Genomic DNA, 81,597 nt, shown 5'->3' with positions numbered 1-81,597 from the left:
ATTTCCGCGCGGAAATCCGCCGCCCACCGCCGACCGCCGTGTTTTCTGTCGGCATTGGCCTTCGCCCGGAAATGAATTGCCGCATCGGCAGCCGGAAATTCGGGGGTGCGGTGGCCCGCTGTGCGGGTTTTTCCGGTGGTGCTTCGGCCCGGCCGGGTCGCCGTGCGGGCCGTCGGCGGGGAGCGGTCTGGATGGCCGAATCTGTTTGCTCTTGATCGATGGCAATCGCTTGATAGCGGTGTCGTGTTCCGCCGGGATCCCGGTTGCGCGCGCCCCCGGGGGCATAAAGAGGGCAAAAAGTGCGGCCGGATGGAGCGTCCCGACGGCCTGTGCGGGAGCGGTGCACTGTCCGTGAGATTCCCCGCTCTCGGGGCTTTCGTCCGGCGAGTCGGCCGGTGGGGGGTCTTTGTCGGCCGATGGGGAGTGACCTAAAGGCCGTCCGTGGTGTTTACTGGGCACCGGTCTGATCCCTGGTGGGTCCGGACCCTTTCCGGGAGGTCCTGGGGGTGGTGCCCCGGGGCCTCTCGTTTTTGCCTGTGGTATGCGTGGATGTCATATGTCGCTCACCGGGAAGAGTTCCGGCACGCCTCTGCGGAGGTATGCGGAAAGCGTCGGCAATCGGGTTCCGGAATTTCTTGAAGGGTAAGAGAACGCCTGCCGGGATCGTGTGTCGGTCTTCTGTAACAAAGCCCCGTCGGCAGGGGTTTCCAGCAAGATCACTATTCTTCGCGGCGCCTTCGGAAACGCAACTGGCTCTTCGCTTGCGGCGAGCGGTACGGTTTATCTCGCTCAACTGTCCCCACCCGCCCGGCCTCACCACCCGGGCGCTGTCACACCTCCCGGACGGGGAGGCCGGAGCAACCGCCGGACCCACCACCGGAACCCGCTGACCAGCGGCTTCTCAGAACAGCACAGAAAGGGATCAGAATCGAGTGCGTACCGTCAACGACGACGGCGTCCCTCTGCCGCCGTGCCGTCCCCCCTGCGGCGCCCCGCCCGTGACGTGCCGTCACCACCGCGTGCCCCGGGGCGCGTACGCCGGGGCACGCACCGCCACGGCTGCCGGCGCGGGGGAGTGACCATGTCCTCGACCCTCGATGCCGCCCGGTCGATCGACTTACTCCTCGGGCACGAGAACAAACCCGAGGGCAGCTTCCTGCAACGTCTGTCCGCGGCCGAGTGGCACGTCCTGCTGGAGGCGAAGCTGCGCAGCCGCAGCTACGCGCGGGACGAGCGCCTGCCGCTGGGACCGGACGACCGGAACGTGTACATCATCTGGGAAGGCGTCGTCCGCCAGGACCGCTTCCCGCTCGGCGAGGGGGAGAACCGCCCCACCGTGACGCGGTTCCGCGGCGGCGGCCAACTGGTCGGCGAGGCCAAGCTCATCAACCCCCGCTCCGCCGTCCTCACCACCTGCCTGACCCGTACCGTGGTCATCCCCTGCCGCGCCCGCCACTTCAACGTCCTGCTGCGCCGGCGCCCCGAGATCCAGCTCGCCTTCCTGCGCAGCCTGGAGGACCGCAGCCGCAGCGACGAGCTCGTCTACACCCTGGTCACCAGGCCGCCCCTGCAGCGCGTCAGCGGACTGCTGGCGCACCTCGCCGACACCGCGGGCGTCGCCGGCCCCCGTACGGACTCCACCAACATCCCGGGCCCGAGCCAGAAGGACATCGCCTCCGCCCTCCAGCTCGCCACCTCCACCACGGAGAGCGCGATCCGCACCCTGCGTTACCACGGGATCATCGAGGCCCGGTACCGCCAGTTCGTCGTCCACGACGTCGACGCGCTGCGCCACCTCGCCGCCGGGCACTGACCTGCCCCGGTGCGCCGTTCCCCCGCCCGGCGCACCGGCCTCCGCCGCTCACGCTCCGCCCCGAACGGATCACCGCATGATGACCAGCACCACCACGCTGGCGATCGGCACCGGCGCCGGCACGCTCCTGCTGAGCACCGTCTCCGCTCTCGTCACGGGTGTCCTCGCCTCCTACACCCTCCGGCACCACAGACAGGTCTTCGCCTGGATGCGGAAGATCCGCCGCCGGGACGAGGCCAACGCCGAACTCGACCGGCCGGCCGAGTGGCTCACCGACCTCTACAAGGCCCAGTGCCGCCTCGCCGGGAAACCGTGCCGAGCCGGCGACTTCGAGGACATCGCCCAGACCGGCAACATGATCAGGGGGATCGCCGACCACGCGGGGGCCCTCCGCCCCGAGCTGGCGGACGTCGCCCACCGGGTCGACGCCTACGTCGCCACCGCCCTGCCCGAGCCGGGCCCGGCCCTGAAGGTCACCGCTGCCGAACTGCACGCCCAGCTCGTCCAGGCCATGCGGCAGGAGGCCGCCCGGCACGAACTGGCCCGCGCCATCAGCACCGCCGAACGGAGGATCAAGGACCTGCGATACGGCTGATTCCCACCCCCGTGCCCGGATGTGTCTGCCTCCTGCCCGAACCTGTTTACTTTCCGGAAATCCGGGCGTAGCCTCCCAGTGAAACCACAAGTTCGGGCATGAGTCGGACGTAGTCGGACACCTGCCGGACGCGGACGTACCGTGGAGCGGAGGCACAGGGGCATGTACGCACCGGAGCGGCAGCAGGAGATCCTCCGGCTCGCCCGTGACGGCGGCCGGGTGGACGTCGTGTCGCTCGCCGAGGAGTTCCAGGTCACGGCGGAGACGATCCGCCGTGACCTGAAGGCCCTCGATCGGGCCGGCCTCGTCCGCCGGGTGCACGGCGGTGCCATCCCGGCCGGGCGCCTCGACTTCGAGCCGGACCTGGCCGAACGCGAGTCCACCTCGGCCGACGAGAAGGACCGCATCGCCAAGGCCGCCGTCCCGGAGCTGCCCACCGAGGGCACCCTCATCCTCGACGCCGGTTCGACGGTCGCCCGCCTCGCCGCGGCCATCCCGCTGGAGGCGACGCTCACCGTCGTCACGCACAGCCTCCCGATCGCGGCCCGCCTCGCCGACCACCCCGGCATCCAGCTGCACCTGGTCGGCGGACGGGTACGGCACCGTACCCGCGCCGCCGTGGACGCCTGGGCGCTGCGCGCCTACAGCGAGATCCGCGCCGACGTCCTCTTCGTCGCCGCCAACGGCTTCTCCGCCGACCAGGGCCTGACCACCCCCGACCTCGCCGAGGCGGCGGTCAAGCGGGCGGCCGTCGCCGCGGCCCGCCGGGTGGTCCTGCTCGCCGACTCCGCCAAGCACGGCCAGGAGCACTTCGCCCGCTTCGGCGACATGGCCGACGTGGACCTGCTGATCACCGACAGCGGACTGAGCCCCGAGGACGCCACCGCCATCGAGCGCGGCGGCACGGAAGTAGTACGAGCATGAGCACCACGAGCGCCACGAGCCCCGAGTCCGGTACGGGCGTGATCCTCACGGTCACCCCCAACCCCTCCCTCGACCGCACCTACGAGGTCCCCGCCCTGGAGCGCGGCGAGGTCATCCGCGCCTCCGGCGAGCGCATGGACCCCGGTGGCAAGGGCGTGAACGTCTCCCGTGCGGTCGCCGCCGCCGGCCGCCGCACGGTCGCCGTCCTGCCCCTGGGCGGAGCGCCGGGCGCCCTGATCGCCAACCTGCTCGACGCCCAGGGCATCGAGGTCGCGCCGGTCCCGGTCGCCGGAGCCACCCGTTCCAACATCGCCCTCGCGGAGTCCGACGGGGTGCTCACCAAGATCAACGCACCGGGCCCGGAACTCTCCGCCGAGGAGCAGGAGCTGCTCCTGGAGACCGTGCGCGAGCAGTCCCGCGGCGCCGACTGGATCGCCTGCTGCGGCAGCCTGCCGCGCGGGCTCGCGCCCTCCTGGTACGCCGATGTCGTCACCCGGGCACACGCCGGGGGCGCGCGCATCGCGCTGGACACCTCGGGGCGCGCGCTGCTCGAAGCGCTGCGCGCGCGCCCCGACGTGGTGAAGCCGAACGCCGAGGAGCTCGCGGAAGCCGTCGGGCGCCCCCTGGCCACGGTGGGCGACGCCCTGAAGGCGGCCGAGGAGCTGCGCACCATGGGCGCGCACGCCGTCCTCGCCAGCCTGGGGGCCGACGGCCAGCTGCTCGTGGAGGAGGAGGGCGCCTGGTTCGCCGGCGCCCGCGTGGACACCGTCCGCAGCAACGTCGGCGCCGGTGACTCCTCCCTCGCCGGCTTCCTCATCGCCGGCGGCCGCGGCCCCGAGGCCCTCGCCTCCGCCGTCGCCCACGGCGCCGCCGCCGTCCAGCTGCCCGGCAGCGTGATGCCCACCCCGGCCGACCTGGACCCCACGGCGGTGACCGTCACCGACGTCGTCCCCGTCGACCGCGAACTGACGGAGCCGGTGTCATGAACGCCCGCACCGCGGACCCGACGACCCGCGCGGCCGCGCTCCTCCCCGGCGCCGCCCGCCGACAACCGGCCCAGAAGCGGCGAGGTCCCTCGTTACCCGCCGCGCCCACGGGCCGACGGGGCACCCTGAGCCGCCCCGCCGTCCCCGGGAGGCGGGGCTTCCCCGGCCCCGTCTCCCACCCCACCCCCCACGGCACCCCCGTCCCCACCCCCGCCCACCCCACACTCCGGGCGATACGCGTGCATAGGAGCCCGCGATGAGCGACATGATCACCGCGGACCTGGTCGATCTCGACCTGTCCGCCGACACCAAGGAAGCGGCGGCGCGCGCCCTCGCCGAGCGCATGGTGGCCCAGGGCCGGGTGACCGACCTGGAGGGCTTCCTCGCCGACGTGGCCGCCCGCGAGGCCCAGATGCCCACCGGCCTCGACGGCGGCATCGGCATCCCGCACTGCCGCAGCGCCCACGTCACCGAGCCGACGCTCGCCTTCGGCCGCAGCGCCGCCGGGATCGACTTCGGCGCCCCCGACGGCCCGGCCGACCTGATCTTCCTGATCGCGGCCCCGGCCGGCGCCGACGACGCCCACCTCACGATCCTCTCCTCGCTGGCCCGCCAGCTGATGAACAGCGAGTTCACGGACGCGCTCCGGTCGGCGGCCGACGCCGCGACGGCGGCGGCGCTGATCCGGGGCGACGAGACCCCCGCAGGGCGCGCCGAGGCCGCGCCGACGGCCGGGAGCGGGCGTGCCGCGTCCGGCGCGTCCGGCACGGCGACCGCCGGCGGCGCGGCGGGTGCCGGCGCCACCGCGGACTCCGCGAGCGCCCCCCAGAACACCGCTGCGGCGCCGGCGGCGGCCTCCGCCGGCACCGCGGCGGCCACCGAGGACGCGGGCACGCAGGCCGACGAGCGTCCCTTCCGCATCGTCGCCGTCACCTCCTGCCCCACCGGCATCGCCCACACCTACATGGCGGCCGAGTCCCTGGAGAACGCGGGCCGCGAGGCGGGCGTCGACCTCGTCGTCGAGACGCAGGGCTCGGCCGGGTTCACCCGGCTCGACCCCGCGGTCATCGCGGCGGCGGACGCCGTGATCTTCGCGCACGACGTGCCCGTCCGCGAGAAGGAACGCTTCGCCGGCAAGCCGACCGTCGACGTCGGCGTGAAGGCGGGCATCAACCGGCCCGCCGACCTGATCGGCGAGGTCCGCGCGAAGGCGGCCCGCGGCGAGGTCACCTCCGGCTCCGCTCCGGCCACGCCGGTCGAGCGCGCGGGCGAGACCGGCGAGGGCTACGGCACCAAGCTGCGCAAGTGGCTGATGTCCGGCGTCAGCTACATGGTCCCCTTCGTCGCGGCGGGCGGTCTGCTGATCGCCCTCGGCTTCGCGATCGGCGGCTACGAGATCAAGTCGGCGCCGTCGGTGCTCAACCACTTCGTGTGGACGCAGACCGACAGCTGGGCCGCCCTGATGTTCCAGATCGGCGCCGTCGCCTTCGGCTTCCTGGTCCCGGTCCTGGCGGGCTACATCGCCTACGGCATGGCCGACCGGCCGGGTCTGGTCCCCGGATTCGTGGGCGGCATGATCGCCTCCACGATCAACGCCGGCTTCCTCGGCGGCCTGGTCGCCGGTCTGCTGGCCGGTGGCGTGGTGATGGCGATCCAGAAGATCGACATCCCGAAGGTGCTGCGCGGCATCATGCCGGTGGTGGTCATCCCGCTGATCTCCACGGCGGTCGTCGGCTTCCTGATGTTCGTCGTGGTCGGCAAGCCCATCGCCTCCGCCCAGAAGGGCATGACCGACTGGCTGAACGGCCTCTCCGGCTCCAACGCCGTCCTGCTCGGCGCCCTGCTCGGCCTGATGATGTGCTTCGACCTCGGCGGCCCCGTCAACAAGGTCGCGTACACCTTCGCCACCGCCGGCATCGCGGTCTCCAACCCCAGTGACTCCGCGATGAAGATCATGGCCGCGGTCATGGCGGCCGGCATGGTCCCGCCGCTGGCGATGGCCCTCGCGACCACCGTGCGCGGCAAGCTCTTCACCGAGACCGAGCGCGAGAACGGCAAGGCCGCCTGGGTGCTGGGCGCCTCCTTCATCTCCGAGGGCGCGATCCCGTTCGCGGCCGCCGACCCGCTGCGCGTCATCCCGTCCTCCATGGTCGGCGGCGCCATCACCGGCGCCCTGTCGATGGTCTTCGGCGCCACCCTGCGCGCCCCGCACGGCGGCATCTTCGTGGTCCCGCTGATCGGCAACCCGTTCCTCTACCTGATCGCCATCGCCGTCGGCGTCTGTGTCACCACGGCCCTGGTCGTCCTCCTGAAGGGCCTGCGCAAGCCGGCCCGGCAGAACCCCGCGGACGGCTCCGCCGCCGGTCGGACCGCCACCGCGAAGGAGGACCGGCAGCCGGTCGCGGCCTGACCCCCGCACCGCGTCGCCGCCGTGCCCCTTTGATTCGCTGTGAGCTGTTCACGGCACCTGCGAGATACGTCACGGTCCGGGACCAAAGTCCCGGACCGTGGTGTGTACTGGGGCGTATGCCCGCGCATGTCTCGCCCCTCCAGCTGATCGGCATGGTCGCGCTCACCCTGGCGACCGTCGCCTGGGCGGTCGTCGTGACCCGCCTGCTGCGCCGCAACCGCCGCGAGGCCCTCGCCCGGCACGCCGCGCGCGCCCTCCCCGCCTTCCCGCACCAGCTCCAGGCCGCTCCGCCGCGCGAGACCGTCGAACTGACCCCCGCCGAACAGGACGCCTTCGCCGGCCTGGTGCACCGCCTGAGCGGCCGCTGAGCGACAGTGCCGCGGACGAACGACCGCAGCGCGGCACGTCCCCGCGGAACGCTCAGCTGCGCCGCGCCACCCGCCGCTCCATCGCGTCCCTGGCCGCGTCCTCCGTCGGGTACACCTCGCACATGTGCCGGCCGTCCGGCGTCGCCGTGTGCTCGACCTCCCACAGGGACAGCTCCCGGCCGTCCCGCAGCAGGAACGCGTGCTCGTAGAGCGAGAAGGCCGGGCCCGGCCGGCCCGCCCGTCCCGGCCGCCCGAAGGCCTGGGTGATCTGGTGCGCGAACGCCGTCGACAGCACCTCGGCCGTCCGCGCGTCCGGCCGGTCGGGGTTCTCCGCGCGGCGCAGCAGCCGGCGCGCGTGGTCCGCCGAGTCGTCCGGGACGTACAGGTGCCGGGGCTCCGGGACCGGCGCCAGCGTCACCATGACCGGCAGCTCGAAGTCGGGGGTCTCCGGCGGCAGCGGCAGCCGCGAGGTCGCGGCCCGCAACTCCTCCTCGTCGACGTACACCTCGTGCTGCGGCTCGCTGCCCGGCGCGGTGTTGTGCACGAGCTCCCACAGGGTGACCGCCGAGCCGTCGGCCAGCAGCCAGGTGTGCCGGTACGTCTCCCGGTGCAGCCCCGCGCTGTGGTGCGCGGAGTGCAGCGAACTGTCGTGCGCCAGCGCGCAGTCCAGCTGCCTTACGGCCTCGTCGGGCAGTTCGAAGGAGTTCAGGGCACGGCCGAGGAGCCGCGCGAGATGCTCCTCCGGAGACTCGGGCGACTCGGCTGGTTCGTACGCTGCCGTCCCGTACGGAACGCTCAAGGTTTCTCCCGGCGTTGCTGCATGTCACCTTGTGGGTGCATACCGTAGCCCCTCGGCCGGACATCGTGTCCGGGAACCGAGAAAACGTATGCCGGGAAAACGCGGGGGCCGCGCGAAAAGTTTCCGCGCGGCCCGACGATCCGTCAAAAGCCGCCGTTCAGAAGGCACTTCCGGCCTTCCACTCGCTCCACGGCAGGGTCCACCCGTCGCGCCCCCGACGAGCGAGTTGTCGTAGAACCAGTGGGCCGTCCTGTCGCCCTGGGCGCCCTGCACGTGCGCGAGCCCCGCACAGCCGTGGCTGGTGCCCTGGTGCCCGAACGGCGGGAGGTTCGGGACCCGGCCCCCTCACCTCGACGTCAGCGCCCTGCGGACGGCTCCCCGTACAACTCGCCGTACGACGGCCAGGTCCCGCCCGGCCCGTCCACCGGCTCGGCGGCCCGTACCGCGCGCACGATCGCGCGGGTCACCAGGTCCGCGCCGGCCGCGAGGATCTCGTTGAGCGCGAGCGGGCTCGTGTCCAGCGGGCGGGCCCCCGTCGCCAGGGCGAACACCGTGTCCCCGTCGTGCAGCAGGTGCACCGGCCGCACCGCCCGCGCGATCCCGTCGTGCGCCGTCCCGGCCAGCTTCTGCGCCTGCGCCTTGGACAGTTCGGCATCGGTCGCGACGACGGCGAGGGTGGTGTTCAGCGGCGGGAGCCCGTTCGCGGCGGCGGTCTCGGCGAGCCGCCGCCGCGCCGCCTCGTGCACCCGGCCCTCGGGGTACGTCACGCGCCCGTGGAACAGCTCCCCGTACAGCACCCCCGTCCCGGGATCCAGCACCTCGCCGGCGGCGTTGGCCACCACCAGCGCGGCCACCGTGATCCCCGAGGCCAGCACGGCGCTCGCACTGCCCACCCCACCCTTCAGTGCCCCGGCCACGGCCCCCGTGCCCGCCCCCACGCAGCCCTGCCGCACCGGTGCCCCCGGCGCGCTCGCCGCGGCGTCCTCGACCGCCGCCCGTCCCGTCGCCGCGTCCGGGCGGGCCCGGAAGTCACCGCCCCGCCCCAGGTCGAAGACGCAGGCGGCGGGCACCACCGGCACCACATGCGCCGGATCCGGACCCACCCGCACCCCGCGCCCCCGCTCCTCCAGCCAGGCCATCACCCCGGACGCCGCGTCCAGCCCGTACGCGCTCCCGCCCGTGAGCACGACCGCCTCCGCCCGCTGCACCAGGTTCCGCGGGTCGAGCGCGTCCGTCTCCTTGGTGCCCGGCCCGCCACCGCGCACGTCCACGGCGGCGACCGCACCCCCCTCCGGGGCGAGGACGACGGTGGTACCGGTGAGCCATCCGTCGCCGGTGCGCGTGGCGTGTCCCACCCGCAGCCCGGCCACGTCCGTCAGTGCGTCAACTGTCATGACGGCCAGTCTGGCCCAGCACGATCCCGGACCGGTCAGGAGGCGGCAGCGGCGGCGTCCGCCGGGCGCCCGCGGCCGGCCGTGCGCGCCGTCAGGGTCGTGCCCGTGGCCACCGCGGCCGCCGACACCAGGCCCGCCGCCGGCACCGCCCAGCCGCCCAGGAAGGTGCAGCAGAGCACCAGCAGCGCCGTGACCGGCAGCACCAGTTGCTGGGCGAGCCCCACCTTGAAGTGGCGTGAGTGCAGCGCCCACACGGTCAGCAGGTACAGCGCGGTCGGCACGGTCACGGCTGCCGAGGCGGCCGACGTCGAGATGTGCGCCTTGCCGACCGCCTCCTCCACGGCCACCTCGATCCCCGCGCCGATCGAGGCCGCCGACGCGAAGATCAGGTAGTGGCCGTACCCCCACAGGAAGGACTGCCGGTTGGATCGCAGATGACCGTGGATCGGCACCACGAAGTAGATCCACCACGCCGAGAAGACGATCAGCAGGCCGCCCGCCGCGATCGGCAGCAGCTCGGCGAACGCGTCGTGCTCGGCCACCGCCGACCTCACGGCCACCGTCGCCGCCGAGATCGTCTCGCCCAGCACGATGATCGTGAACAGCCCGAAGCGCTCGGCGATGTGGTGCGGGTGCCAGGAGGTGCTGTGGTTCTTCTCCGCGTACACCGGCACGCACAGCTCGGCGATCGCCATCACCAGGAACACCCAGGGGCGCGCGGGCGCCGGCAGCGCCACGAGACCGACCCAGCCGACCTGGCAGAGCAGCACCCCGCCCGCGTACCGGAGCGCCATGGTCCGCTCCGGCCCCTCGGCCCCCCGCGCGGCGCGCAGCCACTGCGAGGCGAGTGCCATCCGCATGATCACGTAACCGATCAGGACCAGTGCGAAGTCGCGGTCCGCGAAGGCCCGCGAGACACCGGCCGCCAGCACCAGCACGCCCGCGATCTGGAGCAGGGTGACGACCCGGTAGAGGGCGTCGTCGTTGTCGTAGGCCGAGGCGAACCAGGTGAAGTTCATCCAGGCCCACCAGATGGCGAAGAACAGCATCGCGTAGTTCAGGACGCCCTCGCCCGCGTGGCCCGCGGCGACCGCGTGCACCAGTCCCGAGCCCGCCTGGGCGATGGCCACCACGAAGCACAGGTCGAAGAAGAGTTCCAGTGGCGAGGAGACCCGGTGGGACTCCTCGCGCCCCCGTGCGGTCAGGCGGCGCAGCGGCCGGAGGGGCTGGGGCGCGCCCGGGGAGGCGGGCGCCGGGGCAGAACTCGACGTCATGCCCCCAGCAGAGCAGAAAATTCCGGCGACATCGCGCGCGGGGTCCCGCGAGAGCCGCCACCAGGCCGACCCGACGGGCCCAGGAGAGGGCGGACCGGGTTGGGTGGACCGGGAGTGGGCGGGCTGGGGGTAGCCGGACCGGCAGCGGGCGGGCCCCATGTGGGCGGACCGGATCTGCGGGCGTGGAGGGGTCCGGGGTGGGTGGACCGGGAGTGGGCGGGCCCGCGTTGGGCGGGCCGTACTCTTGACGCATGAGTACCGCCTCCGAGCCAGAGCCGCGCGAGCCGAAGGCCGCGCTGATCTTCGACGACCCGCTCGACCGGCAGTCCTCGGACGACACGGACCGCGGCTGGGGCGACCGCCCGGAGGGCGACCCGGCCGCCGACCTCAAGCGCTTCCTCGACGAGAAGCCGCCCCACCACCTCTGAGCCGCCCGGTCCACCCGCGGCGGTCCGGCTAGCGTGCGTCGTGACCGCTTCCGCGCTGTGCGACCAGGGCGTCGCGGATCTCCTTCAGCACCTCCAGCTCGGTCACCTCGACCACCTCGTGCGTGCCCTCGCGGGCCCGGCGGCGGGCCTCGATCCGGGCCAGGTACTTCGCCATCGGCAGGACCATCAGGAAGTACACGACCGCCGCGGTGATCACGAAGTTCAGCGCGGAGCCGAGGACCGAGCCCCACATCAGCCGGATGCCGTGGTGTCCCTGGCACGACGAGGTCAGGCACGAGCTGTAGTTGTCGAGGCTCGTCGTGCCGATCGCCCCGACCAGCGGATTGATGATCCCCTTCACCACCGAGTTGACGATGTTCGTGAAGGCGGCGCCGATGACCACCGCGACTGCCAGATCGACGACGTTGCCGCGCATCAGGAAGGCCTTGAAGCCCTGCCAGACACTCGGTTCCTTCTTCGCGCTCACCTCGGGGACTCTCCTCGCATGCACAGGGTGTGGAACAAGACGCTCCGCAACCTACGTCAGCATGCGGCCATTGCGCCCTACCCGGTAGCTCGAACGAGCGACTTGACAGGATTCGGCCCAGAAATCTCCCCAGGGTGTTCAGCACAACGTCACCCCCAGCCGTGCCGTGGCGCTCGCGCCGACCAGCCCGGCCGCGGTGGCGCGCGGGACCGAGAGGACGACCAGCGCCCCGCTCTCCGCCGCCGCGTCGACCGGCTCCGGCAGCTTCGTCACGCGCACCCCGCGTGCGATCACCCGGGCCCGGCCGCCCGCCGCGGGATCCCCGGCGGCGATGACGTCCACCCGGTCGCCGGGGTGCAGCAGCCGGACGGTGGCCGCGTCGGCGATCCGGACCGGCGCCGTCACCATGTCGACGGGCGGGGTGTGCCGGCGCGCCGTCTGACCGGCGGCGGGGTGGCCGCGGGGCCGCTCGGCGTGCGGCGGGTCGGTGGCGGCGCGTGGCCCCGCCGCGACCAGCGCCGCCGCGGTGATCGCGAGGCCGGCCGCGAGGGCCCGCCCGGGATGGAGCAGCAGCCGGAGCGGCCGGTACCGCCCGCCGCGCACCCGCACCGGTTCGAAGTACGGGACCTCGCAGGTGGCGGGGGCGTCCGTGCCCAGTGGGCGCGGGACACGCAGGGGAGGGGTGAGGGTGGGGTAGGGGGACGGGGGAACGGACATGGCGGTCACCACCTGCGACGGGGAATCGGCTTGCGAGACCACGATGAGGTCTCGTGCCCGAACCCGTCGGCGCCGGTGGGCTACCGGCCGGTTGTGGACAACTCGGCCACCCGCACGAGGGGTCCTGTTCCGGCCCGCCCGGGGGTCCTGTCCCGGCCTGCCCGAGGCGTCCTGTCTCAGCCCGCCCAAGGGGTCCCGTCCCGGCCCGCCCGAGGGATCCCCTCCCGGCCCGCCCGGGGGTCCTGTCCCGGCCTGCCCGAGGCGTCCTGTCTCAGCCCGCCCGAGGGGTCCCGTCCCGGCCCGCCCGAGGGATCCCCTCCCGGCCCGGCCCAGGGAAAGCGCCCGCGTCACGGCATCGCGAAGCCCGGATCCATGCCGCCGAGCGCGTTCGTGCACAGGCAGTCCCGTGCGGCGTTGTCCGGCAGGGCCGCCACCGCGTCGAACAGCACGCCCCGCAGCCGGTCCACGTTGGCCGCGAACACCCGCAGCACCTCGTCGTGCGAGACACCCTCGCCGGTCTCGGCGCCCGCGTCCAGGTCCGTGACCAGCGTCATCGACGTGTAGCAGAGCTCCAGTTCCCGGGCGAGCGCCGCCTCCGGGTGGCCGGTCATGCCCACCACCGACCAGCCCTGCGCCTGGTGCCACAGCGATTCGGCGCGGGTCGAGAAGCGCGGCCCCTCGACCACCACCAGGGTGCCGCCGTCCACCGGCTCCCACTCCCGGCCGCGCGCCGCCTTCAGGGCCGCTGCCCGGCCGGTGGGGCAGTAGGGGTCGGCCAGGGAGACGTGCACGACGTTCGGCACGGTGCCGTCGGGCAGCGGCAGCCCGTCGAAGTACGACTGGGCCCGTGACTTCGTGCGGTCCACCAGCTGGTCCGGCACGAGCAGGGTGCCGGGACCGTACTCTGGGCGCAGACCGCCCACCGCGCACGGGCCGAGCACCTGGCGCACGCCCACCGAGCGCAGTGCCCAGAGGTTGGCCCGGTAGTTGATGCGGTGCGGCGGCAGGTGGTGCCCGCGTCCGTGGCGGGGCAGGAAGGCGACCCGGCGGCCGGCGATCTCGCCGAGGAAGAGGGAGTCGCTGGGCGGCCCGTAGGGGGTGTCGACCTGGATCTCGGTCACGTCGTCGAGGAACGAGTAGAAGCCGGAACCGCCGATTACGCCGATCTCTGCGTTCACCATGCGCAGCACCCTAGCTGGCCGCCCGAGCGGGCCGGAGCCGGTGTCCGGGAGCGCCCTGTACCCCGCCGTCGAGCGACGGCGGGGTACGGGGGACGAGGTCTCAGGCGGCGGAGCTGCTGGCCGAGCCGGACGCGGACGACGCCGAGGACGTCGACGACTTCGACTCGGACGACTTCGACTCGGACGACGTGCTCGACGACGCGGAGCCCGACTTCGACGCGGGGCTGCTGCTCGACGAGGAGCCGCGGCTGTCATTGCGGTAGAAGCCCGAGCCCTTGAAGACAATGCCGACGGCGGAGAACACCTTCTTCAGGCGGCCACCGCAGTTCGGGCACTCGGTCAGGGCGTCGTCGGTGAACTTCTGCACCGCCTCGAGGCCCTCGCCGCACTCGGTGCACTGGTACTGGTACGTCGGCACTGTCTTCCTCCTGGCACTCTCACTCGATGAGTGCTAACGACGGTCCATAGTGACGTATTCCTGAGGATCAGTCCACCGTCACGGGCACGCGGTGACCGACGCCACGCGCGACGGTACGGTTCCGGGACCGGCCGACCAGCCGGGAACGCAGCGCCACGAGGGTCGCCAGGGCCAGTACGGTGCCGGTCATCGGCACCAGGAACCCGGAGCCGCCCCACAGCCGGTCCTCCAGCTGCCCGGCGACCGTGACCGCCGCCGCCTGGCCGAGCGCCACCGCGCCGGTCAGCCAGGTGAACGCCTCCGTGCGGGCGCCGGCCGGGACCAGGCTCTCGACCAGCGTGTAGCCGGTGATCAGCGCGGGGGCGATGCACATGCCTACCAGCAGGCCGAGACCGGCCAGGACCGGCACCGAGTGGGACGTCCACAGCGCCGACGCGGTCAGCGCGAGCGCCGCGTAGCCGACGACGAGACGGCGGTGCGGGGCGGCCTTCCAGGCGAGCGCGCCGCAGACGATGCCCGACAGCATGTTGCCCGCGGCGAAGGTGCCGTACAGGACGCCGTTCAGACCGGGCTCGCCGATCGACTCGGTGAACGCGGCGAGGGAGACCTGCATGCCGCCGAAGACGGAGCCGATGCCCAGGAAGGCGACGACCAGCACGCGCACGCCGGGGACGCGGAGCGCCGAGGGGTGCCGCACGCGCGCGTGGCCGGTGCCGGTCACCTGGGGCTGGGTGCTCTTGCGGGCGGCGAACAGCAGACCGCCGGCCAGGGTGAGCGCGGCCTCGGTGACCAGGCCGGCGGCCGGGGCGACGGTGGTGCACAGGGCGGTCGCGAGCAGCGGGCCGACCACGAAGGTGAGCTCGTCGGTGACGGACTCGAAGGCCGCCGCGGTGGCCATCAGCGGGGAGTCCTGCAGCTTGACGCCCCAGCGGGCGCGCACCATGGGGCCGATCTGCGGCACCGAGGCGCCGGTCGGCACGGCGGCCGCGAACACGGCCCACAGGGGCGCGTGGGCCAGCGCGAGCGCCGTCAGGGCGAGGCCCGACAGCGTGTGCACGAGCACGCCGGGGACCAGCACCGCGCGCTGCCCGTAGCGGTCGGCCAGGCGGCCGCTGTAGGGCGCGAAGAGCGCCATGGAGACACCGGTGACCGCCGCGGCGGCGCCCGCGGCGCCGTACGAGCCCGTGGTGTGCTGCACGAGCAGCACGATGGAGATGGTGAGCATCGCGAACGGCTGGCGCGCGGCGAAGCCGGGGAGCAGGAACGTCCAGGCGCCGCGGGTGCGCAGCAGCCGGCCGTATCCCGGGCGGGACGGGGCCGCCGGGTTCCCGGACGGCTCGGTGGTGACCGTGGATGCCACGGCCCGTGCCTTTCTGCCGCCTGGTAGCGCGCCCGTGCGGGGGGCGCCGAGAGCTGTCCTCTTGCGCGGAACTGCGGTAGATACCGGCGTCCGCTGCGAGGAGCGGTCCGGCCGCCATACGGTCGCGCCAGCTCTGCGTCAGGCAGAGTTGGTTCGATCAGGGTGCATTCATCCTACAGGCGGGAAGGCCCGGTACACCTGTGAAAACGGGCACCCTAAGGCTCGCTCACCTGGGATTGCCCGAGGTGTGAACCATCCGAAACACGCCTTTAACGTGCGCCCGCCGTCCCGTTCGTGCCCAGCCAGCCCGCCAGCTTGCCGCCGTGGCCGACCGCGCGCAGCCGGCGCTCGGCCGCGTCCCGTACCGGGTCGGTGGCGACCACGAGCAGTTCGTCCCCGCGCCGCAGCACCGTCGCGGGCAGCGGGACGAACGATTTTCCTTCGCGGACGACGAGGGTGACGGCGGCCCCGGCGGGCAGCCGCAGCTCGTTGATCTCCACGCCGTGCATGCGGGATCCCTCGGGGATCGAGACGGACAGCAGGTGCCCGCGCAGCCGCTCCAGGGGCGCGGACTCGATCCCGAGGTCGGCGGCCTCCGGGCCCTCGCCGAGCCGCAGCTTGCGGGCCAGCCAGGGCAGGGTCGGTCCCTGGACGAGGGTGTAGACGACGACCAGGACGAAGACGATGTTGAAGATCCGATGGCTGGTGTCGACGCCGTTCACCATGGGGATGGTCGCCAGGATGATGGGCACGGCGCCGCGCAGCCCGGCCCAGGACATCAGGATCTGCTCCGGCCAGGGCACCCGGAACGGCGCGAGGCTGGCGACCACGCTCACCGGCCGCGCCACCATGGTGAGCACCAGCCCGATGACGAGGGCGGGCACGATGTCGTCGCCGAGTTCGTGCGGGGTGACCAGCAGACCGAGCAGGACGAACATGCCGATCTGGGCGATCCAGCCGAGCCCCTCGGCGAACCCGCGGGTGGCCGGCCAGTGCGGCAGCTTGGCGTTGCCGAGCATCATGGCGGCCAGGTAGACCGCGAGGAAGCCGCTGCCGTGCGCCAGCGCGCCGGCCGCGTACGCGGTGACCGCGATGGCCATCACGGCGATCGGGTACAGGCCGGAGGCGGGCAGGGCGACGCGCCTGAGGCCCCAGGAGCCCAGCCAGCCGACCGCGAGGCCGATGCCCGCGCCGATGGCCAGCTCCATGGCTATCTCGCCCAGCAGCAGGTACCACTGCGCGACCGGTCCCGCGGTGGAGAAGGCGACGACCAGGATGACCACCGGGGCGTCGTTGAAGCCGGACTCCGCCTCCAGGGTGCCCGTCACCCGCGCGGGCAGCGGAATGCGCCGCAGCACCGAGAACACCGCCGCCGCGTCCGTCGAGGACACCACCGCGCCGATGATCAGCGCCTGCCGCCACTCCAGCCCGACCAGGTAGTGCGCGCCCGCGGCGGTGACGCCGACGCTCACCCCGACCCCGACCAGCGCCAGCACGGAGGCGGACGCCAGGACGGGCTCGACCTCCTTCCACTTCGTGCCGAGGCCGCCCTCGGCCAGGATCACGACCAGGGCCGCGTACCCGATGACCTGGGTCAGTTCCGCGTCGGCGAAGTGGATGCCGCCGATGCCGTCCTGGCCCATGAGGACACCGATCCCCAGGTACACGAGCAGGCTGGGGAGCCCGCTGCGCGAGGAGATCCGGACGGCCGCGACGGCGACGAGCAGGACCATGGAGCAGACGAGCAGGAGCTGGTTGAGGTGGTGGACAGTCAGCGGCGGTTCCCTTCCTTGGCTCGCGCGCGGGCGACGCGGAAGCGCACGTACACAGGACCGAGAGTGCGGCAGAACGCACCCAAGTACTTCGTTACCTTACCTAACTCTTGACGCTTTCTTGACGCTTCGCGAGGCAAGATCGAACGCCCATGCCCGCCGGTTCCCCACTCCGCGTCAAGTGGCGTGAGGCCCTGCGCCTATGGTTGCTCCAGCGCTCAGTCAAAAGCACATGCCCGCCTGCCGCTCGCGTTAGGACAGCAAGGACAGCGATGCCCCCCAACACCACCGCCACAACGGGTGACAAGCCTGGCAAGTCCGGCAGGAAGAAGGGGCGCAGAGGCCGGCTCCTCGTGCTGGTGCTCGTCCTGGCCGTGATCGGTGGCGTCTTCTACGGGGCGTACTGGTCGGTCAGCACGGTCCGCGCGTCCTTCCCGCAGACCAAGGGCTCCCTCACGCTCGACGGCCTCTCCGGGCCCGTGACCGTCAAGCGCGACGGCTACGGCATCCCGCAGATCTATGCCTCGTCCGACGAGGACCTGTTCATGGCGCAGGGCTACGTCCAGGCGCAGGACCGGTTCTACGAGATGGACGTGCGGCGCCACATGACCGCCGGGCGGCTGTCCGAGATGTTCGGCAAGGGCCAGGTGAAGAACGACGAGTTCCTGCGCACCCTGGGCTGGGACCGGGTCGCGAAGGAGGAGTACGACACCAAGCTGTCGGCCTCCACGAAGAAGTACCTCCAGGCGTACTCCAAGGGGGTCAACGCCTACCTCCAGGGCAAGGACGGCAAGGACATCTCCCTGGAGTACGCGGCCCTCGGGTTCGTCAACGACTACAAGCCCGAGCAGTGGACCCCCGTCGACTCGGTCTCCTGGCTGAAGGCGATGGCCTGGGACCTGCGCGGCAACATGCAGGACGAGATCGACCGCGCCCTGATGACCAGCCGCCTCGGCCCGCAGCAGATCAAGGACCTGTACCCGGACTACCCGTACAGCCGCAACAAGCCGATCGTCCAGGAAGGCCAGTACGACGCGGTCACCAAGACGTTCCAGCAGGGCGGCTCCACCGGCTCCACCGGCTCCACGAGCGGCTCCGGGACCTCGGCGGGCACCGGTGGCACCACCACCACCTCGTCGTCCGGCGGTTCGGCGGTCACGAGCCAGCTGGAGCGGCTCTACAACGTCCTGGACGACGTCCCCACGGCCGTCGGCGTGAACGGGCAGGGCATCGGTTCCAACTCGTGGGTCGTCGGGGGTCAGTACACCATCACCGGCAAGCCGCTGCTCGCCAACGACCCGCACCTGTCGGCGTCACTGCCGTCCGTCTGGTACCAGATGGGCCTGCACTGCACCACGGTCTCCAGCAAGTGCCAGTACGACGTCACCGGCTACACGTTCGCCGGCATGCCGGGCGTCATAATCGGCCACAACGGCGACATCGCCTGGGGCATGACCAACTCCGGGGTCGACGTCACCGACCTCTACCTGGAGAAGCTCTCCGGCGACGGCTACCTGTACAACGGCACGACCAAGCCCTTCACCACCCGCACCGAGACCATCAAGGTCGCCGGCGGCGCGTCCAAGCAGATCGTCGTGCGCCAGACCGCCGACGGCATGCCGCTGCTGTCCGACCGCGACGACGAACTCGTCCAGGTCGGCAAGAGGGCCACCGTCGACACCGCCGCACCCGACCGCGGCGACGGCTACGGCATCGCCCTCAGGTGGACCGCCCTGGACCCGGGCACCACCATGGACGCCGTCTTCGCCCTCGACAAGGCGTCCGACTGGGACTCCTTCCGCCAGGCGGCCGCCCAGTTCGACGTGCCCTCGCAGAACCTGATCTACGCCGACACCAAGAACAACATCGGCTACACGCTGCCCGGGAAGATCCCCACGCGCTCGTCCGCCGACGACGGGTCCATCCCGGCACCGGGCTGGGACTCCAAGTACAAGTGGACCGGGTTCATCAAGCAGGACGAACTGCCCTACGAGTACAACCCGAAGCGCGGCTACATCGTCACCGCCAACCAGGCCGTGATCGACAAGGACAAGTACCCCTACACGCTCACCACGGACTGGGGGTACGGCACCCGCAGCCAGCGCATCACCGACCTGATCGAGTCGAAGATCAAGGACGGCGGCAAGATCTCCACCGACGACATGCGCCAGATGCAGACGGACAACAGCAGCGAGATCGCCAAGCTGCTGGTGCCCAGACTGCTGAAGATCAACCTCGACGACAAGGACGTGCGCGCGGCGCAGAAGCTCCTGGAGGGCTGGGACTACACCCAGGACGCCGACTCCGCGGCCGCGGCCTACTTCAACGCGGTCTGGCGCAACATCCTCAAGCTCGCCTTCGGCAACAAGCTGCCCAAGGAACTGCGCGTCAAGGGCCAGTGCCTGTGGGTCGACAAGATCGACAGCACCGGTCCGCTGGACGACGACACCAAGGTCCGCGAGTGCGGCGAGCGCGACGCCGACCAGGCCCAGCCCGACGGCGGCGACCGCTGGTTCGAGGTGGTCCGCAACCTCATGGAGAAGCCGAACAGCGACTGGTGGAAGACGCCGGCGGGCGCGGGCGACCGCCCCAAGGCCGAGAACATGGACCAGCTGTTCCGGCGCGCCATGATCGACGCCCGCTGGGAGCTCACCGCCAAGCTGGGCAAGGACATCGACACCTGGAGCTGGGGCCGGCTGCACCGTCTGTTCCTGAAGAACCAGACGCTGGGCACCGACGGTCCGAGCATCGTCCAGTACGTCCTCAACCGCGGCCCCTGGAAGCTCAGCGGCGGCGAGGCCACGGTCGACGCGACCGGCTGGAACGCGGCGGGCGGCTACGGCGTCGTCTGGGTCCCCTCCATGCGGATGATCGTCAACCTCGACGACCTCGACAAGTCCAAGTGGATCAACCTCACCGGGGCCTCCGGACACGCCTTCAGCGCTCACTACACCGACCAGACGGGCAAGTGGGCCGCCGGTGAACTGCTCCCGTGGTCCTTCTCGGACAAGGCGGTCGACCAGAGCACCAGCGACACCCTCGTCCTCAAGCCCTGAGCGCGACGGCACCCGCGGTGAAACGGCCCTCCACGCACGCGTGGAGGGCCGTTCCCGTCGGCCGTTCGTGCCGGCCGTTCCCGTCGGGCGTTCCCGTCCGGATCGAGAGCGGCTCAGGCGGCCGGGAACCGGCGCACCCCCGACGGCGTCACCACCGCCCGCACCGGCCGGTCGTGCGGCTGCGCGGGCACCCGTTCGACGACCTCCGTGTCGTACAGGAGCACCACCAGCGCCGGGTGTGCGCCCGCGCGCTCCAGCCGCGCCAGCACCCGGTCGTACGACCCCCCGCCGCGTCCCAGGCGCATCCCGTGCGCGTCCACCGCGAGCCCCGGCAGCAGCACGACGTCCGCGCCGAGCACGGCGTCCGGCCCGAGGCGTTCACCGGAAGGTTCGAACAGCGCCATCCTGCCGCCGTGTTGGACGCGGACCAGGGAGCCCTCCCCGGCGTACGCGCCCCAGTCCAGGTCGTGGTCCGGCAGGAGCACGGGGAGCAGGACGCGCACCCCCCGCCCGACCAGCGCGTCCAGCAGCGGGAGCGTGCCGGGCTCGTTCTCGACCGAGACGTACGCCGCCACCGTGCGTGCACGCGCCAACTCGGGCAGTTCGAGGGCGTGCCCGGCCAGCGCGTCGGCCGCCTCCCCGACGACATCCGCCGTCAACCTGTTCCTCACCCCGAGGAATTCCCGGCGCAACGTTCGCTTGTCACTCTCGGCCCCAGACCCACCGTGCTCCACAGGTCGTCCCGCACCCTTCTTAATCCGAACATATGCGTGCCAATTGACCGGAGCCTCAGATTCTCCGCAAAGGCACCGGATAAGGTTGCGGACATGACTCAGTCGCACCCCAGGATCAGCAAGGCTGTCATTCCCGCGGCAGGCCTCGGCACCCGGTTCCTGCCGGCCACCAAGGCCACTCCCAAGGAGATGCTGCCGGTCGTCGACAAGCCGGCGATCCAGTACGTGGTCGAGGAGGCCGTGTCGGCGGGGCTCGACGACGTCCTCATGATCACCGGACGCAACAAGCGCCCGCTGGAGGATCACTTCGACCGCAACTACGAGCTGGAGTCGGCGCTCCAGAAGAAGGGCGACGCCGGCCGGCTGGCCAAGGTGCAGGAGTCCAGCGACCTGGCCACGATGCACTACGTCCGCCAGGGCGACCCCAGGGGCCTCGGCCACGCCGTGCTCTGCGCGGCCCCGCACGTGGGCCACGAGCCCTTCGCCGTCCTGCTCGGCGACGACCTGATCGACCCGCGCGACCCCCTGCTCCAGCGCATGATCGAGGTCCAGGAGCAGCACGGCGGCAGCGTGATCGCGCTCATGGAGGTCGACCCCGAGCAGATCCACCTCTACGGCTGCGCCGCCGTGGAGACCACCGCCGACGGCGACGTCGTCAAGGTGACCGGCCTGGTCGAGAAGCCGGACCCGGCGGACGCCCCGTCCAGCTACGCGGTGATCGGCCGCTACGTCCTCGACCCGCACGTCTTCGACATACTGCGGCGCACCGAGCCCGGCCGCGGCGGCGAGATCCAGCTCACCGACGCGCTCCAGCAGCTCGCCCAGGACGAGAAGGTCGGCGGTCCCGTGCACGGCGTCGTCTTCAAGGGCCGCCGCTATGACACCGGCGACCGCGGCGACTACCTGCGTGCCATTGTCCGGCTCGCGTGCGAACGTGAAGACCTGGGCCCGGACTTCCGGACCTGGCTTCGCAGTTACGTAGCCGAGGAGATGCAGCAGAGTTGAGCAGCGCCGCGACCCGCCCCGCCGGCCCGGACCGCCTGTGGTCGGTGGACGAGCACCTGGAGGACATCCTCACCACCGTCCGCCCCCTGGACCCCATCGAGCTGCAACTGCTCGACGCCCAGGGCTGCGTCCTGGTCGACGACGTCATGGTGCCGGTCTCGCTGCCGCCGTTCGACAACAGTTCCATGGACGGCTACGCGGTACGGGTCGCGGACGTGGCGGGCGCGAGCGAGGAGTTCCCGGCCGTCCTGGAGGTCGTCGGGGACGTCGCGGCGGGCGCGGCCGAGCTGACCCCGGTGGGCCCTGGTCAGGCGGCCCGCATCATGACCGGCGCCCCGCTGCCGCCCGGCGCCGAGGCCGTGGTCCCCGTGGAGTGGACCGACGGCGGGCTCGGCGCGGGACCGGTCGCCGGGATGCGGGCGCGCAGCCTCGCGCCCGAGGGAGCCGAGGGGCACGTGCGCGTGCACCGGCCCGCCGAGGCACGCGCGCACGTACGCGCGCGTGGCAGCGACGTGAAGGCCGGCGACCTCGCCCTGGCGGCCGGCACCGTCCTCGGCCCGCCGCAGATCGCGCTGCTCGCCGCGATCGGCCACGGCACGGTACGCGTGCGCCCGCGCCCGCGCGTGGTCGTCGTGTCCACCGGCAGCGAGCTCGTCCAGCCGGGCGAGGGACTCGGCAGCGGGCAGATCTACGACTCCAACAGCTTCGCCCTCACCGCCGCCGCCCGGGACGCGGGCGCGATCGCCTACCGGGTGGGCGCCGTCGTGGACGACGCCGAGACGCTCCGTTCCACCATCGAGGACCAGCTCGTCCGCGCCGACCTGATGGTCACCACCGGCGGGGTCAGCGTGGGGGCGTACGACGTCGTCAAGGAGGCGCTGGCGCATGTCGGCGACGTGGACGAGCCGGGCGCCGGCGTCGACTTCCGCAAGCTCGCCATGCAGCCCGGCAAGCCCCAGGGCTTCGGCTCCATCGGCCCCGACCACACGCCCCTGCTGGCCCTTCCGGGCAACCCCGTGTCGTCGTACGTCTCCTTCGAGCTCTTCGTCCGCCCGGTCATCCGCACCCTGATGGGCCTAGGCGACGTGCACCGGCCCCGCACCACGGCGACCCTCCGGGCCGACAAGGCGCTGGGTTCGCCCAGGGGGCGCAGGCAGTTCCTGCGCGGGGCGTACGCCGACGGCGAGGTGACCGCCGTGGGCGGCGCAGGGTCGCACCTGGTCGCGGCCCTGGCCCACGCCGACGCGCTGATCGTGGTGCCCGAGGACGTGGAGTCCGTCGAGCCCGGCACCGACGTCGAGGTCGTCCTGCTCGGCTGACCCGCCGCCCGTCCCCGCCGCCCGTCCCCGTCCCCGTCCGCCGCCCGTCCCCGTCCGCCGGGCGGTCCTGCGCGCTGGTCCGGGTCGCCGTGGCGGTACCGTGTCGCGCACAGCAGGCCCGAGCGCCGCACCGCGACGGGCCAGGACCGGGAGCGCCACACAGCATGACTGAGCCCTTCCGGGGGGACACCCCCGGACCCTCTGGACCCTCTGGACGCTCTGTGCCAGAGGCGCCAGACCGACTGACGCACCTCGACGACGCGGGCGCGGCCCGCATGGTCGACGTCTCCGGCAAGGACGTGACCGCGCGCACCGCCCGCGCGAGCGGACGCGTCCTCGTCTCGCCCCGCGTGGTCGAACTGCTGCGCGGCGAGGGGGTGCCGAAGGGCGACGCCCTCGCCACCGCGCGCATCGCCGGGATCATGGGCGCCAAACGCACCCCGGAGCTGATCCCGCTGTGTCACCCTCTGGCCCTCTCCGGTGTGAAACTGGATCTGTCGGTCGCGGACGACGCGGTGGAGATCCTGGCCACGGTGAAGACCACGGACCGCACGGGAGTCGAGATGGAGGCCCTCACGGCGGTCTCCGTCGCGGCGCTCACGGTGATCGACATGGTCAAGGCGGTCGACAAGGGAGCGGTCATCACGGACGTACGCGTGGAGGAGAAGACGGGCGGGAAGTCGGGCGACTGGAGCAGGCCGTGAGCGCCGGACCGTCCGCCGGTGGTGCGCCGCGCGCGCCGTACCGCGCGCTGGTCGTGACCGCTTCGAACCGCGCCGCCGCCGGCGCCTACGAGGACCGGGGCGGTCCGCTGCTCGCGGCGGGCCTGACGGCGCTCGGCTTCAGTGTGGACGGGCCGCGGGTCGTGCCCGACGGGGACCCCGTGGCGGCCGCGCTGCGCGCCGGCGTCGAGGCCGGGTACGACGTCGTCGTCACCACCGGCGGCACCGGCGTCTCGCCCACCGACCGCACGCCGGAGGCGACCCGCGCGGTGCTCGACTACGAGGTGCCGGGCATCGCCGAGGCCGTCCGGGCGTTCGGACGCGGCAAGGTGCCCACCGCCGCGCTGTCCAGGGGCCTGGCCGGAGTGGCGGGCCGGACACTGATCGTCAACCTTCCCGGGTCCACCGGCGGGGTGCGGGACGGTCTCGCCGTCCTGGAACCGCTGCTGGCGCACGCCGTCGACCAGATCCGCGGCGGCGACCACCCGGGAACCGGCAGTGGGGGTGCGAGCTGAACGGCTCATCCTGGCCCGTCGTGCTGGTGGACGGCGATGTCGTCCTCCGGCCCATAAGGGTGCGCGACCAGCGGGAGTGGCGCGAGGTCAACCGGCGCAACCGGGACTGGCTGCGCCCGTGGGAGGCGACCATCCCGCCGCCCACGCCCAGCGGGCCGATAGCGCACCGGCCGACCTACCGGCAGATGGTCCGGCACCTGCGGTCCGAGGCGAACGCCGGCCGCATGCTGCCCTTCGTCATCGAGTACCAGGGGCGGCTGGTGGGGCAGTTGACGGTCGCCGGGATCACCTGGGGGTCGATGTGCTCGGGGCACGTCGGCTACTGGGTGGACCGGTCGGTGGCCGGCCGCGGGGTGATGCCGACGGCCGTCGCGCTCGTGGTGGACCACTGTTTCCGCACCGTGGGTCTGCACCGCATCGAGGTCTGCATTCGCCCGGAGAACCGGCCCAGCCGCCGGGTGGTGGAGAAACTCGGATTCCGCGAGGAGGGGCTGCGGCCGCGTTATCTGCACATCGACGGCGCCTGGCGCGACCACCTGGTCTACGCCCTCACCGCGGAGGAGGTGCCGGAGGGGCTGCTCGCCCGCTGGCAGCGTGCCCGCTCCCAGAGCGCGCCGGCGAAGGCGCCGGGGCCGGCGGGCCCCCCGCCGCACGGCTCCGGTCCTCGCGATCCGCAGAGCACCCCAGGGAATCCCGGCTAGCTCGCAAATTGAATGTGTGTTCGAAATTGATCGGTTCTTGACCGTCTCGGGGCATTGAATTCGCGGCTCGGGTGGCCTGCTGATCGCATCGGTCCAAAAAAATGCTCGAAATATCAGCCGGATCGTGCGACACACCGACGCAATTGGCAGATGGCCCCACGCAAACCCCTCTACCGTGTGAGACGTGAGCAGCAGCGGCCTCATCTACGCAGTCATTGTCGGGGCCTGGGCCGCCTACTTGGTGCCGATGTGGCTCCGTAGGCAGGACGAGCTGAACGAGGCCCGTCCGACGGAACGCTTCAGCACCGCCATCCGGCTGCTGTCCGGACGGGCGGGGATGGAGCGCCGGTACGCCAGGGACCTGCGGGCGCGCTCCGCCTCGGAGGGGGAGCAGGACGCCGGCGATCCGGACGCCGTCACCGAGTCGGTGGACGTCCGGGCCTTCGCCATGCCCCCGACCCGCCGTCAGGTCCGGGCGGACGTCCAGGCGGAGCAGGCACCGGAGGCGGCCAAGTCTCCTTCCACGCCCCGCCGTCAGACCGGCTCCGCGCCCGCCCCGGCGCCGGCCGCCACCCCGGCGTCCGCGTCCGCCGCGGCGTCCGTGTCCGTCCCTCCGGCGGCGCCCAACTCCGGCGCCAGGCCCGCCCGCAAGCCGATTCCGACCCCGCGGCGCGCGCCCTCCGCGCAGGCGGCCGCGGAACGCGCCCGGCGGTCGAAGGCGCTCGCCCGCCGTCGGCGCACCACCGTGCTGCTCTTCGTCGCCTTCACCCTCGGCGCGATCGTCGCCGCCGTGGGCGGGCTCGCGTTCCTGTGGGCACCGGGTGTGCCCGCCGTCATGCTCAGCGCCTACATCGCCTACCTGCGCGCGCAGGAGCGCCGGCGCTTCGCCTACCAGATGGACCGGCGTCAGGCGGAGGCCGCCGCACAGCGGTTGCGGGAGCGCCAGCCGCGCCGCCGCCCGCCCGTCGACCCGGAGGCCGGCGCGGACGAACCGGAGGAGGGACCAGGGACCGGGACCGACCCCGGTCTGTCCGCCCTCGCTGCCGACCGGCGCGCCCTCGTCGAGCAGACCGACCACGCCGAGTGGGTCGACCAGCAGCGCGAGCGGCAGCGCCGCCCCGGGCACGGCGACAGCTGGGACCCGGTGCCGGTGCCCCTGCCGACCTACGTGACCGCGCCGGTCGCGCCGCGCGCCACCTCCGACGTGGACCTGGGGGCGCCGGACGCGTGGAGCTCGGCGCGCTCCAGTGCCGTCGCCCCGGAGCAGGAGACCAGGCCGGCGGCGCCCGAGGCCGAGGCGCCGGAGCCGGCACCGGCCGACGACGCCGACACAGCCGACGACGACCGGACGGCCGACGGCCGGACCGACGCCCGCCGGGCGGCCTCCGCCCGCCGGGCCCGCGAGCGCGGCCGCACGCCCCTCTTCGACCAGTACGAGGACGGCGACCGCCCGCGCGCGGCCAACGAATGACCCGAGGCCGTCAGCGCGAGGCGTCTCGGCACCCCGCGCTGACCAGTCAGGGAACGGATTTCCAAGCACCCCGACGGGGATGCTAGAGTTTCACTCGTTGCAAGGGCCTGTGGCGCAGTCCGGTAGCGCACCTCGTTCGCATCGAGGGGGCCAGGGGTTCAAATCCCCTCAGGTCCACTGCATCAACTGTTCTCAAGGTGACTTGAGGGCGGTTGGCGAGATCCCGTCGATCTACATGATCGGTCGGGATTTCGTCGTTTTCGGGGCCTGTTCGTCGTCACCGCCCCGTGGGCGGAGTGCCGGGTTTCGGACTCGGGCGCCGTACGGTGGCCGGGTGCACCGGCGTGAGGTGAACGGCGCTTGGAGGAGCGATGGACCAGCGAGCGAGGGATCGCGCCACGGCGCTCGGGATGCCCGCGGACGACCGGCTTCCCGACAGTGACTGCCCGTTCTGCCGCATCGTCCGAGGAGTCGCACCCGCGCGCCTCGTCCGTGAGTGGGAGGGCGCACTGGCCATCAGTCCGCGGGGCGGAGGCGTCACCCCGGGCCATGTGCTCGTGCTGCCCAAGACGCATGTCCCGGACGTGGCGGCCGATCCTGCCGTTTCCGCGATGACGATGCGGCACGCCGCCGAACTCGCCGGTGAGGTGGGCGACTGCAATGTGATCACTTCCCGCGGCGCGGTCGCCACGCAGACGGTTCCGCATCTTCATGTCCACGTCGTGCCGCGCCGGCACGGAGACGGGATCGTCCTGCCGTGGACGCCCCCCGCGGCCGAGGACGGCCCGCGTCGGCGGGGCGTGCGGAGGTTGCCGTGGACGGCCCCCCGCCCCGCCTGGCGCTGAGCCGTGAGCGCGCCGCGGCGGGGGTCGGCGCGCCGGGGCGCGGGACAGCGAGGGTCAGCTCAGCAAGAGGATCAGCAGACTGCCCGCGATGATGAGCGACCCGTAGCAGAACAGCATCGGCCGGGACAGCAGCACGGGCGGCCAGGGCGCTTCGCCACCGTAACGGTGGGCGTCCATCGTGAACGGGGGCGGAGAACCCTCCCCGCCGGTGGCGACCTTCTCGTGCAGGCCGCGGAACAGCCGCTCCTGACGAAGGTAGTAGCCGTCGAGCAGCCAGAACCCGATCGCCACGGTCACGGCCACCGGAATCGTCTTCCACGGCGGGCGGCCGTTCGTCACGGCGATCAGCGTGCTGTCGAGCGTGATGCACCAGCCCTTGACGAGGAAGGAGTTGTTGCCGAGCCGGGAGATCACGCTCTGCAGCAGCTCCAGGTGTTTGACGTCCTGCTCACTCAGGTCCGGCCGTCGGGTCATTCGGCCGGCGCCGGTGCTCGGGTGGCCGGCGGCCCGCCCGGGATCAGGAACTGGCGATGCAGTTCGTCGACGAGGTCCTCCAGCTGGTCCTCCAGCAGATGCGGGGCGTACTGGTTCAGCAGGTCGGTGCAGTGGTCCAGGATGTCCAGGCGCAGTCGGGGCGTCGCGTTTCCGCTGTGTTCCTCGTCGACCGGCAGGGCGTACTCCCGCAGCGGCAGCCGCAGCGTGCCGGCCAGCCCGGACTCGGCCCGCTCGTCGACGATCGCGGCGCAGGCGTCGTCCACCACCTGGCGCGCTTCGGCCGCGGCGCGCTCGATCGCGGCGAACAGCCGGTGCCAGGACGCGCTGTGCGCGGTGATCCGCTCGCGCGCCGCCGGCACCATGCTCCGAACCCGTTCCTCGGCGCCGGACAGGGCCTTCTTCGCCGCTTTGTGGCTCTCCGCGTAGGGATTGTGCGCGAGGACGGCCGTGGTCAGGGTGGCCAGGCTGAGAGCGGTGAGGACGAAGACCGCCATGAGGTAGCCGTTGTCCCCGAAGGTCACGGTGACCTGGTTGCTCTGCTTCGCGCGGCTGTGGGCGGTCGCCGCGAGGAGGCCGACGAGCAGCGCGTTGCCGAGCAGCGGCAGCGTCAGGCCGGGCCAGGGAAGGTCGTGGGGCCGCCGGGTCTCCGACCGCGGGCCGTCGAGCCGCCACAGGTGCCGCCACGCGTCCCGCGGGCCGCGGCGCACGCGTTCGACACGGCGGTCGTTGCGCTCCCGCAGCCGGAAGAGCGAGCGGGCGAGCACGGAGGCCATGGCGAACTGGAGGCCGGACACCCCGATCGCGGCCAGGTAGCCGAACGCGTGGATCGCGGTGTTCCACAAGCCGTCCGGGTCCGGCAGGTCCAGGAGCAGGACCACGGCCTCCCCGACGAAGGGCAGCTCGAACAGCGCGCTGAGCACGAGCATGACCCACCGGAGCCACACCCATGGCTGCCGTCCCAGGCGTCGGTCCTCCGGCCCGTCCGCGGCGTGCCGATCCCGTACCTCCCGCACGTCGTCCCGTGCCTGGCCCGAGGAGCGGTGGGCCGCGAACCACCTCACCGCGTCGATCGCCTCCCGCGCGGACTGGAACGTCTCGTGGAGAGCGTCGCCCATCTCACCCAGTGAGGCCTGGGCCTTGGCCAGGCCGGAGTTGCTCCGGGTGAAGGCGCGCGTCAGCGCCGCGTGCTCCTGGCTGTCCACCGGGTCCACCGGACGTCCCGTCGGGCGCGGACCGTTCGGGCCCACGAGCGGGAGGAGGGGTCTGGTGCACCGTATCGGCGACTCGCGCGGACCCGCCGGTCCCGAACCGTTGCTGCCGTTCACGTTCATGGCTTTGCGTCCGACCTCACTTCCAGAAGATTCGGATGTCCACCCGGCGGTCGCACTGGAGCCGTTCCTTGGCGGACATGTCAGCGGTGGACCCGTCGACGGGGCACCCCGGGGACACCCCGCGGCCGTGCGCCTCGACGCGTGCCCCGGGCACACCGTGCTGGACGAGCGCCCTGGCCACCGCGTCGGCGCGGCTCTGGGAGAGCGACCGGTCGTTGCCGGAGCCGCCGCGCGGGTCGACGTAGCCGTCGACCTCGACGCGGTCGAGTCCGGGTGTGGTGCGCGCCCGGACGGCGATCTCGGTGAGCGGCGCCGTGGCCGCCGGGCGCAGCCCCGCCGAGTCGGTGTCGAACAACGCGGCGCCCGGCAGCGGATACGTCCGGGAGCGGCCGTCCTGGTAGGGCACCCGCGGGTCGCCCGGGACCGGGCCGGTGGCGTCCGGGGCGGGCGCCGAACCGACCGGGGTGTCGGCGGCGACGCACGACGTCCCCGTCCCGCCCGCCCGCGCGCAGAGCGTCTTCCACAGGCGGGCCAGCCAGGCACGCTGGGTCCGGTCGGCCGACGGCTGGTCTCCGGCGGAGTGGCCCAGACCCACGAACGTGACACCGACGCCGGTCAGGTCCGGCAGTTCGGAGAACTCGCCCCTGGTGGCGCACACCGACGCGATGGCCTTGATCTCCGACTCGGAGCCGAAGGCGGCCTGGCGCAGGTCCGCGCAGCCGGTGGTCGACAGGCCGTCGGTCAGCACCACCAGCCGCCGCGGCCCCTGGACCCCCTGGAGCAGGCCGACGCCCGTCGCCAGGGCGCCCAGGACATCCGTACCGGCGCGGCCGGGAACCGCGTGCTGAGCGGTGGTGACGTCCTCGGTGAGGCAGGTGACCGCGTGATCCCGGTTGGAGTTCCGCCGGCCGGACGCCCGGGCGCTCCTGCGCCAGTCGGCGGAGCGCTTCTGGAAGGCCCAGTCGACGTCTCCGGGAGCGCCCGCGAAGGTGCCGAGGGAGAACGTGTCGCCCGCCTGCACCCGCTGCCGCACCAGGGCGTCGACCGCCCCGGAGTAGTCCGGGCCGTCGGCACCGCGTACCGACGCGGTGCCGTCGACCAGGAGCACGGTGCCGCCCGCGCCGGAGCCCGGGGCCTGGTCCTTCATCCAGGCGCAGCCGGCCCGCGGATCGTCGGCGCCGCAGCCGACGAGCAGGCCGGCGAGCAGGACGACCGGCGCCAGGACTCCGGCCGCGCGGGTGGCACGGGACGTTCTCACAGGTCCGACTCCTCCGTCATGACCAGGTCCCCGGCCCAGGAAGCCGGGCCGAGGCCCATCTCGTTGCGGAAGGCGTTGAGCGCCGCGTCGTACATGGAGGCGAACTCGTACATGCCCGCCCGCTGGTGCGCCCCGCCGGCGCCCTCGAGTGCCCGCAGCAGGGCCTGGACGCTGGTGAGACGCTCCTTGCGCAGCGCCGACATCGCCACGTGGAAATCGTCGTCGGCGAAGGCCGACGCGAACGGCACCAGCAGGCGCCGCTTGTGCGCGTCGAGTTCGGGCATCAGCTCCAGGTCCTTGATCACCTCGAGCCAGGCCTCGGTCAGTTCGCGCGCCCGCTGCGCCCTGAACTCGCCGACCCGCAGCGTCTCCTTGAGCGTCAGCTCCTCCAGGCGGTACTGCAGCACGTGGTCGCGCACGGCCGGATCCACCCGCACCCGGACCGACGGCGTGCAGCGGATGCGGCCCTGCACGTCGTCGTAGCACCAGTTGCCCTCTGCCGAGAGCTTGGCGTTGATCGCCTGCTCGGCCGCCTCCGGGTCGTCCGCGGCGCAGGCGCGCGCGGCCGTCCACGCGACCCGCAGCAGTTCCTCCCGCGCCGTCTCCTCGTGCTGGCGGACACGGATCTTCAAGGTCTCACGGGACATCTCCGTGCTGCTCCACTGGAAGGCGGGAAAGACCTCGAAGGAGAACACGTCACCGTGGGCCGCCATGAGGAGCGGGTTCTCCACGGGCGGCGACTGCACGGACACCTTCTTCCGGAGGCCCGTTCCCTCGGTGTCGTCGTCGGACCGGGCGTCCGGTGTCCCGGGCTCGCCGGTGTCGTCGCCGTTCCTGGAACGCCACCAGGCGCGTACCGCTTCGCGCAGGGTGGCGAGCAGGCCCTTGGGCCGTCGTGGCATGGGCTGATCCTCCTGTGATCGGTCGGACTCGTCATGGGGTCGAAAGCGGATCGGGAGCCGGGGTCAGGCCCGGCGTGCGCGGATCGCGCGCAGGACGCGGCGGGCGCAGGCGGCGTCCGGGTGCTGCCGCACCATGCGGACGAGGTTGAAACCGGCCCGGGGAAGGAGCCGTTCGGTCGTCACGAGCTCGGGGACGAACCCCTCCAGGAACAGATGCAGTTCCTTGTCCCGGTCACCGGCCAGCAGCCACTGCTCCAGCAGGGCCCACGCCAGCCGCGCGTAGTCCGGGTCGAGCAGCGCGTGCCGCCACAGCAGGAGGAGGGACGCCTCCCGCTCGGGACTCGCCATCGCCTGTCCGGCGAGCACCGGACGGAACGGCAGTTCGGGTCCGACGGTGTACGGCCCGAGCACGATCAGGGTCCCGACCGCGTGCCGGAGCGGGGACACGTCGTTGTCCGGACGCCTGACCCACCGGGCGAGCGCGTCGGCGACGGGCTCGGCGCCGCCGCGCGCCAGGAACAGCGCGGCTGTCGCGTAGGCGACGGAGGCGTAGCGGACGGGGGTGCGCCTGCCGGCCAGTGCCTCCAGGGCCCGCAGCGTGCGTGGCACGTCCCGGGTGCCGACCGGCGTGCCGTAGGTCCGGGCCGCGCTGTCCCGCAGCTGCGGGCTGGGGCTGCGGGCCCAGTCGGCGACCTGCCGGTCGATCCGCGCGGTCAGCCAGGGATCCTCCGCCTCGACGGCCACCGCGAGGGCCAGGGCGGCGTGCTGCCGGTCCCGTGCGGACGTGTCGCGGGCCCAGATCTGCACGAGGTCCCGGTAGACGCTGTCGACGTCGTGGCGCAACAGGAGGCCGGCGATGACGGCGGCCCGGGACCGGACCCGCTCCAGCCGGTCCCCGGCGAGCGTCCGCAGCCACCGCAGCAGCGGTGCGCGCAGCCACCCCGGCCCGTGCCAGACGACGTCGAGCACGGTCGACATCAGTTCCGGCTCCGCGAGCCGGACGCGGCGCGGATTGTCGGACAGTCCGGCGTCCGGTGTCGCGGCGACGCCGGCCCCGGTGTCGGCCAACTCGTCGATGATCAGGTCCAGGACCCGGCGCTCGGGAGCGGCGTCACGGGTCTCGGCCCGCTGCACCTCGTCACAGAGCAGCGTTCCCACCCGGATGAAGTCGGACAGCGGCAGGCCGTCGCAGAGCACGTAGGCGAGGCGCAACGGCAGCTGGTGAGGGCCGAGAGCCGCATCGGGCGCCGTCCCCAGACCGAGCAGGTTCCTGGCCTGGGTGCGCAGCCGGTCGCGCCAGGCGCCGAAGGCCTGGCCGAGTTCCTCGGCGGGGCAGTGCAGGTGCCCGGCCAGTGTGCCGGCCAGCGCGACGACCGCCCGGACCGGCGGGTTCGCCCGGAGCTCGTCGTCCACGCGCGGGTCTCGCAGCACGCCGTGCAGGAACTCCCGCAGGGGGTGCTGCGGGCACTTGTCCACCCCGTGGTCCTCGGTCCGGTGCCGCTGCAGATCGGACTCCAGATGGGCCCTGAGCACCTCCTTCAGGTCGGGTGCGGTGTGCCGGAACGCGTACGGCGACAGAGCGTCGATCTCGGCTCCGGTGCTCTGCGAGATCAGCACCACGTAGGCGCCGATCCGCTCCGCGCGCAGCGCCAGGGCCTCCAGGGCGGCCGGTGCGGGCAGTTCGGCGCCCAGGTCCAGCACGACGCCATGGCCCTTGGTGAGGTGACGGTCGGTCTGTTCGGCCAGCGCCTGGGCCAGCCCCGTACCCCCGCTGTGCAGAACGGCCACCCGGTCACCGCCGCAGGCGTCGGCCAGCAGGACCCGGGCCGTGGTGTCCCGTCCGGTGCCGCGCGCCCCGGTGACCAGGGCGAGGTGGTGCGTGTTCAGGCAGTCGGCCATCGACTGGTGATCGGGGACCGGCGTGTGCAGGCGATGGCGGCGCTGCGTGTCCCGGACGTCCAGCGGGGTCCGCTGGAACTCGACGGGCTGGGGGCCCGCCAGGTTCAGCGACAGCGCGGTGTTGTGGTGTCCGCCGTAGGTGTTCGCGGTGCCGGTGGAGTGGCGGATGAGAAAGGAGAACTGGTCGCGGGAGATCTCCTCGACCGCCTCGCCTTCGTCCTGAACGGCTGCGGACGGACGGGGCGCCGACGACCGTGCGCCGGGGGAGTACGAGGAACTCCCCGCCTCCTGGCGGGAGTCCCGGGTGTTGCCGCTCGCTGCCTGCCCGGGGAACCCGCCGGGGGAGGACGGGCTCTGCGCGCCGCCCGCCGGCTCGGCGGCCGAGGGCGGTGCCGCTTCGGGGGTGTCGTCGTGCCCACGCGGAGCCTGCGCGTCCTGAAGGTCCGGGAGGTCCGGGTCGGCGGCGGGGCCGGTGCCGTCGCGGTGATCGTCCGCCGGTGTGCTCATGGGCGCTCCTGGTCGTCGTCTTCCTCGTCCGCCGAGGGGGGCGGGGTGCTGGAGCCGTGGTGGTTGATCGAGTTGTTCCGGCCGCCGAAGATGGCGTTGCCGTCCATCCGCTCGATGGTGAAGGTGTCTCCGCCGCCGGTCCCCGTGCCGCCCGCGCCCCCGCTCCCGCCGCGTCGGGTGGGCCCCAGACCGGGGACGGCCTCGCGGATCGCGGCGAGGAGCGGAGGGAAGTCGATGTGCTCCTGGTGCGGGCGGAAGTAGACGGCCTGCCGGTACGCCAGGTACCGGATGTCCTCGGGGAGTTCGTCCGCGTCCGGGAGCTGCGCCTGGTCGACCAGGATGGGGATGACGGGCAGCTTGTACGTGCCGGCGAGCGCGATCTCCCGGCGCACCCAGTCGTCCTCACGGTCGATGAGACGGCGGCCCGCGGTGTCCCGTACGGAGGCCCAGCGGTCTCCCATGACCACCAGCAGGAGGTCGCACTTCCTGATGGCTCGTTCGAGCTGGTCACGGAAGTCGTGGCCCTTGGGGAGGCTGCGCTGGTCCCGGAACGCCGCCCGCGCGCCGAACTCGCTCTGGAGCTTGGTGTCGATGTGCGGGCCGACGGAACCCGTGTCCGCGCGACGGAAGTTGGTGAACAGAGAGGGGGTCACAGGGCTCCTCGTTCCGCGATGGAAGAGACGGCTGGTTCGCCATGTCCGTCTCGGGCAGGTGTGAAAGCCGCAGAGAGGCTGAATGCGGTCGGTAAACCTGACATTTTCAGTCGCCCCGAAGGGGGTCAACGGTGTTGCCTGGGGACACTTCTGTCGGCAACAGGACACAAACGGTCCGCAGGGGCATGTGGGTGCCGACGCGACGTACCGGTCGCGCCGGGCCGCGGCGCGCGGGGGACGCGGCGGGTCCGGAGCCCTGCGCCGTGTCCGTGCGGGTCAGTCCGCCGACCCGCGGGGTGCGCGGGGTACGGGGGCGCCGCTCAGGCTGGCGGCGATGACGGGGAGTACGTCACGGACCACCGCGTGCCCGTTCCGCCTGGTCAGCGCCGACCGGAGCTGGCGCACGTCGGTCCGTACGGTGGCGGAGTCGGTCGCCACGACGTCGCGGGCGACGGACTCGGCCACCGCACAGGCGCGTTCGATCTCCCCGGCGTCGGCCAGGGCCAGGGCCAGCCGCGCGGTGTGGCGGGCCCTGGCGCGGACCGCGTGCGGCGCGAAGGCCTGCCGGCCGGTGTCGAGCAGGGGGACCGCGTCGTCCGGGCGGCCCAGTTCCCGTAGGCACCAGGCTTCGACGAAGGCGGTGAGATCGGGGATCTGGGTGCCGCCGAGAGCGGCGGCGCCGTCCGGCTGCGGCTGGGACTCGTCCATGAGGCCGGCGCCGATGTCCAGAGCCCGGCGGCAGGCGTCCTCGTCGCCGAGGAGCGCGTGTCCCTGGGCCTCGCGCTGCGCGGCCAGTGCTCTGACCCGCAGGCCTCGGGCGCGTGTGCCCGCCGCTCGGGCGAGTTCGACGGTGGCCAGCGAGTCGTCCTGGTACAGCGCGAGTTCGGCCTGCCTCAGCAGGGTGTAGGCCACGAGCTCCTGATCCCCGGCGGCTTCGGCGAGTCCGGCCGCGTGGTCGGTCCAGTACCGCGCGGCGCGGTCGTCACCGGCCTCCTGCCACATCCACCCGGTGTACTCGGCGAAGCGCGCGGCGAGCCGCAGGGCGGCGTTGTGGCACCCGAGCGCCGTGCCCTGTCCCAGGCCGCGGAGGGTGGCGGTCGCCGTGACGCCCAGCGGGATCACCACGGCCGGGCCGGAGAACTGGCCGAGCCGGCGGCATTCGTCGAAGAGGGCCCGGAACGCCGGAAGTACCGCTTCCAGTGGCGCGTTCCTGACCGGACCAGGGGTGAGGGAACTGTGGGCGACGACCGCGGGAGCGCGTCCCGCCGGAGAGGCGGCCGGGGCGTAGGACGTGAAGTCGCCCGACCCGTCGTCGTGCAGGTGGAACGACCAGGAGGCGGCGTCCGTGGACGGTAAGCCGCCGTTGCCCTGCCCGGCCGGACCGGGCGGACCGGGCGTCAGCAGCGCGGCGAGCTCTCCCCGCGCGTCGAGCTTGGTGTCCAGCGCTCGGGCGATCCTGCCCGTGGGGGTGGCGAGTCCCCGCTCGATCTTGCTCAGGTACGACTTCGAGATGTGGACCGCGTCGGCCAGTCGGGCCAGTGACAGCGAGGACTCCTCCCTTCTGCGGCGCAGTTCTGGGCCGAAGTCCGATCCGGCTGGTGACATGGTGGCTCCCCCGCTTGCTCCGTTGCTGGACGGATATTGCCACACTTGGAAAGAGGATCGTCTATTTAATTAATAAGTGCGATTATATGTCCGAATCTGCGTCAACTCTTCGCTAATCAGTTCTGTTTTGCCAGGTCTCCTGTGTCATCCGCCGGGATGGAACCGCCACCGGCCTTCGGAGATGACGTCCTGCTCGCCGTCCCTGACGCGGACGGCCGTCTCGTCGTCGATGAAGTAGATCGGGAAGTCCGCCCGCGCGGCGACGCGGTCGGCCCAGGCGTCGTCCCGCTCGGGGAAGTCCGGCGAGTGCAGGTGCGGCTTGAGGTACCAGTCGAAGAGGCCGAACGGCGGCTCCACGGTCGTCGCGCCGAGCACGTGGAGGTCCGCGGCGTCCCCGATGACGTCGGCGGAGTGTCCGGTGAGGTGACGGCTGAAGATCATCGAGCCGGCGCTGACGCCCACGTAGACCCGGTCCTCCAGCGCCTCCAGGAAGCCGTCGGCCAGGCCGTTGCCGGTGATGCTGCGCGCGAGGTGGTAGTGGTTGCCGCCCTCGACGTAGACGACGTCGGCGCGGCGCAGGCGGTCGAGCACCATCGGCCGGGGCAGGCCGTTCAGCTCCAGGACGTCGAACTCCCGCCAGCCGAGCCCGTGCAGCCGGTTCAGGTCCGCGACGACCCACCCGTGGTCCCCGGGCTCGGCGACGGACGCCGTGGGGACGAACACGACGTTCGCCGAGCCGAAGGGCTTGCCCAGCATGTCCCGCAGCGCATCCCGCAGCGTCTCGTTGCGCAGGCCGCTGGCCGTCAGCAGAAGGTTCATCGGACGACCCTACAGACCCCTCTCGCCGTCCCCCCGCAGCGCCTTCGCGAAGCAGCGGCTCGACTCGTAGTGGCGGTAGTAGCCGAACTTGGCGCACGGTGCGTAACCGCTGGAGGTGTAGAGGCCGATGGCCTCCGGCTGCTTGGTGCCGGTCTCCAGGACCATGCGGAGGCGGCCGGCCGCGCGGGCGTCGGCCTCCAGGGCCGCGAGCATGCGGCGGGCCAGGCCCCGGCCGCGCATCGCCTCCACGACGAACATGCGCTTGAGCTCGGCGTCGCCGTCCTCGTTGCCCTCGCCGTTCGCGTCCTGGCTGCGCCAGCCGCCGGTGGCCACGGGGCGGTCGGACTCGTCGTACGCGATCAGGTAGACGCCGTTCGGCGGCTCGAAGTCGGCCGTGCCGAGGACGGTGGCGTCGCCCCCGTCGCCGTAGCGCCGCTGGTACTCGGCCTGGACCTCGTCGTTCAGCTTCACGGCGTCGGGGTGGTCGAAGGCAACCCGGCGTATGTTCATGTGGGGCATCGTATATTCGTGCAGGCGGGAGACCGCGGTGGACATCCGGACTCCGTCCAGTGTGCCGGTATCGTTCCGGCGTGCTGACAGTGACCTCGGTGAATGTGAACGGACTGCGGGCCGCCGCGAAGAAGGGCTTCGTGGAGTGGCTCGCGGAGACCTCCGCGGACGTGCTCTGCCTGCAGGAGGTGCGCGCGGAGCCGCAGCAGCTCCCGGAAGAGGTGCGCGCGCCCGGCGGCTGGCACGTGGTGCACGCTCCCGCGGCCGCCAAGGGGCGCGCGGGCGTCTCCCTGTACACCCGGCGTGAGCCGGATCACGTGCGCGTCGGCTTCGGGTCGGACGAGTTCGACGCGAGCGGGCGCTACGTCGAGGCCGACCTGCCCGGGGTCACCGTCGCCTCCCTCTACCTGCCCTCCGGCGAGGTGGGCACCGAGCGGCAGGACGAGAAGTACCGCTTCATGGGCGAGTTCCTCGCCTACCTGAAGGGCCTGCGCGAGCGGGCCGCCGCCGACGGGCGGGAGGTCGTCGTCTGCGGCGACTGGAACATCGCCCACCGGCAGGCCGACCTGAAGAACTGGCGCGGCAACACCAAGAACTCCGGCTTCCTCCCCGAGGAGCGCGAGTGGCTCGGCAGCGTCCTGGACCCGGCCGACGGCGGGTACGTCGACGTGGTGCGCTCGCTGCATCCCGAGGTCGAGGGGCCGTACACCTGGTGGTCCTACCGGGGACGGGCCTTCGACAGCGATTCAGGGTGGCGCATCGACTACCAGGTGGCCACGCCCGGTCTCGCCGGCAAGGCGGTCAAGGGCTTCGTGGAGCGGGCGGCCACGCACGGCGAGCGGTGGTCCGACCACGCGCCGGTCACCGTCGTGTACGACCTCTGACCGGTCCTTCCTGCGGTTTCCTCCGCATTCTGCGGTCCAGGGCCAGGGACACCTCCGCCTCCACCACGCTCCGGGCCAGTGGCCGCAGGCGTTCCATGTCCTCCTCGGGGCCGTGGCGCAGGACGAGGTCGGCGAAGAGGTCGGCGAGCGCGTCGGCGTGCTCGCGGACGCCGCGGCCGGCCGCCAGGACCTCCGCGAGCGGGAAGCCCTCGCGGACCAGCGCCGAGGAGGCGTCCAGCAGGCGGCGGCTGATGTGCACGATGTCGTCGCCGTCGGTCCCGAGGTAGCCGAGTTCCATGGCGGCGGCGAGGTTCTCCGGGGTGACCTCGCCCTCGAAGCGGGCGGCGAGTTCCTCGGGGGTCAGGCGGACCGGCTCCTCCTCGGTGGGGGCGTCCACTCCGAGGAGTTCGGCGACGTCCTTGCCGTGGTCGAGGGCCTCCGCCAGTTCGGCGATGCCGTTCAGGGTGTGGCCGCGGTCCAGGAGCGCCGAGATCGTCCGCAGCCGGGCCAGGTGGTGGTCGTCGTACCAGGCGATACGGCCCTCGCGGCGGGGTGGCCCGATCAGCTTGCGCTCGCGGTAGAAGCGCAGCGTGCGCACGGTGATGCCGGCCAGGGCGGCCAGTTCCGCCATGCGGTACTCGCGTCCGCCGCCCTGGCCGGAGGCCGTCGAGGTGTTTCGCGCGTCCTGGTCTGCCACGTGCGCAGCCTATGTTGTACCGCCGGTAACTTCGTCCTTCCGGGGCCTACCCATCGGTACGGAGCTGTTCTACAGTCCAACCGTGCCAGTGTTCACTGGCGTAATCACGGGCGAGGTGTGGAGGCTCCGGGATGGCCCAGCACGAGCATGTACGAGTGGCGGTGATCGGGTCCGGGTTCGGCGGGCTGGGCGCGGCCGTGCGGTTGCGCAGGGAGGGGATCACCGACTTCGTCGTCCTGGAACGGGCCGGCAGCGTCGGCGGCACCTGGCGGGACAACAGCTACCCCGGGTGCGCCTGCGACGTCCCCTCCCACCTGTACTCCTTCTCCTTCGCGCCCAACCCGGACTGGCCCCGCACCTTCTCCGGGCAGGAGCACATCCGCGCCTATCTGGAGCACGTGGCCGACGTGTTCGGGCTCCGGCCCCACCTCCGCTTCGACGCCGAGGTCCAGCGGATGACCTGGGATCCGGCGCAGCTGCGCTGGGACATCGAGACCGCCGCCGGCGCCTTCTCCGCCGACGTCGTGGTCTCCGCCACCGGGCCGCTGTCCGACCCCAGGATCCCCGAGATCCCGGGGCTGGACTCGTTCCCCGGCAAGGTCTTCCACTCCGCCCGCTGGGACCACGACTACGACCTGCGCGGCAAGCGGGTCGCCATGGTGGGCACCGGCGCCTCCGCCATCCAGATCGTGCCGGCCGTCCAGCCCGAGGTCGCGCGGCTCACCCTCTTCCAGCGCACCCCTCCGTGGGTGATGCCCCGCGTCGACCGGGCCATCAGCGCCGCCGAGCGCCGACTGCACCGGGCGCTCCCCTTCACCACCCAGGCCCGGCGCGGGCTCCTGTGGGGGATCCGGGAGCTCCAGGTCCAGGCGTTCACCAAGCACCCCGACGAACTCGGCCTGGTGGAGAGCCTCGCCAGGCGGAACATGGCCCGCGCGATCAAGGACCCCGCGCTGCGCGCCAGACTCACGCCGGACTACCGCATCGGCTGCAAGCGGATCCTGCTCTCCAGCTCCTACTATCCGGCGCTGGCCCAGCGGAACGTGGACGTGGTGGCGAGCGGGCTGGAGGAGGTGCGCGGATCGACGCTCGTCGCCGCCGACGGCAGCACCGCCGAGGTCGACGCGATCATCTTCGGCACCGGCTTCCACGTCACCGACATGCCCATCGCCGAGCGGGTCGTCGGCGCCGACGGACGGACCCTCGCGGAGGCCTGGAAGGGCGGCATGGAGGCGCTGCGCGGTGCCTCGGCCGCCGGGTTCCCCAACTGGATGACGATCATCGGGCCCAACACCGGCCTCGGGAACTCCTCCATGATCCTCATGATCGAGTCCCAGCTGAACTACCTGGCCGACTACCTGCGCCAGCTCCGCGTCCTCGGCGGACGGGCGGCCCTGGACGCGCGCCCCGCCGCGGTGGCCGCCTGGAACCGCAAGGTCCAGGAGCGCATGAAGCGCACCGTCTGGAACACCGGCGGCTGCACCAGCTGGTACCTGGACGCGAGCGGCCGCAACACCACCATCTGGCCCGGCACGACCACGGAGTTCCGGCGCGCGACGCGGCGGGTGGACCTCGCGGAGTACGACGTGATCCGCCCGGCCCCGCCGAGCGGCAGCGGCAGTGACATGGCCGGCGCGGAGGTGGGCGCGTGAGCCGTCTCGCCCACGTGACCAGCGGGCCGTACGCCCCGCCCGCCCCGGCGCGCGAACTCACCGTCGTCTCCGCCGACGGCGCCCGGCTCCACGCCGAGGTGCACGGACCCGAGGACGCGCCTCCCGTCGTCCTCGCCCACGGCTGGACCTGCTCGACCGCGTTCTGGGCGGCGCAGACCCGGGAACTGGCCGTCGACCACCGGGTCATCGCCTACGACCAGAGGGGGCACGGGCGCAGTCCCGCGAGCCCCGCGTGCACCACCCGGGCGCTGGCGGACGACCTCGAAGCGGTGCTCGCGCAGACCCTCGCCCGCAGGGAACGTGCCGTGGTCGTCGGCCACTCCATGGGCGGCATGACGGTCATGGCGGCCGCCGAGCGTCCCCGCTTCCGCGAGCACGCCGCCGCCGTCCTGCTGTGCAGCACCGGCAGTTCCCGGCTGGTGGCGGAGGCGCTGGTCCTGCCCCTGCGGGCCGGCGGCCCGCGCACCTGGCTGACGGCGCGGGTGCTGGCCTCGCGCGCCCCGCTCGGGCCCGTCACGCCCCTCGCGCGGCGCGTCCTCGCGTACGCGACCATGGGCCCGGGTTCGGACCCGCACATGGTGGAGGCGTGCGCCCGGATCGTGCACGCGTGCCCGCCCGCCGTCCGGCACGCCTGGGCGGATGTCCTCGCACGGCTCGACCTCGACCACGGCGTACGGGAGTTGCGGGTGCCCACCGCGGTCGTCACCGGCGCGGCCGACCGGCTCACGCCCCCCGTGCACGCCCGCGCGCTGGCCGCCGCGCTGCCGCACTGCCTCGGCCTGACCGAGCTGCCGGGCATCGGCCACATGACTCCGGTCGAGGCGCCGGAGCTGGTCAACGCGACGATCCGGGAACTGGTCACCACGTATCTGGACGGCACCCCCGAACAGGCCCGCGCCGACGGGCCGGAGCGGATCAAGGAGGGCTCATGAGCAGGGTCGGACTCGAAGGACAGGTGGCCGTCGTGACCGGAGCGGCGCGCGGCGTCGGCGAGTTGCTCGCCCGCAAGCTCTCCGCGCGCGGGGCGAAGCTCGCCCTGGTCGGGCTGGAGGAGGAGGCGCTCAAGCAGGTCTCCGGCAGGCTGCACACCGACAGCGCGTACTGGTACGCCGACGTCACCGACCACGAGGCGATGAGCCGGGTCGCCCGGGAGGTCAAGGAGCGGTTCGGGAAGGTCGACATCGTGGTGGCCAACGCCGGGGTGGCGAACGGCGGTCCGTTCGCCGACTCGGACCCCGAGGCCTGGCGGCGGGTGATCGAGGTCAACCTGGTCGGTTCGGCGGTGACGGCGCGTGCGTTCCTCCCCGCCCTCACCGAGAGCCGCGGTTACCTGCTGCAGATCGCCTCACTGGCCGCGATCACGCCGGCGCCGATGATGACGGCGTACTGCGCGTCCAAGGCGGGCGTGGAGGCGTACGCGCACAGCCTGCGCGCCGAGGTAGGACACCAGGGGGTGCGGGTCGGGGTCGGGTACCTGTCCTGGACGGACACCGACATGGTGCGCGGCGCCGACCAGGACGAGGTGATGCGGGAGTTGCGGCAGCGGCTGCCGTGGCCGGCGAACAAGACGTATCCGCTGGGTCCGGCCGTCGACCGGATCGTGGCCGGCATCGAGCGGCGCTCGGCGCATGTGTACGGGCAGGGGTGGCTGCGCGGGATGCAGGGGGTGCGCGGGTACCTGCCGGCGGTGATCGGCACGGTCGGGCAGCGCGAGATGAAGAGGTTCGCACCCCGCCTGCGGGGCGTCCGCACGGGGCTCGTCGGCGCAGGTGGGGCCGCTGACGAGGAGGCGCGCGCTACGCACCGTCACTGATCGACATGCGAGCGTGGTCGGCCCGTGTGAACCTGGTCGAGGCCCCACTGAGGGCCGATTCCCCTCACCCTCCACAGGAGTGAACCCACATGGGTATGAAGGACAAGGCCGGAAAGATCCAGGGACAGGCCAAGCAGAAGACGCACGAAGGCCAGCAGACGGCGCAGCAGCGCGGCCAGCAGACGCAGCAGCGTGGCCAGCAGGGCGGTGCCCAGCACGCCCCGCAGCACTCTCCGCAGCGTGGCCAGCAGACGCAGGAGCGCGGGCGGCAGATGACTGAGCGCGGGCGTCAGAACCTGGACGACGCGGAGCAGGAGATGCAGGAGCGGTTCGACCAGGACTACGACGCGTAGTCGTTGCACTTGGCTTGACCGACAGGCGCGGGGCGCCCTTCTCGATGGAGGGTGCCCTGCGTTTTTTCGCCCCGGGGGAGGGGGTGCGGTGGGGGTGGCGGGTGCGGGCGGGTGGGGGCTTGTCGCGCAGTTCCCCGCGCCCCTTCACGCCGGGACGCTCCCCGGTGTGTCAGGAAGACCTCGGGGGAAGCTTGGGGCGGGATCTGTCGGGGGACTGGCTGTAGTCGGGGGGGACGGCTGCCGGGTGGTCGGTCAGGAGGTCCAGGGCGAGCTGGATGGCCTCGTCCATCTCCACGTGGCGGCCCTCCGCCCAGTCCAGGGGCGTGCGCAGGACCTCGCGGTCGGGGGCGACGCCGTGGTTCTCGACGGACCAGCCGTACTCCTCGAACCAGGCCGCGTTCATCGGCACCGTGATCACCGTGCCGTCGCCCAGCTGGTGCCGCCCGGTCATGCCGACCACTCCGCCCCAGGTGCGCTGCCCGACCACCGGACCGAGCCGCAGCAGCCTGATCGCGGCCGTGATCATGTCGCCGTCGGAGGAGGTGGCCTCGTCGGTGAGCGCCACGATCGGACCGCGCGGGGCGTTGGAGGCGTACGACACCGGCTGGGCGTTCCGCGTCAGGTCCCAGCCGAGGATGGTCCGGGTGAGCTTCTCCACGACGAGTTCGCTGATGTGGCCGCCCGCGTTGCCGCGCACGTCGACGATGAGCGCGGGCCGGGAGACCTCCCCGCGCAGATCGCGGTTGAACTGGGCCCAGCCCGAGCCGCCCATGTCCGGGATGTGCAGGTAGCCGCACTTGCCGCCGCTCAGCTCCCGTACCACCTCACGGCGTTTGGCCACCCAGTCCTGGTAGCGCAGCGGCCGTTCGTCGATCAGCGGGAGGACGGCCACGCGGCGCGGCGGCCCCGACTCGCCCTCGCCGGGGGCGAACGTCAGCTCCACCGTCGTGGCCCCCGCCCCCGCGAGCAGCGGGAACGGCCCGGTCACCGGGTCCACCGGCCGGCCGTCCACGTGGGTGAGGACGGCGCCCTCCCGGATGCCGGTGCCCGCGAGCGGGGACCGCGCCCTGGAGTCGGAGGAGTCGCCGGGCAGGATCCGCTTGACGGTCCAACCACCCTCCCGGTGGACGAAGTTGGCGCCGAGCAGCCCCTGGAGGCGCTGGTAGTGCGGCGGCCCCTCGTTGCGGCGGGCCGGGGTGACGTAGGCGTGCGAGGTGCCCAGTTCACCGAGGACCTCCCGGAGGAGGTCGGCGAAGTCGTCGGGGGAGGCGACCCGTTCGAGCAGCGGGCGGTACTGGTCGAGCACGCCGTCCCAGTCGATGCCGCACATCCCGGGGTCCCAGAAGTAGTCGCGGATCAGGCGGCCGGCCTCGGCGTACGCCTGGCGCCACTCGGCGGGCGGGTCGACCTCGTGCAGGATGCGGCGCAGGTCGATCCAGACGGTCGTGTCGCCGTCGCCGGACTCGGTCGACGGCACGGCCCGCAGCTCGCCCTCGTCCACCACGACCAGCCGGCTGCCGTCGCCGCTGACCGTGAACCAGTCGAGGTGGTCCACGAGTTCGGACTTCTTCGCCTTGCTGATGCTGAAGTGCTCCAGGGTCGGCCGGCCGCTGGTGTCGGCCGGGTTGACGAAGGTCTCGCCCAGCGCGCCGGAGATCGGCCAGCGCAGCCAGACCAGGCCGCCGCCCGCGACCGGGTACAGCGCCGAGTACTTGGAGGCGGTGACCGGGAACGGGGTCACCCGGCTCTCCAGTCCCTCGACCTCGACCGTCACCGCGCCGCCCTCGCCGGGTTCCTCGTCCTCCACGGGGTCCAGGCCGCCGGCGGCCGGGCGCCCGTCCGGGTTCAGGGCGAAGGGGGAGGGGGTCGCCGAGGAGAGCGGGACCAGGTAGGGGCGGCAGCCCAGCGGGAAGGACAGGTCACCGGTGTGCACGTCGTAGACCGGGTCGAAGCCGCGCCAGGAGAGGAAGGCGAGGTAGCGGCCGTCGCTGGTGAAGACCGGGTTCTCGTCCTCGAAGCGGCCGTTGGTGACGTCGATGACGAGGTGGTCGCTGATGCGGGCCAGCTTGATCTGCCGGAGCGTGCGGCCGATGCCCGGATGCGACCAGGTCAGCCATGAGCCGTCCGGCGAGAAGGCCAGATCGCGGACCGGTCCGTTGATCGACCGGATCAGCTCGGTGACCACGTCGGCGGAGGACGTGCCGTCGACGGCGTCCTCGCCGACGGCGCCTGCGGCGGTACCGGCCCGGTCGACGGCCGCGGCGCCTGCGGCGGTACCGGCCCGGTCGAGGCCGGCGGTGGACTCGTCGGCCCCCTCGACGACCTCGACCTCCTCGGTCGCGTCGATCAGCAGCAGCCGGCCGTCGTGGGCCGCCACGGCCAGTCGTTCGCCCAAGGGGTCGGAGACCAGTTCGAGCACCCGGCCCAGCTTCCCGCAGGCCAGCCGCCGCGGTGGGCGGGCACCGGTCGCCCGGGGCAGGTGGGCGATCTCGACGGCGTCCTCGCCGCCGGCGTCGGTGACGTACGCGATCTGCCCGGTCGAGCCGAGCATCTCCGGGAGCCGCACCCGCACCCCCGGCGTGTCCGCGATGGTGCGGGCGGGACCGTCGCGGTGGGTGAGCCAGTACAGGCTGCCCCGTACGACGACGGCGCTGGCCCGGCCGGTCTCGTCCACCGAGACGCCGTCGACGTGCTGCGCGGCCGGCACCTGGTAGGGGCGGCGCCCGGCCCGGGGTCCGGAGAGGCGGACGTCGAGCCTGCGCGGTGCCGCGTCCGGGCCGAGGTCGTCGACGAGCCACAGGTCGCCCGCGCACTGGTAGACCACCCGGGTGCCGTCGCTGGCGGCGTGCCGGGCGTAGAAGGCGTCGTGGTCGGTGTGCCGGCGCAGGTCGGAGCCGTCGTGGGCGCAGGAGTAGAGGTTGCCGACGCCCTCGTGGTCGGAGAGGAAGGCGATCCGGCCGCCGACGAACATCGGTGAGCAGAGGTGGCCGCCGATGTCGTCGAGCAGGCGCCGTCCGTGCAGCCACAGCCGGCCCATGGCGCCGCCGCGGTAGCGCTTCCAGCCGGCCGGTTCGTGCGGCGGGGTGCCGGTGAGCAGCAGGGTCCTGCGGTCGTCCCCGATGTCGGCGACCTGGATCTCGGCGACCGGCCCCCAGGGCAGCTTGCGCCCCGGGTCGCCGTCCGGGGACACCTTGTAGGCCCAGGTGAAGTAGGAGAACGGCTGCCCGTGCGAGGCGACCGCCAGGATGTCCCCCTCGGGCGTCCAGCCGCACACCTGGGTGTCGGCGCTGCCCCAGTACGTCAGCTGCCGGCCGGGGCCGCCGTCGACGTCGGCCAGGTGGATCTCGGGCACCAGGCTCCGCCAGCTCGTGTACGCGATCCGGCGGCCGTCGGGGGAGAAGCGCGGATGGCCGACCTTGGTGCGGTCGACGCTGAGCCGCCAGGCGCGGCCGGGGGCGTCGAGCGAGGTGAGCCAGAGGTCGTCCTCGGCCACGAAGCAGAGCAGGTCGCCGCTGAGATGGGGCATGCGCAGATAGCTCACCTCCCCATGCTTTTCCTGGTGCGGGAGGCCAGCAACTCGTGGCGGCTCCGGTCCTGCTCGGCGCCGTGAGACAGCACACGTACGAAACGGTTTCGTTTCTGTAGATCGCAGGGTATCGTCGAGGTGTACACACGGGATGCCGACGGAGCAACGGAGGGTGAGTGGCATGACTGAGGTCGCAACGGCGCGTCGCAGTCGGATCACGCCCGAGCGCGAGGCCGAGCTGTACGGCGCCGTGCTCGACCTGCTCCGCGAGGTCGGTTACGACGCCCTCACCATGGACGCCGTCGCCGCCCGCACCAAGTCCAGCAAGGCCACCCTCTACCGCCAGTGGGGCGGGAAGGCCGAGCTGGTGGCCAAGGCGGTCCGCCACAGCAAGCCGGGAGCCGCTCTCGGCGAGGTCGACACCGGTTCGCTCCGCGGCGACCTGCACGCCCTCACGCTGCGCTCGGACGACTGCGATCTGGAGCAGAACTCCGCGCTGATGCGCGGGCTCGCCATGGCGATCCACGGCAACCCGGATCTCCTGCAGGCGTTCAAGGAGCACCTGATCGAACCCGAGACGGCGCAGTTCCGTCGGGTGCTGCAACGGGCGGTCGACCGCGGCGAGGTCCGTGCGGACAACCCGGCGATCGACTTCGTGATGCACATGATGATCGGTGGATTCGCCGCCCGGTCGCTGATCGACGAGCAGCCGCCCACCCAGGCCTTCCTGCTGTCGTACATCGACGCCGTGGTGCTCCCCGCCCTCGGCGCGACCGCCTGCTGACCCTTCCCCGCACCCAGCCCACCTGACGTCTCCGCTCACGTCGTCGGGCCGATCACCCCTGCCCCCACCGGGTTGATCACCCCTGCCCTGAACACCCCACGACCTGACCGGGAGTACGCCCTCGTGGCCACGTTCCTCTACACACTGGGCCGGTTCGCCTTTCGGCGACGGCACTTCGTCGCCCTCCTGTGGGTGGCGCTGCTGACCCTCGCCGGTGTCGCCGCCGCCTCCGCCCCCGCCGCCGGCTCCAGCTCCTTCTCGATCCCCGGGACCGAGGCCCAGAAGGCCTTCGACCTGCTGGACCAGCGCTTCCCCGGCGCCAGCTCGGACGGCGCCACCGCGCGGGTCGTCTTCAAGGCCCCGGCCGGCGAGAAGATGACGGACAAGCTCAACAAGGCCACCGTCAGGAAGACCGTGAAGGAGCTGGCCGCGGGCGCGGAGGTCACCTCCGTCACCGACCCCTACCAGCAGCACGCCGTCAGCAAGGACGGCACGGTCGCCTACGCCTCGGTGCGCTACGACGTCTCCGGCACGGAGCTCAAGGACTCCACCCGCGACGCGCTGGTGGCGGCCGGGCACGACGCGCAGCAGGCCGGCCTGACCGTCGAGGTCGGCGGCGACGCGCTCCAGGCCTCGCCCGACGCGGGAGGCGCCGGTGAGGCCATCGGTCTGGCCATCGCCGCCGTCGTCCTCGTCCTCACCCTGGGCTCGCTGGTCGCGGCCGGACTGCCGCTGCTGACGGCGATCGTGGGCGTCGGCATCGGCGTCTCGACCATCACCGCCCTGGCCAAGACGCTCGACCTCGGAGACACCACGTCCACCCTGGCGCTGATGATCGGACTCGCGGTCGGCATCGACTACGCGCTGTTCATCGTCTCCCGCTACCGCGGCGAGCTGGCCGAGGGGCGCGACCGCGAGGAGGCGGTCGGCCGCGCCACCGGCACGGCGGGCTCGGCGGTGGTCTTCGCGGGCCTCACGGTGGTGATCGCGCTCGCCGGTCTCTCGGTCGTCGGCGTGCCGATGCTGACGAAGATGGGCCTGGCGGCGGCGGGCACGGTCGTGGTCTCCGTGCTCATCGCGCTGACCCTCATCCCGGCGATGCTCGGCTACGCGGGCCGCCGGGTCCGGGCCACGGGCGAGAAGCGCCGGCCGCGCACCCGTGCCACCGGGCAGGACAGGCCCGGACTGGGCGCCCGCTGGGCGAGCTTCGTGGTCCGCCGCCCGGCGGCCGTGCTGCTGCTCGGCGTGGTCGGACTGGGCGCGGCCGCCCTCCCGGTCTCCCAGCTCGAACTGGGCCTGCCCGACGACGGCTCGCAGCCCACCTCCACGACCCAGCGCCGGGCGTACGACCTGCTGTCGGAGGGCTTCGGTCCCGGCTTCAACGGCCCTCTGGTGGTCGTGGTCGACGCCAAGGACAGCGACGCCCCCAAGGCCGCGGCCACCAGGGTGGCCGACGACATCAAGGGCCTGAAGGACGTCGTGACGGTGACCCCGGCGGCGTTCAACAAGGCCGGCGACACCGCGACGATCACGGTGGTCCCGGACTCCAAGCCGTCCTCGACGCAGACCGAGAGCCTGGTCCACGCGATCCGCGGCCAGGGCACCGGCATCAAGGCCGACACCGGCGCGCGGGTCCTGGTCACCGGCACCACCGCGATGAACATCGACTTCTCGCAGAAGCTCAACGACGCGCTGGTCCCGTACCTGGCGCTGGTGGTCGGCCTCGCCTTCCTCCTCCTGATCGCGGTCTTCCGCTCCGTCCTGGTCCCGCTGAAGGCGGCCCTCGGCTTCCTGCTCAGCGTGCTCGCCGCGCTCGGCGCCGTCGTCGCGGTCTTCCAGTGGGGCTGGCTCGGCGGGCTGCTCGGGGTCGACCAGACCGGCCCGATCATGTCGATGATGCCGATCTTCATGGTGGGCGTGGTCTTCGGTCTCGCCATGGACTACGAGGTGTTCCTCGTGACCCGGATGCGGGAGGCGTACGTCCACGGCGAGACGCCCGGCCAGGCCGTGGTGACCGGCTTCCGGCACAGCTCGCGGGTCGTGGCCGCCGCCGCCGTCATCATGATCTCCGTCTTCAGCGGCTTCATCACCTCCAGCGAGTCCATGATCAAGATGATCGGCTTCGGCCTCGCCGTCGCCGTCCTCTTCGACGCGTTCGTGGTCCGCATGGCGATCGTCCCGGCGGTGCTCGCCCTGCTCGGCAAGCGCGCCTGGTGGCTGCCGAAGTGGCTGGACCGGATGCTCCCCAACGTCGACGTCGAGGGCGAGGGCCTGCGCACCCTGGCCGCGGAGAACGCGGACGGCAAGGACGGCAAGGACGACGAGGACCGGGAGCTGGTACGCGTCTGACGTACGGCTCGTGACAGACCGCCGGTGAGGGTCCGTGGGGACGGGGCGCCCTCACCGGCTTCCTCGTGTGCCCCGCGCCGCGCTCGACCGCTCGCCGCGCCTTCCCCCGCCCCGTTAGCGTGCTCCCATGACGACAGCCGCCACTGACGCCGACGCCGGGGACCGTGGAGCCCATCCCCGTTTCGCCGCCGCCCTGGAGGAGCTGGGGCTGGGGGAGCTGACCTCGCGGGTCCGGCGGTTCCCGGACGCCACCCGCACCGCCGCCGAGGCCGCCGCGGCGGTCGGCTGCGAGCTGAGCGAGATCTGCAAGTCGCTGGTCTTCGCGGCCGACGGGGTACCGGTGCTGGTGCTGATGGACGGCGCGTCCCGGGTCGACGTGGAACTGGTCCGCAGGGAACTCGGCGCCGCGAAGGTGACCCGGGCCCAGGCGGACGTCGTCCGCGAGACGACCGGGTACGCCATCGGCGGCGTGCCGCCCTTCGGGCACCGCACCCGCACCCGCGTCCTCGCCGACCGGGGGCTGCTGCGGCACGAGGTGGTGTGGGCCGCGGCCGGCGACCCCCACGCGGTCTTCCCGATCGCGCCCGCCGCCCTGGTGGCCCACGCCGGCGCCACGGTCGCGGACCTGCGCGAGCCCGCCGCGTGACCCCACTGGTCACCGCGGCCGTCCTGTTCGCCGCGGTCACCCACGCCAGTTGGAACGCGATCGCCCACCGCATCACCGACAAGCTCGTCGGCTCCTCGCTGATCGCCGGCGGCGGGGTGCTGCTCGGCCTGCTGCTGATGCCGTTCGCCGCGGTCCCGGCGGCCGGCGCGTGGCCGTACCTGGTCGCCTCGTCCGTCGTGCACGTCGCCTACTTCGCCCTGCTGATGCTCTCCTTCCGGCTCGGGGACTTCGGCCAGGCCTATCCCCTCGCGCGCGGCACCGCGCCGCTCCTCGTCACCCTGTTCGCCGCCGCCTTCGCGCACGAGGTGCCCGACGCCCCCGCGGCCGCGGGCATCGCCGTGTCCTGCGCCGGCCTCACCGGGGTCGCCCTGTGGGGGCTGCGCGGCCGCCGCCCCGACTGGACGGCGGTCGGCGCCGCGCTCGCCACCGGCCTGACGATCGCCGCGTACACCGTCCTGGACGGCCTCGGCGTCCGGGCCTCGGGATCCTCCGTGGGCTACGTCGCCTGGCTGATGGCCCTGCAGGGCCTCGCGATCCCGGCGTACGCCCTGTACCGCAGACACGGCGAACTGGTCACCGCCGCCCGCCCCTTCGCGGCGCTGGGACTCTTCGGCGCCCTGCTGTCCGTCCTCGCCTACGGACTGGTCCTGTGGGCCCAGACCCGCGCCGAACTCGCCCCGGTCGCCGCCCTGCGCGAGTCGTCGATCCTCGCCGGTGCCGCCATCGGAGCGGTCTTCTTCAAGGAGCCGTTCGGCGCGCCCAGGATCGCGGCGGCCGGGCTGGTGGTCGTCGGGATCGGGCTGATGCTGCACGCGGGGTAGGCCCGAACCGGGAGCAGAGCGTGCGCAGTTCGGCGAACCACCCACCCTGTGCCGGTGCGGCCGGGCGTCAGGTCAGGTACGGGTCAAGCGGACTTGCCGTTGCCTTGACGAACCGTTCCTCGGCCGTTCAGCCGACCGTCTGTGGCCTGGATGTGTGTTCTCCATAAAGTCCCTGCGGATTGCGGAAGAAGGGACGCATGGGACTCATGGACACACCTCACGCAGTCCGGGCACGGGGTATCACGAAGTGCTTCGGTGACGTCGTCGCACTGGACACCGTGGACCTGGACGTGACGCAGGGTCAGATCCACGGGCTGGTGGGGCCGAACGGCGCCGGCAAGACGACGCTGCTCGGGCTGCTGCTGGGGTTGGCCGTCGCCGACGGCGGCCGGCTGGAGATCCTGGGCACGCCGGTCGAGCGGGCGCTCACCGCTCCCGACGGCGTCGCCGGCTTCGTGGACGCGCCCGGTCTCTATCCCTCGCTCACCGCCCGGCAGAACCTCGCCGCGCTGGCCACGCTCCGCGGACTCGACACCGGGGCCGCGGGGACGGCGCGGATCGACGACGTGCTCGGCAAGGTCGGGCTCACCGACGTCGCCGACGACAAGGCCCGCGGCTTCTCCCTCGGCATGCGCCAGCGGCTCGGGCTCGCCGCCGCCCTGCTCACCCGGCCCCGGCTGCTCGTCCTCGACGAGCCCGCCAACGGCCTGGACCCGGCCGGCAAGAGACACGTGCACGGCGTCCTCACCCGGCTCGCCGCCGACGGCACCGCCGTGGTGCTCTCCAGCCACCGGATGGACGACCTGGAGGCGCTGTGCTCCGAGGTCACCATCCTCGCCACCGGACGCGTCGTCTTCTCCGGCCCGCTGACCAAGCTGGCCGCCGAGAACCGTGAACTCGACTACCGGCTGCGCACCTCCGACGCCGAGACCGCGCGCCGGCTCGCCGCGGACCTGGCCGGCGTCCGGATCGTCGACGACACCGGCCTCGGCCCGCGCAAGGACCCCGACGTGCTCGTCGTCCGGGCCCTGGTGCCGGCCATCGACGAACTCGTCACCCAGGTCGTGCGGTCGGGCGTCGCGGTGCGCGAACTCGCACCCGTCGTCTCGCCCCTCGAAGCCGCGTTCCTCGCCCTCACCGAGCACCAGGAGTCGGGCCGATGACCACGACCGGCGCGCCCGCCGAGACCGTCGCCACCGTCGCCGCACCCGCGGTCGCCCGCCGGGTCCCGGTGTCCCGCGGCTACCGCTTCGAACTCGTCAAGCTGGTCTCGCAGTGGCGGATCCGGCTGCTCGTGACGGCCTGCTGGATCGCGCCGGCGCTGTTCGTCGCCGGGGTGAGCCGGCAGAGCACGCTGCCCGCCGACACGCTGTTCGGCCGGTGGATGCACGCCACCGGCTGGGCCGGGCCGCTGGTGATGCTCGGCTTCGCGGGCACCTGGGCGCTGCCGCTGCTGACGTCGGTGGTGGCCGGTGACGTGTTCGCCGCCGAGGACCGGCTCGGCACCTGGCGCCACCTGCTCGTGGCGGTCCGCTCGCCGGGGCGGATCTTCGTGGCGAAGTCGCTGGCCAGCCTCAGCGTCATCGTGCTGCTGGTGGCCGGTCTCGCCGTGTCCAGCACGGTCGGCGGCCTGGCGTCGGTCGGCGACCAGCCGCTCGTCGGCCTCGACGGCCACCCGCTGTCGTCCGGCGACGCGGCCGCCCGGGTCCTGCTCGCCTGGCTCGCCGCCCTCGCCCCGACCCTCGCCCTGGCCGCGATCGGCCTGCTCGGCTCGGTGGCCCTCGGCCGCTCCCCGACGGGCCTGTTGCTGCCCCCGATCGTCGCGCTGGCGATGTCGGTCGCCCAGATGCTGCCGCTGCCGGTCGCCCTGCGGCTCGCCCTTCCCGGTTACGCGTTCATCTCCTGGAACGGTCTGTTCACCAGTCCCGCCCAGCTCACCCCGCTCCTCGTCGGCGTCGCCGTGAGCCTCGCGTGGGCCCTGCTCGCGACCGCGCTGGCCTGTCTCCTGTTCATCCGGCGGGACTTCACCAACCCGGCCTACGACGGCTCCGGGCACCGCGCGCTCACCCTCGGCGTGCTGCCGCTGGCCGCGTTGACCGCCGTCGCCGTCGGGGCGGTCGCCGTGGCCGCCCCGTCGACGGGCTCCGGGATCACCCAGGCGAAGGTGCAGAAGTCCCTCGCCACGGTGTTCGCGCACCTCTACCGCCTCCAGACGGAGCAACTGCACCGCCCCGCCGTCACCGAGGCGCAGCTGCGGGCCTCGGCGGCGTGCACCAAGAGCGACGGCCGGACCGCCCAGGAGGGCGCGGGCAACGACTGGCGGTGCGTAGTGAGCTGGCGCCTCCCCGGCGTCACGGGCGTCACCGGGACGGCGGTCTACCAGCTCGACATCACCTCGGACGGGCGGTTCGTGGCCGACGGCGACGGTCCCAAGGAAGTCAACGGCTACTTCCTCGTACGGACCTCGACCGGCGACGCCCCGAATCCGCTGTGGCAGTTCGACGGCAACGTCGACCTGCTCGAAACCCAGTGAAGGGAAACAGTTCCGTGCAGGTAACACGCCAGCGCCGGATCAGCGAGAAGAAGCAGTTCCACCTCTTCGGCAGACATGTCGGCCGCCAGACCCTGCTGGTGACGGCGGGTATCGCCGTCGCCCTCGGCGTTACCGGCACCGCGGTCGCCTCGACCTACCAGTTCGGCACCCAGCAGGTCGGCCAGACCACCGCCAACGGCCAGGTGGTCTCCGCCGACCAGTACATCAACCCCTACGGCACCCGCAGCGTCATCAACGACGGCAAGATCATGTCGTCGGCGGTCAGCCCGGACGGCACCCACCTCGCCGCCTCGATCGCCGACGGTGACGCCTCCCTGGTCGTCGTCGACCTGGCGACCGGTCAGGTCAAGCAGAAGGTCGGCACCAACGCCGCCGACAACCTGCGCATCAGCAGCGGCGCGGTCGGCCAGGAGGGCCCGACCTACTCGCCCGACGGCAAGCAGCTGTGGCTGGGCCAGGCGAACGGCTACACGAAGTTCACCGTCAACGCCGACGGCACCCTCGCCAACCCGACGGCCGTCACCCTCGCGGCCGACGGCTCCAAGCAGGCGCTGGTGGGCGCGGCCGTGTTCTCCGCCGACGGCTCCACCGTGTACTCCGCGGTCAACGGCCAGAACAAGGTGGTCGCCATAGACGCGGCGACCGGCACGGTCAAGCAGACCTGGGCGGTCGGCAACGCCCCGCGCGGCCTCGCCCTGGTCGGCGGCAAGCTCTACGTCAGCAACGAGGGCGGGCGCCCGGCCAAGGCCGGCGACACCACCATCAACTCCTACGGCACCGACGTCGTGGCGAACCCGAAGACCGGCGCCAGCACCACCGGCACGGTCAGCGTCATCGACACCGCGGACCCGTCCGCCGCCGTCGGCAGCATCGACGTCGGCCTGCACCCGACCGCCGTGTACGCGAGCAAGGGCGCGGTGTTTGTCACCAACACCGCCGACAACAGCGTGTCGGTCATCGACAGCAGCAAGGACCAGGTCGTCCAGACCATCGCCACCCAGCCGTGGCCCGAGGCGTCCGTCGGCTACGAGCCGAACGCGGTCACCCTCACCGACGACGGCCGCCTCCTGGTGACCCTCGGCCGCGCCAACGCCGTCGCCGTCTACCGGTACAGCTCCCCGCAGCAGCCGGCCCGGTACGTCGGCCTGCTCCCCACGGACTACTACCCGTCCGGGGTCACCGCGCTCGGCAAGGAGATCGTCGTCGCCAACACCCGCGGCGTCGACGCGCTGCGCCCCGACGCCGCCGGGCACAACACGCACGACACCACGTCGAGCCTCACCCGGTTCACGATGCCGAGCGACCAGGTCGTCCGGGCCGAGACGAACAAGGTGTTCCAGCAGAACGGCTGGACGTCGAACTCGGTCAGGACCGCCAAGAGCGGCAGCCACAAGAAGGCCGTCCCGGTGCCGAGGCGGATCGGCGACCCGTCGACGATCAAGCACGTCTTCCTGCTCGTCAAGGAGAACCGCACCTACGACCAGGTCTTCGGCGACCTCCCGCAGGGCGACGGAAACTCCGCGCTCACCCAGTTCGGCGAGAACGTCACGCCCAACCAGCACGCGCTCGCCCAGCAGTTCGGGCTGTACGACAACTTCTACGACATCGGCACCAACTCCGCCGAGGGTCACAACTGGCTGATGCAGTCGGACAACCCGGAGTACACCGAGTCGTCGGCCGGCGAGTACACGCGCAGCTACGACACCGAGGACGACGCCCTCGGCCACCAGAAGACCGGGTTCATCTGGACCGGCGCGCAGGCGGCCGGCAAGTCCGTGAAGGACTTCGGCGAGTTCCAGTCGTACGAGAGCAAGCCGGCCGGCGCGACCTGGCAGAACCTGTACTGCGACAGCAAGAACATGGCCGCGACGGGGGCCCAGACCGCCTACCCGATCAAGACGGGCTCGGCGATCCCGTCGCTCAACGACGTGTCGGTGCAGGGCTTCCCGCTGTTCGACCTCAACGTCCCGGACATCTACAAAGAGCAGATCTGGAAGCAGGACTTCGAGAAGAACGGCCCGGCGAACCTGAACATGTTCTGGTTCTCCAACGACCACACCGGCGGCCCCGCCAACGCCGCAGCCGAGGTCGCCGACAACGACCTCGCGGTCGGCCGCACGGTCGACGAGATCACCCACAGCAAGTACTGGAAGGACTCGGCGATCTTCGTCGTCGAGGACGACTCCCAGGCCGGTCTCGACCACGTCGACGGCCACCGGGCCCCGGTCCAGATCATCAGCCCGTACGCCCAGCACGGCACGGTCGACGACCACTACTACTCGCAGATCACCATGGTGCGCACCATCGAGCAGATCCTCGGCATCCACCCGATGAACCAGCTCGACAGCGCGGCCACCCCGATGTACGACGCGTTCACGTACAAGGCGGACGACACGCCGTTCACGGCGGTCCCGAACCGGACCTCGCTGACCCTCGGCGTGAGCCCGCAGCCGAGCTGCGGCTCGGACACCCCGGCGGCCCAGGACGCCAAGGCGGCGGCCGCTCCCACGTCGGTCGCCGTGCCGGCGGCCGAGGCCAAGGTGGCGGCGCAGTGGCGGACATGGGCCTCGCACCAGCGGCTGACCGGCAAGAACGCGGTGCCGGACTACGCGAACCCGACCCAGATGAACCGTTACACCTGGTACCAGACCCACAACTGGACCAAGCCCTACCCCGGCGACAAGAAGGTCTACTCGCCGAACGACGTGCCGGGCGCCTACCTCCCGTCCGCGGAGAACGACGGCTGATCCGCCCGCTCACGCCAGGGGACCCCGGTCGGCGGACCGGGGTCCCCCGCGTTTTCCGGCGCGGCGCAACGGATACCCGGACGCCGCGCGCCGGCCTGGCCCGCGGTACGCCAAGCTGGCTGCGGACCGTACGACGACAGGGAGAGGTCATGACCGACAAGCCGACCGTGGGAGTGCTGGGCACCGGCATCATGGGCGCCGCGATGGCCCGCAACCTCCTGAAGGCCGGGCTCACCGTCCGGGCCTGGAACCGTACCCGGGCCAAGGCCGAACCCCTCGCGGCGGACGGCGCCCAGGTCACCGACACCCCGGCCGGGGCGGTGGAGGGCGCCGACGTGGTCCTGACCATGCTGTACGACGGCGCCACCGCGCTGGAGACCCTGCGCGAGGCGGCCGGTTCGCTGCGTCCGGGCACCGTCTGGGTCCAGTCGACCACCGCGGGGCTCGACCAGGTCCCCGACCTGGCCGCGTTCGCCCGCGAGCACGGCCTGGTCTTCTACGACGCCCCGGTCCTCGGCACCCGGCAGCCCGCCGAGGCCGGACAGCTCACCGTCCTGGCCGCGGGGCCGGAGCAGGACCGGGCGAGGGTCGCGCCGGTCTTCGACGCCGTCGGCGCCCGGACGGTGTGGACCGGCGACGACGGGGCCACGGCCGCCGCGACCCGGCTCAAGCTGGTCGCCAACAGCTGGGTCCTCGCGGCCACCGCGGCCACCGGCGAGGTGCTCGCCCTGGCCGAGGGCCTCGGGGTGGACCCGCAGCGCTTCTTCGACCTGATCGCGGGCGGCCCGCTCGACATGGGCTACCTGCGGGCGAAGGCCGCCCTGATCCTCGACGGCGGGCTGACCCCGCCGTCGTTCGCGGTGGACACCGCCGGGAAGGACGCCCGGCTGATCGTCGCCGCCGGCGCGAGCCACGGGGTGCGCCTGGACGTCGCCGAGGCGGCCGCCGAACGCTTCGCCCGCGCCGCCGCCCAGGGGCACGCCGACGAGGACATGGCCGCCGCCTACTTCGCGAGCTTCGAGGACAGGTGAGGAAGGCTCCCGGAGGGCGCCGGAGCGGGCCCGGACCGACGTGACGGGCCGGGCTTCGAAGGAGCACCCTGGAAGCAGCGATTCCGGAGGTGGTCCCTGATGAACATGATGAAAACCGCTGTGGGATGGCATGTCGAGATGGAGTTCCTGGAGGACGACACGCACACGCGCGCGGTGGCCCTGGTCCGCCTGCCCGACGGCACCGAGGTACGGGCGCACGGCCACGCGAGCCGGCACGACTCCGACAGCAACCAGCCCAGAGTCGGCGAGGAGATCGCCGGCGCCCGCGCCCTGAACGAACTGGCCATGCAACTGCTGTCCAAGGCGCACGGCGAGATCGACGCGCTGTCGGGGCGGCACTCGCACCCGATCAACGTGTGAGCGGTCCGCGAGAGCGGTGCATGCGAGCGGTGCGGGGGAGCGGTACGCGCGGGCGGCTGTCCGAGGGCGGTGCGCGCGGCGGTCAGGACAACGCCGTGCGCACCGCGCGCACCAGCGCCTGCGCCCGCGGGTCCGCCGTCACGCTCTTGCGGAAGCCGTTGGTGACATAGCCGAACGCGATGCCCGACTCGGGGTCCGCGAAGGCGAGCGCGCCGCCCCGGCCCGGGTGGCCGAAGGAGCCGGGGGAGAGCAGCGGGGACGCGCTGCCGTGCAGCATGTAACCGAGCCCGAAGCGGGTGGCGACGACCAGCACCCGGTCCGGTCCGGCCGACTGCTCGGCGCGGGCCAGCTCCATGGTCTCCGGCGTGAACAGCCGCCTGCCGCCGTCGACCTCGCCGATCAGCGAGGCGTAGAAGCGGGCCAGGCCGTCGGCGGTGGCGACGCCGTTGGAGGCGGGCAGGGCGGCCGCGCGGTAGGCGGGGTCGTTCTCGTCCGGGAGCGGGCTGATCGCGCCGAACGCCCGCCGGGTCAGCGAACCGGGGTCGGCGTACGCCTCGGAGACGGCCCGCTTGGGCCGGGTGCGCAGCGCGCCGGCGCCGGCGGGCGCCTCGACCGGCCCCACGCGCCCCGCCCGCGCCTGCTCCGCCGCCGGCAGCCCGAGCCACAGCTCGGCGTCGGCTGGCCCGGCGATCTCGTCCGCGATCCACTCGCCGACGGTCCGCCCGGTCACCCGCCGCACCAGCTCACCGGTCAGCCAGCTGTAGGTCTGCGCGTGGTAGCCGTGGTCGGTGCCCGGCTCCCACACCGGCGCCTGGGCCGCCACGGCGGCCGCGCCGAGGTCGGGGTCGGCGGCCTCGGCGGGCGTGAGCGGCCGGTCCAGCACCGGCACGCCCGCGCGGTGCGCGAGCAGGTGCCGCACCAGCGTCCGCTCCTTGCCCGCCGCCTTGTACTCCGGCCAGAGGTCACCGACCGGCGCGTCCAGATCCAGCTCCCCGCGCTGGTGCAGGAGCAGCAGCACGGCGGCGGCGACGCCCTTGGTCGCCGAGCGCACGATCTGGGCGGTGCCGCGCTTCCACGGCGGGCCGCCGACGGCCCCGTCGACGTCTCGGGCGCCGCCCCACAGGTCGACGACCTGGTGTCCGTCCCGGTACACGGCGACCGCCGCGCCCCGGTCCCCGAGCGACGCGAAGTTGTCCGCGAACGCGTCCCTGACCGGCTCGAAGCCCTCGGCCACAGTGCCGTGCACGTCCACGTCCACGATCCCTCCACCCACTCCACCCACTACGACTGGCGACAGTGAGGGAAACAGGGCCGCGCGGCCGCGGATTCCTCCGTACGACGTGGTCTGCGGCACGTGGCCGAGGGACGGCCGGGGTCAGCCGAGCACGATCGTCACCTCGATGTTGCCGCGCGTCGCGTTCGAGTACGGGCACACCTCGTGGGCGGCGTCCACCAGCTTCGCCGCGATGTCCGCGTCCAGCACCGGGAGCGAGACGCTGAGCGCGACCGCGAGGCCGTAGCCGCGCTGCTTGTTGGGGCCGATGCCGACCTTCGCGGCGACCGTGGAGCCGGTCAGGTCGTAGCCGGCGCGGTTGCCGACGAGGATCAGCGCGTTGTGGAAGCAGGCGCTGTAGCCGGCCGCGAACAGCTGCTCCGGGTTGGTGCCGTTGCCGTCCCCGCCCAGCTCCGGCGGCATCGCGACCTTGAGGTCGATCTGACCGTCCTGACTGCTGACATACCCGTCCCGGCCGCCGTGCGCGGTCGCCTCGGCGACGTACATGATCTTCGTCGGACGAGAGTCGACGGTGGCGCCTTCGATCACGGCGGGACCTCCCCCAGGGCGGAAACGGCGGTGAGCAGTGGTGAGCAATACGGAGTGCGCAAGCACATCGTGCACAAGGTACCGACCGGTAGGGAGCTGCGGGAGGGGCAGGGGGTGGAAACCGCGGGTAACAGCGGGCGCCCATGCGGGCGGGAGGTCACGCGGGCCGAGAGGTCACGCGGGCCGAGAGGTCACGCGGGCCGAGAGGTCACGCGGGCCGACAAGCCGCCCGGCCCGCCCGCTCCGCGAGGTCCCGCAACTCCTCGCGCAGCCGCGCCACATCGGCACCGTCCAGCCCGGTGCTGGTGAGCAGGGCACCGGGGACGCGCGCCGCGCGCTCCCTCAGCTCCTCCGCGCGCCCGGTGCAGGCGACCCGCACCGAGCGCTCGTCCCGCTCCGAGCGCTCCCGGCGCACCAGACCCGCGCCCTCCAGCCGCTTCAGCAGCGGCGACACCGTGCCGTAGTCGAGCCGGAGCGCCGCCGCCAGCTCCTTCACCGTGGTCTCGCCCCGCTCCCACAGGACGAGCAGCACGAGGTACTGCGGGTAGGTGAGCCCCAGTTCGTCGAGGAGCGGGCGGTAGGCGGCGGTCACGGCGCGCTGCGCCGCGTACAGCGCGAAGCACAGCTGGTCGTCCAGCCGCGGCGGCCCCACGGCGTCACCGGCGTCCTCTTGATGCGTCACACGCCCATTGTCACGGACGCGAGGCGAACCCGAAGGGCAGTTCCAGCCGGTGCGCGCGCATCAGGGCGTCGTCGGCGAGGAGTTCGCCGGTGGGTCCGCCGGTTGCGATCGTGCCGCCGCTGAGCACCAGGGAGCGCGGGCACAGCTCCAGGGCGTACGGCAGGTCGTGGGTGACCATCAGGACCGTCACGTCCAGGGAGCGGAGGATGTCGGCGAGTTCGCGCCGGAAGGCCGGGTCGAGGTGGGAGGAGGGCTCGTCCAGGACGAGGATCTCCGGTTCCATGGCGAGGACGGTGGCGACCGCCACCCTGCGGCGCTGCCCGAAGGAGAGGTGGTGGGGCGGGCGTTCGGCGAAGCCGGCCATGCCGACCCGCTCCAGGGCGGCCCGCACGCGTGCCTCCGGTTCCGCCCCCTTCAGCCCGGCCGCCGCCGGACCGAACGCCACGTCCTCGCGGACCGTGGGCATGAACAGCTGGTCGTCCGGGCCCTGGAAGACGATGCCGACCCGGCGCCGGCCTGGTGCCCGTCGGGGTAGGCGAAGGCGAGGCCGGAGACCTCCAGCGAGGCGGGAGCACAGGCGGCTGCAGCGGTCACAGGGTCCATCCCGACAGGCAGACGACAAGGGCCGACAGCGGCAGCGCCAGGGCGTACCGCCACTCGGCCGGGGACGCGGTCACCTCGTCGATGACCGGCATCGAACCGGAGCAGCCGCGGCTCACCATGGCCAGGTGGACGCGCTCCCCGCGTTCGTAGGAGCGGATGAACAGCGCGCCCGCGGACTTCGCGAGCACCCCCCAGTGGCGCACGCCCCGCGCCTCGAAGCCGCGCGACCGGCGGGCGATCCGCATCCGGCGCATCTCGTCGGTGACGACGTCGCCGTAGCGGATCATGAAGGAGGCGATCTGGACCAGCGGGCGGGCGCAATCCGGAAAATGTGCGACATTGGAGAGAAAGCGGATGCACAGCCTTCGTACAGGGCACGGAGCGTGAAGGGCAGTCCGATGTCTGTAGTCGAGCAGTACGCGCGAGCCCACATCGTCACGGACGACGACTCCCGGGACGAGCCGCCCGGGGTACCGGTCGTCCTGCGATACGACCCCGACGCGGACCCGCGGTCGGTCCAGGTAGGCCTGCCCGGCACGGACGAGTGGACGTTCTCGCGCTCGCTGCTGGAGCAGGGCCTCAGGGCGCCCACGGAGAGCGGCGACGTACGGGTCTGGCCGCTGGGCCGGGTCCAGGCCGTGGTGGAGTTCCACTCCGACCACGGCACCTCGGTGGTCCAGTTCGAGTCGAAGGCGCTGCTGCGCTTCCTGCGGCGCACCTACATGGCCACTCCCGTGGCCGGCTGACCCGTCCGTCCGGTCCGCGCGGCCCCGGCCGCGCCCCTGTCGGCCCTAGAGGGACGCCCCCAGCTTCAGCAGCGCCGCCACGATCGGTCCGGCCGTGTCGCCGCCGTGGCCGCCCGCCTGCACCACACCCGCGGCGGCGAAGTCACCGCAGTACGCGGTGAACCAGCCGTTGGGCTTCTTCTGGCCGTCGACCTCCGCCGAGCCGGTCTTCGCGCCGCAGCTCGAGGGCAGCCCCGACATCGCCTTGGCGGCCGTGCCGTACCCCGCCGTGTACTGCATGACCTCCTTCAGCTGCGCCTGCGTCTTCGACGACATCGTGCGCGAGGCCTTGGCGATCGTCCGGTTGTCGACGTTCGGCGCGACCAGGTACGGCTGGTGGAAGGAGCCGGTGTCCACCGTGGCCGACACCGACGCCATGTTCAGCGGGTTCATGCGCACCCCGCCCTGCCCGATCAGCGAGGCGCCCATCTGCGCGCCGCTCTGCACCGGGACCGAGCCGTCGAAGGTCGGCACGCCGATGGCCCAGTTGTCCATGCCGAGGCCGTAGACCTGCTGCGCCTCGGTGGTCAGGTCGCTGTCGGAGAGCTTGGGCGCGAAGTCGATGAAGGCGTTGTTGCAGGAGGCGCCGAAGCTCAGTTTGAACGTGCCCTTCTTGATCTCGGAGTCGTCGTCGTTGTGGAACGTCCACCCGGCGAGCTTGTACGTCTTCGGGCAGGGGTGCGAGGCGTCCGGGGTGATCAGCCCCTTCTCGAACAGCATGGTCGAGGTGACGATCTTCATCGTGGAACCGGGCGCGAGCGAGCCCTGGAAGGCCACGTTGAAGCCGTGGCTGGAGTTGGCGACGGCGAGGATCTCGCCGGTCGACGGGCGCATCACCACGACCGAGGCGTTCTTCTGCGTGGTGACCTGCTTCTCCGCGGCCGCCTGCAGGGTCGGGCTGAGCGTGGTCTTCACCGTGCCCGGCGTGCCCTTGCTGAGCTCCAGCAGCGTCTTGTCGGACAGCTTCGCCTTCTCGGACGCCGCGCCGCGCACCACGCGCAGTTCGACGCCCGCCCTGCCGCCGGCCTTCTTGCCGAACTTCTCCCGCAGCCCGTCGAGGACGGTGCCCAGCGACGGGTACCTTGCGGTGGTGATCTCCCCGCCGTCGCGGTCCAGGGCCTTGACGGGCGGGGTGCCGGACTCGCCGGTGACCAGCGTGTCGCCGTCCGCGAGGTCCGGGTGGACGACCGCGGCGTGCCAGTTCACCACCGGCTTGCCGTCACTGGTCCGGCGGACCACGGTGAACGCGGAGTCGTACGACAGCGGCTTGCTGACGCCCTTGTACGACACGGTCGCCTTGACGGAGAACGGGACCTTGTCGCCGGTGCGGGTGCCCTCGGTGAGGGTGACGCCCGTCACATGGGCGTCCTTGGCGTAGCCGGTGAGGAGCTTGACGCAGGCCTTGCTGTCGTCGGTGACGGCGGCGGCCTGCGTGACCTTGCCCTGCTGCCAGGACGACAGGAAGGTGCGCGCGGTCGTCTGCACCTCGGTGGCCGAGAGCGGGCCGGTCTTGACGGGCTTGTGGTCGGCCGTCCGCGCCGCCGCGTCGGCCGCGCCGCCGCCGTACAGCGCGTAGAGGCCGAAGCCCGCACCGCCGACGACGACGGCGATCAACCCGCCGATGACGGCGGGTCTGTTCTTCCGTCGCTCGGCGACGCGCCTTCTCTTGCCCACTGGTCCGTTCCTCCGCGCATTCCCCAGGGTCCCCGCCGCCCCGTAGCCCTCACGCTCCCCAACGACGGCACCAGCCTAGAGTCCCGGCCTGTGGGGGTGACGTCAGCCTCCGATCCGTAGCACGCTTGCGACAATCGGACCGGCCGCGTCGATGCCGTGGCCGCCGTCCTGGGTCATGGCCGCGGCCGCGACGTCGTTGCGGTAGCCGGCGAACCAGCTGTTCGACCTGGACTGGCCGTCGACCTCCGCCGAGCCCGTCTTGGCGCCGATGGTGCCGCTCAGCCCGCGCATCACACCGGCCGCGGTGCCGCTGGTCGCGGTGCGGTTCATCATGGCCCGCAGCTGGGCGACCGTGGTGGCCGAGAGTCCCTTGGCGGTGGCCAGCGCACGCCCGTCCAGCTTCTGCGGGACGAGCACCGGCTGCCGGAAGGTCCCGGTCATCGCGGTCGCCGCCACGGAGGCCATGTTCAGCGGGGACATCTGCACCTGGCCCTGGCCGATCAGGTTCGCCGCGGTGTCCGGGCCGCCGGAGGCGGGGACCCGGCCGTCGAAGCTCGGGATGCCGACCTTCCAGTTGTTCTTACCGAGCCCGAACCGGTCCTCGGCCTCCTTGGTCAGCGAGTCGACCTGGACCGAGTCCGCGTACTTCACGAACGCCGTGTTGCAGGAGCGCGCGAAGCTGTCCGAGAGGGTGGCCTTCTCGTCGGGCCGGAGCCCCTTGAGGTTGCTGAAGGTCTGGCTCTGCCAGGTCGCGGTCGGCGGGCACGGCGCCGGGCCGTCGGCCGTGGTCAGGCCGGTGTCGATGAGGGTGGCCGCGCTGATGATCTTCATGGTGGAGCCGGGTGCCAGTTCGCCGAGGAAGGCCGCGTTGAAGCCGTCCTCGCGGTGGTTGGCGACCGCCAGCACCTCGCCCGTGCTCGGTTTGACGGCCACCACCGACGACTCGGCGTACTTCGTCACCGCGGTCTCGGCGGCGGCCTGCAGACGCGCGTCGAGCGTCGTGCGCAGCGTGCCCGCCCGGCCCTCCTTGAGGGTCAGCAGCGTGGTGTCGGCGGACTCCGCGGACGCGTGCCGGATGACCAGCTCCACCCCGGGGGTGCCGCCCGCCTTGTCGCCGTAGCGGCTGCGCAGTTCGTCCAGGATCGGGCCGAGGGACGGGTACCGGTCCTTGGAGAGGACCTTGCCGTCGCGGTCCACGGCCTCGATCGGCGGGCTCGCCGCCTCGCCGGTGGACAGGGTGTCGCCGCGCCGCAGCTGCGGGTGGACCACCGACGGGTCCCAGTCGACGAGCGCGCGGTGCGTGGTCTCGCCGCGCACGATCCTCAGGTGGCTCCGGTAGGCGAGCGGCTTCGACTTCCCCCCGTAGGACACGGTCGCCTTCACGGTGTACGGCACGGTGGTCCCGGTCGCCTTGCCGGGCGTGATGCGCACGTCCTTGATGTGCGCCACGTCGGTGAAGGACGTGAGCACGGGTTCGGCGTCGGCGGCGTCGTTCGTGTACGAGGCCGCGGTCACCGACTGGCCCTTCTCCCAGGCCGTGAAGAACTTCTGCGTGGTGTCCCTGATCTCGTCCTGCGTCGGCGGGCCGGTCCGCACGGCCGGTGTGCCGTCGTCGTGGAGCGCCGACAGCACGTTGTAGGCGCCGTAACCCCCGCCGCCCAGCACGGCGGCGCACACCCCGCCGATCAGGGTGCCCTTGACCCCCTTGCGCATAGTGCGAAAATCCCTCCCCGTGAGCTTTTGCCGCATTTTGTGAACGCGTTCAAAAAGCTGGTCGTGGTGCGCACTGTAGGTCGTCGCGGGCCCCTGTGACAGCGGTTGACCGATTGTTGGCCGAACCGTTGGCCCGTCAGCGGTCAGGAATGCGGACTCAGACCCAGGTGTCCAGCCACATACGGGAACGCCAGGAGTCGATGGGGATCGCCGTGCCCGTGTACAGCGGCCAGAAGTAGATGAAGTTCCAGACGATCAGCAGCACCAGGACGCCCGCGCTCGACGCGCCGACCAGCCGGCGGGTGTCGCTGCAGCCCGGCGGGCCGATGATCGCGCCGATCATCATCGCCACCGCCAGACACAGGAACGGCACGAAGACGACGGCGTAGAAGAGGAAGATCGTCCGCTCCTGGTACATGAACCAGGGCAGGTAACCGGCCGCGATGCCGCAGGCGATGGCACCGGCCCGCCAGTCGCGGCGGAACGCCCACCGGTACAGAACGTAGACGATCGCGAAGCAGGCCGCCCACCACAGCAGCGGGGTGCCGATCGCGAGCACCTCGCGGGCGCACTTCTCCCCGGCGTCGGCAGGGCAGCCGTCGACCCCCGGGGACGGCGACTCGTAGTAGTACGACACCGGGCGGCCCAGCACCAGCCAGGACCACGGGTTCGACATGTACGTGTGCGGCGTCGACAGGCCGACGTGGAACAGGTAGACCTCGTGCTCGTAGTGCCACAGGCTGCGCAGCCAGTCCGGCAGGAACGTCCAGTGGCCGCCCCGGCCCGCGGTGGCCGCCCAGTTGCGGAAGTAGCCGCCGGTGCCGTCGGTGGGGGACAGGATCCAGCCGATCCAGGAGACCAGGTACACGGCGATCGCCACCGGGACCGTCGCCAGGAGGGTGATCCCCGTGTCGTGCGCCAGGACCGCCTTGTACGGATGCCGGGCACCGGCCACCCTGCGGGCGCCGACGTCCCAGAGCAGCGCCATCAGGCAGAACGCGGCCAGGATGTACAGGCCGTTCCACTTGGTGCCGATCGCGAGGCCGAGCAGCACCCCCGCGCCCCAGCGCCAGGGACGCCAGCCGAAGCGGAAACCGTCGGCCACGCGCGCGTCCGGCCGGACCCGGCCGCCGGTGTCCGCCGGCAGCGCGGCCGCGAGCTTCTGCCGTGCCTTGTCCCGGTCGATGACCAGGCAGCCGAACGCGGCCAGCACGAAGAACATCAGCACCCCGTCGAGCAGCGAGGTGCGGCTCATCACGAAGTGCAGGCCGTCCACCGCCATCAGCCCGCCCGCCAGGCAGCCCAGCAGCGTGGACCGGAAGAGCCGGCGCCCGATCCGGCACAGCAGCAGCACGCTCAGCGTGCCCAGGAGCGCCGTCATGAACCGCCAGCCGAACGGGTTGAAGCCGAAGACCAGCTCCCCGAGGCCGATGACGTACTTGCCGACCGGCGGGTGCACGACATACGCCGCGTCCACCGGGATGCCGACGTGGCCCGCCTTCTGCAGGATCAGGTCGTTGGCGTTCTTGTCCCAGTTGACCTCGAAACCGCGGTGGACGAGCGCCCACGCGTCCTTCGCGTAGTACGTCTCGTCGAATATCACCGCCTTGGGGCTGCCCAGGTTCCAGAACCGCAGCAGCCCCGCCACCAGCGTCACCAGGAGCGGCCCGCCCCAGCCCGACCAGCGCGTGATCCGCCCGGCGAGCACCGGGGGCACGCCCAGGGCGAGCCACAGCCGGGAGCTGGGCTCGGCATACGGCGGCACCAGCCGGTCGACGACATCGGCGGGCGCGCCGGAGCCCGCGGAGTCTCTGCCGCCGGTGACGTGCGCCGTGTGCGAGGGGCGGCCGGCCGGGTAGCCGAACCGGCGCAGCCGCTGCTGCCACGCCGGCCGCTCGTCGAGCGCCGCCTGGCCCTGCCGGGTGTCCGTGGAGGACGCGGTACTGGTCACCGCGCCATCGTAGGGAACCGTTCTGTGTGAGTCCCGTGCAATGGGTCTTCACGTCGGTTCCTTTGCGTTCGGCGGCGGGGCGCCCGGGGGCGGTGTCGCCGATGGGTGCGGTGCTGTCGGTGGGTGCGGTGCTGCCGGTAGAGGCGGCGTCGCCGGTGGGGACGGCGATGTCGGTGGCGGCTGCGAGGATGGAGCCGTGACTGGAACCCTTGTCCTCGCAGGCACCCCCATCGGCGACGTCTCGGACGCCCCGCCCCGGCTCGCCGCGGAGCTGACCGGCGCCGACGTGATCGCGGCCGAGGACACGCGGCGGCTGCGGTGGCTCACCCAGGCGCTGGGCGTCACCCCCAAGGGGCGCGTGGTGTCCTACTTCGAGGGCAACGAGGCCGCCCGCACCCCGGAGCTGGTCGAGGAACTCGTCGGCGGCGCGCGCGTGCTGCTCGTGACCGACGCCGGGATGCCGTCCGTCTCCGACCCCGGGTACCGGCTGGTGGCGGCCGCCGTGGAGAAGGAGATCCGGGTCACCGCCGTCCCGGGGCCGTCCGCCGTGCTCACCGCGCTCGCGCTGTCGGGGCTGCCCGTCGACCGGTTCTGCTTCGAGGGCTTCCTGCCGCGCAAGGCGGGTGAGCGCCGCTCCCGGCTGGCCGAGGTGGCCGAGGAGCGCCGCACCCTCGTCTACTTCGAGGCCCCGCACCGTCTCGACGACACCCTCGCCGCCATGGCCGAGGTCTTCGGCGCCGAGCGGCGGGCCGCCGTCTGCCGCGAGCTGACCAAGACGTACGAGGAGGTACGGCGCGGTCCGCTGGCCGAGCTGGCGGTGTGGGCCGCCGACGGGGTGCGCGGCGAGATCACCGTGGTCGTGGAGGGCGCGCCGGAGCGGGGGGCCGAGGAACTCGACGCGGCGGAGCTGGTGCGTCGGGTGCGGGTGCGGGAGGAGGCCGGGGAGCGGCGGAAGGAGGCGATCGCGGCGGTGGCGGTCGAGGCGGGGATTCCCAAGCGGGTGGTGTTCGACGCGGTGGTGGCCTCCAAGCGGGCTGAGGGGGAGGGGCGTTGAGCGCCGTCGTGGTTGCTCCTGTGTAGTCGGGTGGGGGGTGACGGGGGCCGGTCGCGCAGTTCCCCGCGCCCCTTGCGGGGCGCCGCGGGGCCCGGGTCTCCCAGGGGCGCTCCCTGATCTCTGAGCGCGCCGCTCCTCTCCTGAGCGCGCGCCCCTGACCTGCGGGGATGGGTCCTCTGAGCGGGAGGCTTCTCCTCTGAGCGCGCGCCCCACGGCACGGTAAAGCGGGGGCGGGAAAGGCAAAGCCAATCCCCCTGCGAAAAGGCCGATTCGGCAAGCGACCGCCAAATCGCCTCCAACACTCGGCAGGCCGGTCGCATTCGCGTCGGTGAAGGCGTCCACTGGTCAGCAGGGACGCACCCGTCCCTCACCCCCATGGGATTCCGGGGGGAATCCCGCGCCGGGGGTGCGTGCTTGTCCACGCGGACAAGAGGAGCTGGCATGAGTGAGATCGCAGGGCAGACCGGCCTCCACGGAGCGGCCACGGCAGTCGTCCACGAGTCGTATTCCTTCGCCTGCATGCGGTGCGGGCACGGCTGGGAGCAGTCGTACGAGATAGAGCACCACACCGACGCCGACAACCACGAGTTCGTCAGGTACGTGGCCAACGGCCGGGTCGTTCCGTCGCCGTTGAGCAGGCCCTCCTGTCAGAACTGCGACGGCCAGGTCCTGCGGATCATGCGCGCGGGCCAGGTCTCGTCGGTGCGGAACGCCGCGCAGCGCGCGCGCCAGCCGTCGGTGCGGGATCGTTCCGCCGGGCAGGAGAGCGCGGGGACCGGGCCGGCCGCGGAGGTCAGGGCGGTGCACCACTGGCACCTGTCGGACCTCCTGCACCCCTTCCAGCGCAAGGCGAGCTGACCCGGGCGCGGATCCGGCGGGCATGCCCCTTTCGTAGGATCGGGGCATGCCTTCGAACGCCTCCGGTACGGCCGCGCGCCCGGCCGACAAGAACACGGCGCCGCCGCTCCCGGAACCCCTCCGGGTGCCCGTCGCCGACTCGCACACCCACCTCGACATGCAGTCCGGAACGGTCGAGGAGGGGCTCGCGAAGGCCGCGTCGGTGGGCGTGACGACCGTCGTCCAGGTCGGCTGCGACCTCAAGGGCTCGCAATGGGCGGCCGACACCGCCGCCGCGCACGAGAACGTCCACGCGGCCGTCGCCCTGCACCCGAACGAGGCACCGCGCATCGTGCACGGTGATCCTGGGGGCACCTCCCAGCCCCCTGGGGCCGGGGGAGGGCGGTCGCGGCAGGGGGCGCGGGTGCCCGGCGGTGACGCCGCGCTGGACGAGGCCCTGGCCGAGATCGACCGGCTGGCCGGGCTGCCCCAGGTCAGGGGCGTCGGCGAGACCGGCCTCGACTACTTCCGCACCGGGCCCGAGGGCAAGGCCGCCCAGGAGCGCTCCTTCCGCGCCCACATCGAGATCGCCAAGCGGCACGGCAAGGCCCTGGTCATCCACGACCGCGACGCCCACGCCGACGTCCTGCGCGTCCTCAAGGAGGAGGGCGCCCCCGAGCGGACGGTGTTCCACTGCTACTCCGGGGACGCCGAGATGGCCGAGGAGTGCGCCCGCGAGGGCTACTTCATGTCCTTCGCCGGCAACGTCACCTTCAAGAACGCCCAGAACCTGCGGGACGCCGTGGCGGTGGCGCCGCTCGAACTGCTGCTGGTGGAGACCGACGCGCCCTTCCTGACCCCGGCTCCGTACCGCGGACGGCCCAACGCGCCGTATCTCGTTCCGGTCACGGTGCGGGCGCTGGCCGCGGTGCGCGGCATCGACGAGGACACCCTGGCGGCGGCCCTGGGCGCGAACACGGCGCGCGCCTTCGATTACTGAGGGTGTACCGATCATAACCGGGCGATAACGCTCGCGGGGGCGCGCACCCGGTCCGTACGCCACTCTGGGTAGTCGTGCCGCTTTGGAGAGTGACGGGCGCTCCGCTAGGTTCTGGTGGCCCGATCCGGACCCCTCTGGCCCTCTGGAGCGTGTCGGCGTGAGCACACCGCAGTACGAGACGTCTGGGGCGTACGGCCCCTACGGCGCGCCTGGCGTGCGCGGCGCGCACGGGTTGTACGGCGCGCAGGGGCCGTACGGCGCGCAAGGGACCCATGGCGTGCACGGGACGGCGTACGGCCTGCACGACGCGCGGACGCTGGGCTACGGCACGCCGTACGGCGCCGACACGTACCGCCCGGCGTACGAGGTCGCGGCGCAGGCGCACCGGAGTGAGCCGGTGCTGCCCCGGCAGGGCGAGCGCGGCGTGCCGAAGGAAGCGCGCGACGGAGGCGCCCACGCCATGGCGGGCCGGCGCGCCGCACGCCGGCGCAGGGCGCGGTACGCCAGGCGCCCGGAGTCCGCCGTGCGCCGTCTGCTGCCGCAGGCGCTCGTGGTGGCGTTCCTCGCGGGCGGCACCACCGCGTTCCTCGCCAAGGACAAGGCGATCGAGCTGACCGTGGACGGCAGGCCGCGCACCCTGCATACGTTCGCGGACGACGTGACCGGCCTGCTGGCCGAGCAGGGCGTGCCGGTCGGGACGCACGACGTCGTCGCCCCCGCCCCCGGCACCCCGCTGGCCAGCGGCGACGAGGTCGCGGTGCGCTACGGCCGCCCCGTGCGGCTCACGCTGGACGGCCAACGGCGCGAGGTGTGGACGACGGCGGGCACGGTGGACGGGGCACTCAGGCAGCTGGGGGTGCGCGCCGAGGGCGCGTACCTGTCGGCCGCACGCTCCCAGCGCATCGGCCGCGCCGGGCTCGCGCTCGACGTGCGCACCGAGCGCACGGTCACGATCGTGGCGGACGGCCGGACCCGGACCATCCGCACCAACGCCGCGACCGTCCGCGAGGCCGTCGCGGAGGCCGGGGTCACCCTGCACGGCCAGGACACCACCTCCGTGCCCCCGTCCGCCTTCCCGCGCGACGGGCAGACGGTGACCGTGCTGCGTGTCACGGGCAGCAGGGAGGTGCAGGAGCAGATCATCCCGTTCGAGGTGCGGCGGACCGCGGACCCGACCCTGTTCAAGGGCACCGAGGTGATCGAGCGGGCGGGGCGGCCGGGTCTGCGCCGGGTGACCTACTACCTGCGGACCGTCAACGGGGTCCGGCAGAAGCCGCGCCGCGAGACGTCCGAGACGGTGCGCCGGCCGCGCACCCAGCTCGTCAGGGTGGGGACCAAGCCGCACCCGGACTCGGTGAAGGGCGCCGAGGGCCTGAACTGGCACGGTCTCGCCGCCTGCGAGTCGGGCGGCCGCCCGCACGCGGTGGACCCCTCCGGCACGTACGGCGGGCTGTACCAGTTCGACACCCACACCTGGCACAGCCTCGGCGGCAGCGGCCGCCCGCAGGACGCCTCGGCCGAGGAGCAGACGTTCCGCGCGAAGAAGCTCTACGTGAGCCGCGGCGCCACGCCCTGGCCGCACTGCGGGGCCCGGCTCCACAAGTGACCGGGGAAGCGGCCGCACGGGCGACCGGCCGGAGGCGCCCCCGGCGGCCCGTACCCTTGTCCCGTGAGCAGCCCCACCCCCGACGCCCTCCTCGGCCCGGCCGACGTCCGTGAACTCGCGGCAGCGCTCGGTGTACGCCCCACCAAGCAGCGCGGCCAGAACTTCGTGATCGACGCCAACACGGTCCGCCGTATCGTCCGCACCGCCGAGGTCCGCCCGGACGACGTCGTGGTGGAGGTCGGCCCCGGGCTCGGGTCCCTCACGCTCGCGCTCCTGGAGGTCGCCGACCGGGTCACCGCCGTCGAGATCGACGACGTGCTGGCCGGCGCCCTGCCCGCGACGATCGCGGCGCGCATGCCGGCGCGCGCGGACCGGTTCGCGCTGGTCCACTCCGACGCGATGCACGTCACCGAGCTGCCCGGCCCGCCGCCGACCGCGCTCGTCGCGAACCTCCCCTACAACGTCGCCGTCCCCGTCCTGCTGCACATGCTCGACACCTTCCCGAGCATCGAGCGGACGCTGGTGATGGTGCAGTCCGAGGTCGCCGACCGGCTCGCCGCCGCACCCGGCAACAAGGTGTACGGCGTGCCGTCCGTCAAGGCCAACTGGTACGCCGAGGTGAAGCGGGCCGGCGCCATCGGACGCAACGTCTTCTGGCCCGCGCCCAACGTCGACAGCGGGCTCGTCTCGCTCGTCCGGCGCGCGGAGCCGCTCAAGACGACGGCGTCGCGGCGCGAGGTCTTCGCGGTCGTCGACGCGGCGTTCGCGCAGCGCCGCAAGACCCTGCGGGCGGCGCTGGCCGGCTGGGCCGGGTCCGCGGCGGCCGCGGAGGCGGCGCTGGTCGCGGCCGGGGTCTCCCCGCAGGCCCGCGGGGAGGCGCTGACCGTGGAAGAGTTCGCGAGGATCGCCGAGCACAGGGAGTCCGGTCAGTGAGCGTCACGGTACGCGTCCCCGCCAAGGTCAACGTCCAGCTCGCGGTGGGTGCCGCCCGCCCCGACGGCTTCCACGACCTGGCCAACGTCTTCCTCGCCGTCGGCCTCTACGACGAGGTCACCGTCACGCCCGCCGACGAGCTGACCGTCACCTGCGGGGGCCCGGACGCCGACCAGGTCCCCCTCGACCGCACCAACCTCGCCGCCCGCGCCGCCGTCGCGCTCGCCGCGCGCCGGGGCATCGAACCGGCGGTGCACATCCACATCGCCAAGGACATCCCGGTCGCCGGCGGCATGGCCGGGGGCAGCGCGGACGGCGCGGGCGCGCTGCTCGCCTGCAACGAGCTCTGGCGCGCCGGCGCCTCCCGCGCCGAACTCCTCGCCATCTGCGCCGAACTGGGCAGCGACGTGCCGTTCAGCCTGGTCGGCGGCGCCGCCCTCGGTATCGGACGAGGCGAGCGACTGACGGCGCTGGAAACCGGCGCCACCTTCCACTGGGTGTTCGCCATGGCCGAGCGCGGCCTGTCGACCCCGGCGGTCTTCCGCGAGTTCGACCGGCTGGCCGAGGGGCACGAGATCCCCGAGCCGGTCGCCTCCCGCGACCTCCTCGACGCCCTCGCCAAGGGCGACGCCGACGCGCTCGCCGCCACCGTCTCCAACGACCTCCAGCCCGCCGCGCTCTCCCTCTTCCCGGAACTCGCGGACACCCTGGCGGCGGGACGCGCGGCCGGCGCGCTCGCCGCCCTGGTCTCCGGTTCCGGTCCCACCACGGCGTTCCTGGTCCGCGACACCGCCTCCGCCCAGAAGGTCTCCCAGGCCCTCCGCACCTCCGCCACCTGCCGCACAACCCGCACGGCAGCGTCCCCCGCGCCGGGTGCGACGGTGATCTGAGGGGCTGTCCCGTTCAGAGTTCGTCGCTCGCGGTCAGATCAGGCCGCTGACCAGCAGGCCGATCGCGGCGAAGTGGAAGGCACGCGCCCGCCCCCCACCCCCGAGGCCCTACGCTAGAAGGCTGACCGACCCCCGTGCGCAGGAGTGAAATGGCCGTCAACCTGGTCAATGTCGAGAACGTCAGCAAGGTCTACGGCACCCGTGCCCTGCTGGACGGCGTCTCGCTCGGCGTGTCGGAGGGGGACCGGATCGGTGTGGTGGGCCGCAACGGCGACGGCAAGACCACCCTCATCCGGATGCTCGCCAAGCTGGAGGAGGCCGACACCGGCCGCGTCACGCACTCCGGCGGGCTGCGCCTCGGCGTCCTCACCCAGCACGACTCCCTCGACCCGGCCGCCACCGTCCGGCACGAGGTCATCGGTGACATGGCCGACCACGAGTGGGCCGGCAACGCGAAGGTCAGGGACGTCCTGACCGGTCTCTTCGGGGGACTGGACCTGCCGGGCTTCCCCAAGGGCCTGGACACCGTCATCGGGCCGCTCTCCGGCGGTGAGCGGCGGCGCATCGCGCTCGCCAAGCTGCTCATCGAGGAGCAGGACCTGCTCGTCCTCGACGAGCCGACGAACCACCTGGACGTCGAGGGCATCGCCTGGCTCGCCCGGCACCTGCGCGAGCGCCGCTCGGCGCTGGTCTGCGTCACCCACGACCGCTGGTTCCTCGACCAGGTCTGCACCCGCATGTGGGACGTGCAGCGGGGCGCCGTCTACGAGTACGAGGGCGGCTACTCCGACTACGTCTTCGCCCGCGCGGAGCGCGAACGGATCGCGGCCACCGAGGAGACCAAGCGGCAGAACCTGGTCCGCAAGGAGCTGGCCTGGCTGCGCCGCGGCGCCCCCGCCCGCACCTCCAAGCCGCGTTTCCGGGTCGAGGCCGCCAACGAGCTGATCAAGGACGTGCCGCCGCCGCGCGACACCTCCGAGCTGATGAAGTTCGCCTCCTCCCGGCTCGGCAGGACCGTCTTCGACCTGGAGGACGTGACCGTCCAGGCCGGCCCCAAGGTGCTGCTCAAGCACGTCACCTGGCAGCTCGGTCCCGGCGACCGCATCGGCCTGGTCGGCGTCAACGGCGCGGGCAAGACCTCCCTGCTGCGCGCCATGGCCGAGGCCGCGCGCACCGAGGGCGAGGCGCAGCCGGCGGGCGGCCGGATCGCCGTCGGCAAGACCGTCAAGCTCGCCTACCTCTCCCAGGAGGTCGCCGAGCTGAACCCGAACACCCGTGTCCTGGAGGCGGTCCAGCAGGTCCGCGAGCGCGTCGACCTCGGCAAGGGGCGCGAGATGACCGCCGGGCAGCTGTGCGAGACGTTCGGCTTCAACAAGGAGAAGCAGTGGACGCCGGTCGGCGACCTGTCCGGCGGTGAGCGCCGTCGGCTCCAGCTGCTGCGCCTGCTCATGGACGAGCCGAACGTCCTCTTCCTCGACGAGCCCACCAACGACCTCGACATCGAGACCCTCACCCAGCTGGAGGACGTCCTCGACGGCTGGCCCGGCTCGATGATCGTCATCTCCCACGACCGGTTCTTCGTCGAGCGCACCACCGACCGCGTCTTCGCCCTCCTCGGCGACGCCACCCTGCGGATGCTGCCGCGCGGCATCGACGAGTACCTGGAACGCCGGCAGGCCATGGAGGAGGCGGTCGCCGCCACCGCCGCGGCCGCTGCTCCCAAGGCCGCCACGACCGAGCGGAGCGCCGCCGACCAGCGGGCCGCCAAGAAGGAACTCCAGAAGATCGAGCGGCAGTTGGACCGCATCTCCGAGAAGGAGACCAAGCTGCACGACCAGATCGCCGCGGACGCCACCGACTTCGCGAAGGTCGCCGAACTCGACGCGCAGCTGCGCGACCTGGCCGGTGAGCGGGAGGAACTGGAGATGCGCTGGCTGGAGTTGGCGGAGGACGCCTAGCAGTCGACGCCTGGCAGCCGACGCCAGGCAGCCGACGTCTGGCCGCCCCACCGGCGTGAATCAGCCTCTCCCGGGCCCGCGCGCGACCCCCTTGCGAGGGCCCGGTGAAGAGGGCGTGGAGGCGCGTAACGGCGGCATCACGGGCCGGTTCTCCCTTGGGAACAGCGGCAGACACGGGCCCGTGGGCGGTCGGTGCCGGGTGGTAGAAAGGTCAGCCTGAGAACTGCCTGAGCGCTGTCGCGGTACCGTCACCGGCCTTGGGCATGGCTCGAAATCAGTGAACGAGGGGGAAGAACGCTGATGACACAGCCGCCCGGCGAGCCGCCGCACGGCGCTTTCGGAGCACCGCAGGACCAGCCACCGCCGCCGGCCGACGGCGTCGACTACCCCCAACAGCCGCCCATGCAAGCCGGTTTCGGCGCACCCCCGCAACAGCCCTCCGCACAGGCCGGTTTTGGTGCGCCTTCGCCGCAGCCCTCCGCACAGGCCGGTTTCGGCGCACCCCCGCAACAGCCCTCTGCGCAGGGCGGTTTCGGCGCGCTTCCGCCGCAGCCCTCTGCGCAGGGCGGTTTTGGCGCGCTTCCGCCGCAGCCCTCTGCGCAGGGCGGTTTCGGCGCGCTTCCGCCGCAGCCCTCTGCGCAGGGCGGTTTTGGCGCACCCCCGCAACAGCCCTCCCCGCAGGGCGGTTTCGGCGCGCTTCCGCCGCAGCCCTCTGCGCAGGGCGGTTTCGGCGCACCCCCGCAACAGCCCTCTGCGCAGGGCGGCTTCGGCGCGCTTCCGCCGCAGCCCTCTGCGCAGGGCGGTTTCGGCGCACCCCCGCAACAGCCCCCCGCCCAAGGCGGCTTCGGCGCGCCCCCGCCGCAGCCCGGTCATGGCCACCCGCCGCAGCCCGCCCCCGGCCCCTACGGCACGCCGGGCCCGTACGGGGCGCAGCCCGGTTACGGCTACCCCCCGCAGCAGCCGCAGTACTTCGGGGGTGTCCCCGGCGGACCGGGGACGCCCCCACCTCCCGGCGGAGGCGGCGGGCCGGTCAAGGGGAAGCCCGCGCTGATCGTCGCGGCGGCGGTGGCGGGCCTGCTGGTCGTCGGCGGCACGGTGTACGCCGTGACCGCCACCGGGGACCACGGCAGGACACCGGTCGCCCGGCAGTCCGAAGACCCGAAGGCCTCCGGCACCCCCGTCGACCCCGGCGACGGCAGCGGCGCCGGCGGCGCGGACCCGGAGGACCTCAACGCGGGCCGCACCTCCGGCGAGGCCAAGGTGCTCTGGTACAAGTCGGCCCCCGACGCCCCCGCCTCCGGCGCGGACGCACCCGGCATGTGGATCACCCGGAAGACGGCGGTGAAGGCGGCGTACAAGCAGGTCTTCGCCTACCGGGTGGCCGACGGCGTCCCGGCCTGGGCCCCGATCACGTTCCCGCAGAAGATCTGTGCGGTCACCGCGCGGAAGTCCGCGGACGACAAGGTCGTCGTGGCCTACATGAGCGGTACCAGCGACCGCGCCAAGTGCAACCGGCTGCAGCAGATCGACCTGGACACCGGCAGGAAGGGCTGGACCGCGACCGTCGCCGACGGCGGCCTGTTCGACAGCGCGCTCAGCATCGAGCTGACCATCAGCGGAAAGACGCTGATGGTGGGCCGCTCCGAGTCGGGCACGGCATACGACATCGGCAGCGGCGCCAAGCTGTACGACAAGAAGAAATACGGCGCTGCCTGCTTCCCGACCGCGTTCGCCGGCGGCACCGACCGGCTGGTCGAGGTGGCCTCCTGCGCCGCCGGTGGCAGCAACGCACACGACGAGATATCCCGACTCGACCCGGCCACCGGCAGGGTCGAGTGGACGCGGCCGGTGAAGAAGGGCTGGACGGTCGAGCGGACCTACTCCGTCGACCCGCTCGTGGTCTACCTGACCAACGAGGAGAAGAAGGCCTGGAACATCTCGGTCCTGGACGCCCGGGGCACCTTCCGTACCGAGGTGAAGGTGGACGAGAAGTTCGCGCCCCAGTGCGGCTTCGCGGGCCTCGACCGTGATCTCCAGGGCTGCCAGGGCGTGGCCGCCGACGCGAACACCCTCTACCTGCCGACCGACGTGCGTGGGGGCGCCAACGAGATCGTCGCGATCAGCCTCGCCGACGGCACGGCGAAGTGGCGTGTGAAGTCCCCGACGGACGAGTCGATGTACCCGATGAAGGCCGAGGGCGGCAGACTCGTCGCGTACGTACGGCCGTCGTACGACGCGGGCGGCCAGGTCGTGTCGGTCCCGACCGCGGGCGCCACCCACCGCACCACCAGGCTGCTGCAGAACCCGCGGCACACCGCCGAGATCGAGAGCGGCTTCTACGACGGCGCGGTCGACTGGACCGGCGGCCGCTTCTACCTCTCCACCACGCGGCTCACCGGCGGCGACGACGCGAAGGAGAAGCTGATGATGGCCTTCGGCAACTGAGCGGGACCCGTCACTCGCCGTCCAGCGCCGCACGCCGTCCCAGCCGTCTTCCGAGGTAACCCCGCCATGACCCAGCCGCCCCCGCCCGACCAGCCGCCGAACCCGTACGCCCAGCAGCCGGGCTACGGCTACCCGCATCAACCGCCCCAGCAGCCGGGCTACGGCTACCCGCACCAACCGCCCCCGCCGCCCGGCTACGGCTATCCGCACCAGCCTCCGGCCCACAACCCGTACGCCCAGCCGCCGAGTCACGGCTTCGGCTACCCCGGCGCCCAGGCCGGCGGCCCCGCTCCCGCCCCCGGCGGGCGCAACAACGCCGTGCTGCTGATCGTCGTCGCCGCGGTCGTCGCGATCGCGTTGATCATCGGCGGCGGCATCTGGTACGCCAGGTCCTCCGGCGGAGACGGCAGGAAGGGCGACACCGCCCACGCCGGCGGCGGCGCGCACGGCAAGGGCACCGAGAAGGTGCCGCCGGACACCGCCGCCAAGGTCCTCTTCCAGATCCCGCTGCCCACGGCTGAGGACACCACGGTCACCGCCGGTTCCTGGCTCACCGGCAAGGTGTACGCCAAGACCGGCATCGCCGAGATCACCGGCTACGACCCCGGTTCCGGCGCCAGGCTCTGGACGGTCCCCCTGCCCGGCCCGGTCTGCCGCGCCACCGGGCACGTCAGCGCCGACGGCCGGACCGCCGTCGTCTTCCAGCCGAGGACGCCCGCCCAGGGCTCCACGGCCGGCTGCACCCAGGTCGCCGCGATCGACCTGAACGCCGGCCGGAAACTGTGGACCAGGACGATCAAGTCCGGTGACGTCCCGGTCAGCTTCGACAATGTGACGGTCGCTCAGCAGACGGTCGCGGTCGGCGGTTCCAGCGGTGGCGCCGCCTTCGACCTCGCCTCCGGCACGGTCCGCTGGCAGCCGAAGGCGGCCGACAGCTGCTACGACGCCGGCTACGGCGGCGGCGCCAAGCTGGTCGCGGTCCGCAGGTGCGGCAGCGGCGACACCGGCCGGCTGCACATCCAGACCCTCGACCCGGTCTCCGGCAAGGTGCTCTCCGAGTACCCGATGACCGCAGGGATCGACTACGCGAGCGTCGTGTCCACCGACCCCCTGGTGGTGGCCGCCGACGTCAACGACAGCGCCGGCGACGGCAGCGGCTTCTCGGACGTCTTCTCCATCGACTCCAGGACCGGCGCCCTGCGCACCCGCATCTCCACGCCGGGCAGCGACTACGCGGCCCGCTGCGACGGCATCTACGAACTGGAGAAGTGCACGGGAGTGGTGGTCGGAAACGACAGGCTGTACCTGGCGACCGAACAGCACGACGGAGACGGGGAGTCCACGAGGACCAACGAGATCGTCGCCTTCGACCTGGGCACCGGCAAGCAGACCGGCCAGCGCGCCGACGCCGGGAACAACTACACGATCACGCCCCTGCGCATGGACGGTCCCGATCTGATCGCGTACAAGAACGCGCCGTACGACAAGGGCGCCCAGGTCGTCAGCATCGACGGCGGCTCGTTCAAGGAGACCAAGCTGCTGGAGAACCCGGCGACCACGGCGGTCAAGGACGTGGAGAACACCATGTCACCCGAGTACGCCGAGGTCCGCTACTCGCAGGGCCGCCTCTACCTGTCCGCCCCGTTCGCCCACGCGCCCGACCCGTCCTCGTCGGCCAGGCAGTACCTGGTCACCGCCTTCGGCGCGGGCGGCTGATACGCGCTCTTCACCCTCGAATACGAGAAAACCTTGAGATTCCTCCGATCCGGGGCACTTCTCATGAGTAGGGGCAGCGCAACGTCGAACAAGCGTGTAGCTTCCGGGGGCATGAAGGACGGGGTGCCGGGGGGCCCTCTGTCCATGGGGACCAGTGGGCATCCATAGTGGGGCATCCATTGGGGGGACTGGGGGGTTGCTCTATGGGAGTGCGGCTCATGGTGGTCGACGACCACCGGTTGCTCGCGGAGGCGCTGGCCTCGGCGCTGAAACTGCGCGGCCACCGGGTGCTGGCCGCGGCGGCACCGGCGGCGGGCGCGGCCGAACTCGTGATCACGCGGGCCCCCGAGGTGTGCCTGCTCGGCACGGCGACCCCGGCCGAACCGGGGATCTTCGACCCGGTGATACGGATCAAGAAGGAGCGGCCGCAGGTCGCGGTGCTGGTGCTGGGCCCGGTGCCGTCCCCGCGGGGTATCGCGGCGGCCTTCGCGGCGGGCGCCTCCGGGTACGTACGGCACGACGAGCGGATCGAGGGCGTCGAGCGGGCGATCATGAAGGCGCGGGCCGGGGAGGCCGCCGTCGCGCCCGCCCTGCTCCAGGGCGCCTTCGGTGAACTCCTCAACCCGGCCGCCCAGCCCGACGACGAGGGTCAGCGCCTCCTGCAGATACTCACCCCCAGGGAGGTGGAGGTCCTGGTCCGCGTCGCCGACGGCGAGGACACCCGCATCATCGCCGCCGGCATGGGCATCGCCCCGAGCACGGCCCGCACCCATGTACAGCGCGTACTGATGAAGCTGGGCGTGGGGTCAAGGCTGGAAGCGGCGGCGCTGGCGGCACGGACAGGCCTCCTGGACAGGGCCGGCCCACTCAACAATTCAACAGGGCTGGACCTTTAGCCGACGGCAGGGCCCCTACCCAGGGGCGCGAGGAACTGCGCGACCAGCCCCCACGCACCCGCAGACAACTGACTGCTTACTCCGCCTCCTTCTCTCCTTCCACCGAAGGAACCGGCGGCGGAGTGGGCCGCAGCCACAGCCACACCAGAAAGAACACCCCCAGCAACAGCATCCCGATCCCGGTCCACAGGTTGATGTTGATCCCCTGTGCCTTGTCGATCTCGGCCTGCGAGTCGGTGATCCCGGTGATCGTGACGATGATCCCGTACAGCACGAACAACCCACCGATGATCCGCCGCAGGTCGAAGATCCGCGCGGCGGTCGCCGACCGCCCCTGCAGCTCGGTGACCTCCCGCTGGACGTCCTGCTCGGAGTAGTGGAACCCGGAGTGCCCGGAGTCGTCGGTCATGGTGTCTCCTCTCTCCATTCTCCAGCGACGGCGATCAGAACGAGAACGGGATGTAGCAGAGGGCCGCGAGGACCACCGCCCCCCATCCCAGCAGCGTCGGCCGCCGGTACCAGGCCTCGTCACCGGGCGCGGGTGCCTCGGCCATGCCGGGGGACGTCGTGCCGTAGACGAGCCCGGCCAGCTCCGCCTCCGGCTTCGGCGCGGTGAACAGGGACACGATCACCATCACCACCGCCCCCGCGACGAACCCGGCGATCGCCGAGACGAAGTTGGCGCCCTGGTCGGAGGGGATGCTGATGATTCCCCTCTTGTAGAGGACGAAGTAGTTGACCATCGCGGTCACGGTCCCCGCGAGCAGCCCCCAGAAGCCGGATTTCGCCGAGGCCCGCTTCCAGAACATGCCGACGACGAAGACGACGAACATCGGCACGTTGAAGAAGGAGAACAGCGTCTGGAGGTAGCTCATGATGTTCGAGAAGGACGACGCCAGGAACGCCGTGCCGATGGACGCGCAGACGCCGATCGCGGTGATGAGCCGTCCGAAGCGCACGTAGTAGCCGTCCTCGCGGCCCTTCACCACGTACTTCGCCCAGATGTCGGTGGTGAACACGGTGTTGAAGGACGACACGTTGGCGGCCATGCCCGCCATGAAGGCCGCCAGCAGACCGGTCACCGCGATACCGAGCACGCCGTTGGGCAGCAGCTGCGACATCAGGTACGGGATCGCGTCGTTGTACTGGAGACCGGACTTCGCGGTCCCGATGTTCGGCACCAGCGCGGCGGCGACCAGCCCCGGGATCATCACCAGGAAGACGATGAAGATCTTCGGGTAGGCGGCGATCAGCGGGGTGCGCTGGGCGGCGGAGAGGTTCTTCGCCGACAGGGCCCGCTGCACCTCGGCGAAGTTCGTCGTCCAGTAGCCGAAGGAGAGCACGAAGCCGAGGCCGAGGACGATGGTCAGCCAGTTCGCGCCGAGCGGGTTGGCGGAGCCGATGCCGGTGCCGCCCCAGGCGGTGGTGAAGTTGTGGCCGTGGGTGGCGGTGAGCTTGTCGACCAGGCCGCCCCAGCCG

The 81,597-nt window shown here is 72.5% G+C and carries 70 protein-coding genes, 1 tRNA gene and 1 pseudogene (1 of these 72 cut by a window edge); 41 read left to right on the top strand and 31 right to left on the bottom strand.

Annotation, left to right across the window (positions count from 1 at the left end; translation table 11 throughout):
- The first annotated feature begins 1,081 nt into the window (after positions 1 to 1,081).
- From AB0M11_RS07975 to AB0M11_RS07950, 6 genes are all read left to right on the top strand, one after another.
- Positions 1,082 to 1,813 carry a Crp/Fnr family transcriptional regulator gene (locus AB0M11_RS07975; RefSeq protein WP_365702561.1) on the top strand — a complete coding sequence of 244 codons (732 nt, stop codon included), beginning with the start codon at positions 1,082 to 1,084 and terminating at the stop codon, positions 1,811 to 1,813.
- 76 nt (positions 1,814 to 1,889) lie between these two features.
- Positions 1,890 to 2,408 carry a hypothetical protein gene (locus AB0M11_RS07970; RefSeq protein WP_365702559.1) on the top strand — a complete coding sequence of 173 codons (519 nt, stop codon included), beginning with the start codon at positions 1,890 to 1,892 and terminating at the stop codon, positions 2,406 to 2,408.
- Positions 2,409 to 2,570: 162 nt separating this feature from the next.
- Positions 2,571 to 3,332 (top strand): DeoR/GlpR family DNA-binding transcription regulator, encoded by a 762-nt coding sequence (locus tag AB0M11_RS07965; RefSeq protein WP_365702557.1) that lies wholly within the window; start codon positions 2,571 to 2,573, stop codon positions 3,330 to 3,332.
- A 38-nt stretch (positions 3,333 to 3,370) separates the two neighbouring features.
- The gene (gene pfkB, locus AB0M11_RS07960) at positions 3,371 to 4,318 is read left to right on the top strand and encodes a 1-phosphofructokinase (RefSeq protein ID WP_365702615.1); all 948 of its coding nucleotides are present in this window, start codon (positions 3,371 to 3,373) and stop codon (positions 4,316 to 4,318) included.
- A gap of 256 nt (positions 4,319 to 4,574) precedes the next feature.
- Complete coding sequence (locus tag AB0M11_RS07955; RefSeq protein WP_365702555.1) at positions 4,575 to 6,728, top strand: fructose-specific PTS transporter subunit EIIC; 2,154 nt, start codon at positions 4,575 to 4,577, stop codon at positions 6,726 to 6,728.
- A gap of 116 nt (positions 6,729 to 6,844) precedes the next feature.
- Positions 6,845 to 7,096 (top strand): hypothetical protein, encoded by a 252-nt coding sequence (locus tag AB0M11_RS07950; RefSeq protein ID WP_365702553.1) that lies wholly within the window; start codon positions 6,845 to 6,847, stop codon positions 7,094 to 7,096.
- A gap of 52 nt (positions 7,097 to 7,148) precedes the next feature.
- Here the strand turns inward: AB0M11_RS07950 and AB0M11_RS07945 are convergent, their stop codons facing one another.
- The 3 genes from AB0M11_RS07945 to AB0M11_RS07935 all read right to left on the bottom strand — a co-directional run bounded on the left by AB0M11_RS07945 (position 7,149) and on the right by AB0M11_RS07935 (position 10,563).
- The gene (locus AB0M11_RS07945) at positions 7,149 to 7,895 is read right to left on the bottom strand and encodes a DUF6227 family protein (protein WP_365702551.1); all 747 of its coding nucleotides are present in this window, start codon (positions 7,893 to 7,895) and stop codon (positions 7,149 to 7,151) included.
- 356 nt (positions 7,896 to 8,251) lie between these two features.
- Positions 8,252 to 9,289, bottom strand: a complete 1,038-nt coding sequence (locus AB0M11_RS07940; protein WP_365702549.1) for a P1 family peptidase — start codon at positions 9,287 to 9,289, stop codon at positions 8,252 to 8,254.
- A gap of 35 nt (positions 9,290 to 9,324) precedes the next feature.
- On the bottom strand, positions 9,325 to 10,563 hold the full coding sequence (locus tag AB0M11_RS07935; RefSeq protein WP_365702547.1) for a low temperature requirement protein A: 1,239 nt from the start codon (positions 10,561 to 10,563) through the stop codon (positions 9,325 to 9,327).
- 251 nt (positions 10,564 to 10,814) lie between these two features.
- Between AB0M11_RS07935 and AB0M11_RS07930 the strand changes: the two genes are divergently transcribed.
- Positions 10,815 to 10,991, top strand: a complete 177-nt coding sequence (locus tag AB0M11_RS07930; RefSeq protein WP_365702545.1) for a hypothetical protein — start codon at positions 10,815 to 10,817, stop codon at positions 10,989 to 10,991.
- A 28-nt stretch (positions 10,992 to 11,019) separates the two neighbouring features.
- On the opposite strand, the gene mscL is transcribed toward AB0M11_RS07930, so the two are convergent.
- The 6 genes from mscL to AB0M11_RS07900 all read right to left on the bottom strand — a co-directional run bounded on the left by mscL (position 11,020) and on the right by AB0M11_RS07900 (position 16,887).
- Positions 11,020 to 11,478 (bottom strand): large conductance mechanosensitive channel protein MscL, encoded by a 459-nt coding sequence (gene mscL, locus AB0M11_RS07925; RefSeq protein WP_365702543.1) that lies wholly within the window; start codon positions 11,476 to 11,478, stop codon positions 11,020 to 11,022.
- 138 nt (positions 11,479 to 11,616) lie between these two features.
- Positions 11,617 to 12,195, bottom strand: a complete 579-nt coding sequence (locus AB0M11_RS07920) for a hypothetical protein (protein ID WP_365702541.1) — start codon at positions 12,193 to 12,195, stop codon at positions 11,617 to 11,619.
- Between the two features lie 347 nt (positions 12,196 to 12,542).
- Complete coding sequence (locus AB0M11_RS07915; protein ID WP_365702539.1) at positions 12,543 to 13,376, bottom strand: S-methyl-5'-thioadenosine phosphorylase; 834 nt, start codon at positions 13,374 to 13,376, stop codon at positions 12,543 to 12,545.
- Between the two features lie 100 nt (positions 13,377 to 13,476).
- Positions 13,477 to 13,794 (bottom strand): FmdB family zinc ribbon protein, encoded by a 318-nt coding sequence (locus AB0M11_RS07910; protein WP_365702537.1) that lies wholly within the window; start codon positions 13,792 to 13,794, stop codon positions 13,477 to 13,479.
- A gap of 67 nt (positions 13,795 to 13,861) precedes the next feature.
- Positions 13,862 to 15,154, bottom strand: a complete 1,293-nt coding sequence (locus tag AB0M11_RS07905) for an MFS transporter (RefSeq protein WP_365702535.1) — start codon at positions 15,152 to 15,154, stop codon at positions 13,862 to 13,864.
- Positions 15,155 to 15,423: 269 nt separating this feature from the next.
- Positions 15,424 to 16,887, bottom strand: coding sequence for a potassium/proton antiporter (locus AB0M11_RS07900; RefSeq protein ID WP_365702532.1), 1,464 nt, complete (start codon positions 16,885 to 16,887; stop codon positions 15,424 to 15,426).
- Between the two features lie 311 nt (positions 16,888 to 17,198).
- On the opposite strand from AB0M11_RS07900, the gene AB0M11_RS07895 reads away from it, so the two are divergent.
- On the top strand, positions 17,199 to 19,982 hold the full coding sequence (locus AB0M11_RS07895; protein WP_365702530.1) for a penicillin acylase family protein: 2,784 nt from the start codon (positions 17,199 to 17,201) through the stop codon (positions 19,980 to 19,982).
- A gap of 113 nt (positions 19,983 to 20,095) precedes the next feature.
- On the opposite strand, the gene AB0M11_RS07890 is transcribed toward AB0M11_RS07895, so the two are convergent.
- The gene (locus tag AB0M11_RS07890; protein ID WP_365702528.1) at positions 20,096 to 20,641 is read right to left on the bottom strand and encodes a 5-formyltetrahydrofolate cyclo-ligase; all 546 of its coding nucleotides are present in this window, start codon (positions 20,639 to 20,641) and stop codon (positions 20,096 to 20,098) included.
- A gap of 168 nt (positions 20,642 to 20,809) precedes the next feature.
- Here AB0M11_RS07890 and galU point away from each other — a divergent pair, with 168 nt between their 5' ends.
- The 8 genes from galU to AB0M11_RS07850 all read left to right on the top strand — a co-directional run bounded on the left by galU (position 20,810) and on the right by AB0M11_RS07850 (position 27,294).
- Complete coding sequence (gene galU / locus AB0M11_RS07885) at positions 20,810 to 21,721, top strand: UTP--glucose-1-phosphate uridylyltransferase GalU (RefSeq protein WP_361287254.1); 912 nt, start codon at positions 20,810 to 20,812, stop codon at positions 21,719 to 21,721.
- Positions 21,718 to 23,040 carry a gephyrin-like molybdotransferase Glp gene (glp, locus tag AB0M11_RS07880; RefSeq protein WP_365702526.1) on the top strand — a complete coding sequence of 441 codons (1,323 nt, stop codon included), beginning with the start codon at positions 21,718 to 21,720 and terminating at the stop codon, positions 23,038 to 23,040. Before galU ends, glp begins: the two co-directional genes overlap by 4 nt.
- A 164-nt stretch (positions 23,041 to 23,204) precedes the next feature.
- Positions 23,205 to 23,744, top strand: a complete 540-nt coding sequence (gene moaC / locus AB0M11_RS07875; protein ID WP_365702524.1) for a cyclic pyranopterin monophosphate synthase MoaC — start codon at positions 23,205 to 23,207, stop codon at positions 23,742 to 23,744.
- Positions 23,741 to 24,277 (top strand): molybdenum cofactor synthesis domain-containing protein, encoded by a 537-nt coding sequence (locus AB0M11_RS07870; protein ID WP_365702522.1) that lies wholly within the window; start codon positions 23,741 to 23,743, stop codon positions 24,275 to 24,277. The genes moaC and AB0M11_RS07870 overlap by 4 nt, the downstream gene beginning before the upstream one ends.
- A 20-nt stretch (positions 24,278 to 24,297) precedes the next feature.
- On the top strand, positions 24,298 to 24,978 hold the full coding sequence (locus AB0M11_RS07865; protein ID WP_365702520.1) for a GNAT family protein: 681 nt from the start codon (positions 24,298 to 24,300) through the stop codon (positions 24,976 to 24,978).
- Positions 24,979 to 25,162: 184 nt separating this feature from the next.
- The gene (gene glpR / locus AB0M11_RS07860; protein ID WP_365702518.1) at positions 25,163 to 26,449 is read left to right on the top strand and encodes a gephyrin-like molybdotransferase receptor GlpR; all 1,287 of its coding nucleotides are present in this window, start codon (positions 25,163 to 25,165) and stop codon (positions 26,447 to 26,449) included.
- Positions 26,450 to 26,552: 103 nt separating this feature from the next.
- Positions 26,553 to 26,626: transfer RNA gene (locus AB0M11_RS07855), tRNA-Ala, on the top strand.
- 194 nt (positions 26,627 to 26,820) lie between these two features.
- Positions 26,821 to 27,294: an HIT domain-containing protein gene (locus AB0M11_RS07850; protein ID WP_365702516.1), complete on the top strand. Its 474-nt coding sequence runs from the start codon at positions 26,821 to 26,823 to the stop codon at positions 27,292 to 27,294.
- Positions 27,295 to 27,348: 54 nt separating this feature from the next.
- On the opposite strand, the gene AB0M11_RS07845 is transcribed toward AB0M11_RS07850, so the two are convergent.
- The 9 genes from AB0M11_RS07845 to AB0M11_RS07805 all read right to left on the bottom strand — a co-directional run bounded on the left by AB0M11_RS07845 (position 27,349) and on the right by AB0M11_RS07805 (position 37,273).
- Entirely contained in the window at positions 27,349 to 27,768 is a 420-nt protein-coding gene (locus tag AB0M11_RS07845; RefSeq protein ID WP_365702514.1) for a hypothetical protein, read from the bottom strand.
- Positions 27,765 to 28,991 carry a hypothetical protein gene (locus tag AB0M11_RS07840; RefSeq protein WP_365702512.1) on the bottom strand — a complete coding sequence of 409 codons (1,227 nt, stop codon included), beginning with the start codon at positions 28,989 to 28,991 and terminating at the stop codon, positions 27,765 to 27,767. The genes AB0M11_RS07845 and AB0M11_RS07840 overlap by 4 nt, the downstream gene beginning before the upstream one ends.
- A gap of 145 nt (positions 28,992 to 29,136) precedes the next feature.
- The gene (locus tag AB0M11_RS07835) at positions 29,137 to 30,378 is read right to left on the bottom strand and encodes an OmpA family protein (protein ID WP_365702510.1); all 1,242 of its coding nucleotides are present in this window, start codon (positions 30,376 to 30,378) and stop codon (positions 29,137 to 29,139) included.
- Positions 30,375 to 31,280 (bottom strand): hypothetical protein, encoded by a 906-nt coding sequence (locus tag AB0M11_RS07830; protein ID WP_365702507.1) that lies wholly within the window; start codon positions 31,278 to 31,280, stop codon positions 30,375 to 30,377. Before AB0M11_RS07830 ends, AB0M11_RS07835 begins: the two co-directional genes overlap by 4 nt.
- 63 nt (positions 31,281 to 31,343) lie before the next feature.
- Positions 31,344 to 33,686: a hypothetical protein gene (locus AB0M11_RS07825; RefSeq protein WP_365702505.1), complete on the bottom strand. Its 2,343-nt coding sequence runs from the start codon at positions 33,684 to 33,686 to the stop codon at positions 31,344 to 31,346.
- Positions 33,683 to 34,339, bottom strand: coding sequence for a toll/interleukin-1 receptor domain-containing protein (locus AB0M11_RS07820; RefSeq protein ID WP_365702503.1), 657 nt, complete (start codon positions 34,337 to 34,339; stop codon positions 33,683 to 33,685). The genes AB0M11_RS07825 and AB0M11_RS07820 overlap by 4 nt, the downstream gene beginning before the upstream one ends.
- 276 nt (positions 34,340 to 34,615) lie before the next feature.
- The gene (locus AB0M11_RS07815) at positions 34,616 to 35,944 is read right to left on the bottom strand and encodes a helix-turn-helix transcriptional regulator (protein ID WP_365702501.1); all 1,329 of its coding nucleotides are present in this window, start codon (positions 35,942 to 35,944) and stop codon (positions 34,616 to 34,618) included.
- Positions 35,945 to 36,088: 144 nt separating this feature from the next.
- A complete protein-coding gene (locus tag AB0M11_RS07810) occupies positions 36,089 to 36,763 on the bottom strand; it encodes a Type 1 glutamine amidotransferase-like domain-containing protein (protein WP_365702499.1) in 675 nt (224 codons plus the stop codon).
- A 9-nt stretch (positions 36,764 to 36,772) separates the two neighbouring features.
- Positions 36,773 to 37,273, bottom strand: a complete 501-nt coding sequence (locus AB0M11_RS07805; protein ID WP_365702497.1) for a GNAT family N-acetyltransferase — start codon at positions 37,271 to 37,273, stop codon at positions 36,773 to 36,775.
- Between the two features lie 80 nt (positions 37,274 to 37,353).
- Here AB0M11_RS07805 and AB0M11_RS07800 point away from each other — a divergent pair, with 80 nt between their 5' ends.
- A complete protein-coding gene (locus tag AB0M11_RS07800) occupies positions 37,354 to 38,157 on the top strand; it encodes an exodeoxyribonuclease III (RefSeq protein WP_365702495.1) in 804 nt (267 codons plus the stop codon).
- Here the strand turns inward: AB0M11_RS07800 and AB0M11_RS07795 are convergent.
- The gene (locus AB0M11_RS07795) at positions 38,135 to 38,788 is read right to left on the bottom strand and encodes a MerR family transcriptional regulator (RefSeq protein WP_365702613.1); all 654 of its coding nucleotides are present in this window, start codon (positions 38,786 to 38,788) and stop codon (positions 38,135 to 38,137) included. The genes AB0M11_RS07800 and AB0M11_RS07795 overlap by 23 nt on opposite strands.
- A 197-nt stretch (positions 38,789 to 38,985) precedes the next feature.
- Between AB0M11_RS07795 and AB0M11_RS07790 the strand changes: the two genes are divergently transcribed.
- The 4 genes from AB0M11_RS07790 to AB0M11_RS07775 all read left to right on the top strand — a co-directional run bounded on the left by AB0M11_RS07790 (position 38,986) and on the right by AB0M11_RS07775 (position 42,693).
- On the top strand, positions 38,986 to 40,506 hold the full coding sequence (locus tag AB0M11_RS07790) for an NAD(P)/FAD-dependent oxidoreductase (protein ID WP_365702492.1): 1,521 nt from the start codon (positions 38,986 to 38,988) through the stop codon (positions 40,504 to 40,506).
- On the top strand, positions 40,503 to 41,459 hold the full coding sequence (locus tag AB0M11_RS07785; protein ID WP_365702490.1) for an alpha/beta hydrolase: 957 nt from the start codon (positions 40,503 to 40,505) through the stop codon (positions 41,457 to 41,459). Before AB0M11_RS07790 ends, AB0M11_RS07785 begins: the two co-directional genes overlap by 4 nt.
- Positions 41,456 to 42,340 carry an SDR family oxidoreductase gene (locus AB0M11_RS07780; RefSeq protein ID WP_365702488.1) on the top strand — a complete coding sequence of 295 codons (885 nt, stop codon included), beginning with the start codon at positions 41,456 to 41,458 and terminating at the stop codon, positions 42,338 to 42,340. The genes AB0M11_RS07785 and AB0M11_RS07780 overlap by 4 nt, the downstream gene beginning before the upstream one ends.
- An 89-nt stretch (positions 42,341 to 42,429) precedes the next feature.
- Positions 42,430 to 42,693 carry a hypothetical protein gene (locus tag AB0M11_RS07775; RefSeq protein WP_365702486.1) on the top strand — a complete coding sequence of 88 codons (264 nt, stop codon included), beginning with the start codon at positions 42,430 to 42,432 and terminating at the stop codon, positions 42,691 to 42,693.
- A 169-nt stretch (positions 42,694 to 42,862) separates the two neighbouring features.
- Here the strand turns inward: AB0M11_RS07775 and AB0M11_RS07770 are convergent, their stop codons facing one another.
- Positions 42,863 to 46,234 carry a S41 family peptidase gene (locus AB0M11_RS07770; RefSeq protein WP_365702484.1) on the bottom strand — a complete coding sequence of 1,124 codons (3,372 nt, stop codon included), beginning with the start codon at positions 46,232 to 46,234 and terminating at the stop codon, positions 42,863 to 42,865.
- A gap of 166 nt (positions 46,235 to 46,400) precedes the next feature.
- Here AB0M11_RS07770 and AB0M11_RS07765 point away from each other — a divergent pair, with 166 nt between their 5' ends.
- The 9 genes from AB0M11_RS07765 (at position 46,401) to AB0M11_RS07725 (ending at position 57,553) form a co-directional block, all read left to right on the top strand.
- Positions 46,401 to 47,003 (top strand): TetR/AcrR family transcriptional regulator, encoded by a 603-nt coding sequence (locus AB0M11_RS07765; RefSeq protein WP_365702482.1) that lies wholly within the window; start codon positions 46,401 to 46,403, stop codon positions 47,001 to 47,003.
- 123 nt (positions 47,004 to 47,126) lie between these two features.
- Complete coding sequence (locus tag AB0M11_RS07760) at positions 47,127 to 49,352, top strand: MMPL family transporter (RefSeq protein WP_365702480.1); 2,226 nt, start codon at positions 47,127 to 47,129, stop codon at positions 49,350 to 49,352.
- Positions 49,353 to 49,479: 127 nt separating this feature from the next.
- Positions 49,480 to 49,998, top strand: a complete 519-nt coding sequence (locus tag AB0M11_RS07755; RefSeq protein WP_365702478.1) for a YbaK/EbsC family protein — start codon at positions 49,480 to 49,482, stop codon at positions 49,996 to 49,998.
- Positions 49,995 to 50,840 (top strand): DMT family transporter, encoded by an 846-nt coding sequence (locus AB0M11_RS07750; RefSeq protein WP_365702476.1) that lies wholly within the window; start codon positions 49,995 to 49,997, stop codon positions 50,838 to 50,840. Before AB0M11_RS07755 ends, AB0M11_RS07750 begins: the two co-directional genes overlap by 4 nt.
- Before the next feature lie 206 nt (positions 50,841 to 51,046).
- On the top strand, positions 51,047 to 52,003 hold the full coding sequence (locus AB0M11_RS07745; RefSeq protein ID WP_365702611.1) for an ABC transporter ATP-binding protein: 957 nt from the start codon (positions 51,047 to 51,049) through the stop codon (positions 52,001 to 52,003).
- Entirely contained in the window at positions 52,000 to 53,373 is a 1,374-nt protein-coding gene (locus AB0M11_RS07740; protein ID WP_365702474.1) for an ABC transporter permease, read from the top strand. The genes AB0M11_RS07745 and AB0M11_RS07740 overlap by 4 nt, the downstream gene beginning before the upstream one ends.
- Positions 53,374 to 53,387: 14 nt before the next feature.
- The gene (locus AB0M11_RS07735) at positions 53,388 to 56,141 is read left to right on the top strand and encodes a bifunctional YncE family protein/alkaline phosphatase family protein (protein WP_365702472.1); all 2,754 of its coding nucleotides are present in this window, start codon (positions 53,388 to 53,390) and stop codon (positions 56,139 to 56,141) included.
- A gap of 149 nt (positions 56,142 to 56,290) precedes the next feature.
- The gene (locus AB0M11_RS07730) at positions 56,291 to 57,172 is read left to right on the top strand and encodes an NAD(P)-dependent oxidoreductase (protein WP_365702470.1); all 882 of its coding nucleotides are present in this window, start codon (positions 56,291 to 56,293) and stop codon (positions 57,170 to 57,172) included.
- Between the two features lie 105 nt (positions 57,173 to 57,277).
- Entirely contained in the window at positions 57,278 to 57,553 is a 276-nt protein-coding gene (locus AB0M11_RS07725) for a DUF1876 domain-containing protein (protein ID WP_365702609.1), read from the top strand.
- An 82-nt stretch (positions 57,554 to 57,635) separates the two neighbouring features.
- Here AB0M11_RS07725 and AB0M11_RS07720 read toward each other — a convergent pair whose 3' ends face one another.
- The 5 genes and pseudogenes from AB0M11_RS07720 to AB0M11_RS07700 all read right to left on the bottom strand — a co-directional run bounded on the left by AB0M11_RS07720 (position 57,636) and on the right by AB0M11_RS07700 (position 61,022).
- The gene (locus tag AB0M11_RS07720) at positions 57,636 to 58,805 is read right to left on the bottom strand and encodes a serine hydrolase domain-containing protein (RefSeq protein ID WP_365702607.1); all 1,170 of its coding nucleotides are present in this window, start codon (positions 58,803 to 58,805) and stop codon (positions 57,636 to 57,638) included.
- A 123-nt stretch (positions 58,806 to 58,928) separates the two neighbouring features.
- Positions 58,929 to 59,333, bottom strand: coding sequence for an organic hydroperoxide resistance protein (locus AB0M11_RS07715; RefSeq protein ID WP_352365832.1), 405 nt, complete (start codon positions 59,331 to 59,333; stop codon positions 58,929 to 58,931).
- A gap of 250 nt (positions 59,334 to 59,583) precedes the next feature.
- Positions 59,584 to 60,057 (bottom strand): MarR family transcriptional regulator, encoded by a 474-nt coding sequence (locus AB0M11_RS07710; protein ID WP_365702468.1) that lies wholly within the window; start codon positions 60,055 to 60,057, stop codon positions 59,584 to 59,586.
- Between the two features lie 10 nt (positions 60,058 to 60,067).
- A pseudogene (locus AB0M11_RS07705) lies at positions 60,068 to 60,660 on the bottom strand (ABC transporter ATP-binding protein).
- Positions 60,648 to 61,022, bottom strand: a complete 375-nt coding sequence (locus tag AB0M11_RS07700; RefSeq protein WP_365702604.1) for a CbiQ family ECF transporter T component — start codon at positions 61,020 to 61,022, stop codon at positions 60,648 to 60,650. The pseudogene AB0M11_RS07705 and the gene AB0M11_RS07700 overlap by 13 nt, the downstream one beginning before the upstream one ends.
- A gap of 36 nt (positions 61,023 to 61,058) precedes the next feature.
- On the opposite strand from AB0M11_RS07700, the gene AB0M11_RS07695 reads away from it, so the two are divergent.
- Positions 61,059 to 61,406 (top strand): SsgA family sporulation/cell division regulator, encoded by a 348-nt coding sequence (locus AB0M11_RS07695; protein WP_365702466.1) that lies wholly within the window; start codon positions 61,059 to 61,061, stop codon positions 61,404 to 61,406.
- 45 nt (positions 61,407 to 61,451) lie between these two features.
- Here the strand turns inward: AB0M11_RS07695 and AB0M11_RS07690 are convergent, their stop codons facing one another.
- The 3 genes from AB0M11_RS07690 to AB0M11_RS07680 form a co-directional block, all read right to left on the bottom strand.
- A complete protein-coding gene (locus AB0M11_RS07690) occupies positions 61,452 to 63,119 on the bottom strand; it encodes a penicillin-binding transpeptidase domain-containing protein (RefSeq protein WP_365702464.1) in 1,668 nt (555 codons plus the stop codon).
- 102 nt (positions 63,120 to 63,221) lie between these two features.
- Positions 63,222 to 64,832: a penicillin-binding transpeptidase domain-containing protein gene (locus AB0M11_RS07685; protein ID WP_365702462.1), complete on the bottom strand. Its 1,611-nt coding sequence runs from the start codon at positions 64,830 to 64,832 to the stop codon at positions 63,222 to 63,224.
- A gap of 157 nt (positions 64,833 to 64,989) precedes the next feature.
- Positions 64,990 to 66,783, bottom strand: coding sequence for a phospholipid carrier-dependent glycosyltransferase (locus tag AB0M11_RS07680; protein WP_365702460.1), 1,794 nt, complete (start codon positions 66,781 to 66,783; stop codon positions 64,990 to 64,992).
- 196 nt (positions 66,784 to 66,979) lie between these two features.
- On the opposite strand from AB0M11_RS07680, the gene rsmI reads away from it, so the two are divergent.
- From rsmI to AB0M11_RS07630, 10 genes are all read left to right on the top strand, one after another.
- Positions 66,980 to 67,837: a 16S rRNA (cytidine(1402)-2'-O)-methyltransferase gene (gene rsmI, locus AB0M11_RS07675; RefSeq protein WP_365702458.1), complete on the top strand. Its 858-nt coding sequence runs from the start codon at positions 66,980 to 66,982 to the stop codon at positions 67,835 to 67,837.
- 441 nt (positions 67,838 to 68,278) lie between these two features.
- Positions 68,279 to 68,695, top strand: coding sequence for a hypothetical protein (locus tag AB0M11_RS07670; protein ID WP_365702456.1), 417 nt, complete (start codon positions 68,279 to 68,281; stop codon positions 68,693 to 68,695).
- A 46-nt stretch (positions 68,696 to 68,741) separates the two neighbouring features.
- Positions 68,742 to 69,674, top strand: coding sequence for a TatD family hydrolase (locus tag AB0M11_RS07665; protein WP_365702454.1), 933 nt, complete (start codon positions 68,742 to 68,744; stop codon positions 69,672 to 69,674).
- A gap of 298 nt (positions 69,675 to 69,972) precedes the next feature.
- A complete protein-coding gene (locus tag AB0M11_RS07660; RefSeq protein WP_365702602.1) occupies positions 69,973 to 71,280 on the top strand; it encodes a ubiquitin-like domain-containing protein in 1,308 nt (435 codons plus the stop codon).
- A gap of 63 nt (positions 71,281 to 71,343) precedes the next feature.
- Positions 71,344 to 72,213 (top strand): 16S rRNA (adenine(1518)-N(6)/adenine(1519)-N(6))-dimethyltransferase RsmA, encoded by an 870-nt coding sequence (gene rsmA / locus AB0M11_RS07655; RefSeq protein WP_365702452.1) that lies wholly within the window; start codon positions 71,344 to 71,346, stop codon positions 72,211 to 72,213.
- Positions 72,210 to 73,103, top strand: a complete 894-nt coding sequence (locus tag AB0M11_RS07650; RefSeq protein ID WP_365702450.1) for a 4-(cytidine 5'-diphospho)-2-C-methyl-D-erythritol kinase — start codon at positions 72,210 to 72,212, stop codon at positions 73,101 to 73,103. The genes rsmA and AB0M11_RS07650 overlap by 4 nt, the downstream gene beginning before the upstream one ends.
- A 149-nt stretch (positions 73,104 to 73,252) precedes the next feature.
- A complete protein-coding gene (locus AB0M11_RS07645; protein WP_365702447.1) occupies positions 73,253 to 75,061 on the top strand; it encodes an ABC-F family ATP-binding cassette domain-containing protein in 1,809 nt (602 codons plus the stop codon).
- 300 nt (positions 75,062 to 75,361) lie between these two features.
- A complete protein-coding gene (locus AB0M11_RS07640; RefSeq protein ID WP_365702445.1) occupies positions 75,362 to 77,506 on the top strand; it encodes a hypothetical protein in 2,145 nt (714 codons plus the stop codon).
- A 66-nt stretch (positions 77,507 to 77,572) separates the two neighbouring features.
- Positions 77,573 to 79,222 (top strand): PQQ-binding-like beta-propeller repeat protein, encoded by a 1,650-nt coding sequence (locus AB0M11_RS07635; protein ID WP_365702443.1) that lies wholly within the window; start codon positions 77,573 to 77,575, stop codon positions 79,220 to 79,222.
- A 203-nt stretch (positions 79,223 to 79,425) separates the two neighbouring features.
- Complete coding sequence (locus AB0M11_RS07630) at positions 79,426 to 80,118, top strand: response regulator transcription factor (RefSeq protein WP_365702441.1); 693 nt, start codon at positions 79,426 to 79,428, stop codon at positions 80,116 to 80,118.
- A 76-nt stretch (positions 80,119 to 80,194) separates the two neighbouring features.
- Here the strand turns inward: AB0M11_RS07630 and AB0M11_RS07625 are convergent, their stop codons facing one another.
- Together AB0M11_RS07625 and AB0M11_RS07620 are read right to left on the bottom strand one after the other, a co-directional pair.
- Positions 80,195 to 80,527, bottom strand: a complete 333-nt coding sequence (locus tag AB0M11_RS07625) for a hypothetical protein (RefSeq protein WP_351957286.1) — start codon at positions 80,525 to 80,527, stop codon at positions 80,195 to 80,197.
- Positions 80,528 to 80,561: 34 nt separating this feature from the next.
- Positions 80,562 to 81,597, bottom strand: the 3' portion of a protein-coding gene (locus AB0M11_RS07620; RefSeq protein WP_365702600.1) for a sodium:solute symporter family protein. It continues 614 nt past the right edge of the window; the window shows 1,036 of its 1,650 coding nt (coding positions 615-1,650); its start codon lies beyond the right edge, outside the window — the gene reads right to left on this strand; its stop codon occupies positions 80,562 to 80,564.

It is taken from the genome of Streptomyces sp. NPDC051987 (genome assembly GCF_040680735.1).
In the GTDB taxonomy this organism is placed as follows: Bacteria; Actinomycetota; Actinomycetes; order Streptomycetales; family Streptomycetaceae; genus Streptomyces.
Note: the sequence above shows the minus strand (reverse complement) of the source record. Positions and strands in the feature narration are given on the sequence as shown.

What these genes read in the sequence shown, in the direction of transcription:
- AB0M11_RS07975 (WP_365702561.1), top strand. Translation starts at nt 1,082, where the DNA reads ATGTCCTCGACCCTCGATGCCGCCCGGTCGATCGACTTACTCCTCGGG.
- AB0M11_RS07970 (WP_365702559.1), top strand. Translation starts at nt 1,890, where the DNA reads ATGATGACCAGCACCACCACGCTGGCGATCGGCACCGGCGCCGGCACG.
- AB0M11_RS07965 (WP_365702557.1), top strand. Translation starts at nt 2,571, where the DNA reads ATGTACGCACCGGAGCGGCAGCAGGAGATCCTCCGGCTCGCCCGTGAC.
- AB0M11_RS07955 (WP_365702555.1), top strand. Translation starts at nt 4,575, where the DNA reads ATGAGCGACATGATCACCGCGGACCTGGTCGATCTCGACCTGTCCGCC.
- AB0M11_RS07950 (WP_365702553.1), top strand. Translation starts at nt 6,845, where the DNA reads ATGCCCGCGCATGTCTCGCCCCTCCAGCTGATCGGCATGGTCGCGCTC.
- AB0M11_RS07940 (WP_365702549.1), bottom strand. Translation starts at nt 9,289, where the DNA reads ATGACAGTTGACGCACTGACGGACGTGGCCGGGCTGCGGGTGGGACAC.
- AB0M11_RS07935 (WP_365702547.1), bottom strand. Translation starts at nt 10,563, where the DNA reads ATGACGTCGAGTTCTGCCCCGGCGCCCGCCTCCCCGGGCGCGCCCCAG.
- AB0M11_RS07930 (WP_365702545.1), top strand. Translation starts at nt 10,815, where the DNA reads ATGAGTACCGCCTCCGAGCCAGAGCCGCGCGAGCCGAAGGCCGCGCTG.
- AB0M11_RS07920 (WP_365702541.1), bottom strand. Translation starts at nt 12,195, where the DNA reads ATGTCCGTTCCCCCGTCCCCCTACCCCACCCTCACCCCTCCCCTGCGT.
- AB0M11_RS07915 (WP_365702539.1), bottom strand. Translation starts at nt 13,376, where the DNA reads ATGGTGAACGCAGAGATCGGCGTAATCGGCGGTTCCGGCTTCTACTCG.
- AB0M11_RS07900 (WP_365702532.1), bottom strand. Translation starts at nt 16,887, where the DNA reads ATGGTCCTGCTCGTCGCCGTCGCGGCCGTCCGGATCTCCTCGCGCAGC.
- AB0M11_RS07895 (WP_365702530.1), top strand. Translation starts at nt 17,199, where the DNA reads ATGCCCCCCAACACCACCGCCACAACGGGTGACAAGCCTGGCAAGTCC.
- galU (WP_361287254.1), top strand. Translation starts at nt 20,810, where the DNA reads ATGACTCAGTCGCACCCCAGGATCAGCAAGGCTGTCATTCCCGCGGCA.
- moaC (WP_365702524.1), top strand. Translation starts at nt 23,205, where the DNA reads ATGACTGAGCCCTTCCGGGGGGACACCCCCGGACCCTCTGGACCCTCT.
- AB0M11_RS07850 (WP_365702516.1), top strand. Translation starts at nt 26,821, where the DNA reads ATGGACCAGCGAGCGAGGGATCGCGCCACGGCGCTCGGGATGCCCGCG.
- AB0M11_RS07845 (WP_365702514.1), bottom strand. Translation starts at nt 27,768, where the DNA reads ATGACCCGACGGCCGGACCTGAGTGAGCAGGACGTCAAACACCTGGAG.
- AB0M11_RS07830 (WP_365702507.1), bottom strand. Translation starts at nt 31,280, where the DNA reads ATGCCACGACGGCCCAAGGGCCTGCTCGCCACCCTGCGCGAAGCGGTA.
- AB0M11_RS07825 (WP_365702505.1), bottom strand. Translation starts at nt 33,686, where the DNA reads ATGAGCACACCGGCGGACGATCACCGCGACGGCACCGGCCCCGCCGCC.
- AB0M11_RS07815 (WP_365702501.1), bottom strand. Translation starts at nt 35,944, where the DNA reads ATGTCACCAGCCGGATCGGACTTCGGCCCAGAACTGCGCCGCAGAAGG.
- AB0M11_RS07810 (WP_365702499.1), bottom strand. Translation starts at nt 36,763, where the DNA reads ATGAACCTTCTGCTGACGGCCAGCGGCCTGCGCAACGAGACGCTGCGG.
- AB0M11_RS07805 (WP_365702497.1), bottom strand. Translation starts at nt 37,273, where the DNA reads ATGAACATACGCCGGGTTGCCTTCGACCACCCCGACGCCGTGAAGCTG.
- AB0M11_RS07795 (WP_365702613.1), bottom strand. Translation starts at nt 38,788, where the DNA reads ATGGCGGAACTGGCCGCCCTGGCCGGCATCACCGTGCGCACGCTGCGC.
- AB0M11_RS07790 (WP_365702492.1), top strand. Translation starts at nt 38,986, where the DNA reads ATGGCCCAGCACGAGCATGTACGAGTGGCGGTGATCGGGTCCGGGTTC.
- AB0M11_RS07780 (WP_365702488.1), top strand. Translation starts at nt 41,456, where the DNA reads ATGAGCAGGGTCGGACTCGAAGGACAGGTGGCCGTCGTGACCGGAGCG.
- AB0M11_RS07775 (WP_365702486.1), top strand. Translation starts at nt 42,430, where the DNA reads ATGGGTATGAAGGACAAGGCCGGAAAGATCCAGGGACAGGCCAAGCAG.
- AB0M11_RS07765 (WP_365702482.1), top strand. Translation starts at nt 46,401, where the DNA reads ATGACTGAGGTCGCAACGGCGCGTCGCAGTCGGATCACGCCCGAGCGC.
- AB0M11_RS07755 (WP_365702478.1), top strand. Translation starts at nt 49,480, where the DNA reads ATGACGACAGCCGCCACTGACGCCGACGCCGGGGACCGTGGAGCCCAT.
- AB0M11_RS07745 (WP_365702611.1), top strand. Translation starts at nt 51,047, where the DNA reads ATGGACACACCTCACGCAGTCCGGGCACGGGGTATCACGAAGTGCTTC.
- AB0M11_RS07740 (WP_365702474.1), top strand. Translation starts at nt 52,000, where the DNA reads ATGACCACGACCGGCGCGCCCGCCGAGACCGTCGCCACCGTCGCCGCA.
- AB0M11_RS07730 (WP_365702470.1), top strand. Translation starts at nt 56,291, where the DNA reads ATGACCGACAAGCCGACCGTGGGAGTGCTGGGCACCGGCATCATGGGC.
- AB0M11_RS07725 (WP_365702609.1), top strand. Translation starts at nt 57,278, where the DNA reads ATGATGAAAACCGCTGTGGGATGGCATGTCGAGATGGAGTTCCTGGAG.
- AB0M11_RS07715 (WP_352365832.1), bottom strand. Translation starts at nt 59,333, where the DNA reads ATGTACGTCGCCGAGGCGACCGCGCACGGCGGCCGGGACGGGTATGTC.
- AB0M11_RS07695 (WP_365702466.1), top strand. Translation starts at nt 61,059, where the DNA reads ATGTCTGTAGTCGAGCAGTACGCGCGAGCCCACATCGTCACGGACGAC.
- AB0M11_RS07685 (WP_365702462.1), bottom strand. Translation starts at nt 64,832, where the DNA reads ATGCGCAAGGGGGTCAAGGGCACCCTGATCGGCGGGGTGTGCGCCGCC.
- AB0M11_RS07670 (WP_365702456.1), top strand. Translation starts at nt 68,279, where the DNA reads ATGAGTGAGATCGCAGGGCAGACCGGCCTCCACGGAGCGGCCACGGCA.
- AB0M11_RS07665 (WP_365702454.1), top strand. Translation starts at nt 68,742, where the DNA reads ATGCCTTCGAACGCCTCCGGTACGGCCGCGCGCCCGGCCGACAAGAAC.
- AB0M11_RS07645 (WP_365702447.1), top strand. Translation starts at nt 73,253, where the DNA reads ATGGCCGTCAACCTGGTCAATGTCGAGAACGTCAGCAAGGTCTACGGC.
- AB0M11_RS07640 (WP_365702445.1), top strand. Translation starts at nt 75,362, where the DNA reads ATGACACAGCCGCCCGGCGAGCCGCCGCACGGCGCTTTCGGAGCACCG.
- AB0M11_RS07635 (WP_365702443.1), top strand. Translation starts at nt 77,573, where the DNA reads ATGACCCAGCCGCCCCCGCCCGACCAGCCGCCGAACCCGTACGCCCAG.
- AB0M11_RS07630 (WP_365702441.1), top strand. Translation starts at nt 79,426, where the DNA reads ATGGGAGTGCGGCTCATGGTGGTCGACGACCACCGGTTGCTCGCGGAG.
- AB0M11_RS07625 (WP_351957286.1), bottom strand. Translation starts at nt 80,527, where the DNA reads ATGACCGACGACTCCGGGCACTCCGGGTTCCACTACTCCGAGCAGGAC.